Source organism: Candidatus Eisenbacteria bacterium, assembly GCA_016867715.1.
Classification (GTDB): Bacteria; Orphanbacterota; Orphanbacteria; order Orphanbacterales; family Orphanbacteraceae; genus VGIW01.
Window position 1 is genome coordinate 1 of sequence record VGIW01000004.1, and the last position, 85,526, is coordinate 85,526.

At 66.2% G+C, this 85,526-nt stretch carries 56 protein-coding genes, 5 tRNA genes and 1 pseudogene; 50 read left to right on the forward strand and 12 right to left on the reverse strand.

The window, feature by feature from the left end; translation table 11 throughout:
* Positions 1-556 precede the first annotated feature (556 nt).
* The 19 genes from FJY73_01595 (at position 557) to FJY73_01685 (ending at position 27,116) form a co-directional block, all read left to right on the forward strand.
* On the forward strand, positions 557-790 hold the full coding sequence (locus FJY73_01595) for a CopG family transcriptional regulator (protein MBM3319358.1): 234 nt from the start codon (positions 557-559) through the stop codon (positions 788-790).
* Positions 777-1,040, forward strand: a complete 264-nt coding sequence (locus FJY73_01600) for a type II toxin-antitoxin system RelE/ParE family toxin (protein MBM3319359.1) — start codon at positions 777-779, stop codon at positions 1,038-1,040. Before FJY73_01595 ends, FJY73_01600 begins: the two co-directional genes overlap by 14 nt.
* A 157-nt stretch (positions 1,041-1,197) precedes the next feature.
* The gene (locus tag FJY73_01605; protein MBM3319360.1) at positions 1,198-1,575 is read left to right on the forward strand and encodes a hypothetical protein; all 378 of its coding nucleotides are present in this window, start codon (positions 1,198-1,200) and stop codon (positions 1,573-1,575) included.
* 442 nt (positions 1,576-2,017) lie between these two features.
* Entirely contained in the window at positions 2,018-3,007 is a 990-nt protein-coding gene (locus FJY73_01610; GenBank protein MBM3319361.1) for a PhoH family protein, read from the forward strand.
* Positions 3,008-3,010: 3 nt separating this feature from the next.
* A complete protein-coding gene (locus tag FJY73_01615) occupies positions 3,011-5,290 on the forward strand; it encodes an HDIG domain-containing protein (GenBank protein MBM3319362.1) in 2,280 nt (759 codons plus the stop codon).
* The gene (gene ybeY / locus FJY73_01620) at positions 5,253-5,750 is read left to right on the forward strand and encodes an rRNA maturation RNase YbeY (protein ID MBM3319363.1); all 498 of its coding nucleotides are present in this window, start codon (positions 5,253-5,255) and stop codon (positions 5,748-5,750) included. The genes FJY73_01615 and ybeY overlap by 38 nt, the downstream gene beginning before the upstream one ends.
* Positions 5,734-8,610 carry a fused MFS/spermidine synthase gene (locus FJY73_01625; GenBank protein ID MBM3319364.1) on the forward strand — a complete coding sequence of 959 codons (2,877 nt, stop codon included), beginning with the start codon at positions 5,734-5,736 and terminating at the stop codon, positions 8,608-8,610. Before ybeY ends, FJY73_01625 begins: the two co-directional genes overlap by 17 nt.
* Before the next feature lie 23 nt (positions 8,611-8,633).
* Entirely contained in the window at positions 8,634-9,947 is a 1,314-nt protein-coding gene (locus FJY73_01630) for an HlyC/CorC family transporter (GenBank protein MBM3319365.1), read from the forward strand.
* A gap of 144 nt (positions 9,948-10,091) precedes the next feature.
* Complete coding sequence (gene mgtE, locus FJY73_01635; protein ID MBM3319366.1) at positions 10,092-11,444, forward strand: magnesium transporter; 1,353 nt, start codon at positions 10,092-10,094, stop codon at positions 11,442-11,444.
* A 4-nt stretch (positions 11,445-11,448) separates the two neighbouring features.
* Positions 11,449-12,201 (forward strand): DNA repair protein RecO, encoded by a 753-nt coding sequence (gene recO / locus FJY73_01640; GenBank protein ID MBM3319367.1) that lies wholly within the window; start codon positions 11,449-11,451, stop codon positions 12,199-12,201.
* A 3-nt stretch (positions 12,202-12,204) separates the two neighbouring features.
* A complete protein-coding gene (locus tag FJY73_01645; protein MBM3319368.1) occupies positions 12,205-13,086 on the forward strand; it encodes a glycine--tRNA ligase subunit alpha in 882 nt (293 codons plus the stop codon).
* The gene (locus FJY73_01650; protein ID MBM3319369.1) at positions 13,083-15,173 is read left to right on the forward strand and encodes a glycine--tRNA ligase subunit beta; all 2,091 of its coding nucleotides are present in this window, start codon (positions 13,083-13,085) and stop codon (positions 15,171-15,173) included. The genes FJY73_01645 and FJY73_01650 overlap by 4 nt, the downstream gene beginning before the upstream one ends.
* A gap of 19 nt (positions 15,174-15,192) precedes the next feature.
* Positions 15,193-15,918: a glycosyltransferase family 2 protein gene (locus FJY73_01655; GenBank protein ID MBM3319370.1), complete on the forward strand. Its 726-nt coding sequence runs from the start codon at positions 15,193-15,195 to the stop codon at positions 15,916-15,918.
* Entirely contained in the window at positions 15,915-18,269 is a 2,355-nt protein-coding gene (locus FJY73_01660) for a YfhO family protein (GenBank protein ID MBM3319371.1), read from the forward strand. Before FJY73_01655 ends, FJY73_01660 begins: the two co-directional genes overlap by 4 nt.
* Before the next feature lie 12 nt (positions 18,270-18,281).
* The gene (locus FJY73_01665) at positions 18,282-20,627 is read left to right on the forward strand and encodes a YfhO family protein (protein MBM3319372.1); all 2,346 of its coding nucleotides are present in this window, start codon (positions 18,282-18,284) and stop codon (positions 20,625-20,627) included.
* Complete coding sequence (locus FJY73_01670) at positions 20,624-22,291, forward strand: alkaline phosphatase family protein (protein ID MBM3319373.1); 1,668 nt, start codon at positions 20,624-20,626, stop codon at positions 22,289-22,291. Before FJY73_01665 ends, FJY73_01670 begins: the two co-directional genes overlap by 4 nt.
* On the forward strand, positions 22,281-23,858 hold the full coding sequence (locus FJY73_01675) for a hypothetical protein (GenBank protein ID MBM3319374.1): 1,578 nt from the start codon (positions 22,281-22,283) through the stop codon (positions 23,856-23,858). Before FJY73_01670 ends, FJY73_01675 begins: the two co-directional genes overlap by 11 nt.
* The gene (locus tag FJY73_01680; protein ID MBM3319375.1) at positions 23,855-24,829 is read left to right on the forward strand and encodes a flippase-like domain-containing protein; all 975 of its coding nucleotides are present in this window, start codon (positions 23,855-23,857) and stop codon (positions 24,827-24,829) included. Before FJY73_01675 ends, FJY73_01680 begins: the two co-directional genes overlap by 4 nt.
* The gene (locus FJY73_01685) at positions 24,816-27,116 is read left to right on the forward strand and encodes a tetratricopeptide repeat protein (GenBank protein MBM3319376.1); all 2,301 of its coding nucleotides are present in this window, start codon (positions 24,816-24,818) and stop codon (positions 27,114-27,116) included. Before FJY73_01680 ends, FJY73_01685 begins: the two co-directional genes overlap by 14 nt.
* On the opposite strand, the gene FJY73_01690 is transcribed toward FJY73_01685, so the two are convergent.
* Positions 27,101-29,056: a glycosyltransferase family 39 protein gene (locus tag FJY73_01690; protein MBM3319377.1), complete on the reverse strand. Its 1,956-nt coding sequence runs from the start codon at positions 29,054-29,056 to the stop codon at positions 27,101-27,103. The two genes, FJY73_01685 and FJY73_01690, sit on opposite strands and share 16 nt — an antisense overlap.
* Positions 29,057-29,283: 227 nt before the next feature.
* Between FJY73_01690 and FJY73_01695 the strand changes: the two genes are divergently transcribed.
* The 8 genes from FJY73_01695 (at position 29,284) to FJY73_01730 (ending at position 51,891) form a co-directional block, all read left to right on the forward strand.
* Positions 29,284-30,921, forward strand: coding sequence for a PD40 domain-containing protein (locus FJY73_01695; protein MBM3319378.1), 1,638 nt, complete (start codon positions 29,284-29,286; stop codon positions 30,919-30,921).
* 407 nt (positions 30,922-31,328) lie between these two features.
* Positions 31,329-34,829, forward strand: coding sequence for a T9SS type A sorting domain-containing protein (locus tag FJY73_01700; protein ID MBM3319379.1), 3,501 nt, complete (start codon positions 31,329-31,331; stop codon positions 34,827-34,829).
* A 227-nt stretch (positions 34,830-35,056) separates the two neighbouring features.
* Entirely contained in the window at positions 35,057-37,399 is a 2,343-nt protein-coding gene (locus tag FJY73_01705) for a hypothetical protein (protein MBM3319380.1), read from the forward strand.
* Positions 37,400-37,422: 23 nt separating this feature from the next.
* Positions 37,423-39,471 (forward strand): hypothetical protein, encoded by a 2,049-nt coding sequence (locus tag FJY73_01710; GenBank protein ID MBM3319381.1) that lies wholly within the window; start codon positions 37,423-37,425, stop codon positions 39,469-39,471.
* Between the two features lie 213 nt (positions 39,472-39,684).
* Positions 39,685-41,115 carry a hypothetical protein gene (locus tag FJY73_01715; GenBank protein MBM3319382.1) on the forward strand — a complete coding sequence of 477 codons (1,431 nt, stop codon included), beginning with the start codon at positions 39,685-39,687 and terminating at the stop codon, positions 41,113-41,115.
* Positions 41,116-41,511: 396 nt separating this feature from the next.
* A complete protein-coding gene (locus FJY73_01720; GenBank protein ID MBM3319383.1) occupies positions 41,512-48,162 on the forward strand; it encodes a right-handed parallel beta-helix repeat-containing protein in 6,651 nt (2,216 codons plus the stop codon).
* 20 nt (positions 48,163-48,182) lie between these two features.
* A complete protein-coding gene (locus tag FJY73_01725; protein MBM3319384.1) occupies positions 48,183-48,803 on the forward strand; it encodes a hypothetical protein in 621 nt (206 codons plus the stop codon).
* Positions 48,804-49,059: 256 nt separating this feature from the next.
* Positions 49,060-51,891 carry a pyruvate, phosphate dikinase gene (locus FJY73_01730; GenBank protein ID MBM3319385.1) on the forward strand — a complete coding sequence of 944 codons (2,832 nt, stop codon included), beginning with the start codon at positions 49,060-49,062 and terminating at the stop codon, positions 51,889-51,891.
* A gap of 125 nt (positions 51,892-52,016) precedes the next feature.
* On the opposite strand, the gene FJY73_01735 is transcribed toward FJY73_01730, so the two are convergent.
* Positions 52,017-53,354 (reverse strand): sigma-54-dependent Fis family transcriptional regulator, encoded by a 1,338-nt coding sequence (locus FJY73_01735; protein MBM3319386.1) that lies wholly within the window; start codon positions 53,352-53,354, stop codon positions 52,017-52,019.
* Between the two features lie 974 nt (positions 53,355-54,328).
* Here FJY73_01735 and rpsU point away from each other — a divergent pair.
* The 7 genes from rpsU (at position 54,329) to FJY73_01770 (ending at position 60,571) form a co-directional block, all read left to right on the forward strand.
* Positions 54,329-54,526: a 30S ribosomal protein S21 gene (gene rpsU, locus FJY73_01740; GenBank protein MBM3319387.1), complete on the forward strand. Its 198-nt coding sequence runs from the start codon at positions 54,329-54,331 to the stop codon at positions 54,524-54,526.
* Positions 54,527-54,828: 302 nt separating this feature from the next.
* Positions 54,829-55,026 carry a 50S ribosomal protein L35 gene (gene rpmI, locus FJY73_01745; protein MBM3319388.1) on the forward strand — a complete coding sequence of 66 codons (198 nt, stop codon included), beginning with the start codon at positions 54,829-54,831 and terminating at the stop codon, positions 55,024-55,026.
* 266 nt (positions 55,027-55,292) lie between these two features.
* Positions 55,293-55,859 carry a HEAT repeat domain-containing protein gene (locus tag FJY73_01750; GenBank protein MBM3319389.1) on the forward strand — a complete coding sequence of 189 codons (567 nt, stop codon included), beginning with the start codon at positions 55,293-55,295 and terminating at the stop codon, positions 55,857-55,859.
* Positions 55,860-55,923: 64 nt separating this feature from the next.
* A complete protein-coding gene (locus tag FJY73_01755; protein MBM3319390.1) occupies positions 55,924-56,616 on the forward strand; it encodes an outer membrane lipoprotein carrier protein LolA in 693 nt (230 codons plus the stop codon).
* Positions 56,613-57,971, forward strand: a complete 1,359-nt coding sequence (locus FJY73_01760) for a bifunctional folylpolyglutamate synthase/dihydrofolate synthase (GenBank protein ID MBM3319391.1) — start codon at positions 56,613-56,615, stop codon at positions 57,969-57,971. Before FJY73_01755 ends, FJY73_01760 begins: the two co-directional genes overlap by 4 nt.
* Before the next feature lie 63 nt (positions 57,972-58,034).
* The gene (locus FJY73_01765; GenBank protein MBM3319392.1) at positions 58,035-59,795 is read left to right on the forward strand and encodes a tetratricopeptide repeat protein; all 1,761 of its coding nucleotides are present in this window, start codon (positions 58,035-58,037) and stop codon (positions 59,793-59,795) included.
* Positions 59,792-60,571, forward strand: coding sequence for a DUF1460 domain-containing protein (locus tag FJY73_01770; GenBank protein MBM3319393.1), 780 nt, complete (start codon positions 59,792-59,794; stop codon positions 60,569-60,571). The genes FJY73_01765 and FJY73_01770 overlap by 4 nt, the downstream gene beginning before the upstream one ends.
* Before the next feature lie 397 nt (positions 60,572-60,968).
* On the opposite strand, the gene FJY73_01775 is transcribed toward FJY73_01770, so the two are convergent.
* Positions 60,969-61,196 (reverse strand): hypothetical protein, encoded by a 228-nt coding sequence (locus tag FJY73_01775; protein ID MBM3319394.1) that lies wholly within the window; start codon positions 61,194-61,196, stop codon positions 60,969-60,971.
* A 116-nt stretch (positions 61,197-61,312) separates the two neighbouring features.
* A tRNA-Leu gene (locus tag FJY73_01780) sits at positions 61,313-61,399 on the reverse strand.
* A gap of 206 nt (positions 61,400-61,605) precedes the next feature.
* Here FJY73_01780 and smpB point away from each other — a divergent pair.
* The 9 genes from smpB to FJY73_01825 all read left to right on the forward strand — a co-directional run bounded on the left by smpB (position 61,606) and on the right by FJY73_01825 (position 66,704).
* Positions 61,606-62,064: an SsrA-binding protein SmpB gene (gene smpB, locus FJY73_01785; GenBank protein MBM3319395.1), complete on the forward strand. Its 459-nt coding sequence runs from the start codon at positions 61,606-61,608 to the stop codon at positions 62,062-62,064.
* A 16-nt stretch (positions 62,065-62,080) separates the two neighbouring features.
* On the forward strand, positions 62,081-63,538 hold the full coding sequence (locus tag FJY73_01790) for an N-acetylmuramoyl-L-alanine amidase (protein MBM3319396.1): 1,458 nt from the start codon (positions 62,081-62,083) through the stop codon (positions 63,536-63,538).
* Positions 63,535-64,128 carry a GerMN domain-containing protein gene (locus FJY73_01795; protein ID MBM3319397.1) on the forward strand — a complete coding sequence of 198 codons (594 nt, stop codon included), beginning with the start codon at positions 63,535-63,537 and terminating at the stop codon, positions 64,126-64,128. The genes FJY73_01790 and FJY73_01795 overlap by 4 nt, the downstream gene beginning before the upstream one ends.
* A 2-nt stretch (positions 64,129-64,130) precedes the next feature.
* Positions 64,131-64,943, forward strand: coding sequence for a glutamate racemase (locus FJY73_01800; protein MBM3319398.1), 813 nt, complete (start codon positions 64,131-64,133; stop codon positions 64,941-64,943).
* Positions 64,940-65,674: a ribonuclease PH gene (gene rph / locus FJY73_01805; GenBank protein ID MBM3319399.1), complete on the forward strand. Its 735-nt coding sequence runs from the start codon at positions 64,940-64,942 to the stop codon at positions 65,672-65,674. The genes FJY73_01800 and rph overlap by 4 nt, the downstream gene beginning before the upstream one ends.
* Complete coding sequence (locus FJY73_01810; protein MBM3319400.1) at positions 65,671-66,279, forward strand: XTP/dITP diphosphatase; 609 nt, start codon at positions 65,671-65,673, stop codon at positions 66,277-66,279. The genes rph and FJY73_01810 overlap by 4 nt, the downstream gene beginning before the upstream one ends.
* A gap of 103 nt (positions 66,280-66,382) precedes the next feature.
* Positions 66,383-66,456 (forward strand) — tRNA-Pro (locus FJY73_01815).
* Positions 66,457-66,493: 37 nt separating this feature from the next.
* Positions 66,494-66,567 (forward strand) — tRNA-Arg (locus tag FJY73_01820).
* Positions 66,568-66,628: 61 nt separating this feature from the next.
* Positions 66,629-66,704: transfer RNA gene (locus FJY73_01825), tRNA-His, on the forward strand.
* Between the two features lies 1 nt (position 66,705).
* Here FJY73_01825 and FJY73_01830 read toward each other — a convergent pair.
* A complete protein-coding gene (locus FJY73_01830; protein MBM3319401.1) occupies positions 66,706-67,014 on the reverse strand; it encodes a hypothetical protein in 309 nt (102 codons plus the stop codon).
* Positions 67,015-67,579: 565 nt separating this feature from the next.
* On the opposite strand from FJY73_01830, the gene FJY73_01835 reads away from it, so the two are divergent.
* The 3 genes and pseudogenes from FJY73_01835 to FJY73_01845 all read left to right on the forward strand — a co-directional run bounded on the left by FJY73_01835 (position 67,580) and on the right by FJY73_01845 (position 70,663).
* Positions 67,580-68,668: an efflux RND transporter periplasmic adaptor subunit gene (locus FJY73_01835; protein ID MBM3319402.1), complete on the forward strand. Its 1,089-nt coding sequence runs from the start codon at positions 67,580-67,582 to the stop codon at positions 68,666-68,668.
* A 6-nt stretch (positions 68,669-68,674) separates the two neighbouring features.
* Positions 68,675-69,925, forward strand: coding sequence for an ABC transporter permease (locus FJY73_01840; protein MBM3319403.1), 1,251 nt, complete (start codon positions 68,675-68,677; stop codon positions 69,923-69,925).
* A gap of 13 nt (positions 69,926-69,938) precedes the next feature.
* Positions 69,939-70,663, forward strand: a pseudogene (locus FJY73_01845) (ABC transporter ATP-binding protein).
* Positions 70,664-70,682: 19 nt separating this feature from the next.
* Here the strand turns inward: FJY73_01845 and FJY73_01850 are convergent.
* The gene (locus tag FJY73_01850) at positions 70,683-73,382 is read right to left on the reverse strand and encodes a carbohydrate binding family 9 domain-containing protein (GenBank protein MBM3319404.1); all 2,700 of its coding nucleotides are present in this window, start codon (positions 73,380-73,382) and stop codon (positions 70,683-70,685) included.
* 205 nt (positions 73,383-73,587) lie between these two features.
* On the opposite strand from FJY73_01850, the gene FJY73_01855 reads away from it, so the two are divergent.
* Both FJY73_01855 and FJY73_01860 read left to right on the forward strand, forming a co-directional pair.
* Positions 73,588-74,286, forward strand: a complete 699-nt coding sequence (locus FJY73_01855; GenBank protein ID MBM3319405.1) for a response regulator — start codon at positions 73,588-73,590, stop codon at positions 74,284-74,286.
* A 6-nt stretch (positions 74,287-74,292) separates the two neighbouring features.
* Complete coding sequence (locus FJY73_01860) at positions 74,293-76,122, forward strand: HAMP domain-containing protein (GenBank protein ID MBM3319406.1); 1,830 nt, start codon at positions 74,293-74,295, stop codon at positions 76,120-76,122.
* 130 nt (positions 76,123-76,252) lie between these two features.
* On the opposite strand, the gene FJY73_01865 is transcribed toward FJY73_01860, so the two are convergent.
* The 4 genes from FJY73_01865 to FJY73_01880 all read right to left on the reverse strand — a co-directional run bounded on the left by FJY73_01865 (position 76,253) and on the right by FJY73_01880 (position 80,946).
* On the reverse strand, positions 76,253-77,440 hold the full coding sequence (locus FJY73_01865; protein ID MBM3319407.1) for a T9SS type A sorting domain-containing protein: 1,188 nt from the start codon (positions 77,438-77,440) through the stop codon (positions 76,253-76,255).
* Positions 77,441-77,909: 469 nt separating this feature from the next.
* On the reverse strand, positions 77,910-78,974 hold the full coding sequence (selD, locus tag FJY73_01870) for a selenide, water dikinase SelD (GenBank protein ID MBM3319408.1): 1,065 nt from the start codon (positions 78,972-78,974) through the stop codon (positions 77,910-77,912).
* Positions 78,975-78,985: 11 nt separating this feature from the next.
* Positions 78,986-79,681 carry a DUF1573 domain-containing protein gene (locus tag FJY73_01875; GenBank protein ID MBM3319409.1) on the reverse strand — a complete coding sequence of 232 codons (696 nt, stop codon included), beginning with the start codon at positions 79,679-79,681 and terminating at the stop codon, positions 78,986-78,988.
* The gene (locus FJY73_01880; protein ID MBM3319410.1) at positions 79,678-80,946 is read right to left on the reverse strand and encodes a NupC/NupG family nucleoside CNT transporter; all 1,269 of its coding nucleotides are present in this window, start codon (positions 80,944-80,946) and stop codon (positions 79,678-79,680) included. The genes FJY73_01875 and FJY73_01880 overlap by 4 nt, the downstream gene beginning before the upstream one ends.
* Positions 80,947-81,085: 139 nt before the next feature.
* On the opposite strand from FJY73_01880, the gene FJY73_01885 reads away from it, so the two are divergent.
* Entirely contained in the window at positions 81,086-82,828 is a 1,743-nt protein-coding gene (locus FJY73_01885) for a glycosyltransferase family 39 protein (protein MBM3319411.1), read from the forward strand.
* Positions 82,829-82,913: 85 nt separating this feature from the next.
* Positions 82,914-82,986, forward strand: a tRNA-Lys gene (locus tag FJY73_01890).
* Between the two features lie 46 nt (positions 82,987-83,032).
* Here FJY73_01890 and FJY73_01895 read toward each other — a convergent pair.
* Both FJY73_01895 and FJY73_01900 read right to left on the reverse strand, forming a co-directional pair.
* On the reverse strand, positions 83,033-84,685 hold the full coding sequence (locus tag FJY73_01895; GenBank protein MBM3319412.1) for a hypothetical protein: 1,653 nt from the start codon (positions 84,683-84,685) through the stop codon (positions 83,033-83,035).
* The coding region (locus FJY73_01900) for a hypothetical protein (GenBank protein ID MBM3319413.1) at positions 84,682-85,526 on the reverse strand (845 nt) is incomplete at its 5' end. The genes FJY73_01900 and FJY73_01895, both read right to left, overlap by 4 nt.

The window sequence follows — 85,526 nt, forward strand, 5'->3', positions numbered from 1 at the left end:
GGGACCGTAGAAGCGACGACGGGCTGCCTCTTGCTTCGGGAGTCTACTTCGTAAGAGGTGGCGTGGGAGGCCGTTACGTCAGTCATCGCATCGTACTGCTCAGGTGACTCCCGATGTCGAAAGGCACGAATCATACTCGGTCCAACACTTATAAGGCCCCCGGGCGCAAGTGAGAAGATATCCCTGAGCCGCCGTCTTTGAGAGAGGCGACGAGGATGTCCGGTCCATCTCGACGGTCTGTCTTCGCTTCGCGGAGATCGGGGACGTTCCGAACTTGCGGAACTTCACAACTAATCGTCTTATGCCTGAACATAGAGGATGGAAGGCGAATTATGGAGGTCGGTTCTCGACTCTATTCCAGCGGAGCTGGATCATGAAGAGAATTGGTGGAGAAACAAGTTCCGATCATTCGCAACGTCCCCAACCTTCGCAACCTTCGGAACGCCGAACCCTGCCGCACCGCCCCTGAGGCGCCCGTTCGCTGCGCGAAGCGGGCATCGTGGCGTCTTGACATCAAAGCGCTATAATGCCAGACTGGCCTTCGGAGGTGATCCCGATGAGCGAGTCCGCCAAGCGTTCCACGGTCTATTTCGAGCCGCATCTGCATCGCGCCCTACGAGTGAAGGCGGCCCACACCCAGCGGAGTCTTTCGGACCTCGTGAACGAAGCCGTCCGCGAGGCGCTTCGAGAGGACCAGGAGGATCTTGCCGCGTTCGAGGAGCGCGGCGACGAAGCGACGATTTCGTATGAGCAGTTGCTGAAAGAGCTTCGGGCTCATGGCAAGCTATAAGGTCGTCTTCAAGAAGTCGGCGGCGAAGGATCTGCGGGAGGTTCCGAAGCGGGACCTGGCTCGTATTCTCCGCAACTTTCGTGGCCTGGCGGAGGACCCTCGTCCCGCGGGGTGCGAGAAGCTGTCGGGACAAGAGAAGTATCGGTTTCGTCGGGGCCGATACCGCATCGTCTACGAGATCGGGGATGCGGAGCTTGTGGTCGTCGTGGTAAAGGTCGGGCACCGGAGAGACATATACCGGCGCAGCTGACAGGCCGTACCCGGACTCCACCCGCTGGCGGGAAGTTCACGCGTTGGGGAGGCGGGGTTGGACTTCAGCCGAATCTCCAACCTCGCGATGCCGCTCGGGTCGCGAAAGGAGTCCGATCGTTCTCTCCCGCCGACCCCGCCCCTCGGGTGGCGCGACGTTGGGCGTGTTGCTGTGGGGGCGCGGCAGCGGAGCGGCCGCGTCGGGCGGGGCGGCCGAAAGGCAGGTGACGGCGATGATGCGCATGCTCTTCGCGCTCCTCATCGCGGCCCTTTGGATCTGTGGTTGCATCTCGGAGGATCCAGCCCCCGTGTCCGACACGGGCACGGTCGTGTTCCTCTCCATGGAGGGAGGTTTCTTCGGCATTGTGGACGATCACGGCAGGCGCTGGGATCCGTTCGGTTTGCCGGAGGAGCTTCAAGTGGACAGCCTCCGCGTGCAGTTCGAGGGGATCCCCGCCGAGAGGGCCACGTTTCACATGTGGGGCCGAGCCATCGACCTGACGTCCATCACGCGGCTCAACGGATCCCTTCCCTGATCCACCTTCCTCGGGACTCCTCGCTTCGTGATGTCGATCCGGACGCTCGACCGAATCGAGGCACCCGTCGCCGGGATCCTGGCCGTCGCCGGCGTTGTCCCCGGGGATGCCGACAAGAACCCGCTCTATCTCCTTCTCAAACAAGCACTTTGGCGGCTTGGATCGCGCGGAGCCTCTCGCGCTTCTCCGGGTCGGGCCGGGTGCGGCGCGCGGTCTTCCGCCCCCGAAGCCGCTCCTTCGACGGGGGCGCGCCCGTCCGGGATCACCGCGCCGGCGGGCGACCCGATCGGCCCCGCGCCAGCGCGCCGTCGTTGACAGAAGCCCGTATCCTAGCGTAGATTGGGAACGCGCTTCCGTCGCGCGTCGAGCCGTGCGATCGGCGCCGGCGGCGCGCGTCGCAAGGAGGGACCCTCTCCCCGTGGGATCAGTCATCGTTCGGCGGATGCACCTCGATGAGGTGGATCCCCTTCATCTATTCGGGCCGGGCGACAGGAACCTTCGGCTCATCCAGGATTCCTATCCCTCGGTGCAGCTCGTCGCCCGCGGCGGCGACATCTATCTGGAGGGGGAGGAGCGGGACGTCCGCCGGATCGAAACGCTTCTCGCCGAGCTCGTCGCGCTCGTCAAGCAGGGGCGAGTCCTTCAGGACACCGATGTCCGCTACGCGATGAGCGTCGGGACCGAGGAGGGGAACGGCGGGCTCTCGACCCTCTACGAGCCGGGGAAGCAGTACTTCCGCCTCAAGAAGGCGGTCAAGCCGAAGACGCTCGGGCAAGAAGAGTACCTCCGCGCCCTCGAGAAGTACGACATCGTCTTCTCCATCGGGCCTGCCGGGACGGGGAAGACGTATCTCGCCGTCGCGGCGGCCGTCTCGGCGCTTCGAGCTCGCGAGAAGAACCGGATCGTCCTCGTGCGTCCGGCCGTCGAGGCGGGGGAGAACCTCGGCTTCCTACCGGGCGACTTCCAGGAAAAGGTTGATCCCTACCTCCGCCCCCTGTATGATGCCCTCCACGATCTGATGGGCGCCGAGAGGATCCAAAGGGCCTTCGACATGGGGATCCTCGAGGTGGCGCCGCTCGCGTACATGAGGGGGCGGACCCTCGCGGACGCGTTCGTCATCCTGGACGAGGCTCAGAACACCACCATCGGGCAGATGAAGATGTTCCTCACGCGCCTCGGGACGAACTCCCGGGCGGTCATCACCGGGGACATCACCCAGGTGGACCTCCCGGAGCCGTCTGAATCGGGTCTCATCAAGATCCAGGCGATCCTTGCGGACATTCCGGAGATCAAGTTTGTGTACCTGACCGAGCGGGACGTGGTCCGGCATCATCTGGTCCAGCGGATCATCCGAGCCTTCGACAACCATCCCGGAGGGGCGGCCTCGAAACCGCGCCCCGAACGGGACCCGGAATCGAGAAGCGAGGGCTGACCGTTGAAGATCTTTCCATTCCGATCGGCCGCCGCTCGCGCGAGAAAGGGCCCCGAGCGCCCGCCCCGTTTCGGCGCCGAAGTCCGGGAGGGATTCCGCGCCCTCTCCTGGCGGCGTACGGGCCTCGCCGTCTGCGTCGTCTCGGCCGTCACGGCTCTCTATCTCCCGCTCGGTTCGGGCAAGTTCTTCCTCCCCGCGGAGGGGCAGATCGTCAAGGAGGACATCCTCGCGCCGTTCGAGTTTCCGGTTCTGAAAGACGAGGAAACCCTCCAGCGGGAGAAAGAGGAAGAGGCGAGAAAGGTCCATCCGGTCCTTCGCGTGAGCGACGACGCGACGCGCGGGAACGAACTGCGCATCCGGGAGCTCTTCCTTGCGGTCGAAAGGATCATCGACTCGGAAGCCGACATCGAGGAGCAGCACCGGATGATGAGCGAGGTCGGCATCCCGCTCACGGAGTCGGCGCGCAACGTCCTCCTCGATCTCTCGAGCGAGAGCCGGGTCCGCCGGGAGACGATCGCGTTCTTCCAAGAGATTTTCGAGCGGGGAGTGTTGGCGGACAAGAAGCTCTTCTCGGACGAAGGACACGACCGGGTCACCCTCGTGCAGGAGGGAGAGGAGTACGCGCTCGGGCTCGACAACTTCCACGATCGGCGCGAGGTGAGCATCGAGGCGACCGACCGGGCGCGGGCGGCCTTCGGCGACAACCGAGCCTTGGGGAACGCGTTCTACGAAGCGGTCGTGCAGCTGGCCGCTCCGAACCTCTTCTACGACGTGCAGGAGACGGAGAAGCGGCGCGAGGAGCGGCGGGCCGGGGTTCTCGAGCACACGGACATCTATCTCGAGGGACAGAAGATCATCGGCGCGCACGAGCGCGTGACCCGGAATCACGTCAACGTCCTCCGCTCGCTCGAAAAGAGATGGGCGGAGGAACGGTTCGAGACGAGCCCGTGGCAGAAGATCTACCCTAACCTCGGCCGCTTTCTCGCGACGCTCACGATCCTGGTCCTGTTCACGGTCTATCTCCGGCGCCAGCGCCCGAAGATCTGCGAGAGGGACGGCTATCTCCTCCTTCTCGCCGCGATCGCGCTCATCGGGATCGGCCTCACCGCGCTCATCAGCGCCTTCGGGCTCTCGCTCTTTCTCGCGCCGGTCGTCTTCGTCGCGATGCTCGCCACGCTTCTCTTCGACGACCACGTCGGCGCCGCCCTGACCGGCGCCTTCGTCTTCGTCGTCGCTCTGGTCGAGGGGCTTCCCCTCCCGATCCTCTTCACGCTCGGCGTGGCGGGGGCGGCGGCGGTGTACGGCGTGGCGGGGCTCCGCGAGCGCCGGCGCTTCTGGAACTCGCTCCTCTACGTCGCGGGGGCGTACATCGTCTCGATCGGCGCCGCGGACTTCCTCCATCTCTCCCCCGGAACGGACACGCTCCGAAAGATGGGCTTGGGGCTTCTCGGCTCGCTCGCGAGCGGAGGGCTCGCGATGATCTTCCTCCCCGTTTTCGAGGGGGTCTTCCGGGTCACCACGAATGTCACGCTTCTCGAGCTTTCGGATCTCAACCGACGACTCCTCAAAAGTCTCTCTCTCCTCGCGCCCGGCACCTATCACCACTCGATCATGGCCGGCAATCTCGCAGAGTCGGCCGCGGAGAGGATCGGCGCGAACTCCCTTCTTGCGCGCGTGGGGGCGTACTATCACGACATCGGGAAGATGACGAAGCCGGAGTACTTCGTGGAGAACCAAGCCGGAGGCGAGAACCGACACGACCGGATCTCGCCGAAGCTCTCCGCGCTCGTCCTGATCGCCCATGTGCGCGAAGGGCTCGAGATGGGGAGGAAGGAGCGTCTTCCGGGGGAGATCCTGGACGCGATCCGCGAGCATCACGGCACGACGCTCATGGCCTACTTCTACGACAAAGCGAAGCAGCTCGCCCCGGAGGCGGACATACCCGAGGAGGAGTTCCGCTATCCCGGCCCGAAGCCGAGGACCAAGGAGAGCGGGATCATCATGCTGGCGGACGTGGCCGAGGCGGCGACGCGCGCTCTCGTCGAGCCGACCCCCGGCCGCATCCGGCAGCGGATTCTCGATGTGACGAACGCGAAGTTCATGGAGGGGCAGCTCGATGACTGCGACCTCACCTTCCGCGAGCTCCGGCGGATCCAGGAGAGCTTCGTGCCGATCTTGACCAGCGCCATGCATCCGCGCATCCGATACCCGGACGAGGTGAAGCGAGAGGAGGGCCGATCCGCGATTGGAGATCTATTCGGAAAACCTCCACGAAGGTTGTGACCTCGACACGAAGGTCTTCAGCGAATCGGCGGCCGAGATCCTCGGCTCTCTGGTCGGGTCGGAAGGCGAGGCGAGCATCGTCTTCGTGTCGGACGAGCGGATCCGCGAGCTGAACCGGACCTACCGAGGCACGGATCGCGCGACCGACGTTCTCACCTTCTCCCTGCACGGCGATTCCTTGAGCCGCGGCGTTCTCGGGGACGTGGTCATCTCTCTCGAGACCGCGTCGAGGAGAGCGAAGCGTCGGGGAGTCCCTCTCGAGGAAGAAGTTCTCCGGCTTCTCGTCCACGGGCTTCTCCACCTCGCGGGGTACACGCACGATGGGAGAGAAGACGGGGCCCGCATGCGGAAGCTCGAGCGCGAGTTCTTGGCGGAGCACATGGACCGCATGCGCCGGCGGCGGAATGGCCGGACCGCGGGGAATCGGAAGCGAAAGGAGAGGCATGGAAAACGGGCGTGAGGGGCGGGTTCGGACGGCGGTCTATCTCTGCTTTTTCCTCTCGGGGGTCGCGGGGCTCGCCTACCAGGTGATTTGGATCCGCCAGCTCTCGCTCATCTTCGGGACGACCTCGTTCGCCGTCTCGACCGTTCTCGCATCCTTCATGGGAGGCCTCGCGCTCGGGAGCTATCTCTTCGGCCGACTCGCGGATCGGCTGAGGAGCCCGCTCCGCCTTTACGCGTGGCTCGAGCTCGCGATCGGGATCTATTGTCTTCTCGTGCCGCTCCTTCTTCGCGTGGTGACGCACGTCTACGTCCTCACCGCCGGGTCCTTCGGCGGCAGCTTCTACCTGATGAGTCTCGTCCGCTTTCTTCTCTGCGCGGTCGTTCTGATCCCGCCGACGACGTTGATGGGGGCGACGCTTCCCGTTCTTTCGCGGTACGTCGTTCGGCGCATGGAACGACTCGGCGAGGGGTTCGGAGGGCTCTACGGAATCAACACGTTCGGGGCGGTCGTCGGGTGCTTCGCGACCGGCTATCTCCTGATCGGCTGGATCGGCGTGTCGGCGACCACGAAGGTCGCCGTTGCCTTCAGTGTCGTCGTGGCCGCGATCGCGTTTCTTCTCTCGCGAAGGGATGGATCCTCGGAGCCGGTGTCTGCGGAGCCGCGGCCCGAGCCGAGGAAGGGGCGGGCGCTGTCTCTATCCCACGCGATGATACTCGCGGGGATCGGGGTATCGGGTGTTGCCTCTTTGACGTATGAAGTGGCATGGACCCGCCTCCTTTCTCTGATTCTCGGAAGCTCGGTGTACGCGTTCACCGCCATGCTCACCACCTTCCTCCTCGGGATCGCGCTCGGAAGCGTGATCGTTTCCCGTCTCGCGGATCGCCTCCGCGATCCGGTCGCCGCCTTCGTCGTCGCGCAAGCGTGCGTTGTCGTCTCGGTCTTGTCGATCACCCCGCTCTTCGATCGCCTCCCCGTTCTCTTTCTCATTCTCTTCGGGAAGATGGGTCACTCGTTCGTCACCTTCGAGATGGCCCAGTTCCTTCTCTGCGTTCTGGTGATGTTCCTGCCGACCCTCTTCATCGGGACGACCGTTCCCCTCGCCGTGAAGGCGTTCACGGTCCGTCTCGAGGAGGTCGGCCGGAGCGTCGGCACGGTCTACGCGAGCAACACGATCGGAGCGATCCTCGGGTCATTCTTCGCGGGCTTTGCGCTTCTCCCTCTTGTCGGGACCCAGAAGACGATCGCGGTCGCCTCGGGCCTCAACCTCGCCGTCGCGGTCGCGCTCTTTCTCCTCCTGCCGCGCCCGCGGAGAGCCGCACGCGCCGCGATCACGGCGATCGCCGTGCTTCTCTTCTTCGTCGCCGTCTTTCGAGGGCATGCGTGGGACCGCTACATGCTGAACTCGGGCTTCTTCGACAGCCCGCGCTACTCCCTTCATCAGGTGAGCGAGAAGGGTTTCCGCGATTTCGTGCGCTCCTACGACATCCGCTACTACGAGGAAGAGACGTACGCGAACGTCGCGGTGAGCTACGAGTCGGAGAACCTCTTCCTGCAGATCAATGGAAGGACCGAGGCGTCGACCACATCGGACATGTCGAACCAGATTCTCGTAGCGCAGATCCCTATGCTCGTGCATCCCGATCCGCGAGAGGTCGTCGTCGTCGGTCTCGGGAGCGGGATCACGCTCGGGTCGGTGGTGACGCACCCGGTCGATCGCGCCGATTGCATCGAGATCTCGCCGGCCGTGGTGCGCGCCGCGGCGTTCTTCCGCGAGTGGCACGACGACGTCACCAAGAACCCGAAGGCGGAGATCATACTCGACGACGCCCGCAACTACCTTCTCGCCTCTCCTCGGAAGTACGACGTCATCGTTTCCGAACCGTCCAAGCCGTGGATCAGCGGCGTCTCCAACTTGTTCACGCGGGAGTTCTACGAGATCTGCCGGAAAAGGCTGAAGCCGGGCGGCATCCTCTGCCAATGGTTCCACTATTACAGCATGGACCCTGAGGATTTCCGAATCACGCTGCGGACCTTCCTCGGGGTGTTCCCCTACGCGCAGATCTGGAACGCGGACAACAACGTCTTCCTTCTCGGATCCGAGGAGCCGATCCGGATCGACGTGCAGAGAATGGAAGAGAGAATGGCGATCCGCAAGGTCGCCGCCGACCTCGGTCGGATCGAGAAGAAGAACCCGTACGTTCTCCTCGGGAACTTTCTCTTCGGCGAGGAGGAGGCGCGCCAATACGTGGGAGAAGGACGGATCAACACCGACGACCTCCCGGTCATCGAGTTCAGCGCCCCCCGCCACCGCGATGAATACCGGCACGAGGAGATCCTCGAGTCGATGCTGAACGCGTTCCCGCGGTACGACGCCTATCCTCTCGTCGGGCATATCGCGGAGGAGGGGAACACGATCAACTTCCGCCTCGGGAACTTCCGTTTCACGTCGCCGATTGCTTGGCAGTCCGGCGCGGCGACCATGGTTCGCACGGTGGTGCCCGGAGATCGTTTCGAGGAGGAGGAAGGGCCTTTCGTCGCGTATCGCCTCGAAGCATCGATGCTCGGCGCGAGGGGCGAGGAGCTCCGGATGGTGGCGCTCACGCGCGGGGCCTTCTCGGGCGAGAGGCTCAAGATGACGGTGGAGCGCCTGTCGCGCGGCCCGGGAACAGTCGGCGCGGGAACGGTCGAGGGGCAGACCGCGTACTGGTCTCGGTATCGCGCGGAGCGCCCGGGCGCGGCGCTCAGTTGGTATTTCCCCCCGAACAACCTGCAGTATCTCCTGCAGCTGGTCGGACCCGAGGAGGAGGACCCTGAACGTCTAAAGAATCTTCTTCTCGAGGGGGCTTCATGCTCCGAGTTCATCGGGTACCGGTAGGAAGGGACACGGAGGGCTCCTGAATGCTCGCTTACTGGGCCGGTCTCCTTCTCTCTTTGCTCCTCCTCGTCGGAAGCGCGCTCCTCTCTGCGGCCGAAAGCGCGTTCTTCCATCTATCCAAGCCGGCCCGCGAGCTTCTCGAGGAGAGCCGCGACCGGCGCGCGCGCGTGCTGCTCGGCCTCCTCCGCCACCCGAGGCGCCTCACGATGGCGCTCCGGCTCACGAACGTCTTCGTGCGCGTGGCCGCCGTCTCCTGGGTCACGTTCCTCGCTCTTCGCTTTGCGGACGATTTCGCGATTTCCCCCGCGCTCTTTCTCCTCCTTCACGTCGTTCTCCTCCTCTTGTTGATCGCGGGGCCGACCGAAGTGATCCCGCGCGCATACGGCATCTCGAACGCGAAGAACACGGCTCTTCGCGCGGCGGAACCGATGCGCGCGCTCGAGCGGATCCTGGCTCCGGGGATGGGGCTTTTCATCGGTCTTCTTCGAAGAATGGCGCGTTTCCTCCGCGTCCGGTGGACGGTTCCCTACCTCACCGCGGAAGACGTGATCGCGGTGGTCGAGGCGGGAGAGGAAGAAGGGGAGATCGAGGAAGAAGAGAAGGAGATGATCCACTCGATCCTCGAGCTCGGCGACACCGCGGTGCGTGAGGTGATGATCCCGCGCGTCGACATGGTGGCGGTGGAGAGGAAGAGCCCGATCCGCGAGGCCCTCGAGAAGATCACCGAGAAGGGGCATTCGCGCATCCCGGTGTACGAGGAGAGGATCGACCGGATCGTCGGCGTCGTCTACGCGAAGGATCTCCTTCGTCCGTCGTTCCGGGACGCGCTCGATCTTTCCGTGGATCGCGTCATGCGCGAACCCTTCTTCGTCCCCGAGGGGAAGCGGGTCGACGATCTCCTTCGGGCGTTCCAGAAGGAGAAGGTCCATCTCGCGATCGTCGTGGACGAGTACGGGGGAACGGCGGGACTCGTCACGATGGAAGATCTTCTCGAGGAGATCGTGGGCGAGATCCAGGACGAGTACGATCGGGAGGACGATCTCTTCGAAACAGCCGGACCGGACACGGCGCTCGTGAACGCCAAGATCGACCTTGACGACCTGAACGAGCGCTTTACAATCGGCATCCCGGCGGACCGCCACGACACGCTCGGGGGGTATCTCTACGATCTCGTGGGTCGTGTGCCCGCGGAGGGAGAGTCGTTCGAAGATCCGGTGAGCCGCCTTCTCTTCAAGGTCGAAAGGGTGGATCGGCAGCGGATCGCCCGGGTGCGGATCCGCAAGCTGGGGCTCCCTGAGGAAGGCGCCCAAGGTTCGGAGCCCAAGGGGATGTCTTAGCGAGAGAACGCTCGTCGCTTTTCGGGACCGATCGGCGAAAGGGCCCGAGACGAACGGGTCCTTTCCTCTTTTCGCGGAGCCCGGGGAGAGCTTCCTCCCCATCGAACGCGCGGTTCTTCGGATCGCTTTCGGAGCGGAAGACCGATGGACAATCCGCTTGCTGCGCTCGTCCAGAAGATCGAGGAGCACCTCGAAAAGGGAGATGAGGCGGCGATCCGCCGACTTCTCGCCGAGGAACATCCGGGCGACATCGCCGAGGTCCTCGGCTTCGTCGACGACGAGGAGGAGAAGTGCCGGCTCTTCCGCCTCACGGCGGAGAAGGAACGCTCCGAGATCCTTTCGCACGTCGACGACACCACCTTGACGGTTCTCCTCGCGCGCCTCTCGGATCGGGAGATCTCCCGGGCGATCGACGAGCTTCCCACCGACGACGCGGCCGACATCGTCGGCCGTCTGCCCGAGGAGAACGCGAGCCGCGTTCTCGCCCTGCTCGAGGAAGAAGACCAGAAAAACCTCCAGAAGCTGCTCGAGTATCCCGAGGAGAGCGCCGGCGGGATCATGGAGAGCGAGTTTGTCGCCGTCCCGGAGCACGTGACCGTGGAGGAGGCGGTGGCGGCCCTTCGCGAGCGGGAAGCCGAGGTCGAGCAGGTGCACAACGTCTACTTGGTCGACGAAGCGGAACGTCTCACCGGAATCCTTCCCCTCTGGCGCGTGGCGATCGCGATGCCGGGCACTCGTTTGGATCGCCTGGCGGAGCGGGACGTGGTCAGCGTCCCCGCCCAGATGGACCAGGAGGAGGTTGCCGCCGTCGTGATGCGCTACGACCTTCCCGAGGTTCCGGTCGTCGACGACGCGGGGCGTCTCATCGGGCGGATCACGGTGGACGACGTTCTCGATGTCGTCGAAGAGGAGGCGACCGAGGACATCTCCCTCATGGCCGGGACGGGGGACGAGGAAATCCATGAAACCTCGCCGTTTCGGATCTCAATGATTCGGCTCCCGTGGCTTCTCATCGGGCTTTGCGGAGGGATCGGGTCCGCGTTCTTGATGAGCCGCTTCGAGGGGGAGCTCCGGCGAATCCTCGCCCTCGCCTTCTTCGTTCCGGTCATCACGGCGATGGGGGGGAACGTCGGGATGCAGTGCTCCTCGATCGTCGTCCGCGCTCTCGCGCTCGGCGAGATGGAGGCGTACCGGATCGCGCGTCGCCTGGCGCGCGAGTTCTCGATCGCGATCCTGAACGGCTTCATCCTCGGCGGGATTCTCTCCCTCGTTGCGCTTCTCTGGCACGGCGCCTGGGTTCTCGGGGTCATCGTCGGGCTGGCGATGTTCGCATCGATTCTCGTCGCGGCGACGACCGGGACCCTCTTCCCGATGATCTTTCGGCGGCTCGGGCTCGACCCGGCCCTCGCTACCGGGCCCTTCGTGACGACCTCGAACGACGTGATCAACCTGCTCATCTACTTCGTCGTCGCCGATCTTCTCATGCGGAGGTTCTGAGGGGATGGCGATCGAACGGGAGGAGGCGATCGTTCTCTCCCGTACGCGCTTCGGAGAGACGAGCCTCCTCGCCACGCTCTTCACCAAGAATCGGGGGCCGCTCCGCTTCGTGGTGAAAGGGGCCCGCCGGCCCCGTAGCCGCTTCGGGGGGCGTCTCGAGCCGACCAACCATATCCTGGCGGTCTACTATCGAAAAGAAGGTCGGGATCTCCACCTCCTTTCCGACGCGGACCTCCTGACGTCGTTCTCCGGTCTCCGCGGGTCCCTGTTGCGGCTCGCCTATGCGTATGCGATAATCGACGCCCTCGCCGGCTTGAAGCGCGAGGAGACCCCCGCGGAGAACCTCTTCCGTCTGGCGCTCCGAGCGCTCGCGGCGGCGGAGACCGAACCGGAGACGGCGCTCGAAGCGGCTCTCTGGAGCTTCCTCCTCGCGGCGCTCGCGGACGCCGGTTACCGGCCCGAGCTCGCTCGGTGCGTGCGGTGCGGAAGGGAGCTCGGGGGGTCGAGCGCGCGCTTCGATCCCCGCGCCGGCGGGGTCGCCTGCGCGGGGCATGGGGGGGGAGGGCTTCTTCTCTCGCCCGGAACGATCGGCATCCTCGGCGCTCTCGCGTCGGGAACCGCAAGGGAGGCTCCGCTCGCCGGGCGCGAGATCGCGGAAGGGCGAGAGGCATTCCGGCGTTTCTTCGAGGAGCACGGACTCGGACGGACGCCGTTCCGCGCGCTGGACCTGCTCGCGCCGCGCGCGCGAAAGGGATGAACGGTGACCTTTCAAGAAATCGTGATGGCGCTCGAGCGCTTCTGGTCCGACCGCGGCTGCGTGCTCGCAACCCCTTACAACTCGGAGGTCGGAGCCGGAACCTTCAATCCATCGACGTTTCTCCGCGTGCTCGGCCCCGAGCCGTGGAGGACCGCGTATGTCGAGTTCTCCAAGCGCCCGAAGGATGGGCGGTACGCGGAGAACCCGAACCGCGTGCAGGGTTTTCACCAGTACCAAGTCATCCTAAAACCCTCCCCTCCGAACGCGCAGGATGTGTATCTCGACTCCCTCCGCGCGATCGGCATCGATCTCTCGCGGCACGATCTCCGCTTCGTCGAGGACGATTGGGAATCGCCGACGCTCGGCGCGTGGGGGCTCGGCTGGGAAGTGTGGCTCGACGGGATGGAGGTGACCCAGTTCACCTACTTCCAGCAGACCGGAAGCGTGGACCTCGATCCGATCTCCGTCGAGCTGACCTACGGACTCGAGCGCCTCGCGATGTTCATCCAGGGCGTCGATTCGATCTTCGACATCCGCTGGAGCCGCGACCTGACCTGGGGGGACGTCCTGAAGGCGTCGGAGTACGAATGGTGCCATCTGAACTACCGCGAGGCGGATGTGGAATTCCACTTCGAGCTCTTTCGCTTCTACGAAAGGGAAGCCCATCGCCTTCTGGAAAAGGGCTTGATCTTCCCCGGGTACGATTCTATCGTGAAATGTTCGCATATCTTTAATCTGCTTGAGGCGCGCGGGGCGATCAGCGTGACCGAGCGGACCGGATACATCGGGCGGATTCGGCGTCTCGCGCGCCGGGCGGCCCTCGCCTACGTCGAGAAGAGAGAGAACCTCGGGTTCCCGCTTCTCGGGAACGGAGGGGAGGCGTGAAACGAGATCTTCTCATCGAGATCGGCGCGGAGGAGATCCCGGCGTCGTACGTTCCCCCCGCGTGCGAGGCGCTCGCGGAGGCGCTCCCCGCGAGGCTTCGAGAGATGCGGCTCGCGCACGGGAGGGTCGATTCGTTCGCCACGCCCCGCCGTCTCGCTCTCCGGATCGCCGATCTCGACTCGTTGCAGCCGGACGCGGAGCGAGAGGTGACGGGACCGCCGAAGAAGATCGCCTTCGACGCGGACGGGAAACCGACGAAGGCCGCGCTCGGCTTCGCGAAGACGCAAGGGATCCCCATCGAGGCGCTTCGGATCGCCGCGACCGAGAAGGGGGAGTATCTGGCGGCGACGGTGGTCGATCGCGGGAAGCCGGTCGCCGAGCTTCTCGGGCCTCTCGTCCGCGAGGTCGTCGCGACTCTTCCGTTCCCAAGGACGATGCGTTGGGAGCCGAGCGGGTTTCTCTTCGCCCGGCCGATCCAGTGGATCGTTGCCCTTTTCGGGGATGAGGTGATCCCGCTCTCGATCGCAGGCGTGACGAGCGGCCGGGAGAGCCGGGGCCATCGCGTGCTCCACCCCGCGCCGGTTCCGATCGCGGAACCCCGCGCCTACGAGGATGCCCTCCGGCGCGCGGGGGTTCTCGTCTCACCGGATGAGCGCCGGCGGGCGATCGAGAAGGAGATCGAGCGCGCGCTCGCGGGCGGAGAAGGACGTGTCCTGCGAGACGCGGAACTCCTCGAGACCGTGAACTACCTCGTGGAGTATCCGCGGGCGCTTCTCGGGCGGTTCGATCCGCGGATGCTCCGCCTGCCGAACCAAGTCGTGGTGACCGCGATGCGCGCGCACCAGCGCTATTTTGCCGTTGTCGATGAATCCGGCGGGCTCCTCCCCTTCTTCGTCGCGATCGCGAACGGGATCGCGGAGAACGAAGGTGGGATCCGAGCGGGGATGGAGCGCGTGCTGGCGGCGCGCCTCGCCGACGCGGAGTTCTACTGGAATGAAGACCGCGCCGTGCCGCTCGAGGAACGCGTGGACGGCCTCCGGCGGATGGTCTGGCAAGAGGGGATGGGCTCGCTCCTCGAGAAGACCGAACGGATCGAGAAGATCGCCGCGGCGCTCGCTGCGGAATCGGCGCCGGATGCGCGCGGAGCGGCGGCGCGTGCGGCGCGCCTCTCCAAGGCGGACCTCACGACCGAGATGATTCGGGACGGGAAGGAGTTCACGGCGCTGCAGGGGTACATGGGGATGGAGTACGCGCGTTCGGCGGGAGAGCCGGACGAGGTCGCGCGCGCGATCTTCGAGCAATACCTCCCGCGCTTCTCCGGCGACGCGCTCCCCGAGACGATCCCCGGCGCTCTCCTCTCGCTCGCCGACCGCGTCGACACGCTTCTCGGATGTCTCGGTGCGGGTCTCGTTCCGACCGGCTCGCAGGATCCGTATGGACTCCGGCGGCACGCGCTCGCGATTCTTCGCATCCTCGCCGAGAAGAAGGTGAGCGTGCCGCTCGGCCGTCTTCTCGCGATCGGCGCCGAAGCGTACGGCGAGCGTCTTCCCGAACCGGAGAAGACGATCGGGGAAGCGCTCCGCTTCTTCCGCGGCCGGCTCCGCAATCTCCTCGTGGAGAAGGGGCTTCCCTACGACATCGTCGAGGCGGTTCTCGACGTCGGTCTGGACGATCCCGCGGATCTCGAACGGCGCGCCCTCGCGATCCGCGACTTTCGCGAGCGGGAGTCCTTCGAGCGTCTCGTTGTCGGCTTCAAGAGAGTGGTGAACATCCTCAAGGGATCCGATTCCGCGGGCGCGGTCGATCCCTCGCTCCTCGGGGAGCCTGAGGAGAAGGAGTTGCACCGCGCGGCCGAGGAAGCGGCGGGCCGGCTGGAGCGCGCGCTCGTCTCCGCCGACTACCGGGCCGCGATGGAGCACCTGCTCGCGCTCCGTGATCCGATCGACCGCTTTTTCGACAAGGTGCTCGTCATGGACAAGGAGGAGCGGATCCGGGAGAACCGGCTCGCTCTCCTCGCCGAGATCGCTCGAGCGTTTCGCCGCCTGGCCGATCTTTCGAAGGTGGTGCTCGAAGGGGAAAGAGAGTAGTCTCGCCGCCGAGGGATCCATGGTCGAGGAGATCAGCATCGTCTTTCCCGCCTACAACGAGGTCGAGAACGTCGAAGAGGCGGCCCGCCGCGCGCGCGAGGCGATCGCCCTCGCGCGGATTCCGTCCTCGGAGATCATCTTCGTTGACGACGGGAGCACGGACGGCACCGCGGAGAAGGTCGAGGCGCTCGCCGCCGAGGACCCGAGCATCCGTCTGGTGCGCCATCCTCGGAATCGGGGCTACGCAGAGGCCCTGAAGAGCGGGTTCGCCGCCGCGCGCATGAGGTACATCTTCTACTCCGACTCGGACAATCAGTTCGACCTCAAGGAGCTCAAGAACCTCCTTCCCGCCATTGAGGATTACGACATCGTCTGCGGGTTCCGCATCTATCGGTTCGACCCGCTCACCCGCCTCTTCCTCGCGTGGGGGTACAACCTGGTCGCGCGCTCTCTCTTCCGGATCCGCGTGCGGGATATCGATTGCGCCTTCAAGCTTTTCAGGCGCGAGGTGTTCGATCTCATCACGATCGAATCGAAGAAGTTCTTCGTCGACACGGAGATCCTCGCCAAGGCGGCGAAGCATCGTCTGCGCGTCACGGAGATCGGCGTGCGCCACTACCCGCGTCCCGCCGGACGCTCCACGGTTCGGCCGAGCCACGTGATCTCGACCCTTCGCGAGCTCGCAAAGATGTGGATCCGGATCAACTTCGGGCCGCGGGCGGGCGGGAGACGCGCGGGCCGATGAGGCCGGGCGGGCGCGACCTTCTTCTTCTCCTCGCGGTCCCTCTCGTCCTTCTCGTGCTCTTCCCGATGGATCTCGCTCCGGGCCGCTATCTCGTCACGTTCCCCGCGGATCGGTTCGAGCCGTGGGGACCGCCCCGCGAGGGACCCGCATACAACTCCGATTGTCTCCGGTCGTACTTTCCGCGCCGCGCTGGGACCGTCGACGCGCTCCGTGCGGGGAGGATCCCCCTCTGGGACCCCTCCCCCTTCTGCGGCCAGCCGTTCCTCGCGAACTACCAGTCCGGCGTCTTCTATCCGCCGAACCTTCTTCTCCTTCCGTTCTCCGCGGAGCGATCGCTCGGAATCCTCGCGTGGATCCATCTCGTGATCGCCGGGTGGGGGGGGCTCCTTCTCTTCCGCGGCATCGGTCTTTCTCAGGGGACCGCTCTCATCGGAGGTCTTCTCTTCGCGACGAACGGCGCGCTCGCCGTTCGCGCGGGTCAGATCACCATGCTCGCGACCGCCGCATGGATCCCTCTCGTTCTCTTCCTCTCGCGCCGCACGGTGCGCGGCGGGAGCATCGCTCCTCTCGCGCTCGCCTACGCGTGCATGACGCTCGCCGGCTTTCCGCCGATCCTCCTCTGGGGAACGCTCCTCGCGTTCTTCTGGACGCTTCACGAGCATCGCGGGCTCGGTCGGACGGAGGGGATGCGGCCGCTCCTCCGCGCCGCCGGAGGGTTTCTCCTCGGCGGCGCGCTCGCCGCCGCGCAGCTCCTCCCGACCGCGGAGTTCCTCCTCTCCTCGGACCGCATTCGCTTTGGGTATGAAGAGCTTGTCTCCTCTTCGTGGCATCCGGCGGCGCTCATCCGCTTTCTCGTCCCCGGATGGTTTGGATCGCCGATCGACGGCGACTCGTGGATCGAGCTTCTCCGAAGGGGGAACGGCCACTACTACCAGTCGTTTCTCTCCACCGCCGGGTACGTCGGGATCGCGAGCCTCCTCTTCGCGCTCCTCGGGGGGGCGGCGGCGTGGCGGAACCGTTCCGCGCGCTTTCTTCTTCTCGCGGGCGCCGCGGCGCTCGTCGTTCTTCTCGGAAGCCCTCTTCTCCGCGTCGTCTCCCTTCTCCCCGGGCTTGCCGGATCGCGCGTCGACCGGATCGTGCATCTCGTGACGCTTCCGCTCGCGCTCCTCTCCGCGTTCGGGATCGAGAGAGCGAGGCGGGAAGCGTTTCCGCGCCGAGCGGCAGGGGCCGCCGCGCTCGTTCTCGGGCTTCTCCTCCTCGGCCTCTGGGCGGGGAGGGAGAGGATCGCGGAGCGCTTGATCCCTCAAGGGACTCGATTTCTCCCGAGCGCGGAGGCGTCCGCGGGACGCCACGCGCGCGCGGCCCTCTTTCTTGCGGGCGGAACGCTTCTCGTCCTTCTGCCGATCTGCGCGCGGCGGGCCCGGTTCTTTCTTCCCGCGGCGGGCCTCCTTCTCGCGGCGGACAGCGGGTTCGAGGCGCGCCGCTGCCACGTGACCGTGGGGCGGGAGGGACTCCCGGCCGAAACGGCCGAGACCCGCTTTCTCCGCGGCGCGGCGGGAGAGGGGCGCGTCGTCCGCTTCCGGGACCTCGTCTTCCCGCCGGGCCTCCCCGGTCTCTTCGGCGTCCCCGACGTCGAAGGCTATAATGCTTTGACATTCAAAGATTATCGTGCGTACTACCGGGCGCTCGCCCCCGAATCGGTCAAGGAGCGCCGGATCAACCCGCTCGTCGACCCGAGCGATCTCTCCTCTCCGCTCCTCTCCGCCCTCGGCGCGCGGTGGATCCTGACCCGGAGCCCGCTCCGAGCCGGCGACTTTCCCCTGCGCCACGAGGGGCGCTTTCTCGTCTACGAAAACCCGAGGGCCCTCCCCCGGGCATACCTCGCCGAGAAGATCCTCTTCGCGCCGAACGATCCGGAGCGTGCGATCGCCCTTCTCGAGGCGGCCCCGGCGGGGAGCCGGATCGCGGTGTTGGAGGAGAGCGTCCCGGGTTGGCCGCCGGGCGAGCCGGATCTCCCCGCCGGCGGAACGGTGCGGATCGCCTCGAGCGAGCCGGAGCGGGTCGTGATCGAATGCACGGCCGATCGGCCGGGTCTTCTCGTGCTCGCCGACTCGTACGACCGCGGTTGGAGAGCGACGGTCGACGGACTTCCCGCGAGGGTGCACCGCGTGAACCGAATCTTCCGCGGCGTCGCGGTCGGGGCGGGAGAACATCGGGTCGAGTTTCGATACGAACCGCTCTCGTTCACCATCGGGGCTTGGGTGTCGCTTCTCGCCCTCGCCGCCCTCCTCGTCCTTCCGATTCGGCGCCGGCGCGCAAAGCGCTTGCGCGCACCTGGCGAAAGCCGATAGCCTGCGAGGGTCATGCGTCCCGAACGGCTCCTTCCGCTTCTCTTCGTCGGCGTCGCGCTCGTCGTCTTTCGCGGATCCGTCTTCGAGGGGCGGGCCGAGATCCCCTGCAACCCCAACCGGTGGCTTCCCTGGCGGCTTCACGCCTCCGCGGAGGAGATCGCCCCGCCGGCGGTGAACTCGGACACGCCTCTCGCGTACTTCCCGCGGCGCGTTTTCGCGACCGAGAGGATGCGCGCGGGAGACCTCCCCCTCTGGGATCCCTTCACGTTCACCGGCCAGCCGTTCCTCGCGAACTACCAGTCGGCCCTCTTCTATCCGATCAACCTGCTCCTCTACGCGGTCGAGCCGATGCGCGCGACCGGTTGGCACCTCTTGATCCACTTCGTCCTGGCGGGGTTCTTCTTCTATCGGTGCGCGCGCTCCTTCGGGCTCGCGCCCGGACCTTCGGCGGCGGGGGCGCTTCTCTTCGAGCTGAACCCGTTCTTTCTCACGCGCATCGGACATCCGACCTTCGTGGCGACGGCGGCTTGGCTCCCGCTCGCGATTCTCGCCGCCAGAAGGCTCGCGCGCGCCCCCACCGCCGGGAACGCCGCGTTTCTTGCGGGATCGCTCGCCCTGGCGGCATTCGCCGGGTTTCCGCAGACGCTCGTCCACATCGCCTACGCGGTCGGTTTCTGCATGCTCCTCGCTCTCGCGATGGATCCGGAGGTTCGGAAAACGCGGGCGGCGTTCGTCTTCGCGGGAAGCGCGCTTCTCGCCGCGGGGATCGCGGCCGTCCAGATCCTCCCGACGGCGGAGCTGCTCCGCCTTTCGACCCGGGACGCCCTCGATCTCCCGACGTTCCTCTCGGGCACCCATCATCCGGCGATGCTCGTCAAGACGGTCGTCCCGGACTTCTTCGGAAACCCGATGCGGGAGAACCTCTGGTCGACCCTCTTCCAATCGGGGAACGGGCTCTTCCGGCAGAACTATGTTTCAACATTAAATTATTTCGGCGTGCTCCCCCTCGCGATCGGGCTCTACGGGCTCGCCGCGGGGCGGAGCCGCCTCTTTCTTCTCGGGCTCTTCCTCTTTCCCCTTCTCGTTCTTTGGGGGACGCCGTTCGCCGAGGCCGCCTTTCATCTTCCCGGGTTCCGCTTCTCCCGGCCCGACCGTTTGATTCTTCTTCCTCTCTTCGCGAACGCCCTCGCGTTCGCGTTCGGGCTCGAACGATTGAACCGGCGGCCGCGAGCGGTTTCCAGCGGGGTGTGCGCGGTGCTCGGGCTCTTTCTTCTCCTCGGAGGGGCGGCGGCTCTCTTCCGCGATCCGCTCGTCCGCTTCTTCCTCGATGGGCGCGCGCTCGTCGCCGGCGGCATCGCGGAGCTCCCCGCGGGGCCGGTTTCTCTCGACTCGCTCGCGGGGACGGTTCTCGTTTCCGCGCTCACCACCGTCCTTCTCGCGGCTGTCTCTCTTGTCCTTCTCTTCGCGCGGCCGAGGGTCGGGGCGAGGGGCTTCCTCGCGGGTGTTCTCCTCCTCGCGGGCGGCGATCTTCTTCTCTTCCACTCGCGCTTTCACCTCGACCTCCCGCCCGAGATCCTCTTTCGCGAGACGCCGGAGATCGCGCGGATCCGGGAGGAGCTTGGAGCGCACGGGCGGATCGCGCGCTTCGGTCCCGGGGCGACCGATCTTCTGCCGCCGGCCACCGCCTCTCTCTACGGAATCCACGATGTCGGCGGGATCAACGCGATCAACCTGGAAAGATACCGGCGCTTCCTCGAGCTGATCGAGCCGGGACTCTACGGGTACCGGCGCTACCGCCCGTTCCATCGCCCCGAGAGCCTCTCCTCTCCCTTGCTCCGGCTCTTGGGCGCCCGTGTCTACGGGGTCGACACGGAGGGGAGGGTTCTGCCGATGACGGTCGGGGAACCTCTCCCGCGCGCGTCGCTCCACCACACATGGGAGACGCTCCCCGAGAAGAAGATTCTCGAACGCCTCCGCTCTCCCTCGTTCGATCCGGCGGGAACGGTTTACCTCGAGGAGCCGGCGCCGACTCCGCCCGGCGTTTCCGGAGGCGGCTCCGCCTCGATCGAGCTCTACGAGCCGGATCGAGTGGTCGTTCGCACCGAATCGGGCGCCGACTCGTTCCTTCTCCTCGCGGACGCGTGGTTCCCCGGATGGACCGCCTCGGTGGACGGCGCGCCGGCGAAGATCTACCGCGCCGACTACGCCTTCCGGGGCGTCCACCTGCCGGCCGGCGGGCATGTGGTAGACTTCCGCTATCGACCGGCGTCCTTCAGGGTCGGAGGAATCGTCTCCCTCCTCTCGCTCGGGGCCGCGGTTATTTTGCTTATCAAGGATCGAAGAAGGAGGGGGGGATGAGCCGAGTTCTCGTCATCGGGATCGACGGCGTCACGTTCGACACGCTCGATCCGTGGATGGACGAGGGGATACTCCCCTACCTCGCGTCGCTCCGCGAGGAGGGGGTTCACGCGCCCCTCCGGTCGGTCTTCCCGCCGATCACCGCTCCCGCGTGGGCCTCGTTCCAGACCGGCATGAACCCGGGAAAGACCGGGATCTTCGAGTTCCTCTATTCGAAGGGAGGGCTTGACGATCCGGTCCCGGTGAACGCGACGTTTCGGGACGGAGTTCCGGTCTGGGAGATCCTCTCACGGAACGGGAAGAAGGTGATCGCTCTCGGGGTTCCGCTCACCTACCCGCCCGACCCGGTCGACGGCTGCATCGTCGGCGACTTCCTCATGCCGCGCGGCGTCCGCGATTTCACTCACCCGCCCGAGCTTCTCGATGAGATCGAAGCCGCGCTCGGACCCTATCCCGTTTATCACAAAGAGGTCTATCAGAAGGGGAAGGTCGGGCGCCTGATCGACGAGGCGTTCGAGATCCTCCGCTACCGGCGCGCGCTCGCCCTTCGCCTTCTCCGCGAGAAGGAGTGGGACTTCGCGATCGCCTACTTCGAGGGGACGGACCGCATCCAGCACGAGGTGTGGCACATCTTCGACGAGACGCACCCGCGCTCGAATCGGAAAGAAACCGCTCTCTATCGAACCCGGGTCCTCGACTTCTATCGGGAGGTCGACGATACGGCGCGAATGCTCGCGGAGATCGGGCGCGAGCGTGGAGCGGTCGAGTTCGTCCTTTCGGACCACGGCTTCGGGCCGATCCACTATTATTTGAACTTCAACGTTTGGCTGCTCGAGAAGGGATTCCTCGCGCTGAAGCGGGACGCCCTCACGCGCGCGAAGACGCTTCTCTTCCGCGCGGGAATCACGCCGGCGTTCGGCTACCGCGCGGCGATGCGTCTCGGTCTGGCCGGGCTCCGCCTCTCGCGCGGGGTCGGGGGGCGCTCCGGCCTCTTCCGGCTCATCAACCGCCTCTTTCTCTCCCTCGACAACATCGATTGGGAACGAACGCGCGCCTACTCGAAGGGAAACTACGGGCAGATCTACGTCAACCTGAAGGGGAGGGAGCCGCACGGGTCGGTGGAGCCGGAGGCGTACGAGGGGACGGTGCGGGAGCTGATCGAGGAGCTTCGCCGGATCGAGAGCCCCGAGGGGGGCCCTCTTCTCTCCGACGTGTTCCGCAGGGAGGAACGCTTCACAGGGCCGCACGTGGTTCGGATGCCGGACGTGCTCTTCATTCCTCGAGATATGAAGTACAAAGCGCTCGGGATCGTCGATTTCACGACCAGGAGCTTCATCGAGCCGACGTTCGGGAACTCGGGAGACCACCGAATGAACGGGATCTTCCTCGCTCGGGGCGGGCCGATCCGCGCGCGGCGGGAGCGGCTTCCCGAGATCTCGATCTGCGACGTCGCCCCCACGATTCTTCACCTGTTCGGCGAGGCGATCCCCAACGACATGGACGGCCGCGCGATCGAGGAGGCGTTCGGGGAGGAATGGAGAAGGGCGCACCCGGTTCGCTTCCGGGAGCCGTACGAGGCGCGCCCGAAGGGGGAGAGGGCGCTCACCGAGGAGGAGCGGCGCGAGATCGTCGAGCGCCTGAAGGGAATGGGGTATGTGGGATAGACGCGATCTCCTCGTCGCGTTTCTTCTCGGCCTCCTCTCACTCCTCCTCTTCCTTCAGTACCTGGACTACGGCATCAACGACGACGAGGGCTACCTCCTCGGCGGCGTTACCCGGATCCTCGAGGGGGAGGTCCCGTACAGGGATTTTCACCACACGTACGCCCCGGGTCGCTTCTACCTCGTCGCTCTTCTCTTCCGGGTTTTCGGCGAGGACCTCTTCGTGGTGCGCGGCCTGTGGGTGGCGCTCCGCGTCGTGATCGTCTGCCTCGCCTACCTCGCGGGGCGGCGGGTCCTCTCCCGTTCGGGCGCGGTCGCCGCGAGTCTCTTCTTCATCGCCGCTCCAGGGCCGTGGCACAAGAGCTTCTTTCATCTGTTTCTTCTGGCGAACCTTCTCGCGCTGATGGGGCTTCCCGGGCCAAGGGCGCGCGGCGCCGCGGCGGCCGGTCTTCTCGCGGGAGCGACGTTCCTCTTTCGGCAGGATCTCGGGGTTTTCGTCTTTCTCGTGTACGGGCTTCTTCTTCTTCTCGGCCGCCGGACCGGCGAGAACGCGGCGCGCGGAGCGGCGTTCTTTCTAAGCGCGGCGGCGGCGATCCTCCCCTTCGTTCTCTATTTCGCGGCCGAGGGGGCGCTTCCCGCGGCCGCGTCGAAGGTCCTTCTCGCGGGGATGCGGGATAACCGGACGAACGCGCTCCCCTTCCCGAGCCTTTTCCATCCGATTTCCGGGGGCGTCTCCGGCCTCGCGTTCTTTCTTCTTCGTCTCCTTTATTATGTGCCGGTTCCGCTCGCGCTCCTCGCCGGGGCGAGTGGAGTGAGGGGACTCCTCCGCGGGCGTCCGGACGGGAGACCCCTCTTGGTCCTCTCGCTTCTTGGCCTTCTTTCCTTCAACCAAGCGCTCTGGCGGAGCGACCTCGCGCATCTCTTTCAGGCGGTCGGCGCGGCGTATCTTCTTCTCCCTTGGGCGCTCGAACGGATCGCCCTGCGATCGGCTCCGGCGCGTGCGGCGCTCCTCTCTGCGCCTCCCGTCCTTCTTCTTCTCGCGATCTTCATCTACGCGGACGCGTACCGATCGCCCCTCAAACGGCCCTGGATCGCCGCCGAGGGGCTTCAGCCGATCCCTCCCTACTACACCGGCTCGATCGCGCAGGTAGGCGGCCGCGTCGAGCGCCTCACGCTTCGGAAGGCGAGGGTGCGCGTTCCGCCCGAGGAGGCGAGGTCTCTCGAAGCGATCGGCAAGGTCCTCGACCGCTACAGTTCTCCGGGCGATTATGTCCTCACGGTCCCGGGATTCCAGATGATCTACTTTCTCTTCGACCGCGCGAACCCGACCTCGTTCATTCACCTGCGAAGGGGATTCGACGCGCCCGCCGAGGAGGAGGCGTATATTCGGGATCTACTGAACCGCCCGACGAAGCTCGTTCTCCTCAGGGACATTCCGCTCGACGGACGAGAGGAACGCCGCTTCCGGAACTACGCGCCGCGCGTCTTCGATGCGATCGAGCGCGCCTTCGAGCCGGTCGAAAGGTTGGGCGACCTGATCGTGTACCGGCGCGCGGAGGGGGAGCGGTGAGAGGGAACCTCCTCCGGCTCGCCGTCACGATCGCGCTCCTCGCGCTCGTCCTCTCCCGCGTCGACCGGGAGGAGCTCAGCCTCGCCGGTTCCGAGGTGAGGGTTCTCCTTCTTCTCGCCGGATATGGGCTCAACCTCGTCATGGTCTTCTTGAACACCTACCGGTGGCAGATCCTCGTGAGGCCTCTCGGGGCGAGCGTGGGTCTTTTCCGGCTCACCTCGTATTACTTCGTGTGCATGTTCTTCAACAACTTCATGCCGACCTCGATCGGCGGAGACGTGGTCCGCGTGCTCGACCTCGCCCGCGACACGGGAGAGCGCTCCTCGGCGATGGCTTCGGTTCTCGTCGAGCGCCTTCTCGGTCTCTATGTGCTTCTGCCGATCTCGATCGCGGCGTTTCTCCATCTCTATCCCACTCTTCCCGAGCGAGGCTCCTTCCTCGCCGCGGAGGCGGCGATGGCGGTTCTCTTCCTCGCCGGCACCGTCGCGATCCGGCGGAGCACGCTCCGCCGCGCGGAACCGCTTCTCAAACCATTCGCGCCCCTTCTCCATCGGATGGACGCGCGCCGGAGAGCGGGGAGGCTCTACGATTTTCTGGACGCATACAAGAAGCACCTCGGCGCCGTCCTCGCGGCGTTTCTTCTCTCGCTCCTCTCCCGATCGGTGTGGGTGTTCAGCTGCTGGGTTCTCGCGGAGTCGCTCGGCATCCGTCTTTCGGTCGCCCACTTCTTTCTCCTCATGCCGCTGGTGGAGATCGGGAGGATGCTTCCTCTCTCGCTCGCCGGGATCGGGATCCGCGAGGGCGTGATGCTCCTTCTGCTCCGTCTGTTCGGCGTGAGCGACACGCGGGCCGTGCTTCTCGCCTTCCTGATCTATGGGATCTTCGTGGTGAACGGGCTTTTCGGAGGGATCGTGTACGGACTCCGCGGCTTCGTCGAGAGCCGAAAGAGGCGCCGCGATGCCGCCGCGTAGAAGGGTGCGGCGGCGGACCGTCCTCCTCGGGCTCTATGTCTTCGCGCTGATCCTCCGACTCGCCTATCTTTGGGACGCGAGAGACAATCCCTTCCCCGACGCTCTCGGGCTCGACGCACGCTACTACGATCTCCGCGCCGAGGAGATCCTCCGCGAGGGGCTCATCGGCGACGACGCCTACTTCATGGGACCCCTCTATCCGCATCTTCTCGCGGCCGTCTACGGTCTCGCGGGGAGGAACCTTCTTCTCGTCCGCATCCTTCAGGCGTTCGCCGGCGCGGCCGTTCCGGTGCTCCTCTATCGGATCGGCTCGCGCTTCATGAGCCCCACGGTCGCACTCGTCGCGGCCGCGGCGGCCGCGCTCCACGCCCCGTTCATCTTCTATACCTCCTCGATCCTGGACACGGCCCTCTCGGTGGTCCTTCTTCTTTGGATCCTGGACCGGCTCAGCGTATCGGCCGCGCGCGCCTCGTTTCGGCACCCGCTTCTCACCGGCGTTCTCTTCGGCCTCGCCGCGGCAGGGAGGGGGAACGTGCTTCTCTTCCTCCCCTTCGCCCTCTTCGCGCTCGCCCGCGCCGAGCCGGGGAAGAGACGGGAATTCCGCGCGCCGTTCGCTCTTCTTCTCGGGGTTCTCGTCGTGATCGGGGCGACGACCGCGAGGAACTACGCGGCGAGCGGGGATTTCGTCCCGCTCACCTCGAACGGCGGGCTCAACTTCTACATCGGAAACGGGCCGGAATCCTCCGGGGCCTACGAGAAGCCGAAGGGCCTCGACGTGGACGAGGACCCGTCGGGGCGCCGTCTTCTCGAGAGACAGCTCGGCCGCCCGCTCTCCCCATCCGAGGTCTCCGCCGAGTGGTTCTCCCGCGCGACCGCGTGGATCCGCGAGAACCCCGGCGCGGAGCTCCGCCTTCTTCTCAAGAAGACGATTCTTTTCTTCTCGACATTTGAAATTCCGCAGATCGAAACGTATCGGTTTCAGATGCGCTACAGCCCGATCATCCGGGTTCTCCATGCCCCGTTCGGCGTGTTCGCTCCCCTGGCGCTCGCCGGACTCTTCCTCGCCCGCGGGCGAAACCTCTTCCTCCCCGTGTCCTTCGTCTTCTCGTACGCGGCGTCGATCGTTCTCTTCTTCGTTCTCACGCGGTATCGCCTGCCGGTCGTCCCGATGCTGCTCCTCTTCGCCGCTGCGACCTTAGTCGCCTTCGTCGAGGAGGCCGCGAAAGGATGCCGGGGCGCTCTCCTCCGCCGCTTCCTGTGGATCGTTCCGTTCTTCGCTCTCTGCAACGTCAACTTCTACCGTCTCTCCGCGTCGATTGGCGAGGCGCAGTCGTACTATCGTCTCGGCATCATCCATCAGAGCCGCGGCGAAGCCGAGCAGGCGGTTCTCGCCTACCGCCGTTCGATCGAGCTCGATCCGGATTATGAGCGCTCGCGGCTCAACCTCGGCGAGCTTCTCGCGGTCACCGACCGGAAGGAGGAAGCGGAGGCTCTCTTCCGCGAGGCGATGCGGATCGAGCCCGAGTACCCGAAGGCATCTCTCAATCTGGGCACCCTCCTCTACCGCTCGGGGCGGACGGAGGAAGGGAAGGCGTTCCTCGAGGAGGCGCTTCGTCTCGATCCGGGCTACGGAAAGGCATGGCTTCATCTCTCCGCGCTCGCGCTTCTCGAGGGGGATCCCGACGGTGCCGAGAAGGCGTTCGCCGCGCTCGCCTCGCTCGCGCCGGACGATCCGATCCGCGGGCTCGCCGAGGAGTTCCTCACGCGGATCGAGGAGTTCGATCGAATCGCCGTGTGGCGCGAGGCGAACAGTCTCCCGCGCGCTCTTCCTCCGGCCACGCGCGAGGCGGCCACGGCGGAGCTCTTTCGCGATCGTGCCGACTGCCTCGCGCTCTACCGCGCGGGCGCGGCCGGAGGGGACCCCTCGGCGCTCTACGCTCTCGGCGCGGCCCTCTATCGGGAGGAGGATTGGGCGGGCGCGTCCGCGGCGTTCGAACAAGCTGCGCGGAGCGCGGAAGGCCATCCCTTTCTCGGCTTCGCGCGCGGGCTCGTCCGCTTCCGCGAAGGCCGCCCGGAGGAGGCGCTTCCACTTTTCGTCGAGGAGACGGAGGCGAATCCGGATTTTCTTCCCGCGTGGAGGAACGCAGCGATCCTCGCTTCCCGGCTCGGGCTGCACGGCGAGGCGCGGCGTCTCGCGGGCGAGTACGCCGCGAGAGCCGAGGAGGAGGACGAGGCGATCCGCTCGATCCTCTCCGCGTCCCCGCCCTCCGCTCAGGGAACCCGGTAGAGCTCGAGCCCTCCCCATTCTCCGCGCGGCTCGCAGGCCTTCCACGCTCGGTCGAGGATCGCGAGCGCGCGCGCCGGCGCGTATCGCGAAAACACACGCTCGAGCGAGCGGTTCACGAGAACCCACCGAATCTCTTCTTGTCTCAAGTGATTAAGAAAGGCCTCGTTCGAACCGGATCGTTCGGCCAGACGGACGATGCGGGAGGCCTCGAAGAAGCTGTCCGCCGCGTAGGGGCGGTGGAGATAGTACCCGCGGTTCTCCCAGACGAGAAGGATCCGCTCTCCGGCGGGGACGGTCCGCTCGGCGGCACGGAAGGCGGCGTACGACTGGATCTTTCGCCGGAGATAGGAGTCCTCGCTCTCCCGTCCGGAAACGACCGGGAGCGCGTCGCGGCGGGTCTCCGCGAGCGCGGGCGCGAGAAGCCCCGCCGCGATCGCGAGGAAGAGACCTCCCTGAAACACGCCGAAGGCTCCGCGCTCGGTTCTCCAGAACCCTCCCGCGGCGGCGGCGAGAAGAAGAACGACCGGAAGCAAGAACCGAAGCTGCTGCGACCCGAGGCCCCACAGATAGATGCCCGCGAGGGAGAGGAGAAGAACCCCCCGCGTCTCCCGTCCTCCGCGGACCCACGCCCAGAACGCCCAGAGGAGAAGGGCGGGGGAGAGGACCCCGTCGAAAAAGGCGTAGCGCGGCTCCCCGCGAAGAACCGCGTTCCACGGGAGGATTAGGAATCGAAGCGGATCCCTCCCCATGCCGATCGATCGCTGCCAGGCGAGAAGCCTCTCGTCGAGAACTGTGTCCCAGCCGTGTCCGCCGAGGATGGAGGGGAAGAGCGGAAAGAGGGGATTTCCGGTCTCCGCCCATGCCTTGAGGAGCCAAGGGGCGAGAGGAAGATGGGAGAGAAGAAGGAACGCGATCACGCTCCCCGCGGACACCGGGCGCGCGCGCTTCCCGAGCACGGGGAGAAGAAGAAGCGCGAAGAGGAGTGGATAGGCGGCGTAGGCGCTGTACTTCGTCGCGAGCATCCCTCCCGCGAGGAGGGAACCGGCCGCGAGATCCGCGCGGCCGGCTGCTCGCGCATGCCGCGCGAGAAGTAGAAACGAAGCCCCGAAAAAGATGGCCGCCGCAAGATCCACGTTCCCGATCGTGCGGGGGTCAAGAACCAGAGGGAGCGTGAGGAAGAGAGCGGCGGCGGCGAGACCGGACGGCGCGCGGAAAACCTCCCGCGCGAGACGCGCCGCGAGCGTCGCTGCGGCGAGGGCGAGAAGAAGATGGAACGCGCGCGCGGCCGTCGCGCCGCCGATGAGAGCGGCTCCCGCGAAGAGGAGATCCGATCCGTGCGGCATGCGCGCGTAGACGAGGTCCGGCGCTCCTTCGAACCGGCCGTTCTCCGCGTAGGCACGGGCGATCGGCATGTGGTACACGATCGGGTCGTTCGCGGTGAGCGGGGCGAGCGTTCGGACAAGAAGGAGGGCCGCGGCGAGCACGGCGAGCAACCCGAGCGCGAGGGGGAAGAACGTCCGGCGGAGAGACGGCGCGCGGACGGAGATCTTCCGCGGCAGGCCTGCGGCGAAGAACGGGACGAGAAGACCGGCGCCGAGAGCGGCCGGGCGGAAGAGGCCCGCCGCGAGGAGCGCGAAGGAAAGAAGAGAGGAGAGAAGGCCGCCGAGCGCGAAGCAGAGAACCGCGGGTCGGTCCCCGAGCCGGAGAAGCCGCGCGAGCCCGCTCCCTCCCGCGAGGAGCAACCCTCCGTAGAGAAGGGCGCCGGCGATTCCTTTCGCCTGGCCGCCGGCGTCCCATCCGGTACCGTCCGAAGCAGCCGGGAGGCCGAGATCGAGACGCGGCGGGTGCGTGAGGAAGAAGAACGCGGAGAGGAAGAGCGCGGCTCCCGCCCAGAACAGAAGGGCGACCCACCGGACTTGCTGATGTCCTGCATCCGACACGAAGGCGGCAACCTCCCCGCGAGAGAACCTCCCCTTCGAACGTGAAGCAACGTATCACGGAAGGGCGCTTCCCACAACGCCGCGGGCCCTTCGTTCCGGCTCTTGACACGCCCACGGCCATTCAGTATAGTGAACGCGCTTGATTTCCATAGGGTTAGAAACACGCGGCCCTGAGGCCCGCTCGAGGCTGCGGCGAGCGGAAGGAGGAAGGTAAGGTGTCGGGTACGATGAGACGGACTGGGTGGGTCCGCGCGGGGTTGTCGGTGCTCCTTCTCTCGATCCTCGCCTGCGGAGACGACGACTCCGGCCAGTCGATCTTCGACTGCCCGAATTGCGAGCACTGGACTCGGGTCTTCGAGGGGAACGTCAACTTCCCGGCCTACATGCCCGGCACGACCGACATCATCGCCTTCAGCTCGGACCGCGGGAACAGCAGGAACACCGAGAACATCTGGGTTGTCGACCTAGACGGCCCGGGCGGAGAGCCTGTCTTCTACCAGATCACCAATTCTCCCGACGACGAGTTCGACCCTTCCTGGTCGCCGGACGGAACGCGCTTGGCCTACACGGCGGTCCTCCGCGACGAGATGAACAGGCCCGGTTACGAGATCTTCATGATCCGCGTGGATGACTTCTCCAACCCCGGCGACGAGGTGCGCCTCACGAACACCGACTTCTCCGACGAGGTGGTCGTTTCGAAACCCGCCTCGTCGACTTGGCTGGACAACCAAACGATCCTCTATTCTGATGGGCAAGACGTGTTCACGATCGAGCTCGAAGGAAACGAACCGGGCGCGCGAACGAAGATGATCAACGATCCTTCGGATTTCATCTTTTCGGGAACGAACGACTTTGTGGAGAACCAGGCGGCCGCGGTGCGCCTGGGCGGCCGCGACCTCGTCTATTTCGTGTCGGACAGCCGCGTTCCCTTTGGATCGATCCACGTGGAAGCGAAGGACATCGGAGGAGATACCGTCTACGCGGAGATCTTCCTCGAGGGGGTCCCCACCGGCGTGCGGACGCCGAACATCGTCGGCGGGCGTCCGCTCGGGAACTACGTCGTCGGGGCTTCGGTGACCGACCCGCTCGCATCGGAGGACTACTGCGACACACTTCTTTCCGCGCCGTTCGCCGTCTTCGAAAACGACACGACAAACGTAAGCTTCACCTTTGACAACCCGCGCGGAACGATCGTCCTCATCGCGGGTCCGTGGGGCTCGAACTTCTACTACGACAACAAGTATCAGGGCGTGATCCGGCGGGACACCACGAACATCGAGTGCGTGTATCCCGGCCTTCACGAGCTGAAGCTCGTGTCGATCGAGGCGCGAGATACTCTCGGCGTTCTACTCCGCGACTCGATCTGGGTCGCCGTCGGAGAGAACGAGGTCAAGACCTGCACGCTCGACGTGAGCGGGAGGACGGGGAAGGCGAGAGGCACGGGCGGAGCCACCTCGATTCGCCCGTTGAGAGCCGTTCGCAAGGGCGCTGAGGTTGCCCAGCACGACCTCCCGGTTCTCTGGAGGTACGACTCGGAAGACGGCTCTTACGTTCCGATCTCCGAGCCGGGCGAGTACCCCTCCCACCCGGCCGTCGATCCGACGGGGGAATATGTTGCCTATATAGTTGATTTCCGAAGACTTAAAGTTGTCTCTGCCGTGACCGGCCTCACCCGGTGGGTTCCCCTCCCCGGAGCCACCGGCATCAACATCTGCTTCCGCGAGGCGATGCATCCTTGCTGGTCCTCGGACGGAGGGCGGCTTCTCCTCTCGCTTTCGCCCTGCATCGACCAGCCATCTTCGGACGGCAGCGCGACCGAGTTTGACGGGTGGGAGGTCGAGATCGGGCCTTTTCTCCCCCGGTAGGGGGGCGGGCTAACCGGTTCCCCTTTCATCGGTAAGAGTTGACACTCGCGAGAACGGTTTGGTATAATCGCGGGCGATGCGGCGGATTTCATCCAAATGGCCCAGGGCATCCCGCAGCGCGAAGCGTCGCCGTAACTCGCTGTTCTAGAATGGGATATGCAAGAAGGCTGCGGAAGATACGGACTTTCCAACAAGGAGGTGGTCAGAGGAAGAAACGGGTTCAACAAGCTTCCGAGGAATTCCGCAACGTCCGGCGGGGGCCGAATCCGTCGCTGGCCGCCGGTGGGGCGCTGCGGATGTGGGGTCTCTAGTTTCCGCTCCGAAGCCGACTTCCGAGCACGGGAGACGGGGTGGGAGCATCGACCCACGGTTGTTCTCTGTTCCTTGTGCGATGGAGGGCAGACGGTATGAGGAACACCAAGCTCATGACCTTGGCTGCGCTGGTCGTGGGGCTCTCTCTCGTGGCGGCCGTTTCGGCGATGGCCGCGATCGAGAAGACCCCGCGTTCCCCCGAAGCCTTGCGACACCCGAGCGGCGAGATCTTCTCGGCGAACGGGGACGTAATCTACACGAAAGAGGGCGCGCGGTCGGACACCACGTGGATCACAGCCCACGACGACACCCGGTGTGACGACAACCTGGGCACCCCGGCTGACGGCGGCCAGGGGAACAGTGCCCCCGGCTATGCCACGTGGTGCTGGGAACGCGGCTACCTGGGCGGCGGCCTGTACGACTCGTGCGCGTCGACGACCTTGATGCCGAATCCCGGGTGCTTCACCCACTACGACGTCTACACGCTTCTCGTGAACCAGTGGCACCTCGACACGCTGGACCGATACAACCCGGCGGTCGAGGAATCCACCCCCTGGTGCGGCGAGTGGGGCGACACGCTCGTCTGGGAGAACCCGTACGGATACGGCCCGCAGTACAACTACAGCATGATCCTGAACCTCGGCCGCCCGGGGACGACCGGCTTCAACTCCGGAACCGGCTTCACGATCGGCGGCATCCACATGTACGACGTGGAGATCGCGTACGACTACTGCTACCTGGAATACGCGGTCAGCAACAACGAGACCTTGGCGACCTGGTTCGAGCTGGACCGCTACAACGGGACGTCGAACCCGGAGCCGCCGATTCAGTGCCCGGGGACCGGTCTCGGCCGGTACGGATGCGCGCAGTACGAGAGCTTCCAGGTGATCGGTCCGAGCGTGAACAACACGTCGACCAACCTGCTCGTTCGTTGGCGCTTCGCCTCGGACAGCGCGTGGGACGATGAGGACGCGAACGGCGGCGTCTGGACGGACGGCGCGTGGCGCATCGACCACATCTACGCGGGCGGCAAGTCGGGCGGCCATTACCCGAACGGCGGCGGGGTGGAGACGTTCGAGGCCGGATTCGGCCCCGAGTGGTCCACGCCGAGCCTTCCGCAGGCGCAGCTTGGCGGCTTCTGGAGCGGCGGCAAGTGGGTCAACGGGACCCCGGTCGTCTGCGACTGGTGGCATCTCGAGCTGAACCCGGACTACTCGAACTTCGGCAACACCTGCGAGTACACGAACACCTGGATGTGGGTAGCGGACGACCAGGCCTTCACCCAGAACCAGGAAGACGGCTACCACTACCGGCTCGTCACGCCCGTGTTCGAGAGCGGTCCGAACAACCCGTTCTACGATCCGGATCCTCCGGGACCGGGGTCCGAGAACCGGTGGACCGGCGTCGTGGTCGAGTTTGACGAGTACCTTTGCATCAAGGACATCGTCGGCGACGTGACCGACACGCAGTGCCGGGTCTACAACTCGAGCATCAACCGCTGGAGCCAGTGGGAGGGCGACAACTACGTGATCGTCGGCGGTTGCCAGTTCTGGAACATCAACACGTTCGACGAGTGGACCCAGTACCTCGGCCCGGATATCGACTCGGTCCAGTTCTCCTGGGAGTTCCTGGATCGGTGCGATTACAACGCCTCGTCCGAGCTTCCCTGCATGGGGCAGCACCGGAAGGCGACCTACCTCATCGACAACGTGAGCATCGGCGTGTTCGAGCAGCGCGGGACGCAGTGGGCGCAGGGGCAGACCGAGCGCTTCGCCGACACGTTCGCGCGCGACGTCGCGATGCACCCGATGTTCAAGGAGAACTGGGAGCTCTTCCCGACCGACGTCTGGGAGCAGGAAGACTCGATGACCATCCAGGTCCGCGACATCGACGGGGTCATGGGCGGTCCTCCGCCCCAGAACTCCGGCGTGCGGATTCACTGGCGGATCTCGACGACCTGCGGGACGACCTGGGACAAGGAGCCCGGCCGTCCGCAGGGCGCGACCTACTTCCCGGCGGCCAACTGGAACTCGAAGGTGATGAACTTCTCGGTTCCGGACGACGAAGACGCGCAGGGGACCAAGGCCGAGTTCAACGGCGTGTACTCCACGATCATCACGATCGCGGACAACGCGACGTACCTCGGCGCCGGGGCGACCCTGTGGCCCGAAGGGACGATGATCGAGTACTACTTCACGGCGCTGGACAGCTTGGGCACCCGGGATACGGTTCCGAACCGGAACGCGATTCGCCGGAACGATCTCCGGCTCGTCGAGACGACCGTGGGCAAGCAGCACGATCGCCGGCTCCCGTGGCCGTTCGACGTGAGGGTGCTACCGTGCCCGACCTCGAAAGACCCGCTCCCCTCGGGCCAGAACCATCCGGTTCTCCTGGTCGACGGGTACGGCCGGACCGCGTACGACATCTCGACCGACCCGAACTTCTCGCAGTCCGGAGTCACCTCGTTCCCGTTAGTGCATCAGATCTTCGAGGAGTCGCTGAAGCGCCTCGGCGTTCAGTACGACTTCTACCGCCAGGGCTACGGCGTCAGCCGGGGGAACGCCCCGATCTACTCGCAGCCCTTCCACAAGGACAGCTACGGCGGCGTGATCAACCACATCGGCGCGATGGCGCGGCGCTACAAGACTGTGATCTGGTTCTTCGGCACGTTCAGCAACGAGAGAACGGTCGTGGACTCGTCGCAGCTCGAGATCGCCACGTACCTCGACATCGCAGGCGTGAACTTCCCCGACTCGGCCAACATCTGGGTACTCGGGGAAAACCTCTGCGAGGATAACGAGCTGACCGACCCGGCTTGGACGAGAAGCGGCAACCAGACGACCAACGGCGCCTTCTTCTGGAAGACGCTTTGCGGTCTGACGGAGAAGGCCGGAGGCTGCACGGACCAGGCGGGTCACGGCGGCCCCGGAGAGGCGTACCGCTACTACCTCGTGGGCCAGGCGGGCACCTGCCTCGCGGGAATCACAAAGGCTCAAGGGTATTGGGACTGCCCGATCCGTGGGCACCCCGACGATGAGGCCACCACCGCAGCCGCGACCGCGCTCATCAAGTACCATGATGATCTCGGCGCGGGCAAGTTCGCCGCGTCGTTCAGGCGTCATGCGAACGGAAGCAAGGCGATCCTGTCGTTCGTCTCCCTCGAGCACTTCACGAGCGCGCAAGAACGCGACTGCGTGGTGCAGGCCGTTCTCGGACGCGCCGGAGACGGCATTGGCGACAACCTGCAGTTCAACACCGGCATCCCGACGCCGCGCGCGAACTGCACGATCAACGTCGACGTGCCGGACGGTGTTCCGTCGATCTTCGCCCTCAGGCAGAACGTTCCGAACCCGTTCAACCCGATCACGACGATCTACTTCGATCTGCCGAAGCAGACGAAGACGACGCTTCGGGTGTACGACATCGCGGGCCGCGAGGTCCGCACGCTCGTGGACGGCGTTCTGAACGAAGGGCCGCACGAGGCGACATGGAACGGGAAGGACAACTCCGGACGCGACGCGGCGAGCGGCGTGTACTTCTACCGCCTCGACGCGGAGAAGGACACGGCCACGCGGAAGATGGTGCTGCTCCGGTAATCTAGCCGGGCGGTTACCGCTTCGAACCGGATCGCCGGGGCTTCGGCCCCGGCGATCTTGTTTGTGCGCGCGAGTCGCCGGCTCACGCCATCGCCTCTCCTCGCGCAGGTTCAAAGCGCCTAGGAACACGGCATTTGGGTTGACACCCGAGGAAGCCGTTTGGTATAGTCGCGTGGCGACGCTGAGGAGGCGAATGCGACTTAACCCCGGACTCTGTAAGAACTTACATGATCGGAGTGCTCCGCATGATCCAGAGGCGAGTTTTCAAAGGGACGGTTCTTCTTCTTCTTGCCGCGACCGCATATCTTCTCCATGCCGGCTGCGAGGGGATCGAGATCCCGGAGCCCGACAAGAACAAAGAGCCGGAGACCGAGATCACACGATCCCCCGTGGATAGCAGCGGAGCCTTCTACCGAGTGCACCTCTTCTGGAAGGGCTTCGACTCGGACGGGGTGATCCAAGGTTTCGAGTACGCCGTGGGAGACACGTTGCGCCTCGAATCGTGGGTCTTCACCAATCGCACCGATTCCCTCTTCGTGTTCAACACCGCCACCGAGCAATCCCAGGTTCAGCGCCGCTATCACCGTTTCTTCGTCCGCGCGGTCGACAACGAGGGGAAGGAAGACCCGAGTCCGGCGACGGTCGATTTCTTCGCGGAGACGCAAGCGCAGCCGCGCTCCATCCTGACCGCTGAGACGGTCAACCGCGTCGCCGTCAAGAACTCGGTCGCCTTCGTGGCCGCGGGCGCGAACGGCCTCGACGTGTTCGCGATCGGCGATCCGGGCAACATCCGCCGGATCGGGCGGGCGTTCACCGGAGGAAGCGCGACCGATTGCGTGCTCGACGGCGACTACGTCTATCTCGCAGACGGCCCAGCGGGCGTGACGATCCTCGATGTTTCCGATCCTTCCTCGCCCCGGATCGCCGCGCGATACCCGACGCTCGGGCGCGCCGCTCGCGCCTTGGCGTTCCGGGACCCGTACCTCTTCATCGCGGACGGAACGAACGGCATCCTGGTCCTCGACATGAGCGTTCCGGAGGATCCGGTTCTCTTCGCGCGCTACCGCCCGCGCCCGAGCCCCGTGTTCTCCGGCGTGGCGCTCCACGACGACCTCGTCTTCTGCGTGGCGGGAATGCAAGGTCTCTCCGTTCTCCGCTTCCGTCCCCATGAGGAGAGCCTCATCTTGCTCCCGCTCCCCGAAGCGGATCCCGGCGCATTCCGTACCTTCGATCCGTTCAACGCGGTGTTCCCGGAAGAAGGGCGCGCGTACATCGGCGAGGGGGGAGCCGGGGTTCTCCTTCTTCAAGTGAACGCCGACGGATCGGTCTCCGAGAGGAAGCGCGTGACGCTCCGGGGCGGGAACGCCGGGCACATGCTGAAGAAGGACGGGCGTCTGTATGTCTCCAACGGGTTCAACGGGGTCTGTGTGCTCGACGTGACGAACCCGGATGACCCGGTCCTCGTGAACCACGTCGGGTATTCCGGGAACGTGACAGGGATCGCTTTCGCGGGGGACGACACGCTGGTCGTTTGCAACGGCGACCGGGGGATCGCGCTCCTCGACGTTTCCGATCCGAGCGCGCTCGACCGGATCCCGACCGCGTCCGTCGTTCTCTGTCCGCAAAGCCCGGCCGAGGGGGAGACGCTGCTCGCATACTCCTCCGCGAAGTTCTGCTGGAGCGGCGTTTCGCCGGGCGGGCAGGTCGTGGCGTATCGCTATCAGCTTCAAGGGATCAACAGCCGGCCGGTCCTCGTTCCGCCCGAATCGACCACGGTCTTCTATCAGGACCTTCCGCCGGAGGCGCTGTACGTCTTCTCCGTCGAGACGAAGGACGAGACCGGGCTTTGGAGCGCGAGCGGGGGGACGGCGGAACGCCGCTTCACGGTCAACTTCGACCCCGAAACGACCCTGGACAGCATCTGGGTGACCGGCCCGTTCACGGACGCGGGCCCGATCCCTCTGACCGCAGTCGACACCTTGCTTCCCGATTCGACATATGTTCACTTCACCTGGAGCCACACAGACAGGGACACGGTTCGGGGCGACCGGGTCGTCGGCTCCTGGTGGAGCGTCAGCGGCGTGCAGGTGTCGGCCGAGAGCCTCGAGGGGGTGCTCCTTCTTCGCGACGTGGCGGGCCCCCTGATCTCCTCCGTGAGCAGCTACGTTCTCGAGGTCGGGGGGATCGATTCGTACGACCGGCGCGAGAGCCGCGGGGCGAAGTTCCCCTTCCAAATCAACTATCCGCCGGATGTCCGGTTCCTCTACCCGGAGGTGAACCAGACAGTGATTACTCGGGACAGCGTGACGGTCCGTTTCCAGGGAATCGACCGCGACGGCCCGCCGCACCAGATGATCTACGAGTACAAGTTCCGGACGGCCGACAACGAGTTCCTCGCCGACGATCGCAATCTCTCCGGTCTCTACGGAACCGACGAGGGGGTCATGCAGATCCGGCTGCCGACCTTCGGCAAGAGAGGGCGAGTCGTTCTCGATGTTCTGCCGGTCGATCGCGCCGGAAGGGGAAAGACCGGACCACAGAGGACGCTGCAGTTCTTCGTGAACTACTAGCCCAGAGAACGGGGGTTCTTCCCATGCAAGCGGTTCGCATCACGATGCAAACGATCGTGCTTTTCGCGTTGCTCCTCGTGGGAAGCGCGTGCGACGAGGTTTCAACGGCGCCGGACACGAATGTTCCTCCGACCACCAGGATCTCCGGGGGACCGGAACCCTTCAGCCAATCGGTCTATCTCGTGAAGCTGAATTGGTATGGCGAGGACGTGGACGGCTGGGTCGATTCCTTCGAGTACGCGTGGAACGACACGGCCGAGTGGTTCTCCACGATTCTCAAAGATTCGACGTTTGTCGTGGCGAGCGATACGTGCTGCATCTTCGACACGCTTCTCACAGCGTTGGGGCAAGATTCGATCGTCGAACGGTTCTTCCGCTACCATACGTTCTTCGTCCGGGCGGTGGACAACCGAGGAGCGAGGGACCCGAGCCCGGCGTATCTGACGTTCAACTCCACCACGGTCGCTCCGGTCAGCCGCATCACTCGAGGCCCCCAGATGAACGCGACAAGCGGGCGCGCGGTCGGCATCCATTGGGAGGGCGCCGACCCGGACGCTCCGAACAACGCCGTCGCCGCCTATGAGTACTTCCACGTGACCAAGGGGGTTCTCCGAGAGAGATACGGATACGTGGACGCCGTCGGGATGACGCGGAGGATCTGGAATCAGCTCGGGTGGATTCGCGTCGGAGCCGACACGACGAGCGTCGTTCTCCGAAACCTGCAGACCGGCTTCGGCCCGGGTGGGGCGAACCGCCACTTCTTCTTCGTTCGTTCGATCGACGAGGCCGGAGCAGTCGAACAGATCCCGGTTCGCGGGATAAACTACAGGGAGTGGGGCGCGGCCGACTCCACGACCGGCCTCGTGCTCATTCGATCGAACGTGATGGGAGCGGCCAGCACGGGGAGCCGCCACGTCGGCCAGATCTTCGAGGGGACGCGCGTCTTCTTCTCCTGGAGGGCCAACCTCGGGAGCTACGACGGGGTGCCGACCGGCTACAGTCACGCGTACGACCAGCCGCTCTGGACGCCGTGGGACCTCTCGGACACGCGTTTCCCGCGCGAGGGGAGCTTCATCCCCCTCCGCGGTCCCCATACGTTCTTCGCGAGGGTGCGCGATGAGGCCGGAGAGATCGTGTCCGCCGCCTTCCCCTTCGAGGTGTTCGCCGGCCCGAGGAATCTGGACACCACATCGGTCCTCTTGCTCAGCAACTTCCACATCGAGAGCGCCAACGGGGATTTCTACCCGCAACCGGAGAAATACGAGCGTTTCTGGAGCGACTCGCTCCTCGCCAACTTCAACCACGACTTCTACGACGCCCGAACGTTGCGGATCAACGAGCCGCCGATTCGTCTGATGAGCCGCTCGACGACGATCATCGTCCCGACGGACGACTGGGAGGGGGGAGCCGGCCAGACCCCGATCGTGGCGTTGTGGCACGATCAGCGCACCAACCCGCTCTGGTCCTACGTGGACGCCGGAGGAAACCTCCTCATCTGCGGGTTCAATCCGGACTGGAACTTCCTCCCGGACAACGACTATCTCGACACCGGGTTCGTGCCCCAGCCCGACCCGTGCTTCTGGGTTTCGAGCCCGAAGAGCTGCGGACCGCTCATTTGGTATCATCCGTTGCTCGCGGATTCGCTCCCTCATCCCATGTACGAGTATTGCGCGGTCGAGACCACGTGGCTCGACGAGACGGCGGACTTCTTGTGGGGAGCGAAAGCGTTGGTCAGCGGGCTCCCCGACCTCCAAGTGGACAGCTTGCGCTCGAAGAACTTCACGAACAACCTCTCCCCGGGAATCAAGAGAGGGCTCTGGAACTGCCAGCGGATCACCTACCGGAAGGACATGGGCGTGATCCCGCTCTATGGGTATAGCAGGACTGCGCGCCCGCTGTCGTTGGAGCCGACATCGAACAAGCAGGCGGTGGCGATTTACGTCCCGTCGGACGGGGTCCGAGGCGACGTCGTCTACATGGGAATGTCGGAGTATTTCTTTAAGCCTGCACAAACCAGGGAGATGATCGAGACCCTGTTGACGACGTATCTGAAGGAGACGATGCGGGACTAGCTCGAGCGATCGGCTGGCGCCCGCTCTTCGTCCACGGATTCTCACAGCGTGTTCCCGGCTCGGCCGTCCGGCCGCGGTCCGCGCGGAGGAAGCGGGCGCGTATCACGGCCTTGTGCTAGAATACCCTGGATCTGTTCGCAGGAGGGGCTGGAAGGCTATGTGTCTACGCGGATTCCTATTGCTTGGCGAAAGGCGCGGAAGGCGGGCGCCTCGATGAGCGGCGGCCGGTCCTCTTCGCGTCTCTTGCTTCCGATCGTGGCTCTCGTCCTGCTCGCGGGGAGAAGCGATTCCTCGGAGCCGGTGGTGCGAACTCCTCCGATCCGTTTCACCGCTCATCCGAGCGATCGCCAGGTGGTTCTGGAGTGGAACCATCCGGCCGATTCCGTGATCACGAACCTCGTGGTCGTCGACACGAGCTGGGGAGGAACCGCCGTCTTTAAGATCCTCGGCGATTTCCTCGGCGAATGCGACATGGACATCCGTTTCCGAACGACCAATTCCGCGGATCCGTTCACCGACCCTCTCGTGGACACGGTCTTCTTTCAGAACGTGAACCCGATGCGGCCCAACTACTGGACCGGAACGGCGGCTCCCTACGCCGGCGGCAAACCCGAGATCTGCGAGGACCACAACATCCAGCTGATCGCTCTGGCCGGCGATCTCCTCACCGAAAACGGAAACGGGTCGGGCGCGCCTCTCGCCTTCGAGTGGCGCGACATCCCCGATGTCGACACGCTGTTGGTTCCCGCAGGTTTCCGGGCGGGCGTCGATTCGATCCCGGTCACGAAGGGAGTCTGGGTCGGCTTTCAGCCGGGCTCGGTGAACCAGGGGGATATCTGCGCCGTGGCGGCAAGGTCTCGGGACATCCAGCTCGCCTGGGATTATGCCCTAACCGGTGAGGCGGAAGCCCGGCGCGTCTCCTCCTCGGATCCTGGAGAAAAGGAGCTCACGATCTGCCGCCCCGGCCATGTGGTGCCTTTCCGGTTCGGGCTGTCGGTCACGATCGCGGCGGACACGGCCGAGAGCGGGGAAATCCTGGCGAACGTCCCCTCGGGGGGCGACACCCTCGGGTTGATTTCCGCGCTCTGGAGGAAGGTTGACGGATATAGGATCTATCGGAGCGAAATCACGAACCCGATGCGGTTCGTGCAGCTTCGCGAGCTCAAGTTCTGCGATCCGCGCGATGCCGACGTTCTTTCCTCGGATCCCGTCCGCTACACGGACCGCGAGGGAGTCCACAACGGCTTCCCGTACGTCTACTACGTGACGGCCTTCGACACGCTGACGCACCAGGAGAGCACCGACTCGCTCCGAAGCGCGCGGGTCTTCCCGCAAACGGCCGCGACCGAGGATCTCTCGAAGATCTCGGTCGTCCCCAACCCGTACAAGCGGAACGCCGCGTGGGAAGAAGGGTCGGAGCGGATCCAATTCACCAACCTACCCGAGAGGGCCACGTTGAAGGTGTTCACCGTCGGCGGGGATCTCGTGCGCGAATGGCGACATGAGGATCTCGAGGGAGGGGGCAACTCCGACTGGGACATGCGAAACGCGGACGGCGATCTCGTCGTGAGCGGCGTGTATGTGTACCACGTGAAGTCGGCCGGTGGGGGGGAGAAGGTCGGCAAGTTCATTATCGTTCGTTAGCGGGAGAAGCGATGCCTTTCGGTCTCGCGGTCCGCGATCCCGGGAGCGGCGGCCGCCGCAACGCATCGTGGGCGGCGCTTTCGGGAACGGATCTCTTCCCCGCCCGGCGAGACGGGCCCCGCGCCGTTCCGACGCTCCTCGGCGAAGCGGCTCCGGTCGATCCCCTTCCGCGACGCCGGCGACCACGACATCTTCGGGCGCGAGGACCGTCCTACCGACGATGCGAGTGCTGAGGGGCCGCGGGTATCTTCGGCCGAGCGAGGCCCGATTGACGATGAGGCCGGTGCTCGGTAGAGTTGCGGCGAAGATGACTCGATGGTTTCAGGAGTCTCCTCCGCCGCCGTCTTTCGCGGGGGAGATCCCGCCTTTGGATGGGAGAAAGGAGCTTTCTTTCCGATGAACGGCCGAAACGTCTTCGGTTCACTCCTGGCGTGCTTTCTGCTGCTCGTTCCCCTCTCCTCCGAGGGCGCTGTCCGGTACGCGGCTCTCTCGTCGCAGTTCGGCACGACTCCCGCCCCGCCCTACACGAACCTTCTGACGCCCGCGGACCGAATTCAAGACGCCCTCTCTTCGTCGGCGCCCGGCGACACCGTTCTCGTCGCCGGAATCCCGGTGGAGGACGCTCTCGAGTTCGGTTGGGCGTATGTCGAGAGGATTCGGATTCCCCGAGGCGTCGTTCTTCTCGGCGGGTGGGACTATCGGGCGGCGGTCGCGGGGAGGCCCTCGACGAACCAGAGGCTCTTCGACGTCGACAGCCTTTGGACGACGATCGGTCCTCTCGAGGCGGGAATCGCCGTTTCCTTCGTCGTCGACTCGGTGAAGGTCTACGACACGACCGAGGTCGGCGGCAGCCCCGTCATCGACAGCTCTTGGGTCTTTCTCGGTCCGGACTCGAACACGGTCTTCTCGGGCTTCGTCATTCGCGGGTCGAACAACACCGTCGGGGAAGGGAGCGCGATCCACATCCGGAGCGGCTCCCCGACCATCCGCCGCAATGTCCTGGTCGACAGCCGCTCGACGGGACGGGGAGGCGCGATCTTCCTCGCCGCCGGCTCTCCCCTCATCGAGCACAACACGATCGCTCTCACGCTATCCGCCCCGTGGGGCGGTTCGATTCAGATCGCGGGCGGTAGCCCGATCATCCGCGACAACATCCTCTACTCGACTGCCGTGGGCTCCGGAATCTCGTGCAGCGACAGCGCGGGAACGCCGGTCATTTCCTACAACCTGTTCTTCGAGAACGCGGCGGGCGACCTGAGCGGCTGCGCCGCGGACACGTCGAACCTGTTCGGAATGAATCCCGTCTTCTGCGGCATCCTGGACGGGGACTACCGGATCTATCAAGAGAGCCGCATCCAAGGCCTCGCGTCGGACGGGACCATTCCGGGCGCGTGGGGGATCGGCTGCCGCGCGGGGACGAAGTACGTTTCGGCGGGCGGCAACGAGGTGTACCCCTACGACACGCCGGCCCGCGCGTCCCGTTCGCTCGACTCGGTCTTCGCGATCGCCAACCCGAAAGACACGATCCGCGTGGCGGTAGGAACGTATCGCGAGAACCTCGAGATGATTCCTGGGATCGTTCTCGAGGGGGGGTGGGACACCTTCTTCTCGAGCTCCCCGTGGACGAAAGCTGCCGAGGTCGCTCACGGCACCGTGATCCTCCCGGACGACCCCGAGAAGCCGGCCCTTCGCTTCTCGTCGGGAGCTTCCGACACGACTCGTCTCTCGTTCCTGGTGATGTCCGGAGCGATCGGCGGGAACGGCGCGCTCCTCGATGTGGATTCCGGACGCGTCGAGATCGTTCATCTCTCGATTCTCGCGAACGTCACGCCCGAGGTCTTCGGATCTCTCGTGCGTGCGGGCGACGCCGCAGAGGTGACCGTTCGGTACGGCATGTTCGCCCACAACGAAGGGCTTCCGATCTTCGATTGCGAAGGAAACGCGTTCCTTTCGATCAACAGCTGCAACTTCTACGCGAACGATCTCGATTTCGCCGCCGACTGCGCGGCGGTCGTGAACGACACCACGCACAGGTACCCGTACTTCTGCGATCCCGAGAACAGCGATTTTCGCGTGTATCAGGAGGGGGGATTCGGAGAAGCCGTTCCCGGTCTCCGTCCGATCGGAGCGCTGTCGGTCGGTTGCTCCTATCTGGTTCACTACATCCGCCCCGGCTCCGAGCCCGGCGTCTTCCCTTACGAGACCCCCGAGCGTGCCTCGTCCGACGTACAGACGGTTCTCGCTCTCGCCGAACGCGGCGACACGGTCCGGTTCGCCGAGGGCGTCTACGAGACCAATCTGGTCCTGACCGGGGGCGAGTACCTCGAAGGAGGCTTTGAAAGCGGAACGTTCGCGGGCCGAGATCCCTTCCGCCGTCCGAGCGTGCTCTCTGGAATCGCTCCCGGGGCACCCACGGTCCGCTTCGCGGGACGCTACGCTCAGTTCGCGACCTCGGGGGGCATGAACGGCTTCGTGCTCACGCACAACGAAGGCGTCGACGGTCCCGGCCTGGTGATCGGCGAGGGATCGCGCCCCATCGTGCGGAACTGCGTGATCCGCGACAACCGGGTCGATTTCGCTGTGAATCCCGAGCATCCCGCTGCGGGCATCGTGATGAAGGGATCGAGCGCGGAGATCCAAGCGGTGGGGACGGTCATCAACAACTCGATCGTGAACAACACGATCAACGGGGCGACGACCTCGTCCCTCGCGGCCTCCGGCGTGTACATTCAGGATGCCGGGTACAGCGTGGACGATCCCCTGCGTTTCCGAAAGAACCTCGTGGCGCACAACACGGGCGCCCGGGCGGGGCTCGTGGTGAATGAGGACCGGCGCGACCTGGACACGAACTACGTCTACGCGAACCTGACCGCAGACGGCGTTTCCGGGAACATCGAGAACCTGACCTCCGTTCCGATCGCTCCGAGGAACCTTCAGGTCGATCCGGCCTTCTGCGATCCGGACGAGGGGGATTGGGCGCTCTCCTCGTGCACGCCCGCCGTCATCGGCGCGACGGGAGATACGGTCCTCGGTGCCCTCCCGATCTCGGAGGAGTGCGTCTGTCCGAACGAGGTCTTTCTCGTGAACCCCCAGGCGCCGACCCCCGGCTATCCGTTCCGAGCGCGGAGGAACGCGTCCCGGACGATCTCCGCCCTCGCTCCCTACCTGTCCAGGGGGGACACGGTGAAGGTGTCGCTCGGCACGGTGAGCGATCGCTTCGAGCTCGTCGGGGGGGTCGTCTACAAGGGCGGATATAGTGTAAACAGCTACACCGAAGCGGGAAGGGGCGCGGGCGTTTCCCGCGTCTCGGCCGGCTCCAACTCCCGGCTGATCTACGGCGGTCCCGGCGTCGACAGCACGACCCTGATCGACGGTTTCACCCTCGCCGCGGGGCTTGCGGATTCCGGAGCCGCCATCCTCCTGCGAGGCGACGCGTCGCCGGTCTTCTCGAACAACCTCTTCCGCGAGAGCCGGGCGAACAAGACGGGAGGTGTCCTCCTCGCGCTGGACGATTCGCGGCCCTCCCTTCTCGGCAACGAGATCTTCTTGAACTCGGTGGACACACGCGGGGGGATCATCCACCTCGCGGGAGCGGGGGGCTTGATCGCCGGGAACACGATCTCCGATAACCGCGGCGGCGGGTGGGCGATCATCATCGACGACTGCGCGCCGGTCGTCTACAACAACTCGATCACGTACAACGACAACGGAATCCAAGCGGCCGGGAGCCCCGCCCTGATCTCCGGAACGGTCTTCGACCACAACAACGTCTTCCGGCACGACCAGGACTACTCCGAGAGCTTCCTCCAGTCGGTCGACACGACGGGCCTCGGAAATATCTCGGTTAACCCGCTCTACTGCGATCGCCAGCGGCGCTTGTACACGCTCTTCGATCACTCTTCTCTCGCTGCGTCCGGGCGCGGCGGGGGGAGGATCGGAGCCCGCAGGGTGGGATGCAGCACGCCGATTCACTACGTGAGCGCGGAGGGATCGAACTCGTATCCGTACGCGACGGCCGCGACGGCGGCCCATCGGATCCAGGACGCGCTCGATGTGGCGGGCCTCGCAGGGTTCTCCAACCCGGCCGACTCGATCGACGAAGTGCGCGTGGCCGGAGGCTCGTACGACGAGACGATCCAGCTTCCGACGAACGTCCGTCTCCTCGGTGGGTACAATCCCGCGGACTTCAACATTCGAGACGCGGACCGATACGCCACCGAGATCCGCGCCGGAGGCCGAGGAACCGTGGTCGCGATCGACTCGGGCGCGGTCGGCGCGGGGAGGGTGCAGACGACTCTCGAGGGCTTCGTTCTCTCGGGGGGGCAGGGAGAGAAGGGGGGCGGCATCCGCGTCGGCAAGGACGGAAGACCTACGATCCGGGACAACGTGGTGCGGGATTCCCGGGCCGCGCTCGGCGGCGGGATCTTCATCGACGAGGGCGCGCGTCCCATCGTCGAGAGGAATCTGGTTCTCCGTGACACGGCCGAGGCGGGCGCGGGCGTCTACGTCAACGGCCGCGCGGGGTTCAGCTCGAGCGCGATGGCGCTGCGAATGAACACGTTCGTGTTCAATCACACGCTGGCCGATACGGCGGGCGCCATTCATCTTCAGGACGCCAACCCGAGCTTCCAGACGAGCATTGTCGCCTACTCGACGGGGGGAGAAGCCCTCATCCACGACGGGACGCTTGTTCCGAACGTTCGGAACAACCTCTTCTACGGAAACGAAAAAGGCGACAGTATCCCGTGGCTCTCTCCGGGCGCGCTGCACGTCGTTGCTCCTCCCGCCTTCTGTGATACGGCGTCCGACGTCTACGGGGTCTTGTTCGACCGCGACTCGATTGCCGCCGGCCGGAGCGCGGTTCGAGATACGTGCGCGGTGACCGTCTGGGGCTCGGAGGGCGTGGGGTGCACGCGGCCCGGCCATCGCTTCCTCGTCTTCGAGGATCCGCAACGGAACCGGAACCCGGTATATCCCTACGTGTGCGCGCCGAACTCGGCGAGAAGGCTCTCCGACGTCCTCGGCCGCGTGAACCCGGGCGACAAGGTGGACGTGGCGGGGAGCGCGCTCCCGACCGGCGCGCGCTACACGGGGAACTACGAGGTGACCAAGCCGATCGTTCTTCGCGGCAGCTTCGATCCGGGCTTCACGCGGGCCGAGCCGAATCCCGATTCGGTCGATCTTCTGACCATTCTCCTGCCGGCGTCCGAGGGGCCGATCCTGACGATCCGCCAGGATTCGGCCGCCGCTTCGGATCCCTCTCTCGTCATCGACTCGACCGCGGAGATCTCGGGGTTCACGTTCACGGGCGGGAACGCGGTGCTCGTGAACGGCGGCGCGATCCGCAGCGTGAACGGCGCGGCCCCGACGATCAAGAAGAACGTGTTCGAGAGCAATATGTCCAAGAACTGGGGCGGAGCGATCGCGATGGAGAACGCGGTCTCGCCCCGGATCTACGACAACTACTTCTACCGGAACTCGGCCGGAATCGGCGGGGGCGTCTATCTGACCGGCGCGTCCGATCCCGTGATTCGGCGCAACATCTTCTCCGCGAACACGGCGAAGCTGTACGGCGGGCTTCGAATGGAAGGCACCACGGACGGCGGCTCGGTGGACAACAACGTCTTTTTCCGGAACGCGGCGGGGGCCATTTCGGTCTCGGAGTCCGCGGGAGACCTGGTTCTCCGCAACAACGCCGTCGCCTCGAACGGCGGGCACGGGATCACGCTCGCGCCCTTCTTCGACGGGATTCGGACGCCGACTCTCTCCCACAACAACGTGTGGGCGAACTCGTCCGGGAACTACCTCAACCTCGGCGCCGGGGAAGGGGATATCCACGAGAACCCGTCCTTCTGCAACACCGAGATTCGAACCGACGTGACGACGGCCAAGAAGACAAGGCGGGACTTCTTCCGCTACCAACGTTGCTCGCCGCTTCTCTACGCGGGAAGCGATCCTCTCTCCGACTTGAACGCGCACATCGGCGTCGCGTCTCTCGCGGATCCCACGTGCCCGGACACGGTGAGCCCGGTCCTCAACATCGGGTTCGTCATGCATTCGACGATCCCCGGCGCGGCGAATCTCTATGTGGTTCCGAGCGAGGCGATCGCCCGGGACTCGGTTCTCGTCCGGCTCATGTACGCCGACGCGAAGATCGAGTCGATCGTGGTCGGCGACAACATCATCGTGGTGACCGTCTATCGGTTCGACTCGACCGAAGTCGACCTCGGGCTCGGCGATCCGGGGCTTTCCATCTACCGGAGCGGGAACATCGAGCTCAGGACCGCCGACACGTTGATCGTCGAGGCGCGCGCGGTCGATCGGTGCGGGCAAGTGGGCACGGCCCGGCGGCACTTCTCATCGAGTCTCTTCGTGCGGGGAACGCCCGGGAAGATGTGGACCGTCGATCGCCGGCTCCGGCTCGACGTCCCCTCGGACGCGTTCTCCGCAAGCGGGGCGGTGATCACCGAAGCGCTGACCGCGGGGCCTTTCACGGACGGAGCCCCGCCTCTCGCGGGACCTTACGGTCTGCACGTTTCGCAGATCCGGCCGATCGCCCCGCTCACCGTCTCTGTGAGGCTCGAAGGTTTGGGCGTGAACGAAGAGACGCGATCCGGGGTCGCCCTGTACCGCTGGGAACGGGAGGGGTGGACGCACATCGAGTCGCGGATCGACCCGGATCGGAACGAGGTGATCGCAGGCATTCAGGAGAGCGGAACGTACGCCGTCTTCCACTCGGTGAGCGTGAAGAGCGGAGAAGTGCCGCCGAGGGAGTTCGCGCTTCACGCGAACAAGCCGAACCCGTTCAACCCGGCCACGCGGATCGCTTTCGATCTCCCATCGCGCGAAACGGCAAGCCTGCGGGTCTTCGACGTGCGAGGGCGCGAGGTGCGAACGCTCGTGCGCGAGACGTTGCCGCAAGGCCGTTACGAGTACATCTGGGACGGGACCGACAACTCCGGTCGGCCGGTCGCTTCGGGAGTGTACTTCTATCGCGTCGTGGCCGGCGATCAATCGGCCACCCGCAAGATGACGCTGGTCCGCTAGAGGCTACAGGAAGGGAAACCATGTCGCCACGAATGTTCTTGAGGAGGAGGGGCCCGCTGGCGGGGATCGCCCTCGTTCTTCTCGTTCTTTCCGGTTGCGGAGACGACGAGGGGGTGACCGAGCCTCCGGTCGTTTCGCTTCTGGCTTCCGGATGGCAACGGTTCGCGGCAGCCGATTACGCGGGAGCGATCGAGAAGTTCGAGGATGCGGTTGAGAGCGACCGGGGTCTCGGGGAAGGCCACAACGGGATCGGTTGGTGCTATTTCCGGCTCGATTCCCTCGATCTCGCCCTCGCGGAGTTCCAGACATCGATCGCGAAGGGGCTTGTCGGGGCCGACGCGCAGGCCGGACGCTGTCTCATCCTGAACCGGATGGACGAGTATCGGCAGGCGATTTTCGCCGGGGAAGCGGTTCTTGCGATCGATCCGCTCTTCAAGCTCGCCGCCGACCCGACCGTCGATGTGCGCGACGTCCGGCTCGCGATGGCTCAATCACACCTCGCGCTCGGGGAATACGCGGAGACGCTCGATCAGCTGACGAACATCGATTCCGCGATCCAGATCAATCCGAACTCGGCGACCTTCGTCTCCGAGCTGATCGCGGCGATCGAACACCTGACGGCGTTCTTGTCGGTCTATTGAGCCCCGACTGGGGCATGCTTCCTGCAGTGCCCCGGGGATCACGGACTTCATCTTCTCGCGGGGCGGGTCTCTTCCGCACAGAGAATGAGGTACGAAGCGCGCGGAACCCGTGCTAGACTGCGAGTGCCGCTTCGCGCGGCTTTTCCGCGCAGGAATCGATGCTGAGCGATGGATTCCGATCTTCTTCCGGGTGAATCGGAGGGATCTTCGATCGCCCGGCGAACGAGAGACGTTTGCGAGAAGGAGCGACGCGTTCATGAGCACCGAGAAGAGCAAGAGAAAGAAGAGAATCTACTTCTTCGGCGCCGGCCAAGCGGAAGGTCACGCGAAGATGCGCGATCTTCTGGGCGGAAAGGGGGCCGACCTCGCCGAGTTGAACCGGATCGGGATTCGAGTCCCCGCCGGGTTCACCATCACCACCGAGGTGTGCACGGAGTACCAGAAGGTCGGCAAGAAGCTTCCTCCCGGGCTGAAGGAAGAAGCGAAGAACCACTTGAAGCGCGTCGAGAAGCTGATGGGCGCCCGCTTCGGCGATCCGGAGAACCCTCTCCTTCTCTCGGTTCGCTCGGGGGCGCGGGTCTCGATGCCGGGGATGATGGATACGGTCCTGAACATCGGCCTCAACGATCGGACGATCGTCGGCCTCGTCGGCAAGATGGGCGATGCGCGGGCCGCGTACGACTGTTACCGCCGTTTCGTGCAGATGTACGGGGACGTCGTTCTTTCGGTGGACGGCGAGGAGCTTGAGGAGCTGCTCGAGAGGAAGAAGAAGAGACGCCGCGTCCGTCTGGACAAGGACCTTCCCGCCGACGCGCTGAAGGAGCTCGTCGCCGAGTTCAAGAACGTCGTGCGCGAGACGACCGGCAGACCGTTCCCGGAGGACCCGCACGAACAACTCTGGGGTGCCGTGGGGGCCGTGTTCGACTCGTGGGACGGCAAGCGCGCGGTGGAGTATCGCCGCCTTCACAGGATCCCGAACGATTGGGGGACCGCCACCAACGTACAGGCGATGGTGTTCGGGAATCTCGGCGAGACGAGCGCGACCGGCGTCGCTTTCACGCGCGACCCGGCGACGGGCGAGAAGCGGTTCTATGGCGAGTACCTCACCAACGCGCAGGGCGAGGACGTGGTCGCCGGCATCCGCACCCCCCATCCGATCAACATCGCGGGGCAGGGGGAGAGCGGGCTTGTCTCGCTCGAGGAGGAGATGCCGGAGGTTTACGCCGAACTCGTCGACAACTATAAGAAAATCGAGAAGCACTACCGCGAGATGGCGGACATCGAGTTCACGGTGCAGCGGGGGAAACTCTGGATGCTGCAGACGCGCTCCGGGAAACGGACGTCCGTCGCCGCGATCAAGATCGCGGTGGACATGGTCGCCGAGGGCCTCATCAGCAAGGAAGAGGCGGTCAAACGGGTTGATCCGGATCAGCTCGACCAGCTCCTCCACCCGATGTTCGACCCGAAGGCCGAGCGGAAGGTCGTCGCGAAGGGCTTGAACGCGTCGCCGGGGGCGGCGACGGGCCGGGTCGTCTTCTCGGCCGACGAGGCGGTCGCGGAGACGAAGAAGGATCCGAAGGCGAAGGTGATCCTCGTGAGGACCGAGACGTCTCCCGAGGACATCCACGGGATGGCGGTCGCGCAGGGGATCCTGACCTCGCGCGGAGGCATGACCTCCCACGCGGCGGTCGTGGCGCGCGGGATCGGCAAGTGCTGCGTCGCGGGGTGCGGAGACATTCACGTCGACCGGAAGAAAGGGCTCTTCCACGCCAAGGGGGCCACGGTTCGCCGAGGCGAGTGGATTTCCCTCGACGGTTCGACGGGAGAGGTGATGCTCGGCCAGGTTCCGGTCGTCGACTCCGAGGTGAATCAGGTTCTCCTCGGCCGGAAGAAGCGCGAAGAATCTTCCCTTTACATGTTCTTCGAGAAGCTGATGTCGTGGGCGGACGGCATCCGCCGGCTCGGCGTTCGCACGAACGCGGAGACGCCGCTCGACTCGTTCCGCGCCGTCCGGTTCGGCGCGGAAGGGATCGGTCTCGCCCGCACCGAGCACATGTTCTTCGAGGGGGATCGGATCGACGCGGTGCGCGAGATGATTCTCTCGCGCGACCGCGACGGCCGGAGAAAGGCGCTCGCGAAGCTCCTCCCGCTCCAGCGGCAAGACTTCGTCGAGATCTTCCGCGTCATGGAAGGGAAGCCGGTGACGGTCCGCACGCTGGACCCGCCGCTTCACGAGTTCCTTCCGGCGACGCCGAATGAGATCCGCGACCTCGCGGCGAAGATGGGCGTGAAGCCGAAGAAGCTTCAACAGATCGTCGACTCGCTGCACGAGCTGAACCCGATGCTCGGGCATCGAGGCTGCCGTCTCGGAATCGTCTTCGAGGAGATCACGGAGGTGCAGGCCCGAGCTATCATGGAAGCGGCGTGCATCGTGAAGAAGGAAGGGCGCAAGGTCCTTCCTGAGGTGATGATCCCGCTCGTGGCGACGAAGAAGGAGCTCGAGCTGCAGCGGGAGATCGTCGAGCGGGTCGCGCGAGAGGTGATGGAGGAGCAGGGAGTGAAGTTCCCGTACCTCGTCGGCACGATGATCGAGCTTCCTCGGGCGGCCCTGACTGCGGACGAGATCGCCGAGGCGGCCGACTTCTTCTCGTTCGGGACGAACGATCTCACGCAGACGGCGTTCGGTCTCTCCCGCGACGACGCGGGCCGCTTCCTTCCCTACTACGTCGAGCACGGGATCCTTCCCGCGGATCCCTTCGCGATGATCGATCAGGCGGGAGTCGGCATCCTCATGAGAATCGGAGTGGAGAAGGGGCGCTCGACAAAACCTGATCTCAAGGTTGGGATCTGCGGCGAGCACGGCGGGGAGCCCTCCTCGGTCCGCTTCTGCCATCGGGTGGGTCTCGACTACGTGAGCTGCTCTCCGTTCCGAGTACCGATCGCACGGCTCGCCGCCGCGCACGCCGTCCTCGAAGAGAAGGGGGGACCGACGCCCCCGGCGCGGGTGCGCGGGGGGAAGAGGGCCGCGGGGAAAGCCGCGATGAAGACCCCGAAGAAGAAAGCCGCGAAGAAGAGCGCGCGCCGATAACGCAAGGTCGGTCTGTCCGAGCGAACGGGGGAGGCGATTCTCCCCCGTTTCATTAGGACATCAACCATCGAATCCAAAACGGACAAGGGGGCCGAGACGGGCCGTTCGGGTCCCGCCGCCCGGCCTCAGCCGAGCCCGTACTTCTTGATCTTCCGATAGAGGGTTCGCTCCCCGATCTCGAGGATCTCCGCGGCTCGCCGGCGGTTCCCTCCCGACTCGGCGAGCGCTTTCCGGATCGCCTCCTTCTCGTGGTCGGCCGCCGTCCGAGTCGCGCGCGGCTCGGCCGTCTCCTCGAGTTCGACCACTTCCGTTTCCGGTCCGAACGGGCCCTCGCGCGAGGGGCGGTACGAGGCGGAAGGAACGCGTCCGCCGCAGGCGCGGACCAGCATCTCGCGAAGCTCCGCGAGCTCCCGGCGGAGAGCGACGAGGTTCTGCAGGATCAGCTCCCGCTCCGTTCGCGTCGCGGCGTCGGGGAGGGGAACCGGAAGGTGGCGCGAGCGCGAGAAACGCTCCCCAAGGAAGCGCGCCGCCTCGTCCGCGTCGATCGTCTCCCCGTGCTCGAGGATGGTGAGCTTCTCGACCAGATTCTTGAGCTGTCGGATGTTCCCAGGCCAATGATATTCGGCGAGCGCCTGAAGGGCGTCCCGCGTAAAACGGACCGGTTCGATCCCGTGGTCGGCGCCCGCTTCCGCGGCGAAGGTTTGCACGAGGTCGGGAATGTCCTCGCGCCGCTCGCGGAGGGGCGGGAGGTGGAGCTGAATCACGTTGAGGCGGTAGAAGAGATCCTCGCGAAACCGGCCGGCCTGGACCGCCGCCTCGAGGTCGGCGTTCGTCGCCGCGAGGAGGCGCACGTCCACGACCACGTCCCGCACGCCGCCGACCCGGAGAAAGCGCTTCTCCTCGAGAACGCGGAGGAGCTTGGCCTGCGTTTGGATCGGCATGTCGGCGATCTCGTCGAGGAAGAGCGTTCCCTTGTGGGCGAGCTCAAAGCGTCCCTCGCGCCGCGAGGTCGCCCCGGTGAAGGCGCCCTTCTCATGCCCGAACAGCTCGCTCTCGAGAACCCCCTCGGGGAGCGCTGCGCAGTTCACCGCGACGAACGGGTTCTCCCGGCGCCGGCTCTTCTCGTGAACGAGGCGCGCGGCGACATCTTTCCCCGTCCCGCTCTCGCCGGTGATGAGGATCGTCATCGAGGTGGGGGCCACCTGATCGATCGTCCGGCGGATCCGCTCCATCTCGCGGCCCCGGCCGATGAGGCGAAGCTCCGGCTCCGGCGGTCTCTTCTCCGCGAGAAGACCGCGGACCGCGTCGATCACCTCGCCGGTCGAGCGGCCGGAGAGGTTCAGGAACTCGTCGCCGACGAGCGAGGTGCGATCGGGCTCAGGAAGAAGGAGAGCCGCCCGAATCCCGGGGAAACGCCGGGCGAGACCGCGGAGAAGGACGCGCGGCGCGATCTCCTCCGGCATCCCCACGACGACGAGCGCACAGTTCCGGTCCGCTTTCAGGGCGCGGAGGGTCTCCTCGCCGCTCGCCAACTCGGCGACCTCGAAGCCGGCCTTCCGAAAGGCGGCCGGAAGATCCCGGTTTCTCTCCGGAATCCGTCCCGCGACAAACACGGTGCTCGCCATCGAACCCCCGAACTGTTTCTACCACGCGGGGTTCAGGCGGTCAAGAAGGGGGCGGTGCGGACGGGGGACCGCCGCACCGCCCTCCCGCGGATGGAGCCGCCCGGGATCGGGATGTTCGGGGGCTGCCGCGGTTCTCTTCCGGCCGGCTCATCCGCGGGGGGAGTGGTCGATGAGCGCGAGGCTGAGCATGCGTCCGCGGGTGAGCCGCCGGGCGGGGACGAGGGTGGTCGGGTCTTAGGCGTTTGTCCCGGACGGCTCCACCCGCGGAGCGGGGGCGGGGGGGAGTGGTCGATGAGCGCGAGGCTGAGCGCGCGTCCGCGGGTGAGCCGCCGGGCGGGGACGAGGGTGGTCGGGTCTTAGGCGTTTGTCCCGGACGGCTCCACCCGCGGAGCGGGGGCGGGGGGGAGTGGTCGATGAGCGCGAGGCTGAGCATGCGTCCGCGGGTGAGCCGCCGGGCGGGGACGAGGGTGGTCGGGTCTTAGGCGTTTGTCCCGGTCGGCTCCACCCGCGGAGCGGGGGCGGGGGGGAGTGGTCGATGAGCGCGAGGCTGAGCATGCGTCCGCGGGTGAGCCGCCGGGCGGGGACGAGGGTGGTCGGGTCTTAGGCGTTTGTCCCGGACGGCTCCACCCGCGGAGCGGGGGCGCGGCGGTCCTCCGTCCGCGCCCCCGCCTTTTTGCTTGACAGACCGGAAGTCCATGATACCCTTGCCGATAACCTCGGGTTGTGCGTGGCCTTCGAGCCGCAGTTGCCTCCCCTTGGTCTGTTTCCGGCAGCCGGTCTGCCGATCAACGACGAAAGGTTGTGATGCCAGAATGTCTCGGGTGAAGGTCAAGGACGGCGAGCCGATCGACAAGGCGATCCGGCGTTTCAAGAAGAAATGCGAGAAGGATGGGATCGTCCAGGACATGCGAAAGAAGGCTCGCTTTCTGAAACCAAGCGAACGGCGGCGCAAGAAGGCGCTCAAGGCGGAGAAGAGGCGCCGCACGGAGGCCCTGAAGACGGGCCGTTAGAGCGAGAGGAGGACGCGGAGGCCGCAAGACCCAAGCGCACGGTTCGATCAAACAAGCTGGCAAGACCGCTCTTGACGACGAGGAGGAACTTGCGGTGCGAAGGAATCGCGAGAGTTCGTCTGTTCTCATCAAAGCGAGCCCCAACAGCACGTTTGACATCCTGCTTCAGAAGGCTCAGAAGGAAGGGCGCATCGGTGGAACACACCGTTGCGCGGTTTGCGGCATGACGCATCAGACGGAAGGCGAGGCGTTCACGTGTTGCGCGAAGCTTCGCGAGAGACCCCACAGATAGGAAGACGAACATGCCGAAGATGAAGACCAATCGGAGCGCCGCCAAGCGCTTCCGCAAGACCGCGACCGGCAAGCTGCGCCGCAGCCGCGCGTACGCCCGGCATCTTCTCTCGGGAAAGCCCCCGAAGAGGAAGCGCCGCCTGCGCAAGTCCGCCCTTCTCGCCATCGGAGACGAGAAGAAGATGAAGCGGCTGATGCCGCACGGCTAGTGCCGCTCCAACTGTCTTTGGCAAACGGTTCGGGAGCGGCACTTCGCGGGGAAGGCCCCGCCGCTTGCTGAGGGCCCTTCGGGCCGCAAGCGCCTGGCCCTCCCCGCGGGCCCTACCGGGAGGGGAAGAGCGCTTCCCCTCCCGGACCCTCCCGCGCGTGCCGGCCCGGGCGTGCGAGGACCTAGGAAGATCAAGGTGGGCCGGCACTAGCAGGGGGCGCGGTTTCCCAAGGGAAGCCTCTTCCCGCGCCCGGGAGTCGAGGTGCCATGAGACGTCTCGTGTTCGTTCTTCTTGCTCTTCTTCTCGCGGCGCCGGCGTTCGCCGAGACGCCGGAGGAGGAAGCGACCCACTATCTGCAAACGATGGTCGCTTCGGTCCGCGAGAAGAACGACCCGATGCGCAACCGGATGTTCATCAAGCTCCGTGTGCTCGGCGAGGCGTCCGTCGATCCTCTTCTCGCCGGGCTGGCCGACGAGACGCCGGATGTGCGGCGCTATCTCGCGTTCACCCTCGGCTTCTTCGATGTTCCCCGCGTGACGGATCCGCTTCTCGCGCTCTTCCGGTCCGATCGCGAGGTCTCCGTTCGAACCGCGGCTGCGGAGGCGCTCGGCCGCCTGCAGCGCCCGGAGGCGGTGGATCCGCTCGTCGCCGCCCTCGCAGACGCGAACGCATCGATCCGCCAGTCCGCCGCCTACTCGCTCGGCCTCATCGGGGATCCGCGGGCGCGGCCTGCGCTCGAACGCGCGAAGAGCGACACGGACGAGCTGGTCCGCTTCTTCGCGGAGGAGGCTCTTGTCGAGATCGAACGGGAGGAGGCGAGGAAGAAGCGCTAGCCTCGCGCGCTCCATCGATCGTCATCCCCTTCCGCCGAGGATTCCGAATCCGGGAGGTCTCTTCGTGTCGATTCGAAGAAGCGCGGCCGCGCGCTCGATCCTCGCAGCAGGTCTTCTCATTCTCTCGCATGCTCCCGCCTTCGGCGCCGCGGAGGAGATTCTCGCCCGTCTTCGGGAGACGAACGCGAACCTCGCCGACCTTCGAGCCTCATTCGTCCACGGAAGGGAGGTCCCTCTCTTCGACGAGCGGATTCTCTCTTCCGGCGAGCTGTTCTATCTCGCGCCCGACCGGCTGCTTCTCCAGTACGCGGATCCGGACTCGAATCGAGTCGTGATCGGGGAGGGCCATGTCTGGCTTTACTACCCCTCGCTGAGGCAGGCGCACCGCTACGACATCGATCCGGAATCCACACTCCCCGGGCTCTTTCTCGCGATTCGAGGGACTCTCGCCGGTCTCGATCGGAACTTCGTCGTGACCGGGACCGCAGGCGCGGACTCGTCGGGGGCGCCGACCGATGTTCTCGTGCTCCGGCCGAAGGAAGGAACCGCGCTCGCCGACGAGATTCGGGAGATCCGCGTGGCCGTTCGACGCGAGGACGCGCTTCCCGTGCGCACCGACTTCTTCGAGGTCTCCGGCGATCACTCGTGGTTCACCTTCTCCCGGCACGTGCGCAACCCGCGCATCGAACCGACGGTCTTCCACTTCGAGCCGCCGGAGGGCACCGAGGTTTTCGAGGTGGAAGGGAAGACCTGGTGAGCCCCGCTGGGACCCGTTACCGCCGGGCGCTCGATTTCCTCGACCGCCTGGCGAATTGGGAGAGGGAGGCGGGACTTTCCTTTACGTCCGAATCGATCCGTCTCGATCTCTTTCGGGAGTGCCTCTCCGGTCTCGGCGATCCCCAGCTTCGCTTTCGCACGATCCTCGTCGCCGGGACGAAGGGGAAGGGCTCCACCTCGTATCTTCTCGCACGTCTTCTCCGCGCCCACGGGCTCAAGGTCGGGCTCTATGTCTCGCCGCACCTCTCCGATGTCCGCGAGCGGATCCGCCTAAACGAGGTCCCGATCCCGAGAATCGCCTTCGCCGAGCGGATCGAGAGGCTGCGGGAGACGCTCCCCTTCTTTCAAGAGGTCGGTCGGTCGCGGACCTATTTCGAGACCATCACCGCCGCCGCCTTCTTGTACTTCGCCGAGGAGAAGGTCGACTGCGCCGTGCTCGAGGTCGGGTTGGGGGGGCGCCTCGACGCGACGAACGTCGCGGAGCCGGAAGTGTCGATCGTCACGCCGATCAGCCGGGACCACATGCGCGCCCTCGGACGGAACGTCCTCGCCATCGCCGGGGAGAAGGCGGGGATCCTGCGCGCGAACGGCGCCGCCGTGATCGGGAGGCAACCGCCGCGCGTCGCGCGTCTCCTCGCCGAGAGAGCGCGAGCGATCGGCTCGCGCGTCCGGCTTTATGGTGTCGATTTCCGCTCGCGGAACGCCTCGGTCGGCGAGGGAGGAACCTGTTTCGATTACGCGGCGGGAAGCGATGTCTGGCGCGCCGTCCGCCTCGGTCTTCTCGGCCGGCACCAGGCGGTCAACGCGGCGGCCGCGATCCATGCGCTCTCGCTCGTCCTCCCCATCGTGGACGAAGGAACGGTCCGCCGGGCGCTCGCAGGCGCCCGCTGGGCGGGACGGGGTGAGCTCCTTCGCGCGGAGGATCCGCCGGTCCTTCTCGACGGCGCGCACAACGGGCACTCCGCCGAGGTGCTCGCGCGCCTTGTCCGCGACCTCTTCCCCGGGCGCCGCTGTCTGCTTCTCTTCGGCTCCTCCAAGGGGAAAGAGCACGCGATCATGTTCCGCCGCCTTCTTCCGACGGTCTCGGAGGTGATCCTCACCGAGTCCGCGCACCCGAGACACCGCCCCGCCGCCGAGCTCCTCGCGATTCTTCGAAGAGAGAACGAGACGCTCCCTTGTCTCGTCGTTCCGCGCGCCGAGGAGGCGCTTCGGATCGCGCTTGCCCGGCAAGAGGGCCGTCCGCTTCTCATCGCCGGTTCCCTCTATCTCGCGGGCGAGATGCGGGTGCTCTTCCGAAGGCTCCTTGCCGAGCGGCGGATCGCCGTGATAGCCTGACCGCGCGAAGAACCGATCACGCCGGAAGAGCGAGAGCCCCTGGAAGGACGAACCGGTCCCGCCGTGCGGTACACTCACCAACGTTCCCTGCTTGCCGCCCTCTTCCTCTTCGCGGTCGTGCTCCGCCTCTTCTATCTTTTCGACCTCAAGGATGATGCGCTCGCCGATCGATTGCTCCTCGATCCGGGAGCCTACGATCGAAAAGCCGCCGCGATTCTCGAGGGAAAGAGCCCCGATCCCGGCCGGGCTTTCTATCAGGCGCCTCTCTACGCCTATTATCTCGCGGGCGTGTACGCGGTCGCCGGGCGCGATCTGGACGCGGTGCGGGTCGTTCAGGTCCTTCTCGGCGGCGCGTCCGTCGTGCTCATCGCCCGGATCGGGTTCGTGTTCTTCGGTCTCCCCACCGGATGGCTCGCCGGAGCGGCGGCCGCGCTCTACGCCCCCTTCCCGTTCTTCGAGGCGCAAATCATGAAGACCAGCCTCGGCGTCTTTCTCCTCCTCGCCGGGTTCCTCATGCTTGCAGCGGGGAAGAACTGGAGAGGAGCCCTCGCGGGGGGCTTCCTCGTCGGCCTCGCAGCGCTCGCACAGGAGAACGCGCTCCTCCTTCTTTTCGCGGCGGCGCTCGGGGCGGCATGGGGGACGAGGCCGCGAGGCGGCAGTCTCCGCAGGGCTCTTCTCGTTCTCGCGGGGGGATCGTGCGCTCTCGCCCCGGTCGCGATCCGGAACCGCGCGGTCTCCGGGGAATGGGTTCTCATCACGTCGCAGGGAGGTCAAAACTTTTATATCGGAAACAACGAGCGGGCCGAGGGGACCTACACGAGCCTCCCCTTCGTTCGTCCGGACCCGCGCCACGAGGAGGAGGACTTTCGAATCGAGGCGGAACGCCGCCTCGGGAGAGCGGCCGCTCCATCCGAAGTCTCCCGCTTCTGGTACGAGGAGGGGTTGCGATGGATGCGCGCGCACCCAGGGGACGCCGCCGCGCTCGTCGTAAGAAAGGCCTTGCTCTTCTGGAACGCGCTCGAGCTTCCCGACAACGAGAACTTCTACTACATGCGCGACCGCCACCTCGCCCTCCGTCTCTTCCCGCTCACCTTCGGCGCGGCGGCGGTCTTCGCGCTCGCCGGGATGGTCGTCTCGCTCCGGCGTTTTCGTGAGCTCTTTCTTCTCTACGCCGGGGTCGGGGCGCCCTTCGCCGCGCTCGTCGTCTTCTATGTGTTCTCCCGCTATCGTCTGCCCGTAGTTCCGTTTCTTCTCCTCTTCGCCGCCGAGGGGGTCCGCGTCTCCGCGGAGGCCGTGCGCGGGCGCCGATGGGGCCGCGCGGCCGCGCTCGCGGGGGTTCTCGCCGCGGCGATCCTTCTCGTCCACGCCGCCCGGCCGATCGACTTCGATCCGAGGCGGGAGGGGTTTCTTCCTCTACATGTGAATCGTGCGATGCTCTTCGCGGAGGAAGGCGATGCGGCCCTGGCGATCGAGGAATACCGGGAAGCGCTACGCATCGCTCCGGACCGCCCGGCGATCCGGAAACGGCTGGCGTATCTTCTTCTGGAGGAAGGGAGAAGAGAGGAGGCGCTCCGCGAGATGGAGAGCGCGCGCGCCGGGCTTCCGCACGACGCGGCGATCCGGAACGACCTGGCACTTCTCCTTCTCGAGGAAGGAAAGGCGGACGATGCTCTTCTTCTTCTTCGGGAGGCGGTGCGGCTCGACCCGAACCTGGAGAGCGCCCGCCGCAATCTCGACCGCCTTCTCCGCGAGAGGGGAGAGGATGCGGTGGGGGTTCGCGTTCTCGAGTCGGCGGACGGCCTGAGAGCCGGGGAGGCGCGATGATCGCGGCGCTCATCCTCTTGCTCCCCCTCGCGTGGGTCGGGGAGTTCCCGCCGCTCCACCGAGCCGAGCGGTCGGAGGTCGACCGGCTTCTTCGCGATGAACGGTGGGCCGCGCTCGACCATGAGGAGAAGCTCCTCGCGCTCGCGCGGCTTCGGGTCGGGACCCCTTACGCGCTCGGGTGCTTGGGCGAGGAGGCGGAGCCGGACCGGGACCCGCTCTTCCGTCTCGATCGAGCGGACTGCACGGTTCTCGTCGTAACGAACGCGGCGCTCCTTCGCGCGCGATCCCTCGACGACGCGCGCGCCCGGATCCGGAGCGTTCACTACCGGGACGAAATCCCGTCGTACGCCTCGCGCTTCCACTTCACGGCGGACCGCATCGTTTCTTCGCCTTTCTTCGCCGACATCACCCGAGACGCCGCGCCCGATTCGCTCCTTCGCCTGGTCCGCGTGCTCCTCAATCGGAAGGCTTCGGGAGAGGCTCTTCTTCCGATCCCCTGGGAGCGCGAGATGGAGATGCGCTACCTTCCCACGGCGCGAGTGACCGAGGAGGTCCTCGACCGGCTTCCGCGCGCCTGCGGGGTGGCCTTCCTCGCGGAGAAGAACATCCCGAACGGGTTCCTCGTTTCCCACGAGGGGATCGTTCTCGGGCGGCGCGTTCTGCATCACGCGTCCTCCGAGGCGGGCGAGGTCGTCGAGGTCCCTCTTCTTTCGTACCTCAAGCGTCCGAGCGGCGCCGACCGGTTCGATGGGGTTCTCTTCTACGCGTTTCGGTGAGGCCGATCCGAACCCGTGCTCGAGTGTACGCGCACGCCGAACGGGAGGCCGTTCCCATGCGAATTCGTAACCCCCCGAACCGATTTCCATAAGGAAAATGAATTTGCCAAACGCCTTTCAGGGGATAAGCTTAGGGAAGAAACGAAGGCGCTTCGGGAAGCACTGCGGATCCGACCTCCCCCGGTGGGACAGCTCCGGAGGCGGGCCGGGCGGCGGGTTCCCGAAGATGGGCCGGGACCATGTTTCGCCTAGGCAAGCGACAAACGGGGGGATTTGCGGGCGAGGCACCCGGTTCATCTTTGGGGACCCGCCGTTTCGTCTTCTCGTCCGGCGGGCGGGCGCGTGTCCCGGAGGAAGCGCCCCGTCAGGCGCGCCGATCGAAGCTCCTCCCGAAGGATCAGGCCTTCGGGTCTTCTTCCGTCTCCTCGAAATCGCAGGGAGCCGCCTCGGATGCCTCGTCCGGCGCGACCTCATCTTTCCTGTGGTGCTCGCACGCGCGGTGCTCGCCCGGGGTCTTCTTCTTCTTCTCCCGAGGGCAATAGGCGACCGGGTCCTCCTCGCCGTCCGGGAAGCCGTCCGGATGCGGTGCGCCGTACGGGCGTCGTCGGATCTTCTCCTCGCTCATGCTGCCTCCTCGCTGAAACGGCCGGACATGCCTGGCGGCGCCGTCCGGTTCGCCTTCTTTCTTGAATCTAGCACAACGGAGGATCGGAGGCTTCTCCGGGGAGCGGAGGGAGAACGTGGTGCCGAAGGGGGGATTCGAACCCCCACAGGCGTTCGCCCACATGACCCTGAATCATGCGCGTCTACCAGTTCCGCCACTTCGGCTCTTCCTTTGAAGTCTAGGCGCTCCCGCGGCGGCGAGGCAAGCGAAAACCCGGCCGCCTTTTCCCTTGTCATGCCCGCGCGGCGACGCGTACCATTGCAAGGCGCGGCCCGGCCTGGACGGCGCATGTATCTTCGTCGCCCGGGCGAGACGGCCGCGCGTTCACCCCGAGCGGGCACCGGGCCTCCCTTTTCTTCGGGCGAACCTCATGGAAATCCGCACAATCTGCACCAACCGGAAGGCGCGTCACGAGTACCGGATTCTCGAAACCATCGAGGCCGGGCTCGTGCTCACCGGTTCCGAGGTGAAGTCCCTGCGCGCGGGGCACGCGAGCCTGCAGGAGAGCTACGCCCGGATCGAGAACGGAGAGATCTTTCTCGTCGGCGCGAACATTCGGACTTACGAGCAGGCCGGACGCTTCAACCATGAACCGACGCGCAGGCGGAAGCTGCTGCTCTCGGAGTCGGAGATCCGGAAGCTGACGAGGAGCGTCGAGGCGAAGGGGGCCACGCTCGTTCCCCTTCGCATCTACTTCCGCGGGAGCTGGGCGAAGGTGGAGATCGCCGTCGCCGTGGGGAAGAGAGCGTACGACAAACGGGCCGCGATCGCCGAGCGGGACGCGGCCCGCGAGATGGACCGGGCGAGGAAGGAGGCCCGCCATCGTTAGCCGGGCGATCTTCCTCATGATCCTGCTCTTCGCATCCGCCGCGGCCGCGGAGAATCTCGTCGTGCGGCACGCGGACGGAAGGACGAGCGATCTGGTTCTCGAGACGCGAGAGGAGGGAAGCTATCTCCGCGCCTCCGACGTCTCCCTCCTTCTCGGCGCGTCCCTCGACCGGAGGACGGATCTCCTCAAGATGACGATCCGCCTCGGGGATCATCGCGTGAAGGTCACGGCGGAGAACCCGAACATCGTCGTGGACGGCGCGGTTGTCCGCCTGCTCTCGCCGGTACTCTTTCGCGACGGAGATTTCCTTCTCCCCCTCGAGCTCGTCGGGGATCTCCTCGCCGGGCTCGCTCCGTTCCCTGCCCGATGGGAAAGCGCGAGCGGCGTTCTCCACATCGGGTCGGTCGGAAGGCGGATTCTCGGCGTGCGTCTCGAGGAGCACCCGGGGCGTGCCGATGCGACGATCCTGACCGCAGGAAGGCCGGACTTCGAGGAGGAGAGGGGGGGGATTGGGACGATCGTGATCCGTTTCCCTTCTCTCGAGATCGCGGACGACTCGCTCCCGCCGCCGGGGGATGAGAGCCTGATCGCCGGATGGGTGTGGGAGGTGCGCGCCGATTCGGTCTTTCTTCGCGTGCTACCGGGAGCCGCGTGCCTCGAGCATCGCGTCGAGCGGCGGGTGCGGCCGGAAGGGGTCCGAATCCGCCTCTCCGCCGCCCCGATCGGGGATTTGGGAGACGCGGTCTCCGCGGCGGTCGAGGTCCTCACGCGGCCGAAGGGGGAGAGAACGAGCGGAGAGAGCGTGGTCGTCGTCGATCCGGGCCACGGAGGATCGGACGCGGGCGGCCTGCTTCCGGGCGGTCTTCCCGAGAAGACCCTCGCGCTCGACCTCGCTCTTCGCCTTCGCCGGGCGCTCGAGGGGATCGGCGGGATGCGCGTCGTGCTCACGCGCGAGGAGGACATCGACCTCAGCATTCGATCGCGCGCGGAGTCGGCGAACCGCGCGCGCGGGGATCTCTTCGTCAGCCTTCACGTGAACGGTTCCCTCGCGGAGCGGCGGTCGGGTCCCGAAACGTACGTGCACGCGCTCGCGCGAAGCGGCGAGGAGAGGATCCGAAAGGCGATCGCCGAGGCCGCCTCTCTCTACGGCGAGACGCCTCTCGGGGGGGCGCTCACGGAGGAGATTCGCCTCGTTCCGTGGGAGGCGGTTCAGCAGCTTCACGGGGCGCGGAGCCGTGAGGCCGCGCGCGGGATCGAGGAGGAGCTGCGCGGCGCGGGCGGAATCGATTCGGCGCGCGCGCGCGAGGCGCCGGTCGCGGTCCTGGTCGGGGTCGACATGCCGGCGGTGTTGGTCGAGGTCGGGTTCGCCACGCATCTCGAGGAAGGAGCCCTTCTCGCGAGCGACGAGGAGAGGGCCCGCCTGGCGGCGTCGCTCGCGCGAGCGATCGCGCGCTTCTTGCGGGGAGAATCATGAGCGGGAAATCGGAATCCGCGGTGAGGGGCGGAAAGGGAAGGAGGAACGCTCTCCTGCTGTTCCTCTCGATCCTTCTCGTCGCTCTCGTCGTCGTCTTCTGGGCGAAGGGGAGGGGAGACGGACGCCGGGAAACGGGCGAGAGCCGCGCGCCCGACGAGCCTGCGAGCGTCTCGAGGTCGGCCGTTCTCTACTATGCCGGGGCCGACGGGGAGACCCTCGTCCCCGTGCGGCGCGCGATCTTTCTTCAGGGACACGGGCGGGAGGAGTTCGCGGTTCGCCTCGTGCTGGAGCTCGCCAGGTCCCCCGAGACCGAGGGGACCTTCGCGACCCTTCCGGCGGGAACCCGCGTTCGAGGCGTCTTCTTCGACGATCTCGGGGATCTCTACGTCGACTTCGACGGGGCGAGCCTCGCGGAGGGATCGTGGGGGACCTCGAGCGAAATCCTTGCGATACGAAGCATCGTCCGCACCCTCACCGATTCGTTCCCCGAGGTGGTCCGCGTCGGGTTCCTGGTCGACGGCGGCGGCGTCGAGACGCTCGCCGGCCACGTGGACGCCTCGCATCCGTTCGCCGCGAGCGATTGGAGGTGAGCATGCGGCCGATCGGCGTGTTCGATTCGGGGATCGGCGGGCTCACCGTGGTGCGCGAGATCTTCCGCGTCCTTCCCGAGGAGCCGGTCCTCTTCTTCGGGGACACCGCGCGTCTTCCCTACGGACCGAAGTCCGCGGAGACCGTGACCCGCTTCTCGCGCCAGATCACGCGGTTTCTTCTCGCGAGGGACGTGCGTTGTGTCGTGGTCGCGTGCAACACCGCTTCCTCGGCGGCGCTTCCCGTCCTCGAGAGGGAATCGCCCGTGCCGGTCCTCGGGGTGATCGCCCCGGGGGCGCGAGCGGCTGCCCGCGAGACCCGCTCGGGCGTGATCGGCGTGATCGGAACGCGCGGGACGGTGGCGAGCGGCGCTTACGAGCGCGCGCTCCGGGCGATCGATCCGGCGCTCCGCGTCGTCTCCGAGGCGTGTCCGCTCCTCGTCCCCCTCGTGGAGGAAGGATGGGTGGATCACCCGGTGACCGAGCAGGTGGTTCGCCAGTATCTCGATCCTCTTCTCCGGCGATCCATCGACACGCTGATTCTCGGTTGCACCCACTTCCCGGTGCTTAGGGGCGTGATCGGGAAGGTGGCCGGGGAAGGCGTCGTCATCGTGGACGCGGCCCGGGAGACCGCCTGCGCGCTTCGCGAAGCGCTGCCGCCGCAGGCGCGCGCGCCGAAGGGCGCGCCGTCCCATCGATTCCTCGTCACCGACGTGCCGCACCGCTTCCGCGAGGAGGCGGAGCTGTTCCTCGGCGCGCCGGTCGAGAGGGTGGAGAGGGTGGAAACCGAACAGCTGGAGGGAGTCTGTCGAGAATGATCGGACGGGCGGACGGAAGGAGACCGGACGAGATCCGGAAGACGAACATCCGGCGCGGGTATCTTCGCCACGCCGAGGGGAGCGTGATGATCGAGACCGGTCAGACGCGCGTGATCTGCTCCGCGACCGTCGAGGAGAAGGTCCCGCCGTTCCGCCGGGATTCGGGCGGAGGGTGGGTCACCGCGGAGTACGGGATGATCCCCCGCTCCTCGGCGGTTCGGATCCGGCGCGAGGTGGGATCGAGGGGATTGCAGGGGCGGACATTCGAGATCCAGCGTCTCGTCGGCCGGTCGCTTCGCGCGGTCACGGACCTCCGCAAGCTCGGGCCGCGCACGGTCCTCGTCGACTGCGACGTCGTGCAAGCGGACGGAGGAACGAGAACCGCCGCGATCACGGGAGCGTACGTCGCGTTCGTCGACGCGGTCCATTTTTTGATCCGTCAAGGAGTGTTGGCCGAGTCGCCCCTTCTCGATTCGGTCGCGGCGGTGAGCGTCGGCGTGGTCGGGGGCGATGTGCTTCTCGACCTCGACTACGAGGAAGACGTCCGGGCCGAGGTCGACATGAACCTTGTGATGACCGGAGGGGGCCGCTACGTCGAGGTCCAAGGGGCGGCGGAGGGATCTCCCTTCGACGAATCGTCGCTCGATGCGATGCTCCGGCTCGGCCGCGCAGGGATCGAGCGCCTGACGGCGCTTCAGAAGAAGGCGCTTGAGGGGGAAAAGGAGAGATGAGCGAGCTTCTTCTCGCGACGAGAAACCGGGACAAGGTGCGCGAGATCGAGCGGATTCTCGACGGTCTCCCGCTCCGTGTCCGAACGATGGACGAGTTCCCGGATCTTCCGGACGTGGAGGAGGACGGGGAAACCTTCGAGGAGAACGCGGCGAAGAAGGCGCTCTCTGCGGCGCGGGGGACGGGGCTTCTCGCGCTCGCCGACGACACAGGCCTCGTCGTGCCCGCGCTCGGCGGCGAACCCGGCGTCCGCTCTTCCCGTTACGCGGGGGAGAAGGTCACGTACGAAGACAATTGGCGCAAGCTCCTCGAGCGCATGGCCGATCTTCCGGACGAGAAGAGAGGGGCATCGTTCGTTTGCTGGGCGGTGGTCGCGAACGCGGGGGGGATCGTCCTTCGAGCCGAGGGGAGGTGCGAGGGGAGGATTCTTCGGGCGCCGCGGGGAGACGGCGGGTTCGGATACGACCCGGTCTTCTTCCACCCGCCCACGGCAAAGACGTTCGCGGAGCTTCCGATCGAGGAGAAGAACCGCGTGAGCCACCGGGCGGCGGCGATGCGGGCGATCCGGGGGATGCTTGAGGCGCGCATCGCTGAGGCGTTATCCTAAGGGGGAACTCCGCGGGCCGGTTTCGCGCGCCGCTCTCTTACGAAACAAACGAGCGGATCGCGGGGTCCCTTGAATCCCGCAGGGGAAAGAAGGCGGAGTACGGCGGGGCGTGGCGCAGTCCGGTAGCGCACCTGCTTTGGGAGCAGGGTGTCGGAGGTTCGAATCCTCTCGCCCCGACTTGCCCTTCGCGCTCGGCGGCGCTCATGAGGTTTCCGCGCCCGTAGCTCAGTAGGACAGAGCAACGGACTTCTAATCCGTAGGTCGCAGGTTCGAATCCTGCCGGGCGCGCTTCGTTCCTTGCGGCCAGGAAGTCTTGCGCCTACAATAGATGGGTGATTGCCGGACGGCGGTGGGCGTAGCTCAGCTGGTAGAGCCCCAGACTGTGGATCTGGTTGTCGCGGGTTCGATCCCCGTCGCTCACCCCAATCATTCTCCGCGCGGGTTCTCTCGGCGGGCCGAGTCCGCATCGTAGGGCGTCTTTCGATCGGGCGCGAGATCGCGCGACATCCCGAACCCCCCTCCCCACGCGCAGGCGCGCCGGAGACTGAGGCAGCGGCTGCTTTCCCTCTCACGCCCCCACGAGGCTCCGAACCCCCAGCCGATCGGCCGTTCGCCGCTCGAGACCGTCGGAGGGTTCGCTTCGGGCGCCGCGAAGGGTTCTTCACAGCTTCCTTCGCGCCGGCGCTCCCCGAGATCGATCATCCCTCGCTGAGGTACGGGTCTCTCTCGTTCCATCGGATCCGCTCCTTTCCGGTCGCTCGCACGCGAGGACTTCCACGCACGCTCTTCTTCAACTTATCGGCAGGATTCCGCTTTCGTCGACTCAGAATCATCGAGAGCGAAGCTGCACTAGGTACACGGAGCCTTTGCGTGGTACAGGACTCTAACGTCAATCCGTCAGAAGTGTGCTCCTCGCGCGGCCGCCGGGGCGCGGGGCGAGGGGGTGAACCGGCGAGTTCCGCAGCGCACCGGGCCCTGCCGACCTGGCCACACGCCGTGGGCCCGGTGCGCGAGGACTGTCTGAGCCGGCACCCCCTTGCCCCGCGTCCCGGCCGAGAAAACACCGGTCGGCTCTTCCGGATCTAGGCTGGTTCTTCTCGGAAACAGGAGGGGGGAGGCTGCGTAGAGAGCCGTATACGAGGCGCGAGGCGCGGGTTTGAGCTGAACAGAATCCTCGGAAGCGGGGTCTTACCGAGAGGGCGCAACGGTCGGCGGCGCGCGAAGTCCTTCCCCTGTTCCCGCGGGGAGGGCCTTCCCGAACCCGCGCCGGGGCCCGGTTCTTCCGCCGGAGAAGCGAACAATGAAGAAGGTCATTCTCGCGGGGGCCGCGCTCCTTCTGATCGCGGCCGGAGTCGTCGATGGGACGCGCGGCGCGAACGGGAAAAGCGAAGGGGGAACGCGCGTGCGGGTGGAAAGGGGCGCGATCGTCGACAAGGCGCTCGCGACCGGCCGAATCGTGCCGCGCGAGGAGGTGCAGGTGAAGTCGCAGATCTCGGGAATCGTGCGCGCCTGCTACGTCGAGGTGGGGGACGAGGTGCGGGAGGGCGAACGGCTGTTCGAAATCGCCCCCAACCCGACCCCGCTCGAGCGGACCGAGGCGGAGCGGAACGTGCAGCTCGCCGAGATCGCCTGCGACCGCTCGCGGTTGGAGCACGACCGCCGTGCCTCCCTCCTCGAGGACGGTCTCATCTCCCAGGAAGAATACGACGCCGCGCGCAAGCAGCTCGAGGGGGTCTCGGTGGAGAGGGATCTCGCGGTCGAACGGCTCGCCTTGATCAAAGAGGGGAAGATCCGGGGGAGCCGGGCGGTCGATTCGGTCATCCGCGCCCCGGCCTCGGGGACCGTTCTCGAGAGACTCGTCGATCCGGGCGAGCCGGTCGTCCCTCTCACCTCTTTCCAGGAGGGGACGGCTCTTCTCACCATTGCCGACATGAATGATTTAGTCTTCAAATGGACGGTCGACGAGATCGATGTCGGCAAGCTCGAGCCCGGACTCCCGGTGCGCATCCGCGTGGGGGCTCTGCCGAACGCGGAGATCGAGGGGAAGGTCGTCCGGATCGCTCCGAAGGCGAGAGAGGAGCAGGGGACGACCCTTTTCTCCGTCGAGGCGTCGATCGAGGAGGCCGGCGGCGCCCTTCTTCGGGCCGGTTACTCGGCGAACGCGGATGTCGTGATCCGCGAGAAGGTGGATGTGCTTCTCCTTCCGGAGCGGGTCGTCTCGTTCGAGGGGGAGAAAGCGTTCGTCGAGCTCCCGCCCCCGAGGTCCGGCGTGGAGCCGGAGAGGCGCGCGATCGAGGTGGGTCTCTCGGACGGCCTCCAAGTCGAGGTGCTCTCGGGGCTCGAGGAAGGGGACGAGGTCTGGCAGAGGCCGCCGAAAGAGATCGAGTAGTCGGCGATGCGAACGGCGTTCTTCCGGCAGTTCCTGCGCGACGTGCGGGCTCAGAAGCTCCGTCTCACCCTCACCCTCTTCGGGATCGTCTGGGGGACGGTCTCCGTCGCTCTTCTCCTCGCGTTCGGCGAGGGGCTCCGCGCGAACGTGCTCAAGGAGATCCGGGGGCTCGGCGAGAACATCGTGATCGGCTGGCCGATGCGGACGAGCAAGCCGTGGCAGGGGCTCCCGCGGGGGAGGCAGATCCGCGTGACCGAGGAGGACATGGACCTCCTCGCGGCGGAGATCCCCGAGATCTCGTCCATCTCCGCCGAGTTCAGCACCTCCAGCGTCCGCTTCCGCGCGGGGCGGAACGTGATCGTCCCCCAGCTCACCGGCGTGGAGCCCGCCTTCGGCGAGATGCGGAACCTGATTCCCGAGGCGGACGGCCGCTTCACGAACGATCTGGACCGGCAGCGCCGCCGCCGCTGCATCTTCCTCGGGGACGAGCTGAGGACCGACCTCTTCGGCGCGGAGAGCGCCGTCGGGCGCTATGTCTACCTGAACAACGTCCCCTTTCTCGTCGTCGGCGTCATGCGCGAGAAGAGGCAGATGGGGATGTACGGAGGTCCGGACGAAGACCACGCCGCCATCCCGTTGAGCACCTTTCAGGCGCTCTTCGGGGATCCGTATCTCGACGACATGGTGGTCAAGCCGCGCGACCCCAGCCGCGCGGAACACGTGAAGCGGCGGATCAACGAAGTCCTCGGGGCGAAGTACCGGTTCGATCCCGAGGACTCGCGCGCGGTCTACGTATGGGACACGATCGAGAACGCGCGGACGTTTCTCAAGGTGATGTTCGGCATCGAGGTCTTTCTCGGGATCATCGGCGGTCTCACCCTTCTTATCGGCGGGATCGGGGTGGCGAACATCATGTACGCGGCGGTGAAACAAAGGACGCAGGCGATCGGCGTCCAGATGGCGCTCGGGGCGTTTCGCGCCGACGTGATGGGCCCGATCGTTCTCGAGGCGGTCGCCATCACGTGCGTAGGGGGCGCGGCCGGGATCGCGGCCGGCTGGGGGATCGTGCAGGGGCTCGGCTTCGTGCAAGGGCATGTGGAAAGCCAGGCGATGGAGTTTATCGGTACGCCGACCTTCTCACTCCCCATCGCCGGGGTGACGGTGCTCATTCTCGGAATGACCGGTCTTCTCGCCGGCTACTTCCCCTCTCGCCGCGCGGCGCGCGTGCAGCCGGCGGAAGCCCTGCGGCACGAGTAGAGGAGACCAGAGGATGCTCGCAAAGAAGAACGCGAACGGAGGCGCGGCAGGAACGAACGGATCCCTCATCGAGCTTATGGGGATCCGTAAAGTCTATCGGACGGGAGCGCTCGACGTCGAGGCGCTCTGCGGAATCGATCTCGCGGTCCGAGGAAACGAGTTCGTCGCGATCGTCGGTCCCTCCGGCTCCGGGAAGTCGACGCTCATGAACATCCTCGGCTGCCTCGACACGCCGACCGAGGGCTCGTATCTTCTCCGCGGCGAGGAAGTCGCCCGCTTCTCGCCCGATCGCCTCGCCGAGACCCGGAACCGTCATGTAGGGTTCGTCTTTCAAAACTTCAACCTTCTCCCGCAGATCACGGCTTACGAGAACGTCGAGATGCCGCTCCTCTTCCGGGGGACGGGAACGAGGGAGCGGAGGGAGCGGGTCGAGAGGCTCTTCGAGCAGGTGGCGCTCATCGACCGGATGAAGCACAGGCCGACCGAGCTCTCGCGAGGCCAGATGCAGCGGGTCGCGATCGCACGCGCGCTCGCCTGCGATCCGGACATCATCCTCGCGGACGAGCCGACTCGGAACCTCGATTCCGGATCGGGCCGGGACATCGTTCATCTCTTCGAGGAGCTTTGGAGGGGGGGCGGACCGTCCTTCTCATCACACACGACGAATCGATCGCGAAGAGAACCCGTCGGATCGTGCAGCTCCAAGACGGGAAGGTCGTCGGGGACGCGCGGACGTAGCTTGGAACCTACGCGCGGCTCATCCGAGAGGGAACCAGTAGCTCATCTTGAGAACGAAGAGGTTTTCCCCCCCCGCGCCGAAGCTCTCCCAAAGATCGCGCCCCCCGACGAGCGCCCCGCTCGCCGTTCTCGACTCGCGGTTCTGCTGCCAGACGAGAAAGAGCGTGCTCCCCTTTCGCCATTCCCAGCGGAGGACGACGTTGCTCCGGAAGGACAGAACGTTGAAGTCCTGGTTATCGATCGTAAAGGTCGCGCCGTCGACCGCGACCGTTCGCGATCCATCGTCGTTCACGACAAGGGTCGAGCCGCCCTCCTTGCCGTACGTGAGGATCGATCGATCGCGCGGCCGGCGGAGCTCCCCGTGGTCGAAGTGGCGTCCGCTCGAGGCGAAGGGCTCGGCGTAAACCTCGAGCGTGAGATCCGGGGTCGCCGCGCAGTTCACGCGGAATCGGGCGGAGAGGGTCCCCTGCTCGATCCAGGAGAAGACGTAGCGCCTTCCGTAGGTCTCTTCGGGCCCTCCGTCCCACGAGCCGATGTACTGGCGCGCGATGCGCGAGTAGATGTACCTCGGTTCGACTGAAAGCTCCCATCTCCCTCCGGTTCTCGTCGAGAGGCTTCCGCGGAAGACCCCGATCTTCGCCCCCGCCTCGTTCCCCTGGATTTCCGACTCGACGAGCCAGCGCGCGTCGGAAGCCCAGCTGTTCGAGGCGCCGATCCACGACGACCATCCGCGGAACCTCTGCATGAGAGGGCCGCCGCGCGTAAGGTCGTCGCTCAGGTTCCTCGGCGTCCCCCAGATCCCGCACCAGCCGCTCCAGTGGTTGTTCCACGTGCAGTTGAAGGAGAGATCCGCGCTCCGGTGCGTCCGAACCCCGCCGTAGTTCCACTCCTGATAGGTTCCGAGGTTGATGGAATACTCGCGAAAGATCCGTCCCGGCTTCGTCTCCCGATACTTGAGGTTCCCTCCTCCCCCGATGTCGTCGGCGGATTGCAGACGCCCTGCGTCGTTGGTTTCGAATCCCGGCGATTCCCCGTTGACGCCGGCCTCCCACAGCCAATGCTCGCCGGAGACGCGCGAGGCAGAGAGCGAGAACGTGTTCCCGGAGAGGGACGTCCGCGAGGAGTCGAGCGTCACGTGCGAGGCATCGGGGCGCTGGAAGTAATGCGCGCTCGACCGCTGCACCCTCGCGATCGCCCCCGAATCGCCCTCGACGAAACTGAAGCCGGCGTATCCCGTGAGCGCGTATTCCTTGTCGCGCGTCGTGAGCTTCCAGTCGGCGCCGCCCGCCACGGCGCGGCGCGCGAGGTCGTTCCGGAGATCCTCTCCCTCGGCGATCTTCCGCTCGACGCCGGTGAGGATCACCCCCGCGGTCGATCGGCTCTCGCCGAACTCCTGCTGGAGCCTGAGGACCCCGTAGCCGGCGAGCGGCTCGACGAGAACCTCCTCCCGCGCCCCGTTCGTGCTCGAGGCGGTCCGCGCGCGCTCCTCGTCGGTGACCGCGGCGAGCGCTCCGATCGAAAGTCCTCCCGCGAGCCGCCCGGTCGCTTTCATCGCCCCCAGGATCGTCGTGTTCTCCGGCGAATCGATCCAGTCCGCGTCCGGCTCGCCGCGCGGGCGCGCGCCGATCCGCCTCGAGTAGAACCACGCCGCTCCGTCGCCGGCGAGGAGCCGGTTCCCCTCGACGAAGAACGGCCTTCGTTCCTCGAAGTAGGTTTCGTACGCGCTGAGGTTCACCTCCGCCGGATCCGCCTCGATCTGCCCGAAGTCCGGATTGATTGTCCCATCAAGCGTGAGGTTCGGGCCGAGCCCCATCTTGAGATCGGTCCCCGCGCGCCCGCGGAAGGACTGCTTCATAGTAAAAGGATCGTCCGGGTCGATCGCTCCGGCGAAGCGCGCGTCGGCGGCGGCGTACGGGAGAAGCTCGATGCGCCGCGACGGCCGGATCCCACGAATCCCGCGGAGCTCTCCGAAACGGGACGCCCATCCGGTCTCGTTCTTCGGGATGCACACCCAATAAGCGTCCTCGTTCCGGTCCGGCATCCATCGGTTCATGTTGAGCCCGAAGACCGGCTCCCCGCGCTCCGTGAAGCGAAGCTGGGAGAAGGGAATCCGCATTTCCGCCGTCCAGCCCTCCTCGCTCCTCGACGCGCGCGCCTCCCAGACCGGATCGAACGAGTAGTCCCGATCGTGCTCGGCGTCTCCCGGATGGAAGTAGTCGATCCGCACGCCGGATGCGGTCACGGCGAAGCTCGCCGAGGTGCGGCGGTCGTGATAGGTGTCGAGGCAGACGATGAGGCGCTCGGCGTTCCCTGAGTTGTCGCGCCGGCTCACGATCGAGCGGATCTCGCCGCCGCCGATCTCCATCCGCGCGCCGACGTAGAGGGCTTCGTCGTCGAAGAGGAACGCGACCTCCGTCCTCCTCGTCGAGGGCTCCCCTTCGTTCGGGGTCTTCTGGACGAAACCGGAAACCGGTTCCGCTTCGCCCCACGCCGGCTCGTCCAGCATCCCGTCGACGCGGACCGCCCCGCGCTTGATTCTCGAGGCATGCGCGACCCGCGGCTCTTCCGCGCGCGCGCGCCCCGGGCCCGCGAGAAGAGAGAGAGCGAGAAGAACGGAGAGAGGCGGGCGAATGGCTCCCGGACGCGGCGTTCCGTGGATCAAGGCGCGCACATCCCCCTTCCGAATCACGGAGAGCGTCGCCCGGCAGGCGAGCGGCATCGAACGATCCGACGAGTCGTTCCCCGCGAGCGTTCAACCATTCGGCGTCTTCCCCCCGCGGGGTTCGCCGATCCGCCGCGAAAACTTCACCCAATCCTAACAGACGGGGGAGTATGATCGGGCGGGAGATCCTGGGGAGCGGCCGGTCCCGAGGGGGCGACGATCGGCGCCCGCGCGGACGGTTTGCATCGGGAGGGAAGCGCGAATGGGAGCTCCGCGAATCCTCGTCATTGAGGACGAGCCGGATATCGTCGAGGTCCTTACCTACAACCTCACGCGGGAGGGGTACCATGTCCTCTCCGCGAAGGACGGCGAGGAGGGGCTCCGCAAGGCGCGCCAGGAAGGCCCTTCTCTCGTTCTGCTCGACCTCATGCTTCCCGGCATCGACGGGGTCGAGATCTGCCGCCGGCTCAAGGCGGACCGGGCGACCCGCGCGACCCCGATCATCATGGTGACGGCGAAAGGGGACGAGAGCGACGTCGTTCTCGGGCTCGGCCTCGGGGCCGATGACTACGTGAAGAAACCCTTTAGCCCAAAAGAAGTCGTTGCGCGCGTGCGGGCGGTTCTCCGGCGCGCCGTGGAGAGAGGGGCGGATCTCAAGGGGGAACGCCTCGCGGTTCGGGGACTGTTGATCGATCAGCGGCGGCACGAGATGCGGGTGGACGGGAAGAAGATCGATCTCACGCCGACCGAGTTTCGCCTCCTTCGAGCGCTCGCCGCCCGCCCGGGCGAGGTTTTCGAGCGCCAGGAGCTGCTCGGCCACGCGGTCGGCCCGGACACGATCGTTGTCGATCGGAGCGTCGACGTGCACGTCAACTCGATTCGCAAGAAGCTCGGCAAGCACCGCGATCTCATCCAGACCGTTCGGGGAGTCGGCTACCGTTTCGCGGATCGGAAGGGCTAGCCGGGGATGATCCGCTCCCGCTTTGTTTGGCGGCTCTACGCCGGCTACGTGGCGCTCATTCTCCTCACCGCCTCTCTCATCGGCTTCTTCGTTTCGCGCAACATCGTCGGGCAATCGCTCCAAGACATGGAGCACGATCTCCGAACCCAGGGGCTCTTCCTCGCCCGCGTGTATCGACAGGCGCTCGCGGACGGTGATCTCTCGCGCCTTCCCGAAGAGGTGCGCGAGATGGGGAGGGAAACGGAGAGCCGCCTCACGGTGATCGGGGCGGACGGAACGGTTCTCGCCGACTCAGAGGCGGATCCCGGGCGGATGGACGACCACGGGTCGCGAGCGGAGATCCTCTCCGCGCGGGAATCGGGCATCGGATCGAGCACGCGCTACAGCGAGACCGTGCGAAGAGAGATGATGTACGTCGCGATCTCCGTTCGCGAGGAAGGGGAGGAGATCGTGGGGTACGTCCGCGCCGCTTTCCCGCTCGTCGACGTTTCGCGCCGGCTCGCCCACATCCGGAACGTCATCGCCGCGATCGCGGGGCTCTCCTCGTTCGCGGCGCTCCTCCTCGGCTTCTTGTTCGCCCGGCGCGTGACGGGGCCGCTCCGCGAGATGACCCGCGCGGCAATCGCGGTCGCGGGAGGAGACTACGCGCACGAATTCGAGATCCGCTCGGGGGACGAGATCGGGACGCTCGGCCGCGCGTTCAACACGATGATCGAACAGCTCCGCTCGCGCGTGGAGACGATCGCCCTCGATCGGAACAAGCTCTTCGCGATTCTCTCGAGCATGGTCGAGGGGGTTGTCGCGATCGACCGGGAGGAGAAGGTCCTCCACCTCAACCTCGCCGCGGCCCGAATCCTCGATGTGGAGTGGGAGCGGGCGATCGGCAACAAGATCGCGGACGTGACCGGGGTGCGCGAAGTGCGGGAGACGCTCGCGCGCGCGATCCGCGAGGAGAGGGAGATCACGCTGGAAACAAAGCTTCAAACCGCCGCCGGGAAGCGGAAGATCGAGATGCGCGCATCCCCTCTTCGGGACAGCGACGAGCGCCTCGCGGGGGCTGTGCTCGTCTTCAACGACATGACCGAGCTCCGCCGTCTCGAGGCGGTGAGGCGCGACTTCGTGGCGAACGTCTCCCACGAGCTGAAGACACCGGTCACGGCGATCCGCGGGCTCGTCGAGACGCTTATCGACGACGCGGAGATGCCCCCCGACCGGAAGCTCGACTTCCTCCGGCGAGTTCACGACCAGTCGATGCGGCTCTCCTCCCTCGTCACCGACCTCCTCACGGTCTCGCGCGTCGAGTCGAGAGAGTGGGCGCCGGAGATCGAGCGGATCGATCTCCGCGACACGGCAAGGCGCTCGATGCGGAACCTCCGCGCGCTCGGAGAGACGAAAGGTCTCGTGATGGAGACCGATCTTCCGGCGGAACCGGTGTTCGCCTACGTGGATGCCGACGCGATGCGCCAAGTCGTCGACAACCTCCTCGACAACGCCGTCAAGTACACGCCGGCTGGAGGACGCGTGCGGGTTCGCGTGCGGCCCGACGGAGCGCGAGCCGTCGTCGAGGTGGAGGACAACGGGGTCGGCATTCATCCGAAGTACCATGCGCGCATCTTCGAGCGCTTCTATCGGATCGACAAGGCACGATCGCGGGAGCTCGGAGGGACCGGCCTCGGGCTCGCGATCGTGAAGCACCTCGTCCTCGCGCAAGGAGGGACGATCGAGGTGGAGAGCGAAGAGGGGAAGGGGAGCGTGTTTCGCGTCCGCATGCCCCAGAACGCCCCCGCCGCTCCGAGCCGTCCGGCGCCGACCCTCTTCGGGAACCGCGAGGGCTGATCCGCGCGAGATCTTGCGGGACGGGCCGCGCTTCCTCGGGGCTTGTCTCTCTCGAAACCGGCGCCGGATCCCCGCCCCGCATCGGACAGTGCATACCTTGGTGTCCCCGGAACTCCCGTTCCGGTCCATCTCACCTCACGAGGAGGATTCTCTCCGAGCGCGAATCGCTTCCCGCTTCGAGGCGAAGGAAGTAGACACCTGAAGGAAGCTCGACTCCTCGGTCGTCGCGTCCGTCCCAGAGGCTCTCGTTCATTCCGCTTCTCGACTCGTTCTCGACAAGCGTCCGGACCCTACGTCCCGAAACATCGAACACGCGGAGCGAAGCCTGCGCATCGCGCGGGAGCAGGAATCGGAGCGTCGTCGTTCCTCTCGCGGGATTCGGGAAGCTCGGCAGAAGAGCGATCGGGTCGGACCCGATGAGGCCGAGATCGTTGGGTGTCGAGATGCCCTCGGGGCCGAGCTGAACCGCCTGCCGCTGGAAGCGGGGCTCGACCACCGTTAGCTTCAGGTTGTCCCAGTACACGTCGTCGTCGCTGACGTTCGGGGGGTCCCACTGGGAGGCGATGACCTCGGCACTCACGGCCTCAATGAGCTGGCCGCGACGCCACTCTCCCTCCCAAAACGAGCGGGGGGGCGCATAGCCAAAGAGCTGCTGCCTCTCTCCATCGACTTCCAAGTAGAGGTATGTGTCGCGCGCATGGTCAATCGCCAGCTGGAAATGGTGCCACGTGTCCCACGCGAGCTCTTGCCCAACGGTCAACGGGATCGGTTCGTTGTTGTCCACCCCATTGAAGCATCCAATGCTCACAAACACACCCACGTCGCCCTTGGCCATCCCGTTCCCGGATCCGAGTGTGAGGTCGATGATGTGGTAGCCCGGGTGCGGACCGCCGGAGACCGTGATTGCTGCTGAGTAAGGGTTTACCGCAGCGAGATCGCTCGTTCGGCAGAAGAAATCTCCGGAGAGAGTGATCACCGGTCTCAAAGAGAGGTCTGGCGGCACCAGGTCCCGCCGGTCTATCGTTTGCACGCAGCAAGGGTTCGTGGCCGGGGCGTACTCGTGTAGTGCCCGGCCCGCAACCGCGACTGCTTCTTGGATCTCCCCAAATGCATCGCCGACGGCGAGCGTCTGGAACCAACCGTCCTGGCCCGGGTCGCCGGGGTGGGGAAGCGTGTGACCCAGCGCAAGCGCATCGAAGCTCGTTTCGTAGACCACCAGGACCTCTCCGGCAGTGGCGCCCGCAAGAAACAGGACTGCGAGCAGCGCAGCTCCCCCGCTGCGCAGTACGGCACGGTTGGCTGAGCATCTCCTCTTCATCGGTTCTCCTCCTGTCTGTCGGTTCACCCCGGGTCGCCGCCCGGACGACGGGGGTTCACGATTCGGGGCCCCGAGAGCTTTCTGCGAGACGTTGCCCCGCGCGTCCCGCTCGTTTCTGCTTCTGCGGAGTCGCGCTTCCCCGCTCCGTGAGGGTCTCTTCCGCCGCGCGCCCCCGCTCTTGGTCCTCGGATCGAGCCGCCCGGCCCGCCCGAGCTTCACGAAAAACTATGCCCCAAGCCTGTTACGCGAAAGTTACGCGGGATCCGGAAGGTGGGCCGCCTTGCGCTCAGGGAGGGGCATTCCCGTCGCTCACGCAGCGAGGTGTCGCTCTGGAACTTCGTCCGCGACCGCGGAGTCCGTTTCCCGTGCCGGGCGACGGTGTTCCCCGAGTTGGGTCGACCGGCACCGAAGTACGGCACCGAAGATGTGGGGAAGGGGGATCGCGAAGACCGCATCTCCCGGGAAGAGTTCAGATCACCGAGATTCGCGGATCGTGTTTCTCGACGATCTCTCCGATGCTCGCGGCTTCCGAAACGCCGCGCGCGGCGAGGTCGCGGAGGAGAGCTTGCTCCTTGTCGGGCGGGATCGCGATGAGGAGACCGCCCGAGGTTTGCGCGTCGGTGAAGACGATCCGCATCGCCTCCTCGACTCCCGCGTTCCACTCGACGATCCCCTCGGTGTCCTTCCGATTCGCCGCGCTCCCCCCGCACACGAAGCCCTCGCGCGCGTACTCGAGCGCTCCCGGAAGGAGCGGAACGCGCTTGGCCTCGATCGTTGCGCCGGCGTCGCTCGCCTCGACGAGGTTCGCGAGGTGGCCGATGAGCCCGAAGCCGGTGACGTCGGTCGCCGCGCGCGCGCCGGCCGCGCGCATCGCCTCCGAGGCGGCGCGGTTCAGCGTCGCCATCCAGCGAATCGCGACCGCGATCGCGCCGAAGCGATCGGCGTCCGCCTTGAACGCGGTCGAGACGAGCGCGTTCCCGATCGGCTTCGTGAGCACGAGCCGATCGCCCGGCCGCGCGCCGGCGTTCGAGACGATCCGATCGGGGTGCACCGTGCCCACGACGGAGAGCCCGTAGAGCGGCTCGCTCGTCTTCACCGTGTGGCCTCCCACGATCTCGATCCCGGCTTCTCGCGCAACCGCGTGCCCGCCGCGGAGGATCTCCGTGAGCACCGCGGGCGGGATCCCTTTCGGCGGAAAGCCGGTGATGTTGAGCGCGGAGAAGGGCGTCGCCCCCATTGCGTACACGTCCGAGAGGGCGTTCGCCGCGGCGATCCGCCCGAAGTCGAACGGATCGTCCACCATCGGCGTGAAGAAGTCGGTCGTGAGGACGAGCGCGAGATCGGGACGGAGCAACACCACCCCCGCGTCGTCCGACGTCGCCCCGCTCACGAGCACGTTCCGGTCCTCCGGACCGGGCAACCCGCGAAGCACCTCCTGGAGGTACGCCCGCGAGTGCTTCGCCGCTCAGCCCGCCGCGGAGGCGAGCTTGGTGAGGCGGATCCTCTCTCTCGCGTCGCCGTTCGTCTCCGGCATCGCCGGGTCCCTCATGGCTCCTTCGCCCTCGCGCGGCCGCGAACGGGGAGCCGGATCGATTCGCACTTCTTCACGTTCGTTTGTACATGAATCGTATCTTCGAGAACCGTTCCCTCCGGCTGCGGGAGGAGCGTGAGGTGCAAGACGAGATCGCCCGCGCGCTCTCCGTCGACGACCCAGAACCGAAACCGTTCCTCCGGCGCGCCCACCCCGAGGATCGCGAGCTCGATCCCCTCCTTCGGGCGAAAGAGAATCTTCGCCTCCTTCGACACGTTCGGAGGGAACACGCCGAAGTCGAACGCGTCGTCCGAGAGCATGAGCGCGCGCTCGACATACGCGCGAACCAAGAAGACCGCGCGCGGTCTCTCCGGATCGTTCGTTTCGAGTATCACCGCTTTGCGAATCTCCCCTTCCAGCTTTCGCGACGAGAAAGTCCCCGTTATCGGGACCGACTCGCCGGGCAGGATCAGGCTGTCCGGAAGAAAGACGACGGTGCATCCGCAGGTCGGGTTGACCTCGTGGATCGCGAGGGGGGCGTCGCCGTCGTTTCGGAGCGCGAGGGAGAAGGGGACGACGATGTCCCCCTCGAGGAGGCCGAGATCGACCGAGACGGGATCGAAGACGAGCGCGGGCGCGCCGAGCCCGGGAATCGGGAGCGCGAGGAGCCAGAGAGCCGGAAGAAGCGCCGCCGCGCGCGCGCGTCTCATGAGAGGAGGGTCCCCGCGATGCAGGCGGTCATCCACGAGGCGAGCGCGCCCGCGGCCATCGCCCGAAGGCCGAGCCTCGCGAGATCCCCGCGGCGCTCCGGAGCGATCCCGCTGATGCCTCCGATCTGGATCGCGATCGATCCGAGGTTCGCGAAGCCGCAGAGGGCGTACGTCGCGATGATCGTCGAGCGCTCGGAGAGGGTCTCCTTCGCGAGACCGAGCTCGACATAGCCGACGAACTCGTTGATCGCGATCTTCGTCCCGAGAAGGTTCCCGACCGCGAGCATGTCCTTCGCGGGCACGCCCATCGCCCAGGCGATCGGCGAGAAGATCGTGCCGAGGATCTCGCGGAGGCTCGTGTGGATGAACCCGAGGAAGAAATCGATCATCGCCACGAGCGCGATGAACGCCAGGAGCATCGCCCCGACGTTCAGCGCGAGCCGAAGGCCGTCGGCGGCGCCGCTCGCCGCCGCGTCGATCACGTTGGCGGTCTTCCGTTCCCACGGGATCTTGACGTCGCCCGCGGTGGCGGGTTGTTCCGTCTCGGGAAGGATGATCTTCGCCATCACGACCGCGGCGGGCGCGGACATGACGCTCGCCGCGACGAGATGGCCCGCGTCGATGCCGAAGCGCACGTACGCCGCGAGAACGCCCCCCGCGATCGTCGCGAACCCGCCGGTCATCACGGTCATCAGCTCCGAGCGGGTCATCTGCGCGACGTAGGGCCGGACGACGAGAGGGGCCTCGGTCTGCCCGAGAAAGATGTTCGACGCGCACGAGAGGGTCTCGGCGCCGCTCGTCTGGAGCGTCTTTCGCATCACCCAGGCGAAGGCGCCCACCACGCGCTGCATGACGCCGAGATGGTAGAGGACGCCCATGAGGGATGCGAAGAAGATGATCGTGGTGAGCACGTGAAATGCGAAGACGACGCCGATCGGCGCCGCCTCTCCCGTCGCGAGATCGACGAGACCGTACGGGCCCGGGCCGCCGATTCCCGCGACCACGTCGTCCAGACCGCGATAGAGGTTCCCGAAGAGGAACGACGCCCCGTGGTCCGTGAAGCCGAGGACCTTGGCGATGCCGGCGCGGGCCCCCTCGAACACCATGCGCCCCGGCCCTGTTCTCAGGATGAGAAGGGCGAAGACCCACTGGAGCGCGAGACCGTACAGGATGATTCGAGGGCGGACCCTGCGGCGGTCGCTGGAGAGAAGAAAGGCGATCCCGAGGAGAACCCCGACGCCGAAGAGGCTGACGAATCGTTCCATCGCTCGACCACGCTTTCGAAGATTCTTGCGCCGGCCCGCGGGCGCGCGGGAAGCCCGCGGCCGGATCGACGGCCCGTTTCCGCATGACTCTACACCGGGCCGGGGATTCGGTACCATCCAGAAAAGAGGATCGAGTATCATGATCACGATGCGCGGAAGGAGATTCGTCGAGGCGGCTCTTCTCTTTCTTTTCGCGCTCGCCGTCCGTCTCGCGCACGGGCTGGCGATTCGCGGCGAGCCGGTCTTCGACATTCCGCTCGTCGACGAGGCGCTCTACTGGCGCGACGCGCTCAACCTCGCTTCCGGCGCCGCGTGGGACCCGGTCCTCTATCGTCCCCCGCTCCTCGCCGCTCTTCTCGCGGCATGCGTTCGGGTCTTAGGCGAGAGCGCGCCCGCGGCCCGCATGGCGCTGCTCGTTCTCTCCGCCCTCGCCGCTCCGCTCACGATGCTCCTCGCGGACCGGATCGTCGGCCGGGGCCGCGCGCGGCTCGCGGGCGTCCTCGTCGCCCTTTACGCGCCGGCCGTTTTCTACGCGGGCGAGCTTCTCCCGGCGTCGACGGTTCTTCTTCTCAACACGTGCGCCCTGCTTCTCATCCTCGTTGCGGAGGAGAAGCGCCGCCGCTCTCTCTTCGCGGCCGCCGGCGTTCTCATCGGGCTCTCCGCTCTCGGGTGGCCTGCGGTTCTCGTTCTTCTACCGGCGCTTCTCGTCCACTACCGGCGAGATCTCCGCGCGTTCGGGCTCGTCGCCGCGGGAGCGGCTCTCGCGGTCTCCCCGGCGTTCTTTCACAACCTTCGCGGGGGGGACCTCGTGCTCATCTCCTCGAACGGCGGGGTCAACTTCTACGTGGGGAATCATGCCGGCGCGGACGGCTGGTCCGCGCGCGCCCCGGATCTTCCGAACGAGCCGATCGAGGCGAGACGAGTGGCCGTGGAGATCGCCGAGAGGGCGGAAGGAAGGCCGCTCCGGCCCAGCGAGGTCTCGGGCTATTGGTTCGGGCGCGGTCTTGAGTGGATGATCTCAAGCCCGGGAAGCGCCTCGATGCTTTTGATCCGAAAGGGTTATGTCCTAATCAACGACCGGGACATCTCGGACAACATCGACTTCGCCGCGGTCGAGGAGGAGAGCCTTCCCCTCCGGCTCACGCCGATCCGCTTCGGGCTCCTCTTCGCGCTCGCGATCCCCGGTTTCGTTGCTCTCCGAAGGACGCGGGGCGGACGGCTCCTTCTCCTCTACGGGCTCATCCTCGGCCTCGCGATCGCCGCGTTCTTCGTCGTCGGGCGCTTCCGGCTTCCGCTTCTTCCGCTTCTTGCGATCGGCGCGTCGGCCGGTCTCGCGTCGCTCGCGGAAGGCCTCCGAAAGCGTCCGGCGCGCGCGGCGGGGTCTCTTCTTTTCGTCGTCGCCGCGCTCCTCGTCTCGCGGAGCGCGCTCTTCGGCATCGACGAGGACCGGACATGGCACTACCACTATCTTCGGGGCTACGCGTTCCTCGAGAAGGGGAGGACGGAAGAGGCGACCCGTGCCTTCGAGGAGATGATCCGCCGGAACGACGGCGTTCCTCTCGCGAAGAACGCGCTCGGCTATCTCTATGCTCTCCAGGGGATCCATCTCGACCGCGCGGAGAGGCTGATCCGGGACGCGATCGTGTTGGATCCCGGGCGGAAGCGATTCTTCCTCGACAGCCTCGGGCTCGTCCTTCTCCGGCAAGGAAGGCTCGCGGAGGCGTCCCGCGCGTTCGAGGAGGCGATCCCCCTGTACGCGTGGGATGAGACCCTGTCGAAGGCCGAGGCTCTCGGTCATCTCGCCGATGTGCGCGAGGCGGAGGGGAGGGGGGCCGAGGCGGACTCGCTCCGCGCCGAGGCGGGACGTCTCAGACCCCGATGAGACAGGGGGTTTTCCGTTGACAGGGGGCAAGGCCGGGTGTACGTTTCCTCTTGGCTCGCGCCTCTTTTTTTTCGCGCTTCGATCCGGGCCGTTAGCTCAATTGGTAGAGCAACTGACTCTTAATCAGTAGGTTGATGGTTCGATTCCATCACGGCCCACTTCCCGATCGCCCGTGAACCGATCCCGATCGCAGAAGAGGCGGTCCTACGACCCTCGTCCAAAGGGCGCTTCCCCTCCGGCGCGCGCTCCATCGCGCCGGCGCCAGATCTCGTACATCCCCACCGTGCGCTCGGGGACGTATCGGGCGCGCACCGTTCGATCCAGGAGATCGACGCCGCTGGAGAGGCGGCTCGCGTTCGGCTCCCCAGGGTTTCCCCATTGAAGGAGAACGATCCGCTCGAGATCCCGGTCGATCAGCTCGCGGACGATCTCCTCTTGCACTCGGTTCGTCGTCGCGACCCCCGGATGAAGCTCGTGGTATCGGGTCGCGACCGGGCGTCCGGCAAGGAAGTAGATGCTGGCGTCGATGGCGAACACGCGGTCGTGGCGCGGAAGGAGGACGAGGAGCGGTCCGCGCGTCGGGTCGAGGCGGTCGAGGGTCCGAACAAGCGCCTCTTGTCCGGCGAGCGTGGGGACGCAACCCGCGCGGGAAAGCTCGGAAAAGCACCCGAGCGGGGAGCGCTCGCGGACCTCACGGACGAGGAGCGCGCCGGGGAGAAGGAGGTAAGGGATCGCGGACACGCCGACGAGCGCAGCGCCGAGCACGGCCGCCCACGGCCGCCTCCAGGGAAGCCGCCGGAGGAGGCCGGCGAGGAGAAGGACCGCCACGAGCGATACCGGGAGAACATGGATCGCGTCGTAACGGCTCTCCGCCTGCAGGAGGAGACCGAGCCCGAAAACCGCGAGGGCCGCGCAGGCGCGATCTTCGGACGCGAGGGGCGTTCGGTCGCGAAGCGACCTCGCGATGCTTCGCGCGACGAGGATCGCGGAGAGCCCGATGGCCGCGATCGGAAGGTAGAAGCGAAGCGACGCGGCCGGCATCCGCGGGGATCGAGCGTCGAAGACGGCCGCGATCGAATCGAAGGATTCCACGAGAGGGGGGAGGGGGAGGTGCCGCACTTCGCGAAAGGTCGTGAGGGGGAAGAGGAGCAAGTTCTCCGCGAGTCGATCGAAACCGGCCTTCGACCCGAGCCATGCGTAGAGGGGAACCGTCGCGAGAAGAGCCGCCCCGACGGCCTTTCCCGCCTCGGCGAGAAACCCCGGCCCTCGCCCTCCGAAACGCGCGCCCTCCCCTCCCCCTCCGAGTCGGCGGAGCGCCAAGGTCGCGAGGAGCGCGCAGCCGGCATACGCGCCGATGTCGATTCGGAAGAGCGCGGCGATCCCCGCGAGGAAGCCGGCGCCGATCGGCCAGCGCGCGGAGCCTCCCCCGGCGCCTCTTGAGCCGACCTCGATCGCGGCGAAGCCGAAGAGGAGCGCGGGAAAGACCGGGTATCCATAGTTGAATGCCGAAGCAAGGAGGAGCGCGGCCGTTCCGTAGGGGAGAAGAGCGAGATCCCGGGATCGGAGCATGCGGGCGGCGAGAAGGTAAAGGAGGAGCGCGAGAAGACCGCGGAGGATCGTGTCGTACACGCGGGCGGCCAGGACCGTCTCGCCGGCCGCTCGGAAGACCGCAGCGATCGCATACGCCTGGCCGGGCGGGTAGATCGTCCAGAAGTCGCGGAAGGGAACCTCTCCGTGAAGGACGCGCATGCCCCCGACGAGGGCGAGCCCCTCGTCGTAAGGGTTGAGCGGAGACTTGGCCGGTAGGGCGATCCACAAGAGCCCGGCGGCGAGCGCGGCGGCGCGGAGCCTTCTCATCGCGCCGGACGGACGACGACGAGCACCTCGTCCGGCGCGGGAGGGGTCGGCGGCGGATCGGGGTACGCGGCGCGGATTCTTCTTTCGGGGAACACGAGCTCGGCCCACGCCTGGACCGAGTAGTCGGTAAGAGGGGCGACGTACGCGATCGGGGAACCCGGACGGATCGGGAAGAGGAAGGGAAGGTCCGCCGCCTCGATGATGCTCCCCTCCGGTGCGTTCCGGATCTTCTTTTCGAGCGCCGCGAGGAAGCGGAGCGTCTTCGCGTTTGCCTCGCTCCACTCGGGGCGGCGTTCGAAGGGGGGCGCGTTCCGAATCTGCGCCGCGAGAAGCGAAAGGAGGAGGATGCCTGCCGCCGCGGCGGGAATCTTGACTGCCGCCCGTCCCATCCCCCGAACCCCGCATACCGCTTCATCTATAAACCATCCAAAGAGAAGCGCGAAGGGAGCGGCGGTGTGAAGGACGTACCAAGGGAAGAGGGCCTGCGAGAAGCCGTGAACCCCCCATCCGAGAAGGAGCCAGACCCAAGCGAGAATCGCGGCGGCCCGCGCGCGGGGTCGGCGGAGGAGAACGAGCGAGAGGACGACGAAGAGGAGAAGAAGCGAAACGCGCGCGACAGGCGTCGGGAGCACGCGTTCGAACAGCGGGTACGGATAGTAAGTCATCCGTTGGAAGGCGGGGAGGATGCTTGCGGCGTGGGCGAGGAAGTCCCCGGGCGCGAGGGGACCGCGCCCCCCCGCCCCTCCGAGAACCGCGTGTCTTGCCAAGAGGAAGAGGAGAAGCGCGCCGAACGACGGAAGCGCGGCGCCCGCGGCCTTCCGAATCCGTGCGAGGTTGCTCT

Excerpts from the sequence above, each read along its gene's own strand:
- FJY73_01840 (MBM3319403.1), top strand. The coding sequence starts at position 68,675 with ATGCGAACGGCGTTCTTCCGGCAGTTCCTGCGCGACGTGCGGGCTCAG.
- FJY73_01775 (MBM3319394.1), bottom strand. The coding sequence starts at position 61,196 with ATGAGCGAGGAGAAGATCCGACGACGCCCGTACGGCGCACCGCATCCG.
- FJY73_01730 (MBM3319385.1), top strand. The coding sequence starts at position 49,060 with ATGAGCACCGAGAAGAGCAAGAGAAAGAAGAGAATCTACTTCTTCGGC.
- FJY73_01885 (MBM3319411.1), top strand. The coding sequence starts at position 81,086 with ATGATCACGATGCGCGGAAGGAGATTCGTCGAGGCGGCTCTTCTCTTT.
- FJY73_01875 (MBM3319409.1), bottom strand. The coding sequence starts at position 79,681 with ATGAGACGCGCGCGCGCGGCGGCGCTTCTTCCGGCTCTCTGGCTCCTC.
- FJY73_01860 (MBM3319406.1), top strand. The coding sequence starts at position 74,293 with ATGATCCGCTCCCGCTTTGTTTGGCGGCTCTACGCCGGCTACGTGGCG.
- FJY73_01720 (MBM3319383.1), top strand. The coding sequence starts at position 41,512 with ATGAACGGCCGAAACGTCTTCGGTTCACTCCTGGCGTGCTTTCTGCTG.
- FJY73_01670 (MBM3319373.1), top strand. The coding sequence starts at position 20,624 with ATGAGCCGAGTTCTCGTCATCGGGATCGACGGCGTCACGTTCGACACG.
- smpB (MBM3319395.1), top strand. The coding sequence starts at position 61,606 with ATGGAAATCCGCACAATCTGCACCAACCGGAAGGCGCGTCACGAGTAC.
- recO (MBM3319367.1), top strand. The coding sequence starts at position 11,449 with ATGGCGATCGAACGGGAGGAGGCGATCGTTCTCTCCCGTACGCGCTTC.
- FJY73_01665 (MBM3319372.1), top strand. The coding sequence starts at position 18,282 with ATGCGTCCCGAACGGCTCCTTCCGCTTCTCTTCGTCGGCGTCGCGCTC.
- FJY73_01710 (MBM3319381.1), top strand. The coding sequence starts at position 37,423 with ATGCAAGCGGTTCGCATCACGATGCAAACGATCGTGCTTTTCGCGTTG.
- FJY73_01715 (MBM3319382.1), top strand. The coding sequence starts at position 39,685 with ATGAGCGGCGGCCGGTCCTCTTCGCGTCTCTTGCTTCCGATCGTGGCT.
- FJY73_01695 (MBM3319378.1), top strand. The coding sequence starts at position 29,284 with ATGAGACGGACTGGGTGGGTCCGCGCGGGGTTGTCGGTGCTCCTTCTC.
- FJY73_01770 (MBM3319393.1), top strand. The coding sequence starts at position 59,792 with ATGATCGCGGCGCTCATCCTCTTGCTCCCCCTCGCGTGGGTCGGGGAG.
- FJY73_01675 (MBM3319374.1), top strand. The coding sequence starts at position 22,281 with ATGTGGGATAGACGCGATCTCCTCGTCGCGTTTCTTCTCGGCCTCCTC.
- FJY73_01855 (MBM3319405.1), top strand. The coding sequence starts at position 73,588 with ATGGGAGCTCCGCGAATCCTCGTCATTGAGGACGAGCCGGATATCGTC.
- FJY73_01685 (MBM3319376.1), top strand. The coding sequence starts at position 24,816 with ATGCCGCCGCGTAGAAGGGTGCGGCGGCGGACCGTCCTCCTCGGGCTC.
- rph (MBM3319399.1), top strand. The coding sequence starts at position 64,940 with ATGATCGGACGGGCGGACGGAAGGAGACCGGACGAGATCCGGAAGACG.
- FJY73_01725 (MBM3319384.1), top strand. The coding sequence starts at position 48,183 with ATGTCGCCACGAATGTTCTTGAGGAGGAGGGGCCCGCTGGCGGGGATC.
- mgtE (MBM3319366.1), top strand. The coding sequence starts at position 10,092 with ATGGACAATCCGCTTGCTGCGCTCGTCCAGAAGATCGAGGAGCACCTC.
- FJY73_01625 (MBM3319364.1), top strand. The coding sequence starts at position 5,734 with ATGGAAAACGGGCGTGAGGGGCGGGTTCGGACGGCGGTCTATCTCTGC.
- FJY73_01895 (MBM3319412.1), bottom strand. The coding sequence starts at position 84,685 with ATGAGAAGGCTCCGCGCCGCCGCGCTCGCCGCCGGGCTCTTGTGGATC.
- FJY73_01595 (MBM3319358.1), top strand. The coding sequence starts at position 557 with ATGAGCGAGTCCGCCAAGCGTTCCACGGTCTATTTCGAGCCGCATCTG.
- FJY73_01600 (MBM3319359.1), top strand. The coding sequence starts at position 777 with ATGGCAAGCTATAAGGTCGTCTTCAAGAAGTCGGCGGCGAAGGATCTG.
- FJY73_01705 (MBM3319380.1), top strand. The coding sequence starts at position 35,057 with ATGATCGGAGTGCTCCGCATGATCCAGAGGCGAGTTTTCAAAGGGACG.
- rpsU (MBM3319387.1), top strand. The coding sequence starts at position 54,329 with ATGTCTCGGGTGAAGGTCAAGGACGGCGAGCCGATCGACAAGGCGATC.
- FJY73_01750 (MBM3319389.1), top strand. The coding sequence starts at position 55,293 with ATGAGACGTCTCGTGTTCGTTCTTCTTGCTCTTCTTCTCGCGGCGCCG.
- FJY73_01700 (MBM3319379.1), top strand. The coding sequence starts at position 31,329 with ATGAGGAACACCAAGCTCATGACCTTGGCTGCGCTGGTCGTGGGGCTC.
- FJY73_01835 (MBM3319402.1), top strand. The coding sequence starts at position 67,580 with ATGAAGAAGGTCATTCTCGCGGGGGCCGCGCTCCTTCTGATCGCGGCC.
- rpmI (MBM3319388.1), top strand. The coding sequence starts at position 54,829 with ATGCCGAAGATGAAGACCAATCGGAGCGCCGCCAAGCGCTTCCGCAAG.
- FJY73_01850 (MBM3319404.1), bottom strand. The coding sequence starts at position 73,382 with ATGCCGCTCGCCTGCCGGGCGACGCTCTCCGTGATTCGGAAGGGGGAT.
- FJY73_01830 (MBM3319401.1), bottom strand. The coding sequence starts at position 67,014 with ATGGAACGAGAGAGACCCGTACCTCAGCGAGGGATGATCGATCTCGGG.
- FJY73_01655 (MBM3319370.1), top strand. The coding sequence starts at position 15,193 with ATGGTCGAGGAGATCAGCATCGTCTTTCCCGCCTACAACGAGGTCGAG.
- FJY73_01865 (MBM3319407.1), bottom strand. The coding sequence starts at position 77,440 with ATGAAGAGGAGATGCTCAGCCAACCGTGCCGTACTGCGCAGCGGGGGA.
- FJY73_01790 (MBM3319396.1), top strand. The coding sequence starts at position 62,081 with ATGATCCTGCTCTTCGCATCCGCCGCGGCCGCGGAGAATCTCGTCGTG.
- FJY73_01810 (MBM3319400.1), top strand. The coding sequence starts at position 65,671 with ATGAGCGAGCTTCTTCTCGCGACGAGAAACCGGGACAAGGTGCGCGAG.
- FJY73_01610 (MBM3319361.1), top strand. The coding sequence starts at position 2,018 with ATGCACCTCGATGAGGTGGATCCCCTTCATCTATTCGGGCCGGGCGAC.
- FJY73_01735 (MBM3319386.1), bottom strand. The coding sequence starts at position 53,354 with ATGCCGGAGGAGATCGCGCCGCGCGTCCTTCTCCGCGGTCTCGCCCGG.
- FJY73_01630 (MBM3319365.1), top strand. The coding sequence starts at position 8,634 with ATGCTCGCTTACTGGGCCGGTCTCCTTCTCTCTTTGCTCCTCCTCGTC.
- FJY73_01800 (MBM3319398.1), top strand. The coding sequence starts at position 64,131 with ATGCGGCCGATCGGCGTGTTCGATTCGGGGATCGGCGGGCTCACCGTG.
- FJY73_01660 (MBM3319371.1), top strand. The coding sequence starts at position 15,915 with ATGAGGCCGGGCGGGCGCGACCTTCTTCTTCTCCTCGCGGTCCCTCTC.
- FJY73_01795 (MBM3319397.1), top strand. The coding sequence starts at position 63,535 with ATGAGCGGGAAATCGGAATCCGCGGTGAGGGGCGGAAAGGGAAGGAGG.
- FJY73_01880 (MBM3319410.1), bottom strand. The coding sequence starts at position 80,946 with ATGGAACGATTCGTCAGCCTCTTCGGCGTCGGGGTTCTCCTCGGGATC.